This window comes from Gilliamella sp. CG22 (assembly GCF_046635725.1).
Classification (GTDB): Bacteria; Pseudomonadota; Gammaproteobacteria; order Enterobacterales; family Orbaceae; genus Gilliamella; species Gilliamella apicola_I.
Window position 1 is genome coordinate 1 of the sequence record NZ_JBIDFK010000005.1, and the last position, 115,343, is coordinate 115,343.

General features: G+C 35.1%; 97 protein-coding genes, 1 tRNA gene, 3 pseudogenes and 1 riboswitch (1 of these 102 running past the window's edge). Of the genes and pseudogenes, 72 read left to right on the forward strand and 29 right to left on the reverse strand.

The window, feature by feature from the left end; all coding sequences use genetic code 11:
* Window positions 1-282: 282 nt before the first annotated feature.
* The 5 genes from allD to allC form a co-directional block, all read right to left on the reverse strand.
* A complete protein-coding gene (allD, locus tag ACGH46_RS05835) occupies window positions 283-1,332 on the reverse strand; it encodes an ureidoglycolate dehydrogenase (protein ID WP_411604703.1) in 1,050 nt (349 codons plus the stop codon).
* 23 nt (window positions 1,333-1,355) lie between these two features.
* Window positions 1,356-2,273 carry a carbamate kinase gene (locus tag ACGH46_RS05840; RefSeq protein ID WP_411604705.1) on the reverse strand — a complete coding sequence of 306 codons (918 nt, stop codon included), beginning with the start codon at window positions 2,271-2,273 and terminating at the stop codon, window positions 1,356-1,358.
* Window positions 2,274-2,348: 75 nt separating this feature from the next.
* Window positions 2,349-3,128: a (S)-ureidoglycine aminohydrolase gene (allE, locus tag ACGH46_RS05845; protein WP_267380456.1), complete on the reverse strand. Its 780-nt coding sequence runs from the start codon at window positions 3,126-3,128 to the stop codon at window positions 2,349-2,351.
* A gap of 142 nt (window positions 3,129-3,270) precedes the next feature.
* Window positions 3,271-4,518: an MFS transporter gene (locus tag ACGH46_RS05850; RefSeq protein WP_220216985.1), complete on the reverse strand. Its 1,248-nt coding sequence runs from the start codon at window positions 4,516-4,518 to the stop codon at window positions 3,271-3,273.
* An 11-nt stretch (window positions 4,519-4,529) separates the two neighbouring features.
* A complete protein-coding gene (gene allC / locus ACGH46_RS05855) occupies window positions 4,530-5,756 on the reverse strand; it encodes an allantoate deiminase (RefSeq protein ID WP_411604707.1) in 1,227 nt (408 codons plus the stop codon).
* A gap of 532 nt (window positions 5,757-6,288) precedes the next feature.
* Here allC and fdrA point away from each other — a divergent pair.
* The 6 genes from fdrA (at window position 6,289) to ACGH46_RS05885 (ending at window position 13,916) form a co-directional block, all read left to right on the forward strand.
* Entirely contained in the window at window positions 6,289-7,956 is a 1,668-nt protein-coding gene (gene fdrA / locus ACGH46_RS05860; RefSeq protein WP_411604710.1) for an acyl-CoA synthetase FdrA, read from the forward strand.
* A gap of 12 nt (window positions 7,957-7,968) precedes the next feature.
* Entirely contained in the window at window positions 7,969-9,225 is a 1,257-nt protein-coding gene (locus ACGH46_RS05865) for a DUF1116 domain-containing protein (RefSeq protein WP_411604713.1), read from the forward strand.
* Between the two features lie 3 nt (window positions 9,226-9,228).
* A complete protein-coding gene (locus ACGH46_RS05870) occupies window positions 9,229-10,185 on the forward strand; it encodes a DUF2877 domain-containing protein (RefSeq protein WP_411604716.1) in 957 nt (318 codons plus the stop codon).
* 3 nt (window positions 10,186-10,188) lie between these two features.
* Window positions 10,189-11,112, forward strand: a complete 924-nt coding sequence (gene allS, locus ACGH46_RS05875; RefSeq protein ID WP_411604718.1) for an HTH-type transcriptional activator AllS — start codon at window positions 10,189-10,191, stop codon at window positions 11,110-11,112.
* 65 nt (window positions 11,113-11,177) lie between these two features.
* A complete protein-coding gene (locus ACGH46_RS05880) occupies window positions 11,178-12,413 on the forward strand; it encodes a pyridoxal-phosphate-dependent aminotransferase family protein (RefSeq protein WP_411598695.1) in 1,236 nt (411 codons plus the stop codon).
* A gap of 210 nt (window positions 12,414-12,623) precedes the next feature.
* Window positions 12,624-13,916, forward strand: a complete 1,293-nt coding sequence (locus ACGH46_RS05885) for an MFS transporter (protein WP_267380468.1) — start codon at window positions 12,624-12,626, stop codon at window positions 13,914-13,916.
* A 363-nt stretch (window positions 13,917-14,279) separates the two neighbouring features.
* Here the strand turns inward: ACGH46_RS05885 and fabB are convergent, their stop codons facing one another.
* On the reverse strand, window positions 14,280-15,491 hold the full coding sequence (gene fabB, locus ACGH46_RS05890) for a beta-ketoacyl-ACP synthase I (protein ID WP_065559433.1): 1,212 nt from the start codon (window positions 15,489-15,491) through the stop codon (window positions 14,280-14,282).
* Between the two features lie 301 nt (window positions 15,492-15,792).
* On the opposite strand from fabB, the gene ACGH46_RS05895 reads away from it, so the two are divergent.
* Both ACGH46_RS05895 and ACGH46_RS05900 read left to right on the forward strand, forming a co-directional pair.
* On the forward strand, window positions 15,793-17,058 hold the full coding sequence (locus ACGH46_RS05895) for a putative DNA modification/repair radical SAM protein (RefSeq protein ID WP_411598693.1): 1,266 nt from the start codon (window positions 15,793-15,795) through the stop codon (window positions 17,056-17,058).
* Between the two features lie 3 nt (window positions 17,059-17,061).
* Window positions 17,062-17,865, forward strand: coding sequence for a TIGR03915 family putative DNA repair protein (locus tag ACGH46_RS05900; RefSeq protein WP_411604720.1), 804 nt, complete (start codon window positions 17,062-17,064; stop codon window positions 17,863-17,865).
* A gap of 54 nt (window positions 17,866-17,919) precedes the next feature.
* On the opposite strand, the gene ACGH46_RS05905 is transcribed toward ACGH46_RS05900, so the two are convergent.
* Window positions 17,920-18,678 carry an MlaA family lipoprotein gene (locus ACGH46_RS05905; RefSeq protein WP_267360146.1) on the reverse strand — a complete coding sequence of 253 codons (759 nt, stop codon included), beginning with the start codon at window positions 18,676-18,678 and terminating at the stop codon, window positions 17,920-17,922.
* 128 nt (window positions 18,679-18,806) lie between these two features.
* On the opposite strand from ACGH46_RS05905, the gene ACGH46_RS05910 reads away from it, so the two are divergent.
* From ACGH46_RS05910 to pmrB, 7 genes are all read left to right on the forward strand, one after another.
* A tRNA-Arg gene (locus ACGH46_RS05910) sits at window positions 18,807-18,878 on the forward strand.
* A 258-nt stretch (window positions 18,879-19,136) separates the two neighbouring features.
* Entirely contained in the window at window positions 19,137-19,964 is an 828-nt protein-coding gene (locus tag ACGH46_RS05915) for an ABC transporter substrate-binding protein (RefSeq protein WP_267360147.1), read from the forward strand.
* A 4-nt stretch (window positions 19,965-19,968) separates the two neighbouring features.
* The gene (locus tag ACGH46_RS05920; protein WP_411604723.1) at window positions 19,969-20,694 is read left to right on the forward strand and encodes an amino acid ABC transporter permease; all 726 of its coding nucleotides are present in this window, start codon (window positions 19,969-19,971) and stop codon (window positions 20,692-20,694) included.
* A gap of 15 nt (window positions 20,695-20,709) precedes the next feature.
* The gene (locus tag ACGH46_RS05925; protein ID WP_411598762.1) at window positions 20,710-21,393 is read left to right on the forward strand and encodes an amino acid ABC transporter permease; all 684 of its coding nucleotides are present in this window, start codon (window positions 20,710-20,712) and stop codon (window positions 21,391-21,393) included.
* Window positions 21,394-21,536: 143 nt separating this feature from the next.
* Complete coding sequence (locus tag ACGH46_RS05930; protein ID WP_411598761.1) at window positions 21,537-22,064, forward strand: undecaprenyl-diphosphatase; 528 nt, start codon at window positions 21,537-21,539, stop codon at window positions 22,062-22,064.
* A 134-nt stretch (window positions 22,065-22,198) separates the two neighbouring features.
* Window positions 22,199-22,861: a two-component system response regulator PmrA gene (gene pmrA / locus ACGH46_RS05935; RefSeq protein WP_267360152.1), complete on the forward strand. Its 663-nt coding sequence runs from the start codon at window positions 22,199-22,201 to the stop codon at window positions 22,859-22,861.
* Between the two features lie 30 nt (window positions 22,862-22,891).
* On the forward strand, window positions 22,892-23,995 hold the full coding sequence (gene pmrB / locus ACGH46_RS05940) for a two-component system sensor histidine kinase PmrB (protein ID WP_411604726.1): 1,104 nt from the start codon (window positions 22,892-22,894) through the stop codon (window positions 23,993-23,995).
* Here the strand turns inward: pmrB and ACGH46_RS05945 are convergent.
* The gene (locus ACGH46_RS05945) at window positions 23,967-24,587 is read right to left on the reverse strand and encodes a YrbL family protein (protein WP_267380756.1); all 621 of its coding nucleotides are present in this window, start codon (window positions 24,585-24,587) and stop codon (window positions 23,967-23,969) included. The two genes, pmrB and ACGH46_RS05945, sit on opposite strands and share 29 nt — an antisense overlap.
* Window positions 24,588-24,861: 274 nt before the next feature.
* Between ACGH46_RS05945 and rplM the strand changes: the two genes are divergently transcribed.
* The 6 genes from rplM (at window position 24,862) to glnE (ending at window position 32,163) form a co-directional block, all read left to right on the forward strand.
* Window positions 24,862-25,290 (forward strand): 50S ribosomal protein L13, encoded by a 429-nt coding sequence (gene rplM / locus ACGH46_RS05950; RefSeq protein WP_034901369.1) that lies wholly within the window; start codon window positions 24,862-24,864, stop codon window positions 25,288-25,290.
* Between the two features lie 11 nt (window positions 25,291-25,301).
* Complete coding sequence (gene rpsI / locus ACGH46_RS05955) at window positions 25,302-25,694, forward strand: 30S ribosomal protein S9 (RefSeq protein ID WP_034901366.1); 393 nt, start codon at window positions 25,302-25,304, stop codon at window positions 25,692-25,694.
* A 317-nt stretch (window positions 25,695-26,011) separates the two neighbouring features.
* The gene (locus tag ACGH46_RS05960; RefSeq protein ID WP_267352456.1) at window positions 26,012-26,644 is read left to right on the forward strand and encodes a glutathione S-transferase N-terminal domain-containing protein; all 633 of its coding nucleotides are present in this window, start codon (window positions 26,012-26,014) and stop codon (window positions 26,642-26,644) included.
* A gap of 47 nt (window positions 26,645-26,691) precedes the next feature.
* Window positions 26,692-27,102, forward strand: a complete 411-nt coding sequence (locus ACGH46_RS05965) for a ClpXP protease specificity-enhancing factor (protein WP_411596865.1) — start codon at window positions 26,692-26,694, stop codon at window positions 27,100-27,102.
* 154 nt (window positions 27,103-27,256) lie between these two features.
* The gene (locus ACGH46_RS05970; RefSeq protein WP_411604728.1) at window positions 27,257-28,201 is read left to right on the forward strand and encodes an inorganic triphosphatase; all 945 of its coding nucleotides are present in this window, start codon (window positions 27,257-27,259) and stop codon (window positions 28,199-28,201) included.
* 1,133 nt (window positions 28,202-29,334) lie between these two features.
* A complete protein-coding gene (glnE, locus tag ACGH46_RS05975) occupies window positions 29,335-32,163 on the forward strand; it encodes a bifunctional [glutamate--ammonia ligase]-adenylyl-L-tyrosine phosphorylase/[glutamate--ammonia-ligase] adenylyltransferase (protein ID WP_411604730.1) in 2,829 nt (942 codons plus the stop codon).
* A 168-nt stretch (window positions 32,164-32,331) separates the two neighbouring features.
* On the opposite strand, the gene ttcA is transcribed toward glnE, so the two are convergent.
* Entirely contained in the window at window positions 32,332-33,228 is an 897-nt protein-coding gene (gene ttcA / locus ACGH46_RS05980) for a tRNA 2-thiocytidine(32) synthetase TtcA (RefSeq protein ID WP_411598757.1), read from the reverse strand.
* 14 nt (window positions 33,229-33,242) lie between these two features.
* A complete protein-coding gene (gene yeiP, locus ACGH46_RS05985; protein ID WP_220216846.1) occupies window positions 33,243-33,815 on the reverse strand; it encodes an elongation factor P-like protein YeiP in 573 nt (190 codons plus the stop codon).
* Window positions 33,816-33,931: 116 nt separating this feature from the next.
* Between yeiP and ACGH46_RS05990 the strand changes: the two genes are divergently transcribed.
* Together ACGH46_RS05990 and ACGH46_RS05995 are read left to right on the forward strand one after the other, a co-directional pair.
* Window positions 33,932-34,198 (forward strand): YkgJ family cysteine cluster protein, encoded by a 267-nt coding sequence (locus ACGH46_RS05990; RefSeq protein ID WP_411590529.1) that lies wholly within the window; start codon window positions 33,932-33,934, stop codon window positions 34,196-34,198.
* 213 nt (window positions 34,199-34,411) lie between these two features.
* Complete coding sequence (locus ACGH46_RS05995; protein ID WP_267360167.1) at window positions 34,412-35,854, forward strand: amino acid permease; 1,443 nt, start codon at window positions 34,412-34,414, stop codon at window positions 35,852-35,854.
* 122 nt (window positions 35,855-35,976) lie between these two features.
* Here ACGH46_RS05995 and infA read toward each other — a convergent pair whose 3' ends face one another.
* The 5 genes from infA to leuS all read right to left on the reverse strand — a co-directional run bounded on the left by infA (window position 35,977) and on the right by leuS (window position 41,199).
* Window positions 35,977-36,195, reverse strand: coding sequence for a translation initiation factor IF-1 (gene infA / locus ACGH46_RS06000; protein WP_025315083.1), 219 nt, complete (start codon window positions 36,193-36,195; stop codon window positions 35,977-35,979).
* Between the two features lie 231 nt (window positions 36,196-36,426).
* The gene (nadD, locus tag ACGH46_RS06005) at window positions 36,427-37,083 is read right to left on the reverse strand and encodes a nicotinate-nucleotide adenylyltransferase (RefSeq protein WP_411604733.1); all 657 of its coding nucleotides are present in this window, start codon (window positions 37,081-37,083) and stop codon (window positions 36,427-36,429) included.
* Complete coding sequence (gene holA / locus ACGH46_RS06010; RefSeq protein ID WP_411604735.1) at window positions 37,077-38,102, reverse strand: DNA polymerase III subunit delta; 1,026 nt, start codon at window positions 38,100-38,102, stop codon at window positions 37,077-37,079. The genes nadD and holA overlap by 7 nt, the downstream gene beginning before the upstream one ends.
* Window positions 38,089-38,583, reverse strand: a complete 495-nt coding sequence (lptE, locus tag ACGH46_RS06015) for an LPS assembly lipoprotein LptE (protein WP_411604737.1) — start codon at window positions 38,581-38,583, stop codon at window positions 38,089-38,091. The genes holA and lptE overlap by 14 nt, the downstream gene beginning before the upstream one ends.
* 33 nt (window positions 38,584-38,616) lie before the next feature.
* A complete protein-coding gene (gene leuS, locus ACGH46_RS06020; protein ID WP_267380744.1) occupies window positions 38,617-41,199 on the reverse strand; it encodes a leucine--tRNA ligase in 2,583 nt (860 codons plus the stop codon).
* A gap of 227 nt (window positions 41,200-41,426) precedes the next feature.
* Here leuS and ACGH46_RS06025 point away from each other — a divergent pair, with 227 nt between their 5' ends.
* Window positions 41,427-42,056: a hypothetical protein gene (locus ACGH46_RS06025; RefSeq protein WP_411604740.1), complete on the forward strand. Its 630-nt coding sequence runs from the start codon at window positions 41,427-41,429 to the stop codon at window positions 42,054-42,056.
* 474 nt (window positions 42,057-42,530) lie between these two features.
* Window positions 42,531-43,151, forward strand: a complete 621-nt coding sequence (locus ACGH46_RS06030) for a hypothetical protein (protein WP_411604743.1) — start codon at window positions 42,531-42,533, stop codon at window positions 43,149-43,151.
* 177 nt (window positions 43,152-43,328) lie between these two features.
* Here the strand turns inward: ACGH46_RS06030 and bamD are convergent.
* Window positions 43,329-44,051: pseudogene (gene bamD, locus ACGH46_RS06035) on the reverse strand (outer membrane protein assembly factor BamD); the annotation flags it as partial.
* Between the two features lie 89 nt (window positions 44,052-44,140).
* Here bamD and rluD point away from each other — a divergent pair.
* Together rluD and pgeF are read left to right on the forward strand one after the other, a co-directional pair.
* A complete protein-coding gene (gene rluD / locus ACGH46_RS06040; RefSeq protein ID WP_411604746.1) occupies window positions 44,141-45,115 on the forward strand; it encodes a 23S rRNA pseudouridine(1911/1915/1917) synthase RluD in 975 nt (324 codons plus the stop codon).
* Between the two features lie 10 nt (window positions 45,116-45,125).
* Complete coding sequence (pgeF, locus tag ACGH46_RS06045) at window positions 45,126-45,893, forward strand: peptidoglycan editing factor PgeF (protein ID WP_411604910.1); 768 nt, start codon at window positions 45,126-45,128, stop codon at window positions 45,891-45,893.
* Window positions 45,894-46,247: 354 nt separating this feature from the next.
* Here the strand turns inward: pgeF and ACGH46_RS06050 are convergent, their stop codons facing one another.
* Window positions 46,248-46,862 (reverse strand): 7-carboxy-7-deazaguanine synthase QueE, encoded by a 615-nt coding sequence (locus tag ACGH46_RS06050; protein ID WP_267352472.1) that lies wholly within the window; start codon window positions 46,860-46,862, stop codon window positions 46,248-46,250.
* A gap of 2 nt (window positions 46,863-46,864) precedes the next feature.
* Window positions 46,865-47,287 (reverse strand): 6-carboxytetrahydropterin synthase QueD, encoded by a 423-nt coding sequence (gene queD / locus ACGH46_RS06055; protein WP_411604749.1) that lies wholly within the window; start codon window positions 47,285-47,287, stop codon window positions 46,865-46,867.
* 3 nt (window positions 47,288-47,290) lie between these two features.
* Window positions 47,291-47,336: riboswitch (PreQ1 riboswitch) on the reverse strand.
* Between the two features lie 283 nt (window positions 47,337-47,619).
* Between queD and clpB the strand changes: the two genes are divergently transcribed.
* On the forward strand, window positions 47,620-50,190 hold the full coding sequence (clpB, locus tag ACGH46_RS06060; protein ID WP_267352474.1) for an ATP-dependent chaperone ClpB: 2,571 nt from the start codon (window positions 47,620-47,622) through the stop codon (window positions 50,188-50,190).
* Between the two features lie 340 nt (window positions 50,191-50,530).
* The gene (locus ACGH46_RS06065; protein WP_411604752.1) at window positions 50,531-51,334 is read left to right on the forward strand and encodes a Cof-type HAD-IIB family hydrolase; all 804 of its coding nucleotides are present in this window, start codon (window positions 50,531-50,533) and stop codon (window positions 51,332-51,334) included.
* A gap of 37 nt (window positions 51,335-51,371) precedes the next feature.
* On the opposite strand, the gene ACGH46_RS06070 is transcribed toward ACGH46_RS06065, so the two are convergent.
* The gene (locus ACGH46_RS06070) at window positions 51,372-52,133 is read right to left on the reverse strand and encodes a DeoR/GlpR family DNA-binding transcription regulator (protein ID WP_411604753.1); all 762 of its coding nucleotides are present in this window, start codon (window positions 52,131-52,133) and stop codon (window positions 51,372-51,374) included.
* A gap of 242 nt (window positions 52,134-52,375) precedes the next feature.
* Between ACGH46_RS06070 and alr the strand changes: the two genes are divergently transcribed.
* Window positions 52,376-53,464 carry an alanine racemase gene (alr, locus tag ACGH46_RS06075; RefSeq protein WP_411604756.1) on the forward strand — a complete coding sequence of 363 codons (1,089 nt, stop codon included), beginning with the start codon at window positions 52,376-52,378 and terminating at the stop codon, window positions 53,462-53,464.
* A 6-nt stretch (window positions 53,465-53,470) separates the two neighbouring features.
* Window positions 53,471-54,484 carry an endolytic transglycosylase MltG gene (gene mltG / locus ACGH46_RS06080; protein ID WP_411590563.1) on the forward strand — a complete coding sequence of 338 codons (1,014 nt, stop codon included), beginning with the start codon at window positions 53,471-53,473 and terminating at the stop codon, window positions 54,482-54,484.
* Window positions 54,485-54,582: 98 nt separating this feature from the next.
* Here mltG and ACGH46_RS06085 read toward each other — a convergent pair whose 3' ends face one another.
* Both ACGH46_RS06085 and ampD read right to left on the reverse strand, forming a co-directional pair.
* The gene (locus ACGH46_RS06085) at window positions 54,583-54,900 is read right to left on the reverse strand and encodes a YqcC family protein (protein WP_411596887.1); all 318 of its coding nucleotides are present in this window, start codon (window positions 54,898-54,900) and stop codon (window positions 54,583-54,585) included.
* Window positions 54,901-55,443 (reverse strand): annotated as a pseudogene (ampD, locus tag ACGH46_RS06090) (1,6-anhydro-N-acetylmuramyl-L-alanine amidase AmpD); the annotation flags it as partial.
* A 200-nt stretch (window positions 55,444-55,643) separates the two neighbouring features.
* On the opposite strand from ampD, the gene ppdD reads away from it, so the two are divergent.
* The 5 genes and pseudogenes from ppdD (at window position 55,644) to ACGH46_RS06115 (ending at window position 60,492) form a co-directional block, all read left to right on the forward strand.
* Window positions 55,644-56,075 carry a prepilin peptidase-dependent pilin gene (ppdD, locus tag ACGH46_RS06095; RefSeq protein ID WP_411604759.1) on the forward strand — a complete coding sequence of 144 codons (432 nt, stop codon included), beginning with the start codon at window positions 55,644-55,646 and terminating at the stop codon, window positions 56,073-56,075.
* Window positions 56,076-56,119: 44 nt separating this feature from the next.
* A pseudogene (locus tag ACGH46_RS06100) lies at window positions 56,120-57,211 on the forward strand (GspE/PulE family protein); the annotation flags it as partial.
* On the forward strand, window positions 57,208-58,383 hold the full coding sequence (gene hofC / locus ACGH46_RS06105; RefSeq protein ID WP_411604762.1) for a protein transport protein HofC: 1,176 nt from the start codon (window positions 57,208-57,210) through the stop codon (window positions 58,381-58,383). The pseudogene ACGH46_RS06100 and the gene hofC, both read left to right, overlap by 4 nt.
* Window positions 58,383-59,132 (forward strand): prepilin peptidase, encoded by a 750-nt coding sequence (locus tag ACGH46_RS06110; protein WP_411590548.1) that lies wholly within the window; start codon window positions 58,383-58,385, stop codon window positions 59,130-59,132. The genes hofC and ACGH46_RS06110 overlap by 1 nt, the downstream gene beginning before the upstream one ends.
* 205 nt (window positions 59,133-59,337) lie before the next feature.
* On the forward strand, window positions 59,338-60,492 hold the full coding sequence (locus ACGH46_RS06115) for a M20 aminoacylase family protein (protein WP_411604764.1): 1,155 nt from the start codon (window positions 59,338-59,340) through the stop codon (window positions 60,490-60,492).
* A gap of 139 nt (window positions 60,493-60,631) precedes the next feature.
* On the opposite strand, the gene ygfZ is transcribed toward ACGH46_RS06115, so the two are convergent.
* Window positions 60,632-61,510 carry a tRNA-modifying protein YgfZ gene (gene ygfZ / locus ACGH46_RS06120; protein WP_411604767.1) on the reverse strand — a complete coding sequence of 293 codons (879 nt, stop codon included), beginning with the start codon at window positions 61,508-61,510 and terminating at the stop codon, window positions 60,632-60,634.
* 271 nt (window positions 61,511-61,781) lie between these two features.
* On the opposite strand from ygfZ, the gene ilvI reads away from it, so the two are divergent.
* The 24 genes from ilvI (at window position 61,782) to ACGH46_RS06240 (ending at window position 97,444) form a co-directional block, all read left to right on the forward strand.
* Window positions 61,782-63,500 (forward strand): acetolactate synthase 3 large subunit, encoded by a 1,719-nt coding sequence (gene ilvI / locus ACGH46_RS06125; RefSeq protein ID WP_411604770.1) that lies wholly within the window; start codon window positions 61,782-61,784, stop codon window positions 63,498-63,500.
* Entirely contained in the window at window positions 63,500-63,997 is a 498-nt protein-coding gene (ilvN, locus tag ACGH46_RS06130) for an acetolactate synthase small subunit (protein WP_267352487.1), read from the forward strand. Before ilvI ends, ilvN begins: the two co-directional genes overlap by 1 nt.
* A gap of 75 nt (window positions 63,998-64,072) precedes the next feature.
* Window positions 64,073-65,782 (forward strand): IgaA/UmoB family intracellular growth attenuator, encoded by a 1,710-nt coding sequence (locus ACGH46_RS06135; RefSeq protein WP_411604773.1) that lies wholly within the window; start codon window positions 64,073-64,075, stop codon window positions 65,780-65,782.
* 231 nt (window positions 65,783-66,013) lie between these two features.
* Window positions 66,014-67,651, forward strand: a complete 1,638-nt coding sequence (gene pyrG, locus ACGH46_RS06140) for a glutamine hydrolyzing CTP synthase (protein WP_267352489.1) — start codon at window positions 66,014-66,016, stop codon at window positions 67,649-67,651.
* A 49-nt stretch (window positions 67,652-67,700) separates the two neighbouring features.
* The gene (gene eno, locus ACGH46_RS06145; protein WP_065559328.1) at window positions 67,701-69,002 is read left to right on the forward strand and encodes a phosphopyruvate hydratase; all 1,302 of its coding nucleotides are present in this window, start codon (window positions 67,701-67,703) and stop codon (window positions 69,000-69,002) included.
* 248 nt (window positions 69,003-69,250) lie between these two features.
* Window positions 69,251-70,177, forward strand: coding sequence for a VirK/YbjX family protein (locus ACGH46_RS06150; RefSeq protein ID WP_411604776.1), 927 nt, complete (start codon window positions 69,251-69,253; stop codon window positions 70,175-70,177).
* A gap of 145 nt (window positions 70,178-70,322) precedes the next feature.
* Window positions 70,323-71,225, forward strand: a complete 903-nt coding sequence (locus tag ACGH46_RS06155; RefSeq protein WP_411604778.1) for a lysine exporter LysO family protein — start codon at window positions 70,323-70,325, stop codon at window positions 71,223-71,225.
* 125 nt (window positions 71,226-71,350) lie between these two features.
* Window positions 71,351-72,223 (forward strand): helix-turn-helix domain-containing protein, encoded by an 873-nt coding sequence (locus ACGH46_RS06160; protein WP_267360208.1) that lies wholly within the window; start codon window positions 71,351-71,353, stop codon window positions 72,221-72,223.
* 25 nt (window positions 72,224-72,248) lie between these two features.
* Window positions 72,249-73,532 (forward strand): 3-phosphoshikimate 1-carboxyvinyltransferase, encoded by a 1,284-nt coding sequence (aroA, locus tag ACGH46_RS06165; RefSeq protein WP_411604912.1) that lies wholly within the window; start codon window positions 72,249-72,251, stop codon window positions 73,530-73,532.
* Complete coding sequence (gene cmk / locus ACGH46_RS06170; RefSeq protein WP_267352494.1) at window positions 73,533-74,213, forward strand: (d)CMP kinase; 681 nt, start codon at window positions 73,533-73,535, stop codon at window positions 74,211-74,213.
* 111 nt (window positions 74,214-74,324) lie between these two features.
* On the forward strand, window positions 74,325-76,007 hold the full coding sequence (gene rpsA, locus ACGH46_RS06175; RefSeq protein WP_267352495.1) for a 30S ribosomal protein S1: 1,683 nt from the start codon (window positions 74,325-74,327) through the stop codon (window positions 76,005-76,007).
* Window positions 76,008-76,105: 98 nt separating this feature from the next.
* On the forward strand, window positions 76,106-76,396 hold the full coding sequence (ihfB, locus tag ACGH46_RS06180) for an integration host factor subunit beta (RefSeq protein ID WP_065559335.1): 291 nt from the start codon (window positions 76,106-76,108) through the stop codon (window positions 76,394-76,396).
* Window positions 76,397-76,780: 384 nt separating this feature from the next.
* Window positions 76,781-79,018 (forward strand): DNA internalization-related competence protein ComEC/Rec2, encoded by a 2,238-nt coding sequence (locus tag ACGH46_RS06185; RefSeq protein WP_411604780.1) that lies wholly within the window; start codon window positions 76,781-76,783, stop codon window positions 79,016-79,018.
* A 586-nt stretch (window positions 79,019-79,604) separates the two neighbouring features.
* Complete coding sequence (locus ACGH46_RS06190) at window positions 79,605-81,041, forward strand: MotA/TolQ/ExbB proton channel family protein (RefSeq protein ID WP_267380711.1); 1,437 nt, start codon at window positions 79,605-79,607, stop codon at window positions 81,039-81,041.
* A 98-nt stretch (window positions 81,042-81,139) separates the two neighbouring features.
* Entirely contained in the window at window positions 81,140-82,537 is a 1,398-nt protein-coding gene (locus ACGH46_RS06195) for a TolC family protein (RefSeq protein WP_179855830.1), read from the forward strand.
* Window positions 82,538-82,556: 19 nt separating this feature from the next.
* Window positions 82,557-83,117 carry a hypothetical protein gene (locus ACGH46_RS06200; RefSeq protein ID WP_267352498.1) on the forward strand — a complete coding sequence of 187 codons (561 nt, stop codon included), beginning with the start codon at window positions 82,557-82,559 and terminating at the stop codon, window positions 83,115-83,117.
* A gap of 93 nt (window positions 83,118-83,210) precedes the next feature.
* Complete coding sequence (locus ACGH46_RS06205) at window positions 83,211-84,509, forward strand: HlyD family type I secretion periplasmic adaptor subunit (RefSeq protein ID WP_267352499.1); 1,299 nt, start codon at window positions 83,211-83,213, stop codon at window positions 84,507-84,509.
* Between the two features lie 27 nt (window positions 84,510-84,536).
* Window positions 84,537-88,424 (forward strand): beta strand repeat-containing protein, encoded by a 3,888-nt coding sequence (locus tag ACGH46_RS06210; protein ID WP_411604783.1) that lies wholly within the window; start codon window positions 84,537-84,539, stop codon window positions 88,422-88,424.
* A gap of 26 nt (window positions 88,425-88,450) precedes the next feature.
* Window positions 88,451-92,374, forward strand: coding sequence for a beta strand repeat-containing protein (locus ACGH46_RS06215; RefSeq protein WP_411604786.1), 3,924 nt, complete (start codon window positions 88,451-88,453; stop codon window positions 92,372-92,374).
* Between the two features lie 15 nt (window positions 92,375-92,389).
* Window positions 92,390-94,432 carry an ATP-binding cassette domain-containing protein gene (locus tag ACGH46_RS06220; RefSeq protein ID WP_267352502.1) on the forward strand — a complete coding sequence of 681 codons (2,043 nt, stop codon included), beginning with the start codon at window positions 92,390-92,392 and terminating at the stop codon, window positions 94,430-94,432.
* Between the two features lie 338 nt (window positions 94,433-94,770).
* Entirely contained in the window at window positions 94,771-95,778 is a 1,008-nt protein-coding gene (gene lpxK, locus ACGH46_RS06225) for a tetraacyldisaccharide 4'-kinase (RefSeq protein ID WP_411590159.1), read from the forward strand.
* A 3-nt stretch (window positions 95,779-95,781) separates the two neighbouring features.
* The gene (locus ACGH46_RS06230) at window positions 95,782-95,967 is read left to right on the forward strand and encodes a Trm112 family protein (protein WP_267352504.1); all 186 of its coding nucleotides are present in this window, start codon (window positions 95,782-95,784) and stop codon (window positions 95,965-95,967) included.
* A 16-nt stretch (window positions 95,968-95,983) separates the two neighbouring features.
* Window positions 95,984-96,748, forward strand: coding sequence for a 3-deoxy-manno-octulosonate cytidylyltransferase (gene kdsB / locus ACGH46_RS06235; protein WP_411604788.1), 765 nt, complete (start codon window positions 95,984-95,986; stop codon window positions 96,746-96,748).
* On the forward strand, window positions 96,749-97,444 hold the full coding sequence (locus ACGH46_RS06240) for a DUF2461 domain-containing protein (RefSeq protein ID WP_411604914.1): 696 nt from the start codon (window positions 96,749-96,751) through the stop codon (window positions 97,442-97,444).
* Between the two features lie 81 nt (window positions 97,445-97,525).
* On the opposite strand, the gene ACGH46_RS06245 is transcribed toward ACGH46_RS06240, so the two are convergent.
* The gene (locus ACGH46_RS06245; RefSeq protein ID WP_411596840.1) at window positions 97,526-98,188 is read right to left on the reverse strand and encodes a MarC family NAAT transporter; all 663 of its coding nucleotides are present in this window, start codon (window positions 98,186-98,188) and stop codon (window positions 97,526-97,528) included.
* Between the two features lie 108 nt (window positions 98,189-98,296).
* Window positions 98,297-98,815 (reverse strand): single-stranded DNA-binding protein, encoded by a 519-nt coding sequence (locus tag ACGH46_RS06250; protein WP_267380701.1) that lies wholly within the window; start codon window positions 98,813-98,815, stop codon window positions 98,297-98,299.
* Window positions 98,816-99,028: 213 nt separating this feature from the next.
* Here ACGH46_RS06250 and corA point away from each other — a divergent pair, with 213 nt between their 5' ends.
* From corA to ACGH46_RS06270, 4 genes are all read left to right on the forward strand, one after another.
* Window positions 99,029-99,970, forward strand: coding sequence for a magnesium/cobalt transporter CorA (corA, locus tag ACGH46_RS06255; protein ID WP_267352509.1), 942 nt, complete (start codon window positions 99,029-99,031; stop codon window positions 99,968-99,970).
* A gap of 223 nt (window positions 99,971-100,193) precedes the next feature.
* Complete coding sequence (locus tag ACGH46_RS06260) at window positions 100,194-101,162, forward strand: glucokinase (protein ID WP_411604791.1); 969 nt, start codon at window positions 100,194-100,196, stop codon at window positions 101,160-101,162.
* Between the two features lie 15 nt (window positions 101,163-101,177).
* The gene (locus ACGH46_RS06265; RefSeq protein ID WP_065559500.1) at window positions 101,178-101,423 is read left to right on the forward strand and encodes a YcgL domain-containing protein; all 246 of its coding nucleotides are present in this window, start codon (window positions 101,178-101,180) and stop codon (window positions 101,421-101,423) included.
* Window positions 101,420-101,842 (forward strand): YcgN family cysteine cluster protein, encoded by a 423-nt coding sequence (locus ACGH46_RS06270; protein ID WP_411604793.1) that lies wholly within the window; start codon window positions 101,420-101,422, stop codon window positions 101,840-101,842. Before ACGH46_RS06265 ends, ACGH46_RS06270 begins: the two co-directional genes overlap by 4 nt.
* 31 nt (window positions 101,843-101,873) lie before the next feature.
* Here ACGH46_RS06270 and ACGH46_RS06275 read toward each other — a convergent pair whose 3' ends face one another.
* A complete protein-coding gene (locus tag ACGH46_RS06275) occupies window positions 101,874-102,428 on the reverse strand; it encodes a YggT family protein (protein WP_267380699.1) in 555 nt (184 codons plus the stop codon).
* A 37-nt stretch (window positions 102,429-102,465) separates the two neighbouring features.
* Window positions 102,466-103,167 carry a YggS family pyridoxal phosphate-dependent enzyme gene (locus ACGH46_RS06280; RefSeq protein WP_411604795.1) on the reverse strand — a complete coding sequence of 234 codons (702 nt, stop codon included), beginning with the start codon at window positions 103,165-103,167 and terminating at the stop codon, window positions 102,466-102,468.
* A gap of 23 nt (window positions 103,168-103,190) precedes the next feature.
* Here ACGH46_RS06280 and ACGH46_RS06285 point away from each other — a divergent pair, with 23 nt between their 5' ends.
* From ACGH46_RS06285 to ACGH46_RS06300, 4 genes are all read left to right on the forward strand, one after another.
* Window positions 103,191-104,150: a type IV pilus twitching motility protein PilT gene (locus ACGH46_RS06285; protein ID WP_411604797.1), complete on the forward strand. Its 960-nt coding sequence runs from the start codon at window positions 103,191-103,193 to the stop codon at window positions 104,148-104,150.
* Window positions 104,151-104,273: 123 nt separating this feature from the next.
* Complete coding sequence (gene proC, locus ACGH46_RS06290) at window positions 104,274-105,083, forward strand: pyrroline-5-carboxylate reductase (RefSeq protein ID WP_267380696.1); 810 nt, start codon at window positions 104,274-104,276, stop codon at window positions 105,081-105,083.
* 347 nt (window positions 105,084-105,430) lie between these two features.
* Window positions 105,431-105,640: a cold shock domain-containing protein gene (locus tag ACGH46_RS06295; protein WP_065559356.1), complete on the forward strand. Its 210-nt coding sequence runs from the start codon at window positions 105,431-105,433 to the stop codon at window positions 105,638-105,640.
* Between the two features lie 183 nt (window positions 105,641-105,823).
* Complete coding sequence (locus ACGH46_RS06300; protein ID WP_267352516.1) at window positions 105,824-106,105, forward strand: DUF5339 domain-containing protein; 282 nt, start codon at window positions 105,824-105,826, stop codon at window positions 106,103-106,105.
* 24 nt (window positions 106,106-106,129) lie between these two features.
* Here ACGH46_RS06300 and ACGH46_RS06305 read toward each other — a convergent pair whose 3' ends face one another.
* The 3 genes from ACGH46_RS06305 to ACGH46_RS06315 form a co-directional block, all read right to left on the reverse strand.
* A complete protein-coding gene (locus tag ACGH46_RS06305) occupies window positions 106,130-106,615 on the reverse strand; it encodes a thermonuclease family protein (RefSeq protein ID WP_411604799.1) in 486 nt (161 codons plus the stop codon).
* 236 nt (window positions 106,616-106,851) lie between these two features.
* Window positions 106,852-107,373, reverse strand: coding sequence for a bifunctional 3-hydroxydecanoyl-ACP dehydratase/trans-2-decenoyl-ACP isomerase (fabA, locus tag ACGH46_RS06310; RefSeq protein ID WP_267352518.1), 522 nt, complete (start codon window positions 107,371-107,373; stop codon window positions 106,852-106,854).
* Window positions 107,374-107,525: 152 nt separating this feature from the next.
* Entirely contained in the window at window positions 107,526-109,298 is a 1,773-nt protein-coding gene (locus ACGH46_RS06315) for an AAA family ATPase (protein ID WP_411590175.1), read from the reverse strand.
* A 188-nt stretch (window positions 109,299-109,486) separates the two neighbouring features.
* Here ACGH46_RS06315 and ACGH46_RS06320 point away from each other — a divergent pair, with 188 nt between their 5' ends.
* The 4 genes from ACGH46_RS06320 to ACGH46_RS06335 all read left to right on the forward strand — a co-directional run.
* The gene (locus ACGH46_RS06320; RefSeq protein WP_267352520.1) at window positions 109,487-111,259 is read left to right on the forward strand and encodes a DUF3413 domain-containing protein; all 1,773 of its coding nucleotides are present in this window, start codon (window positions 109,487-109,489) and stop codon (window positions 111,257-111,259) included.
* Window positions 111,260-111,765: 506 nt separating this feature from the next.
* Entirely contained in the window at window positions 111,766-114,141 is a 2,376-nt protein-coding gene (locus ACGH46_RS06325; protein ID WP_411604802.1) for a type VI secretion system Vgr family protein, read from the forward strand.
* The gene (locus ACGH46_RS06330; RefSeq protein WP_411604804.1) at window positions 114,141-115,040 is read left to right on the forward strand and encodes a hypothetical protein; all 900 of its coding nucleotides are present in this window, start codon (window positions 114,141-114,143) and stop codon (window positions 115,038-115,040) included. Before ACGH46_RS06325 ends, ACGH46_RS06330 begins: the two co-directional genes overlap by 1 nt.
* Before the next feature lie 25 nt (window positions 115,041-115,065).
* On the forward strand, window positions 115,066-115,343 hold the 5' portion of the coding sequence (locus ACGH46_RS06335; RefSeq protein ID WP_411604807.1) for a toxin VasX. 4,006 nt of this gene lie beyond the right edge of the window; the window shows 278 of its 4,284 coding nt (coding positions 1-278); its start codon is at window positions 115,066-115,068; its stop codon lies off the right edge, out of view.

Consider the following 115,343-nt stretch of genomic DNA (forward strand, 5'->3'; position numbering starts at 1 on the left):
AACAGTGAAATGACCGATGATGCGGAAAACTATTTGGGTTATATAAAAGACGGCGATGAAGCAAAACGTGATGCATACGTTAGTAAGATGGACGCAAGCGAACAAGAATCAATAAAACAAGGCTTAGAACAAGAAAAAATATTAACGCTTTGCTAAAGACGAGTTCCCTGTATACACAGGGATACATCATCAACAAAATCAATAAATTCTATAATTAACTATTTTGATGCAACAATAAAAGGTTATTTTTAGCTTGTAATCACTCTTAATGATTAACCCTTTTTATTCTGCAAATTTATTTTTGTGATCGTAACGATCATAGTGAACATCATCGCTAATCAAATATTGATAAATATCATCCACGATTTCGATCCCATTTTTAATATAATCTGCTTCCCGTTTTTTTCCTCTTTCACCAGGGAAGAATACTTCACTATTGCCTTTTGCGGGTTTTACCTGTTTCAATTGATCTAACATCGCAGACATGCTTTTTTTGAATACTTCAAGCCCAACAAAGTATTCTGGGTTAATGACAATATGTAAATGCCCTAGATCACGTCCTTTGGATAAATCGGCATACATCGAAGACACGTTTTTACCAAATGGTACACCAAGCAAAATTCCAGATAACACATCAACCATCATCATTAATCCATATCCTTTTGCATCTGCAATAGGTAATAAGGCATTGACTTTATAAGGATCGGTAGTGGCTTCACCTTGCTCATCAACAGCCCAAGTAGGGGGGATTGCTGCACCTTTAGAGCGAGCATACAATACTTTACCCCAAGCTTGTACAGTCGTTGCCATATCAAATGATACGACTCTTTCATCAGCAGAAGGGGCGGCAAAGGCGATAGGATTAGTGCCAAAAAATTCTTCGGCACCGCCAAAAGGTACCGCCATCGGATCAGATTGACACATTGAGATAGCAATAAGATTATGAGCGGCTGCCATTTCGGTAAAATAACATAATGAACCACTGTGTGACATGCGTCGAATACCGACAACGGCAACGCCATTTTTTTGGGCTAGTTCAATCGCTTTATCCATACCAATTTTTGCGCCAACCAAACCACATCCATTATCAAAATCGAGAATCGCACTAGCTGGCCCGGTTTCTTTATAGGTCATATTGGGATTTGTGGTCATGCCGCCTTTGGCTATCCGCTCAGAATAGTATTCAACTCTTACCGCTCCATGTGAGTGTATTCCCCTTGCATCAGCAAAGGCTAGTGCATCGGCAGCAATATCAGCATGTTCTTTGCTTAATCCTGCTTTATGTAGTTTTTTCGCAATTAAATTATGTAATGTTTTTCGGTCTACTCTCATGTTTGTACTCCTCTGAATGGATTCTATTTATTCACGGAATGCTTTTTTATTACGGTACCTTTTTGACCTTTTAATAAGGATTCAATATCTGTTAGGGTACCGATATAAGCTGTATTCCCTGTTTTTTCGACAAATTCAATGACGGATTTGACTTTAGGGCCAATAGCACCATCATCGATAGCAAGCGGTTTTAGGCGTTCAGTATCAACATGATCAAGTGCTTTTTGTTGTGGTGTCCCCCAGTTTTCATAAACGGCATTAGCATCGGTTAATATCATTAGGTGATCAGCTTGTAGCTGTATGGCTAATTGCGCAGCAGACAGATCTTTATCAATGACCGCTTCCACTCCTTGGTAGCCATGATCAATGCTGATAACAGGAATACCACCACCCCCATTACAGATCACGATAGTATTGTTATTCAGCAATTTTTGAATGGTTGCAATTTCCAAAATTTTTTTTGGTTTAGGGGAGGGGACTACCCGTCGAATGTATTGACCGTCTTGTTTAAATATCCAACCATATTGTTGTTTGAGTTGATTTTGTTGTTCGGGTGGATAGACCGGCCCGATAAATTTTGTCGGGTGAGTAAACGAAGGATCAGATTTATCAACTTCCACTTGCGTAAGTAACGTGACCACCTGGGTAACATTAGGTTGTTGCTGTAAACTTTGACCTATCATATATCCTAGCATGCCTTGAGTTTGCGCAACTAATATATCAAGCGGATAAGCCGGTACCTTTGAATAAGCTGCATTTTGCAAGGCTAAAAGTCCCACTTGCGGACCATTACCATGTACAATGACTAATCGATATTTACCTGCTAATTTAGCAATTAATTTGGTTGTAGAATGAATATTTTGATATTGATTCTCAACCGATAAAGGTTCATTACGTTTGGCAATTGCATTACCACCTAAAGCAATGACAATCAGTTCCATATGGTTTCCTTGATCATTTGTTAAAGTTATTGGATTTATCCGTTTTTAAGTTTACGTTGTCTTATTATCGATTGATTAGATAGCAACGTCTCGATGACAATCTTTAGAATAGATATAACTTAAAGGCACTTTACCAACGGCATAACAGGCTTGTAAGGCATAGGCACCCATAAAAATATAGTCATCTTTTTTAACGGGGATCCATTCATTATCAAGTAGGTACATCCCTTCACCACTTAGCAGATAAGCACCATGTTCTTGGACATGGGTTTCAATGTAACCATGACTGGCGCCGGGATTGAAGGTTAAAATATGGAAATTCATATCAAATCCAAGTTCTTTAGGTAATAAGTCTTGGATAAATACGTTATCCATATTTTCATAATTTAAGCTTTCTAACTGCTGAACGTGATTGGAAATAATGCGAGTTTGATAATCTGCTAAGGGGATATAACGTCTTTTGTAGAGAAATAATCGTGAACTTTCGGCATGATTGTGTAGATATAATTTTACCCCAGCAGGACAATATAAATAGCCACCAGTCTTTAATCTAAACGATTGACTATCTGCGGTGGCGGTAATATCTCCACTAATGACATAAACAAAAAGTTCAATCCCTTCACTGCCAAAACCTTGTACATTTTTTGCATCTTGATGCATGGTGACAAGATAATCTACGAAGGATGCACCTAACTTAGGTGTCGATAAGATAGTGATATCACAATTTTCGAATCCCGGAATGACATTTTTGACTAATCCATCAGGCGGAATAAGCGCATAATTTTGGCGTTTGATGATGGCTCTGGAAGCCAGCAAATCTTTTGGATAACCGGTATTGTGATTGAAGTACCCCATATTTATCTCCTTGAAAAATAATAATCTTATACTTTGCTGTTCGTTTTTTTAGGGTAAAAGGCAACTAGCCTGTAAAACAGCATCGTTTTAAAGCAATATAGTTATTGCCGACTACCGCAATGGATCGGCAATGATTGATTTGTTAATTGGTGATATGTTTACGCATGTTGATCAGGAAAAAGAGCAAGGTAGCGATAATTAAAATGCCAATTGCAACGTAAAATCCTGTCATTTTTGTTCCGGTTAAATCAGCTAAATAACCGGTTAATGGCGGTGCAATTACCGATGAGCTCATACCAAAAAAGTTAAATACCCCAAACGAAGTGCCATAATTTGTTTTCGGTGCTGTATCAGCCACGTGTGAGATGAGGATAGGCTCTACCGCCAATTTACCAAACAGTCCATAAAAAATGAGCCCACCTAGCAATAACGTAATGGTTGTTGCTTGTACGGTCGTTAACAGGGTCGCTGCTGCAATTAACTCAAGTACAATAATGAAAAACAGCCGTTTATTTTGGTATTTATCTGATATTTTACTGATGATTAACGCCCCGGGTATGGCAGCAAAGGCAACCAAAGACGATGCAGATCCAATGTTTCCACCCGTAAAGCCACGCTCGGTTTCGAGAAAGTTAGGTAACCAACTAACTATCATGTAATACCCATAGCAGGTTGCAAAATACATAATATAAGAAGCCACCATTTGACTACTAAAAAATCGGTGTTTGGCGTTCGGTTCGTCAGCGGATGTGACCGCTTCTTTTGCTGACGATGATTGACTTTGATTTTGTTTTTGTTTTGGCGTTTCCTTAATAATCAGGGCAAACCCTGCCACTAAACAAAGTAATAAGGCTGCAATGATATATAGCATATACTCCCAAGGCATTCCCCATGATTTGACCAAAAAGCTGGTGGCAAGCAGACTGATCCCCATTCCTAATGCTGAACCAGTATTAATAATGGCAGAAGCAAAACCGCGATGTTGCGAAGGAATGTTTTCAGCAGAAAGCGACCAAGCTGATCCATAATAAGAGCCACATCCTAATCCAGCCAATAAGCTACCGACATAAATCATCATAATTGAATGTGCATTACCAATGATTAATGCCGCTATGGTAAAGAGTAAAAATCCCGGAATCACCACGGCTTTTTTACCGAATCGATCGACAAGAATGCCAGCCGGAATTTGCATTGCGGTGTAAGCAAAAAAATAGCAACTTGCAATAAGTCCAAGTTCCGTATTGGATTGAGGGCCTATAGTTTGTTGAACTTCAGGAAAGATAGCGGTTAGCACAGGGCGATAGATCCACATCACTGTCCAACCCAGACATAATAATACGACGATTTTATGCCAATATTGAATACCGCCTGTTTTTTCTGTCGTGGTCATATTGATTCCTCTTACTCTTGATAAGCTAGTTTATATAGGGCATAAGTGAGCGCTTTAATGCCTTCAACTAAATCTTCGGTTTTGGTATCTTCGGCAATATTGTGACTAATGCCTTTTATACTCGGCACAAATAGCATTGCTGTTGGAACACGAGGCGCGAAAATCTGTGAGTCATGGCCTGCACCGCTATGCATTACCCGATAACTTAATCCTTCTTGATCACAAATTTCTTCTAGCAGATCAATTAATTTAGTGTTCATAGGAATGGGATCTTCATCCATCCAGCGATTGATTTCGATCTCAAGATTAAGTTGATGGGCGATGCGAATCATATCCGCTTCAATCTCTTCGGTGAAGGCGACGAGTTCCGCTTTATTGGTATGTCGACAATCCATCGTGAATAGCACTTCACCCGGCACGACGTTTACAACATTCGGTTTAGGTTCAACGTGCCCAAAAGTCAGGACTAAGGGATCACCCACTTTTAAGGCTTTATTAATTGATTGATAACAGATTTGACTAAAGGCATAAACTGCGTCTTTACGATAACCCATTGGTGTTGTGCCGGCATGGTTAGCTTCGCCAATTAAGCGGATGTTATAACGGCGCTGACCAACTATGCTTGTCACCACACCGATACTTTTTTGTTCTTTTTCAAGCACGCCACCTTGTTCGATATGAATTTCTAGAAAAGCTTTAATGTCGTTGCGTGCAGGCTGAGTTTTGAAATTAAATCCACATGCTTTCATGGCATCAACAAATTTGATTCCGTCACTATCTTCAATGTCATTAACATCACGATGATCGGCAATGGCAAACACATTTTTACTTCCCCAAAAAACATACGGAAAACGGCTACCTTCTTCTTCTGCTATTGAGATGAGTTCTAGAGTTCGTAACGGTTGACCATAATGTTGATGTAAGTATTGCATGGCAAGTAACGCAGCAATAATACCAAGTTGCCCATCAAGTTTGCCACCGTTAATAACGGTATCAACATGCGACCCAGACATAATGACTTCATCCGGATATTTGCTACCTTTGAATCGTCCATAAAGATTGCCTATTTCATCAAAGTCGCTTTCCATACCGATTTGCGTCATTCTGTCTTTTAAGGCATTTTGGGCGGCCAGCCATTCTGGTGTATATAGCAGTCGGGTGGTTCCGCCTTGCTCAAGCCCGCCAAAACTTGATATCCATTTAACTGCATTAGCCACATCATCATACAAGATATTCATAAGCGTTTACCTGTCATTAACCATTCGTTTAGAAAAATTGCTTTAACTTTTTTTAACTACCCGTTTTTAATTAGGTTTTTAAATCTTGAACAGATTCGATAATTGTTTATTTGCCGTTTAGACTATCTATTAATAGCAGAGAATAATGTGATCAAACTAACTATTTTAGATTTATAAAATTTAATTAAATTAATGGGTTATTATTATAAAAAATTTTTTAATAATAATTTATCTTCATGATTATATTCATATTTATTTAATGATGTAGATGATTGTTTTGTGACTTATGACCTATTTATTCCGCTTTTTTTACGTAATATATAAATATAGTCTGATAGTTAGATTTAATAGGTTAACGCAATATTGTTGTTGTAAAAAAGATTCAAAGCGGATAGTAGGGTATGACTGAGTAGGATAATTTATCGCGTCAATGAAAATGTCTTTTAACATCTAGCAAGCGCATATCTATTTATTTCCAATTACCATTACAGCATTTATTACAATAATTTAATAACTGAGAGGTCCAATTCTCATGATTCAATCTTTCATAAAAAAAGGTAGTTTTCAGGATTCTGTTAGCCTCATGTTGATATCTAAAAAGCTGAGTAACCTTGAAGAAGTCGATGAAGTTTCCGTTATGATGGGAACACCAGCCAATAAATCATTGCTTGTCGCCACGGGATTTTGGAGTGATACTTTCAATCAAGCAACGCCTAATGATATCTGTGTAGCAATTAAAACGCATGATGATGCTAGCGATGCCATAGATTTAATTCGTTCACAACTTGAAGAGGCTTTAAAAAATATTGCTCAGCAACAGCAAGGGGGCAGTAAATTACTTAAAGCAAGGCGTTTTGCAACCGCTAATCGAAAACTCCCTGATGCTAATTTGGTGCTTATTTCAATTGCCGGTGAATATGCGGCAGAATTGGCAGAACAAGCATTAAATGAAAATAAAAATGTCATGATATTTTCCGATAATGTGTCGCTTGAAGATGAAATCCGTTTGAAAAAAAGCGCAGCAGCAAAAGATCTTATTGTCATGGGGCCGGATTGTGGAACGGCAATCATCGCTGGGGCGCCATTGGCATTTTCTAACGTGATACCTAAGGGTAACATTGGGGTGATTGGGGCATCGGGAACCGGCATTCAAGAAGTGATTTCACAAATTGCATTACTCAATCAGGGAATTACACAAGCAATTGGACTTGGCGGACGTGATTTATCGCAAGCAGTAGGGGGGATTAGCGCATTAACCGCATTAACTATGCTAGCGGCTGATAAGCAAACGCAAGTCATTACTTTTATTTCCAAACCGCCAGCTGAAAGTGTCCGTATAAAAGTGATTAATGCAATGAAGCAAATAGCTAAACCTATTGTGGCGCTCTTTTTAGGTTCCCGTATTGATAAACGGCAAGACGATAATATTTTTTTTGCCAGCACGTTAGATGAAGCAGCTAGATTAGCTTGTTTATTAGCCAAAGTTGAAAGTGCGATGAGCACGTTGCCTAGTGTGGATCATCAAACCATTATGGGATTATATACCGGTGGTACATTAGCATCGGAAGCCGCAATGTTGCTGGCTAATCAACTCAATCTTTTGCTCAGTGATAACCACGACAAAGGCATCATGTTCGATCAGCAAGGTCATAAAATTATCGATCTGGGCGATGACTTTTATACCGTTGGACGCCCACATCCCATGATTGACCCATCCATACGTGAACATGCAATAGCACAATTGGGCGAGCAAACAGGGATGGGGGTATTGTTGCTTGATCTGGTCATAGGTTATGGCGCAAATGCGAATCCGGCTGAATCAATAATCTCAGGTTACAACAAGGCTATCGCTAAACGATCTTCTCATCATCCCTTAATTGCTATTGCCACGGTGACAGGATCTGAATCCGATCCACAATGTCGTAGTAAGCAAATTGCAGCACTTCAATCGGCAGGTATTACCGTAATGGATAATTTACCCGAAGCCATTTTATTAGCCACAAAATTAATTACGCCAGCAATTAAAATTGATTGCTTAAAACCTTACCCTTTACTTGAGCATATCAGTGTGATTAATGCCGGTTTGCGGAGTTTTGCTGAAGATCTGCAATCATCAAATATTCCTGTGGTGCATTATCAATGGGCACCGATAGCTGGTGGCAATCAAAAATTAGCGGCTATTTTGAAAAAATTAAACTAAGAGGTTGTAACAATGAACTCATCAATTAATGAAGCAAATCAGGCCATTATTGAAATAATTAAAGCGGCAAGACCGCATTGGGTTGGTGTTATTGCTGCTAAAGAAGCGATCCCGACTTTGGCACAAGGTTACAAATTATTACATGCAGGCCCACCGATTAAATGGCAGGACATGACCGGACCAATGCAAGGTGCCTGCATTGGTGCCTGTTTATTTGAAGGCTGGGCGCAAAATGAAGAACAGGCACTAGCTTTGCTAACGACAGGTAAAGTGGAATTTATACCTTGTCATTCGGTTCATGCTGTTGGCCCTATGGGTGGGATTACTTCGGCAAATATGCCTGTTGTTGTGGTTGAAAATATTACTCATGGCAACCGAGCTTACTGCAATTTGAATGAAGGTATTGGAAAAGTCATGCGTTTTGGTGCCTATGGGCAAGAGGTGTTAAATCGTCATCACTGGATGAAAACGTCATTAGCGCCGGCGCTTAATGAAGCATTAAAATTATTTGAAAAAGGAATCGACTTAACCGCGCTGATGGCTCAAGCCATTTCAATGGGTGATGAGTTTCATCAACGCAATATTGCTGCATCGGCATTATTACTTCGTACCTTATCACCTAAATTAGCTCTGCTTAATCGTAGTAAAGAAGAAATGGCGAAGATTTTTGATTTTTTAAGTGTCACCGACCAATTCTTTTTGAATTTAGCCATGGCATATTGTAAATCAGTTATGGATAGCGCAGCACAGATCCAAGCCGGCACCATTATTACTGCGATGACACGTAATGGTAAAGATTTTGGCATTAAAGTCAGTGGACTGGGTGATGAATGGTTTACTGCACCCGTTAACACACCACAAGGACTTTTCTTTACCGGATACTCCCAAAAGGATGCGAACCCCGATATCGGTGATAGTGCAATTACGGAAACATTTGGTATTGGTGGGGCGGCAATGGTTGCTGCACCAGGGGTAACTCGTTTTGTTGGCGCAGGTGGCGCGGATGTTGCATATGAAGTATCAGAAGAGATGAGCGAAATCTTTTTAGAACATAATATGCAACTACAAATACCGTCTTGGAACTTTCAAGGATGTTGTATGGGATTAGATCTGCGTCTGATTGTAGAAACCGGTATTACGCCCTTAATTAATACAGGAATTGCCCATAAACAAGCAGGTGTGGGTCAAATTGGTGCAGGAACGGTGCGTGCGCCGTTAGCCTGTTTTGAAAAAGCGCTTGAGGCATTAGCGATAAAATTGAAAGTCTAATTTATGAATCAGGAACTTGCAGATTGTCATCGTACCGATAAACAAGCTGAAAATCAGCAATGGCTCTCACCATTCTCTGCCGATTTTAATCGGCAGGGACTTTGCCATACATCAAAACGTATTACGCAATCTATAAAGCCATTGCTTAAAAGTGCCCATGTACCATTTACTGTGAGTGATTTAACACTATTTAGTCTGCATGAACATACCATTAATCTGATTAATAATGCAAAGCAACTTATCACTTTACACCGTTATGGTCACGGTTTGTCGCCAATGGGTTGGGTACTAAAAAGTGCTCAGTTTGATTTGATCAAACAGACACTAACTCAACGTCATAAACCAATCGAACAATTAGCAACGGGTGACTTAATTATCGGACATATTCAAATTAGTGCGAAAACACACATCTGCTCTTTGCAATTACTTCCTTATCCGCTTACCAATTATGATAAAAATGGAGTTGCTCAATTATTCAAGCAGATCGATAATCCTACAGGATTGTTTGGCGAGTTAAGACAAAATATTACTGAAGAAAGGGCGCCTGAATTGTGCCAATTTTGTGACATAATTGACGCATTATTAAATGGATATTCTGATGATATTACCCCTTTTATTGGTCTAGGAGCAGGATTAACCCCCAGCTTTGATGATATTTTGATTGGCATGATTGCAGTACTATTAAGTGATCAGCGTTTTTATCGTCGATGTAACTTGTTACAACGTGCCATACTTAAGCTTGATCTTGATTCTTTAACGACAACTATTAGTGCGACTTTTTTACGTCATGCCCTGCAAGGAAGATTTTCATTACAAGTACTGCAAGTTATAACCGCACTCAATCAACAAAAATATCAACATCGATCTTTGGCTGAGATATCAAATTATGGTCATACTTCAGGGGCTGATCTGTTGCTTGGTATTTGGCTTGGTATCGATCGTTTTGTCATAAGGGATTGAAGTATGTTAGATACAGAAACCATGCGCACATTTACTAAAGTTGTTGAGTGTAACAGTTTTTCTAAAGCCGCAAAGTTATTATATAAAACCCCAGCCGCAATTAGCTATCGAATAAAATCATTAGAAGCTGAACTCAACACTCAGCTATTTGAACGAACCACTCGAACCGTTTCACTTACGCTTGCCGGTCAACACCTTTATGAGCATTGTAGTCAGTGGTTATTATGGTTAAATTCAATGCCCGAAGAGTTACAACAAATTCGTGATGGCGTTGAACGTAGAGTCAATTTAACCATTAATAACCTATTATATGACAGCGACGCTATTACAGAACTGCTAGATTATCTACTGGAAAAATTTCCTTTTACCCATTTTACGATTAATCGCCAAGTTTATATGGGGGTGTGGGATTCATTGTTACATGGAGAATGTCATCTTGCTATTGGGGCAACAGGCACGGAATCACTGGATAATATGATTAATATCTTTCCATTAGGCGAAATAACTTGGGCATTTGTAGCTGCTAAGCATCATCCTATCACTCGTATAGATACTCCTTTATCAAATGATGCACTGCGTAAATATCCTGCAATCAATGTTGAAGACACCTCTATTCACATGAATAAACGTGTGGCATGGTTATTGCCAAGTCAGACAGAAATCATCGTACCGGATATTTCAACTAAATTGGCTTGTCATTTAAAAGGGCTTGGTATTGGATTTTTGCCTCGCTCTTTGTGTCAACCCTATTTGGAGACGGGGGAATTAATTGAATGCAAAGTGATTAATGAACGCAAACCCTCACCACTTTCGTTAGCATGGAAAAAATCGAATATGGGTAAAGTGATGAATGAAATCGTCAATTTGTTTAAATATCATCATCCTATTGCACTTCGTTTTTTAAAAAATATTGATAAAAAAAGGTAATCCAATTCGTTCTTAAAGTAGACATTGTTAATTAACAAATTTGATATTAATAAAGGAAAAATAATATGTTAGACCTAGATAAGTATGATCAAATTAATCCGCCGATGCGTTTACTCATGGGACCGGGGCCAATTAATGCCGATCCAAGAGTGACCCGTGCTATGGCTGCGCCATTAATTGGTCAATTTGATCCAGTTATGACGGATTATATGAATCAAACAATGGCACTGTATCGAGATATTTTCAAAACCACCAATGAGCAAACTTTTGTGATTGATGGCACAGCACGAGCAGGAATTGAAGCGGTCTTAATCTCAACTATTCGTCCGGGTGATAAAGTTTTGGTACCGGTTTTTGGTCGGTTTGGATTATTGCTATGCGAGATTGCCCATCGTTGTCGGGCACAAGTCCACACGATTGAAGTACCATGGGGTGAAGTGTTTGATCCTAATGTGATTGAAGATGCGATCAAAAAAGTGAAACCGAGATTATTACTTTGTGTTCAGGGCGATACTTCGACAACGTTACTTCAACCGCTTGATAAAATCGGTGAAATTTGTCGCCGACATGGTGTGTTGTCGTATGTTGATGCGACTGCTTCAATCGTCGGTAATACTTTGGAAGTGGATAAATGGCAACTCGATGGGGTATCAGTCAGTTTACAAAAATGTTTAAGTGGCCCACCAGGTGTTGCACCATTAACCTTAAGTCCTGCGATGGTCGACGTTATTCAAGCTCGCAAATGCGTTGAATTAGGCATTCGTGCAGAGGGTGATACCAGTGGCAATGACGAAATCATCTATTCTAACTATTTTGACATCGATATGATCATCCGCTATTGGGGGGCGGAACGCATTAATCATCACACAGAAGCAACTTCGATGCTTTACGCTGCAAGAGAGTGTGCCCGTATTGTGTTACAAGAAGGACTAGATAATGTTATTGAACGTCATCGTATTAATGGCGAGGCAATGGTCGCAGGTTTGCAAGCGATGGGGCTTAAACTTTTTGGCGATCTTAAATACAAAATGAATAATGTGGTTGGGGTTATGCGTCCTGAAAATATCGACGACCAACAAGTTCGTAACCTAATGCTGAATGATTTCGGTATCGAAATAGGGGCATCTTTTGGCCCACTTAAAGGGAATGTTTGGCGCATTGGCACAATGGGATATAACGCCAGAAAACAGTGTGTTTTACAAACCTTGACCGCATTTGAAGCCGTGTTAAACCGTCTTGGCTTTAAAACCATACAAGGTGCTGGTCTTCAAGCTGCCTGGAACATTTATCAAAATTCGTAATATATCGTCATCGTTATAAAGCTCACTAAGGTGAGCTGATCTTATAACTATTAAAAGTATTAGATACACCATTTATATCGAAAAGTAAGTTAGTTGTTATTGGTTGCAATAAAAGCAGATTATCAAATTAGCGTCTAAAAGCGTTGTGATTCGTTGCTCATTGATTTGAGTGATGGAGGACAATAGCCTAATTATACTTAAGGAAATTCTATGAGTATCTTAACAAATAAAGAGCCGACATCGGGATATCATCCTAAAAAGTGGAAAGGTCGTTATAGTGTCCTGTTGTTATTATGGTCTGCTTGGTTAGTATCATTTCTCGATCGAATGGTGATGAATGTATCGCTTCCCTTTATTGGTGATGATTTAGGGTTGGATAAAATAGAACAAGCATCAATTATCAGTGCTTTTTTTATTGGTTATGCCCTTTTTCAAATACCGGGCGGGTATTTATCCGATAGATTTGGATCCCGTAAAGTCATGGCATTCGCCATCGTTTGGTGGTCAGTTTTTACTTTTTTCACAGGTCTAATCTATATTCTGCCTTTAATGTTATTAGTCAGATTTCTGTTTGGTCTAGGAGAAGGCGGGTTTCCTGCTTCATCATGGAAAACCATTGCCACTTATTTTCCTACTAAAGAACGAGGTCGAGCCACTGCGATTCAATCTTCTGTCAATACATTAGGGCCTGCTATTTCGGTCATCGTTGCGGTGACAATTATCGAATGGTTAGGTTGGCGTGCCGTTTTCATTCTGTTGAGCCTGCCCGGATTAGTATTAGGTTATCTTATCTACCGTTTGATACAGAATCATCCTGCTGAAAATCCCTTAATCAAGCCTGAAGAACTGCATGAACTACAAGAATGCAATGACAATTTTAATCCCCCTAATCATAACGTCAATTTGCGCAATAATAGCCAGTCGCTAGCGGATGTGTTGAAAATGCCTTTATTATGGAAGCTGTCGCTAATTTGGTTTTTATTTGATATTACTTTTTGGGGATTTACGACTTGGTTACCCAGTTATTTACTGGAAGCAAGAGGATTATCGTTATCTAAGACTGGGATATGGGCCGCTATCCCATTTTTATTTGGTGCAGTAGGTACCTTGATCGGTGGCTATCTTGCCGATAAATTTGTACAACGACTCAAAATTATTTATGGCGTTACCGCAATCTTATCTGCTAGTTTTTTATTTCTTATGTTTAACGTTGAAAATCTTGATGCAGCCATTGCTTTTCAATGTATTTCAGCGTTGTTTATGTTTATTGCCTTTGCTATTTTTTGGGGAATGTTAATGCAACTTATTCCAACTGTCATTATGGGTAAAGCTTCCAGTATCGTTAATTTTGGCGGACAAGTTGCCGGAATTATTTCACCCTTTATCATCGGTTTTTTAATTGAAAAATCAGATGGTGGATACCAAAGTGGTTTTTTATTTATGGTGCTATCACTGATTGCATCGGCAATTTTAACGCTATTCATTCAAAAAATAACACGTTAAAAAAGTGGAGCAATGCTCTGCTTTTTGTTATTGCTATTCAATCCATTAATATGGTTGCCATAAGGTTTGATTTAACAAGTGAAATAAAAGTAGTCAGAATAATTAAGAAGAAATCTATACGATTAACCTAATCGGAAAAGTAAAATTTTTTCTTTAAAAATCATCGTATTGTAAAAAAGATAAAAATATCTGCGAAATTTATTGATTACTATGTGATTCAAAAATAAGTCAGGTTAACGTAACGCATTAATTAGTTAACCAATGAAAAATAGGATGTTTATAAAATGAATGTTTGCGATATTTTTGAACGTGAATAAAAAAACCGTTCCAAAGAGAACGGTTTTATTTAACTAAAACACTAGACTAAGCTTTATATTTTTTCATGACAATTGAAGCATTAGTCCCACCAAATCCAAAGCTATTCGACATGACTGTCGTTAATTCACGCTCGGTTGGTTCAGTGATAATGTTCATGCCAATAGCGGCTTCATCCAGTTCATCAATGTTAATACTTGGCGTGATAAAGCCATGTTCTAACATTAATAATGAATAAATTAATTCTTGTGCACCTGTCGCACTTAACGAGTGACCCGTCATTGATTTAGTGGATGAAATCGCCGGGATATTATCACCAAATACTTGCTTGATAGCCCATAGCTCTTTAACGTCACCAACAGGAGTTGATGTACCGTGTGTATTGATATAATCTACAGGCACATCTAAATCTTGGATCGCAAGTTGCATACAACGCATTGCACCTTCACCAGATGGGGCTACCATGTCATAACCGTCAGATGTAGCAGCATAACCAACCAGTTCACCATAGATATGGGCACCACGAGCAAGTGCATGCTCTAACTCTTCAACTACAACCATACCAGCACCGCCGGCAATCACAAATCCATCACGGTTGGCATCATAAGCACGAGATGCTTTTTCAGGTGTATCATTGTATTTAGTTGATAACGCACCCATTGCATCAAATTCACATGACATTTCCCAACAAAGTTCTTCACCACCACCGGCAAAAACAATATCTTGTTTACCGAGTTGAATCAGCTCAGCAGCATGACCAATACAATGTACAGACGTTGCACAAGCTGACGTCATAGAATAGCTAATCCCTTTGATTTTAAATGGTGTTGCTAAACAAGCTGAAATTGCTGATGACATTGATTTTGTCACAGCATAAGGCCCTACGCCACGTAATCCCTTTTCTTTCATACCTGCAACGACGTTATATTGAGTTTTGGTTGAACCACCATAGCCCGCAATTAAACCAGTTCGAGGATTTGAGACTTGTTCAGGAGTCAATTTTGCATCGTCAATAGCTTGTTGTAGAGCAAGATAACCATAGATAGAAGCATCATTCATAAAGCGCACGATTTTGCGATCGATAAGTCCAGTAGTATCTAATTTAACATTACCGCAAACATGGCTTCGCATTCCGCTATCTTTCATTTCTTGAGAAAAAGTGATTCCACTACGACCCACTTTTAATGATTCTAAAACCTCTTTAGTATTGTTCCCAATACTCGAAAGAATACCTAATCCGGTAATAACAACTCGTTTCATGTAATATTCTGCTCCTAAATTAACTGGCTTCATAAGAAAAATTGATGTGATTATAGCGTACACTTGTAAGCTGAACAATACCTAACGAAGCTATTTTATTTATAATATTAAATCGAGTAATTTCGAAAGTAAAAAATATATCAATTATCCTTTAAATTATATTAATTATTATGTTTTATTAACAATAAACCTCATACTTTGTTAAGTACCTAAAATTACACTTTTCTGATTGTTTATTTACTTGCTAATTAAAAAGTGATTAGTATAATACTGTTTGTTTATACAGTATAAGGGGTTAGCAATGAATGAAAAGATGATATCAAAGCTTGAAATATTAGCTGAATCAGCAAAGTATGATATTTCTTGTGCTTCAAGTGGCTCATCTCGAACTAATAAAAATAAAGGGATTGGCAGTGCGCATCGTTGTGGAATATGTCATTCATTCACTGCTGATGGGCGTTGTGTCTCTTTGCTTAAAATCATGTTAACCAACTATTGCATGTTTGATTGTGCTTATTGTATAAATCGCCAAAGCAATGATATTCCCAGAGCTGGATTTACGCCTAAAGAATTAGCTGATTTAACCATTGAATTTTATCGTCGTAACTATATTGAAGGACTTTTCTTAAGTTCTGGCATTGTCAGAAGCCCTGATCATACGATGGAAAAAATGATTAGAGTGGTAAAAATATTACGTAATGAACATGGATTTAATGGCTATATCCACATGAAAGCCATTCCTGGTGCCAGTAATGATCTTATTGTTCAGGCTGGTTTGTTGGTTGATCGAATGAGTGTTAACTTAGAGATCCCGACAGAAAAAAATCTAAAGTTATTAGCGCCCGATAAAGATCATCAAAGCATTTATCAACCAATGCGCCATATTCATCAAAACTTACTTGAAAACATAGAAGATCGAAAAAAAATTAAATCTACGCCAAAATTTGTACCAGCAGGGCAGAGCACTCAAGTCATTATTGGGGCGACAGATGAGACTGACAGCCAGATTTTACAACTAACGGCTAAACTCTATAAACGACCAAGCATGAAGCGTGTTTATTATTCAGGGTTTATTCCTGTTAATGGTTATGATAAAAGATTACCCGTATTGCAAGAAGTACCAAGAGTACGAGAAAATCGCCTTTATCAAGCTGATTGGTTATTACGATTCTACGATTTTAGTGTCGACGAAATTGTCAATGATCAATATCCTGATCTTGATTTAACTGTTGATCCTAAACTGGCGTGGGCTATTCGAAATCCCCAATTCTTTCCGGTAGATATAAACCGTGATAGTTATCAAAAAATTTTACGGGTACCGGGTATTGGTGTTAAATCGGCAAAATTAATTGTTTTAGCAAGGCGACATCGTAAATTAAATTTAGAAGCCTTAAAACGAATAGGCGTTGTTCTAAAAAGAGCCCAATTTTTTATTATTTGCCATGAAATGCGAAAATTTAAATTATTAGACTCATCCGAGCAGTATATTCGCCTTTCTTTGCAAGAAAAACCGTTGCTTGAAGTCAAAAATGATAATATTCCTCAGCAATTAGTGATGGGTTGGTAAATCATGTTAGCTTTTCAATATGATAAAAGTTTTGAAGGATTGCTATGCGCAGTGTTTGATGCGTTTGAGCAAAAAAAGATGCCCGATTGTTTGTTGGCGCATAATGATCTTGTGCCTTTGTTAGTATCCGATACGCATCATGTGGAAGTACGTAATAGTAAATATGAACGGGTTCAAGTAGCTTTGAACAAAAAGTTATCTCACGTTGCGCTTAATCAATTAAAGTATGTTTGGCTTTCTGAATTACCAGAAAGTGATTTCATTATTTTTCGTTATATCTGTAAAGTTTTCAAATCAAAGCATCCTATTGAAACGGATTTTGGTGATCCTGATGTACTAATTGTTCACGACATTGCTAAAAAAGTAAGTCGGGAACGGCATCATTTAATGCAATTTGTTCGTTTCAATACTATTGAAAACCCAATTGATAACACAAATGACGGACAAAATGAAAAGATCTATTTTTCGGTTATTGCTCCTATCTATAACGCATTGCCTTTAGTCTTAGATTTTTTTAAAGATCGTTATGCCGATCAGAAATGGGCGATTTATGATGAAAAACGTAAATATGGCTACTTTTATGATCTCGAAAGACTTGAAAAAATTTCACTTGTTGATCATGAGGAGTTGATCGTAGATAACAAAGTCAATCAACGGTTTTTAACGAAAGATGAACAACTATTTCAAACCCTATGGCATCGTTACTTTAATGCTTTATCTATCAAAGAAAGAGAAAATCCTAAATTACAACGTCAACAGATGCCAAAACGGTTTTGGCACAATTTACCTGAAATGAAAGGCAAATAAAAAACCGCTATTGAAGCAGCGGTTTTTTTTATCTACAAATCATGATAAAACAAGTTATTGTGAATCGATATCATTAATAAAACTATTGATGCTTTCTTCACGTTGTTGCTGTTTCTTTTCATCGACTTTACCACCAGAAGCAATAAAATCATTTCGTTGGAAATAAGCATTACGCATAAAGTTATAAGGATCGTCACTGTTTTTAATCAGATCTTCGTATTCAATCGCCACCGCACGAGCCTCAATACCGTCGAACACGCCTCGTACTAATGCCCATTTCCAATTTAACCAAGCTAAAGGTGGATAAAGCGTATCAACTAAGGCACCGCCTTCCTCTCTAAGCGTTGCTGAACCATAGAAAGGTAAAACCACATATGGACCATACGGTACGTCGTAGTGACCAAGCACATCACCAAAAGTATGCCTATTGCCTTTTTGTAATTGTGGGTCAGCTAAACTGGCAACATCAAATAATCCTGCAACACCAAAAACAGTGTTTAAAAAGAATCGTGCTAAGTGTTTTCCGGCTTGGTGGACATTTCCTTGTAAAAGATTATTCACCATCGAAGCAGGTTCAGAAAGGTTAGAAGAAAAGTTCACGACACCTTTACGAAGTGGTGTTGGTACATAATCTTTCCAAACGACAGCTGCTGGACGCAAAACATACGGATCTAATGCATAATAGTTAACATTAAACATTGCTTTATTGAATCCAGATAAAGGATCACTGTATGAATTGCTTTCAGGATCATATGAAGCGCAACTTGTTAGCGCCATAACAGAGAACAGCATACCAATTATTCTTTTTTTCATAGGATTTTCAACTAAACAAAATTCAGATTATTGATTTTTTAATTGTATCATGTTTACACATAATACAAAATTTTTCATTATTTAAATGGTATTATTTTTTTAAATTTATTAAAATGGGCGCCCCCGATGACCTCATAGTTAAATGGATATAACGAGCCCCTCCTAAGGGCTAGTTGCAGGTTCGATTCCTGCTGGGGTCGAATGATAATATATATTCCAGTCATACATAAATATAAATCATAGTCTAAAGAATATACCATTTTCAATCTTAGAATTTTTTGAGATACAAAAAAATTATCTGAATCTTGTGCATAATTTTCCTTAATTGACTTAACCACTACACTAAGACATTTTAAATATAACTTTAAGTTATAAGCATCTAAATAATCGTTATTTATCCCCCCAATACTTTATTGATAAACTTAAAACCCTATTAAGTCCAAAGGGGGATAATAACAATGAAATTTTTTACTAAGTCACTGTCGGTAGCTGCATTAATCGGTTCATTATTGGTCGCAAGTTCGGTTTATGCTGATCGTCTTGATGATATCGAAAAAAAAGGGGTAATTAAAATTGCGGTATTTGATAGTAATCCACCCTTTGGATTTGTTGATGAAAAATCGCATAATATTGTCGGGTTAGATGTGGATTATGCCAATCAAATCGGTAAAGCTTTAAAGGTAAAGGTTGAACTTGTACCGACTAATCCTGCCAATCGTATACCATTATTAACTTCACAAAAAGCCGATTTAATTGTGGCTAATTTCACCGTAACTGAGGAGCGTGCCAAAGCGGTTGATTTTAGTTTGCCTTATTTTGCTACCGGACAAAAATTTGTGGCAAAAAAAGGGGTATTAACATCACCGGATGATTTGAAAAATCTTCGTATTGGAGCTGATAAAGGGACAGTAATGGAAATTACTCTACGTGAAAAATATCCTACCGCTAAAGTAATTTCGTATGATGATACGCCGTTTGCGTTTGCCGCTTTACGTAATGGGGTGGTGCAAGCTATTACGCAAGATGATGCTAAATTAATTGGTTTACTTGCCAATGTGCCCGAAGAGCAACGTGCTATTTTTGAAATCTCACCCTTTAGTATTACCCAAGAATATCAAGCGGTTGGCATTCCTAAAGGCGAAACTCGTTTAAAAGATAAAGTGAATCAAATCTTGTTAAATCTTGAAACAGACGGTGAAGCGGTGACGATTTATAATCGCTGGTTTGGACCCGAAACGACGTCAGCAATGCCTCGTGGTGATTTTAAAATCGGTAAAGGTCAATAAATAGATGTTTGAGCAATTACTTGAACCACGATATTTGTGGTGGTTGTGGGACGGTTTTTTAGTGACGCTTGCGATTTCGTTATTCACCATAATATTGTCAACTGTGCTGGGTTTTTTGTTAGTGATTGCTCAACAAAGCCATATCAAAATCATAAAAGGTTTGGTGACATTCTATAATGCAATTTTTCGTTATTCGCCTTTACTGCCCCAACTGTTTTTTTGGTATTTTGGTGTCGGTAATTTATTACCAATTGAATTTAAAGTGTGGTTATTTGATGAACCCCAAATTCAACTCTTTTTTTTAACGTTAAAAATGCCTTCTTTTGAGTTTATTATTGGTTTGATTGCTTTAACGTTTTATTCCAGTGCTTTTATTGCTGAAGAGTTTCGGGCTGGTATTTTAGGTGTGGCGAAGGGACAACAACAAGCGTCTTTAGCGTTGGGGTTAACGTGGTGGCAAACTATGCGGTTTATCATTTTACCACAAAGTGTGCGCATCGCTTTTCCGCCATTAATTGGGCAATATATGAATATTATCAAAAATTCATCATTAACCATGGCTATTGGCGTGCTTGAACTTTCTTATGTTTCTCGGCAAGTCGAAACGGAATCCTTAAAGACGTTTCAAGATTTTGCTATTGCAACCTTGTTATATATTTTAGCCATTGTAATAGTAGGAACGGTTGGCAATATTTATCAAGCAAGTCGGTTGCAAATAAGTAAAGGTTAGTCAGTTATGGATTTTATGGGATTTGCTGTTATTTGGAATAATCTGGGTTACCTGATGTGGGGTAACTTTCCTGGTGGCATGTTTTTAACGTTATTAATGAGTGTTGTTGCAATTGTTTTTTCAACTATTTTAGGCATAGTAGCCGGTGTTGGTTTAACCGTGCTAAAAGGGGGAGTGCGTCAGTTACTTATCACGCTTCTTGCTTTTTTGCGAGCAATTCCAGTCATTATGTTAATTTTTTGGACTTATTTTCTATTACCCGTGATTTTTAATGTTGATGTACCGGCTATTGCTACCGTGATCTTTGCTTTATCATTAATTGGAGCAGCTTATATTGGGCATTCTGTTCATGCCGGTATGAATGCAGTTGGTAAAGATCAGTGGCAAGCGGCTTATTCATTGGGGCTGAATAAAGCGCAAGTGATTATCGCAATTATTTTACCACAAGCATTAAAGATGATGTTGCCGTCGTTTATTAATCAGTGGGTTTCACTCATTAAAGATACTTCTTTGGCCTACATTGTTGGTGTTGCCGAGTTTACCTTTGTGGCAACACAAATTAATAATCGTAATATGGTTTACCCGACTGAGATTTTTTTATTTGTCATTCTGGTTTATTTTTTCATTTGTTGGTTGCTTGATATTACGGTTTCATTTTTGGCAAGATGTTGGTTGCATTATGGCATCGACCACAAATAAACATGTCTAACTTTTCAGTATTTAAATTAAACCCATATAACGATAAGTCACTCATGTAAAATAGATTAAAGGGGTTATTAAGGTTTTTTTAAGGTTAATAGGTTACATTTTTGATATGAATAATTCAGTCTGTTCAACTTTTCATGTGGTATGATATTAATACTAAACTCTTTTTATTGATTAATGCTTCTGATCAAGCATCAAAATCTTTTATCTATTTTGCAATCTTTTGTGCTAATTATTTAATGTTTTTTCCAATTATCATGTTAGCTGGCTATTGGTTTTTGAAGCCCGATTATCGAGAATCGATTGTTAAAATTATGGTTAGTTTAGTGTTAGCGCTATTGATTTCTTTTGTGATACGTCATCTATTTTATTCGCCTCGCCCTTTTGCGCTTGATGTTGGAACCCATTATCTGTATCACGAAACCAATAGTTCGTTGCCAAGCCAACATGCTGTTTTTGTATGGACACTGTTTTTTTCGATTTTTTTCAATACAAAGCAGCAAGTTAAAAAATTATATTATTGCTGTTTTATTGTTGCGTTATTGGTTTGTTGGAGCCGAATTTATTTAGGTATTCATTGGCCTTTAGATATTATTATCAGTTTTATTGTCAGTCTTTTATCGGCTTATTTTGTGTCTAAATCTTGGGTTGCTTTTCTTAAATGATTGAGTGTATTAATCGTTAATTCAATAAAGTTGAGTCAATAAATCCAGTAATTGAATTTTTTCGATATCACTATTTTTACGTTAATTAAGGAACATTTAATATGAATGTCCAATCGACAATAGGATAACATTTAATGAAAATACTTATTGTTGAAGATGATAGCCTTCTTCAAAAAGGACTCTATGATGGCATTACTTCTAACGGTTATGTGTGTGAAGTGGCATCTAATGGTAAACAAGCTGAGCAGTTTATTCAATTTGGTCAATTTAGTCTGATAATATTGGATCTGGGGTTACCTGATTGTGACGGTTTAGATTTGCTAACGCGTTGGCGTAAAAAACAGATAGATACCCCAGTGCTTATTTTAACCGCTCGAGATACCATTGAAGATCGAGTTGAAGGATTAGATCATGGTGCCGATGATTATCTTATTAAACCTTTTGCTTTAACTGAGCTTTTAGCCAGAGTGAGAGCCTTAATTCGCCGTAATCAGGGCACTGCTGATAATCTTATTTGCTTTGGTTCAATTACCATTGATATTAAGCAACAAATTGTCACTCAACATCAGCGTGAAGTAACATTGACGCCTAAAGAGTTTATTGTACTTTCTCGACTGATGTTAAAAGCCGGCGAAAAAGTACACCGTGATTTATTGCAAAATGATCTATATGATTGGCAAAGTGATCCAAGTTCTAATGTGCTTGAGGTTTATATTCATGGATTACGAACTAAATTAGGTAAAAGTTTAATCAAAACTGTACGGGGCTATGGTTATCAACTCAATAGCGACCATTAAATTATTATTTTTCTTTATTGAATGAAAAACATGATGATCTTTAAATCGTTAAATAATATTCGTCAAAGTATTCGTTGGAATCTTTTTTTCACTTTAGGGGCGATTATGCTCATTTGCCAGATCATTACGGTGTTATGGTTATGGCATGAAAGTAAAGAACAGATAGATGTATTGGTAAATTTGACCTTAAGTCAAAACAAAATTGATGAAGTGGTTGAACATGAAGAACTAGAAGCTATTTTTGCCTTATTTTGTTCTGCTTTTTCAATGATGTTAGTCACTTTATTCCTTGCGTATAAAGCCATTAAATGGATTACAAAACCCTTAGAAGTGTTAGAAAAAGATTTAAATGAACGAACCGAAGATAATCTGAGTCCTATTGATCCCATTAGTAATAAGCGAGAAATTAAATCCATTACCACTGTTTTAAATAAGTTGTTTGTCCGATTAAGTAGTACACTTGCTCAAGAGCGTCTTTTTACGGCTGATGTTGCGCATGAAATGCGAACACCATTAGCCGGTATCCGTTTGCATTTAGAATTATTAGAAACAACACATCATATCGATTGTCATGAATTAATTGATCGTATTGATCGTTTAGTTAATACCGTCGAACAGTTATTAATGCTTGCCAGAGCTAGTCAAAAATTTACTGTTGGACACTATCAAAAAATTAATTTTCATGATGATATTATGTTGCCGCTTTTTGAAGAGTTATCCGAGCAAGCATTCCATAAGCAACAAGCGATTCAATGGAACATACCTGATAAAAAACTGATGTTTGAAGGAGATACCACTTTAATTAGATTATTGATTCGAAATTTGGTTGAAAATAGTAGTCGTTATAGTCCACCCAATACCAAAATTGTCGTTAATTGTTTTAAAGATGCAAAAGACATTATTATTAATGTCATCGATGAAGGTAGCGGTATTGATGAGTCTAAAAGCGAAAAATTAACTCAAGCCTTTTTCCGTATGGATCGAAAACATGATGGAATAGGGCTTGGATTAAGTATTGTGAATCGTATTTCAAAGTTGCATCATGGATCGTTCACTTTAGAAAATCGTCATGATCATCATCAAGGGACCATTGCTCAGCTACGTCTTACTGATTTACCTCATCAATTAAATTAGCCACAAGTGGATTATGCCAATTATCTTTGATGATTGATTTTAAAAAACGTTGCCATGTGCGCTCAATCTTTGATTTAGCAAAATAGGGTATATAGTTGGCAACCGGAATAAAGGTCGAATTACCAATATTATCTATAATGACAAGCCGATTTTTTTGTTCTGAAAGATGTTGAAATAAGATATTTTTGCTTTTAATGGTCATCGTAATGATACGATTGTCAAGCAATGTCGACTTTAATGCTTTTAACAAAACAATTAATTCATCATAGTATTGTTGTGTTAATTGTTGGTCAGCAAGATATGTTTCGAGTGGTGTAGCGGTTTTGCCATCATAATTACGAATTAATTCGAAAAGATGTCCTTCACCAAAATTTGTTTGCACAGGGCCATAATATTTGGCTAACGCATCCCACGAGATATTGCGTTTAATAAGATGTTTGTAATAGGCAATTTCGCGGTTAGTTTCTTGTTCTGCCCCATCATTATAGTTGACTTTAATACATTGATCGGGATTAGTCGGATGGTGATAGCACTTCCTATGTAAGCCTTTGCTTATATAATCTTTATCGGTAAGTTGAATTATCTGAGTCATCTAAAATAATATGATTGAGTAAAATTAGTTTTAAGTTTAACAGCAAGCGTTTTTACTTGCTATAATTTTTTATGACAAAACCTAGCACTTTTACTATATTTCTGTATAATATTGCAACCCACGTTACAACAGTGTTCTTCCCAACACTGTTTTCGGTTGTCAAGGTTAATATAACAACTCGAAGGGGTTAGTTACTTAATCATTGCAATCAAAAAGTGTAAATAAATCGTTTGATTTATTAACGTGAGATTAATTAAAAATTGGATAAATACGAATGAGTACTTTTTCAGCTAAACCAGAAACAGTTAAACGCGACTGGTATGTTGTTGATGCAGCAGGTAAAACGTTAGGTCGTTTAGCTACTGAGATCGCAAGCCGTTTGCGTGGTAAACATAAAGCAGAATATACACCACATGTAGATACAGGTGATTATATTATCGTTATCAATGCAGAAAAAGTTGCTGTAACAGGCAAAAAACGCACTGATAAGATCTATTATCGTCATACTGGTTACATCGGTGGACTTAAAGAAGCGACTTTTAAAGAAATGATTGAACGTCATCCTGAACAAGTCATCGAGATTGCTGTAAAAGGCATGTTACCGAAAGGTCCTCTTGGTCGTGCAATGTACCGTAAACTTAAAGTTTATGCTGGTAGCGAGCACAATCATGCGGCACAACAACCGCAAGTATTAGATATTTAAGGGGATAGAAGATGGCTGATAATCAATATTACGGTACTGGTCGCCGCAAAAGTTCTGCTGCTCGTGTGTTTATTAAACCAGGTAGTGGAAATATCGTTATTAACAAACGTTCATTAGAGCAATACTTTGGTCGTGATACAGCTCGTATGGTTGTGATGCAACCTTTAGAGTTAGTTGAAATGACTGACAAACTTGATCTTTACATCACTGTTAAAGGTGGCGGTATTTCAGGTCAAGCGGGTGCGATTCGTCACGGTATTACTCGTGCATTAATGGAATATGATGAAACTTTACGCTCTTCATTACGTCAAGCGGGCTTTGTTACTCGTGATGCACGTCAAGTTGAACGTAAAAAAGTGGGTCTACGCAAAGCTCGTCGTCGTCCACAATTCAGCAAACGTTAATTGCAGACGTTACAAAATTATTTCAAAAGCCCAGCATTGTCTGGGTTTTTTTTATGACTAAAATTTATCACACTTCCAATTACCAAAGTCTTTTTTTCATTTCATCGGATTATTTAATTGTGAGCCAACTGTTATTGATAAATTGTATCGGTTTTAATTGACTTAAACATGGTAAATTGTCAAAGTTTTTCACAATTAAAACGATTATTTGAAGAAAGATGATAAGAAAATTAATTTTTTTTAACAATTTTGTTATCCAATTTGCTAGAATAGAAACTCTCTAAACCTATTTTAAATTTTGCATATTTGGAGTGAACATGGTTGTTGCTGTTAATAAACGTTCTGTAATGACATTATTTTGTGATACAACAGATATCTATGGTCATCAGATCCGATTTGTGTTGGCAGAAAAAGGTGTGACTGCTGAAATTGAGTTTGTAACTGCTGATAATTTACCTCAGGAGTTACTGGATCTTAATCCTTATGGTTCAATTCCAACGTTGATTGATCGCGATTTAACACTGTATGAGCCTCATATAGCGTTAGAATATCTCGATGAACGTTTCCCTCATCCACCATTAATGCCTGTTTATCCGATTGTGCGTGCTAATTCTCGATTAACGATGTATCGCATTAAAAGAGAATGGTACAGTGCTTATGAAACCATTATCGCCGACCCAAATAGTGATGCCGCTAAAGTCGCACGTAAAAATCTTCTTGATGATTTAGTCTCAATTTCTGTCATGTTTAAAGAAAAAGACTTTTTTATGAGTGATGATTTTACGCTATGCGATTGTTATTTCGCACCTCTACTATGGCGATTGCCAATACTTGGTATAGAATTACCTAAAGTTGCGGAAAAAAATTATTTAGCCTACATGGCAAGAATTTTTGAACGCCCAGCTTTTATCAGTTCATTAACTGAAGATGAGAGAAAAATTAGAGTATAATAATTTATCTGCTCTAATTTATTATGTGATTTTAGAAGGTAATCTAAATGGATCCAAACCAAATGACTGCTCGACGCCCTTACTTATTTAGGGCGTTTTATGATTGGATTGTTGATAATGAACTTACTCCTTATATCGTGGTAAATGCTTCGGTATTCGGTGTTCTTGTACCGCAAGAGTTTGTGAAAGATAATCAGATCGTGTTAAATATTGCGCCACATTCCGTTGCGCAATATAGGGCAACAAATGAAAAAATTGAATTTAATGCGCGATTTTCGGGTGTGCCACAACATATTGTTGTGCCGATGTCAGCCGTAGAAGCCATTTATGCTCGTGAAAATGGCGTGGGCATGGGATTTGAAGACGAACCCGAATATAAACAGCAACGCGAAACCGATATTCAGCAATCTGATAAAGTCGAGAAAAAATCAACAAACCCATTCCGAGTAGTGAAGTAATAATTTAACCCAAAAACTTGATGATAAATTTAGTTGAACAGTTGGTTAACTATAGAAAGTGATGATCAACTGTTTATTCCCACCTAATAGTGTATATTTATTTCATTAATCGGGATATGATATAGCAAATTAAATCATATTCCCGTTTAAATTCATGAGTAATGAAATTGAGTTAAAATTCCAGATAAATAATTGTGACATTGCTGATCTACAATCTTTTTTAAACCAATGGGCAAGTAGTGATGAGCTTGAGTTTTCGAGCTTATCGAACAATCAGCGTACATTTTCAACCTTATCTTTGTGTAACTGTTACTATGACACAGCGGATAATTATTTGCGAAATCATCAATGTGGATTAAGACTTAGAGTAACTGAAAGCAACGAAAGTAAACAGTACGAAATGACGTTAAAACGTGATAGTCATGCTATCGCCGGTTTGCATGAACGCGCTGAATATAATGTTGATTTAAGTTGTCCACAACTCGATTTATCTCTATTTCCTGTAGGCGTATTTCCTAACAATTGTGACATCGAAAAGTTGCAGCAAAATTTAAAACCACTTTTTACTACTAACTTTACCCGTCAAGTGTGGTTAATCTCGTTTGCGAATAGCGAAATTGAAGTTGCTTTAGATATAGGCAAAATAACCTCAAATGGTAAATTTAAACCAATACAAGAAGTTGAACTCGAAATAAAACAAGGCAATAAACAAGATTTGATTAACTTTGCGATTGAATTAAGTCGTTTTAACTTACATCTTTTTTCGCAGAGTAAGGCTTCAAGAGGTTACCGTTTATTATTAAATAAACCTGTTACTTCTGAACTCTTTTCTGCACAAATTGAACAAGATTTACCAAATTTACTCAACTTTTGGCAACAAAATGAAGAATATGCTTTAGAAAATAATGATTTCAGTTATTATAAACAGTTACTTATTCAAATAAACGAAGTATTAATAAACCAAAATGTTCAAATTGAACCGGAATTTGAGCAATGGCAAATGGCGATACAACGTATTGACTCAATTATAAAGTTTGCTTGTAGCGAGGCAAACACAAAACTCAAACTTAGGTTAATTTCTGAAATAAATGGAATATAGGTATAACAATGAAATTGAACAAGACTTTTTTTAAATTACCACTATTATTAGTTTTATTTTATTGGTTATTTAATATTTTATATATCATAGTCTATGTTACTGGATTTAATGATTATCCTTTACTGTCAGATATGACAAATAATCAATTTATTCGGTATGTAACTAGGCAAGTCGTAATCAACTTCTTCTTCCAAATACCTTGTTCGATTGTTTTATTTGTTGTTTCCATCGTATTATTTAATAAATACTCCATTCATCAAATCAATTCGAGAAATATTTTTAATACTTTACTTGTTGCTATTTTATTTGCCTCAATGGAGGTTGCAGGACGATCGCTTTTCTACAGTGATATCTTTTTATGGGTTAGATCTAAACTTAATTATTCAAATTCTGTTATCTCTTCTTCGTCTCTAACTTATGAAATGATTAATTTTGTTAACATATTAATTAGTTATATTTTTATAACACTGTGGACTTATCTTAGTATCAAATTGTTGAATAAAAATTTTATTCGCAGCAATGACGTATTAACTCAATCTGAAAGTCAGCGGTTACATTTTGGGTTATTTATTTCGCTTTATAATTGTTATTTTAGCACGTTGTTATTTCCTCTAATTTTTTTCGGTTATTATCACAGTTTAACAAGTTCAATTATTAATCTAACAATTTTAGTTCTCTTTTTATTCATGACTAATTTGATAGGCTATTTTTTGTTGAGAAAATGTTTTACAGGCGTAACAGAAATTTTAAACCTGAAAAAGCTTATATTTAGTTCGCTATGTATATTTATTTTCAATTGTATCTTGGTTGCAATAATTTTTTGGGTATCTGTTTTTCTGTATGAATATTTACAAGCATTCTATAGATTCTCCAATAACTTTTTATTGTGTTATACATGGATAACGATAGCAATGGTGTTTATTTTAAGTTCGATACTGGTTAGAATTATGACTAAACTGTTATTTGATTCAAAAAATAAAATTAATATCACGCAATAATACAAGTTGTTATAGATGTATTGGTAAAAATGAGTTTTAACGTAATACTCAGATTATGTTTTCGGTTATAGTAAATGGCGTTGATGCAATGATCTAACAAATCAAACCCGATAATACCTTGTGTGAGACAGAAAAATGCCCAAATCTAATCTTTTTAAAGATCAAAAGCAAAGCGTTATCAATCAGCTTCAACATTGCGATCCAGTACTGGTACAAGCAAACCTTGATATTTTAGTGCAAAGTAATTTTCTTGTTGAGGCATTTTCTCGTTTTCCACATTGGCTTGCTGATTTTGTACAAAACCCACCACTGGCAGATGAAAGACAATATTATCAATCTTGGTTGAATGAACAGTTAGTTTCAGTCATAGATGAAGCCTCGTTAATGAAAATATTAAGGCAATTTCGCCATAAAATGCTAATTCGCTTAGCATGGTCTCAATTAATAAAGGCAAGTAGTGATGAACAGATTTTGTTACAACTCAGTGAATTGGCAGAAATAATTGTTGTAACGGCTCGTGATTGGCTCTATACATTAAGTTGTCAAGAATGGGGAACGCCAAGCAATATGCAAGGTAAACCCCAACCGTTATTGATTTTAGGTATGGGTAAATTGGGTGGTGGCGAGCTAAACTTTTCGTCTGATATTGATTTGATTTTCACTTATCCAGAACATGGACAGACACAAGGCGGACGTCGAGAATTAGATAATGCGGTTTTTTTTACGCGTTTAGGACAACGTTTAATTAAAACGCTTGATCAGATTACTGAGGATGGATTTGTTTACCGTGTTGATATGCGTTTACGCCCTTTAGGGGATGGTGGTCCATTGGTTCTTAGCTTTTCTTCTATGGAAGATTATTATCAAGAACAAGGTCGAGATTGGGAACGTTATGCAATGGTGAAAGCAAAGGTATTAGGTGATCAACATGATCCTTATACCCAAGAACTCTATCAAATGCTTAAACCTTTTATTTATCGCCGTTATATCGATTTTAGTGTTTTACAATCACTGCGAAACATGAAAAGTATGATTGAACGTGAAGTCCGTCGTCGTGGCTTAAAAAACAATATTAAACTTGGCGCTGGCGGCATTCGGGAAATTGAGTTTATCGTTCAAGTTTTTCAACTTATTCGAGGTGGTCGAGTGGTTGGATTGCAAACACGTTCGTTATTAAGTGCTTTGCAGGTTATTGAACAAGAATCATTACTGAAACTCAATGAAGTGATTTTACTTCGAGAAAATTATCTTTTTTTACGTCGTTGTGAAAACCTTTTACAAGCGATTAATGATGAGCAAACCCAAACTTTGCCAGACAATGAACTAGATCAAATGCGTTTAGCAACCAGTATGGGATTTAATAATTGGGAAAACTTTAAACAAGACTTGGCAAAAAGAATGTTGATCAACCGTGAAATATTCAATGAATTAATCGGTGATGAACAGTCCGAATCCACCCAGTCTAAACAATATAATGATAAGTTTGATGATTTATGGGTACCAGACTTAGAATTAAGTGATGTCAAAGCGGTATTACCTAACTATTCTGATCAAACGGCAACCCAGCTTTGTCAATTGTTAATACAATTTCGCAATGATATTGGTAAACGGACAATTGGAGTGCGTGGGCGAGAAATCCTTGATCAACTTATGCCGAGATTATTAGTAATACTCTGCAATGAAAAAAATGCCTTAACTGTGTTAGCAAGAATTTTTCCTTTGTTAGTCAATATTGTTAGCCGTACCACCTATTTAGAATTATTACTTGAATATCCCACTGCATTGAAGCAGTTAATTCGGTTGTGTAGTGCTTCCCCGATGATTAGTGATCAGTTGGCACATTATCCGATCTTGTTAGATGAACTCATCGATATTCATTCACTTTATCAAACGGTTGCCCCTAACGAATATAAAAGTGAACTTTACCAATATTTGCTTCGCATTCAAGTTGATGATGAAGAACAACAACTTGAAGCGCTCCGCCAGTTCAAGCAGATGCAGTTATTGCATATCGCTGCTGCTGATGTGGCGCATGTTTTAACCACCATGAAAGTCAGTGATCATTTAACGTTTGTGGCCGAAGCTCTCCTTGATTTTGTTGTTCAAATGGCATGGAATCAAATGATAGCTCGATATGGCAAGCCAGAACATCTCACTGATGACCATAAAGGTTTAGTGGTTATTGCGTATGGTAAGTTGGGCGGTTGGGAGCTGGGTTATGGGTCGGATTTAGATTTAGTTTTTTTACATGACTGCCCTGTTAACAGTATGACTATGGGTGAAAAACAGATAGATAGTCGTCAATTCTATCTTCGCTTAGTTCAGCGTATAATCCATTTATTCAATGTACGTACCAGTTTTGGTATTTTGTATGAAGTTGACATTCGTTTACGTCCGCAAGGGGAAGCGGGTTTATTAGCTTGTAGTTTAGCTGCTTTTGAGGACTATCAAATGCATGAAGCATGGACTTGGGAGCATCAAGCATTAGTCCGCGCCAGAGCCATTTATGGCGAAGTTGAACTTATTGAGCATTTTAAACAAATCCGACATAAAGTACTTTGTAAAGTACGTGATGAACATCAATTAAAAACCGAAGTTAGAGAAATGCGTGAAAAAATGCGTACTCATTTGGGGTCAACTCAACCAGATTTATTTAATTTAAAAATTGATCAGGGTGGAATAGGGGATATTGAATTTTTATCACAGTATCTTGTGCTTAATTACGCACATCATTATCCTAAAATGACAACTTGGAGCGATAATGTTCGGATATTAGAATTAGCCGCTAATTATCAGATTATGGAACAGGATGAAGCCCAAAAGCTCACTCAAGCTTATATAGATATGCGTAACGAAATTCATCAATTATCATTACAACTATTACCCAGCACGGTTGATAACTCCTGTTTTGTTGAGGAAAAACAAATCGTCAATCAGAGTTGGTCTAAATGGTTAATAAATTGAAAAATATTAATGTTGATAATCAATTTAAACTTTATCGATAGAATAATCGATTGAATGTTATCAGTGAGTTAACGCTATTAAAATTGACGAAAAAATGATGTTTTAGATTTGTTATCCCACTAAAGTGTTGAGTGGGATAATTTTACAAAATAGCGATAATATAAAGATTTATTTAACTTCTTTCCATAAGATCATGTCTTGATCTTCAAGGTCGGATGCATCAAATCCAATCGGTTGGGGCATATCTTCGTGATCAAATGCTATATCTCCTCCATCAATTACGTGATCCCCCTTTTTAATTCCTTTGAAATCAAAAAGTGAAGTATCACAAAGATGCGACAAGGTGATATTTTGGGTTGCACGGAACATGGTTTCAATGCGTCCGGGATATTTTTTATCCCATTCATTAAGCATCTCTTTAATCACTTGACGTTGTAAATTGGGCTGTGAACCACAAAGGTTACAAGGAATAATTGGGAATTGCTTAATTTCAGCATATTTTGCAATGTCTTTTTCTTTGCAATACGCAAGCGGACGAATAATGATATGTTCACCTGAATCATTCATTAATTTGGGTGGCATTGCTTTTAGTTTACCGCCGTAGAACATATTTAAAAACAAGGTTTCTAAAATATCGTCACGATGATGACCTAAGGCAATTTTTGTGGCGCCCAGTTCGGTTGCGGTGCGATATAAAATTCCACGGCGCAGACGTGAACAAAGCGAACAAGTTGTTTTACCTTCTGGTATTTTTTCTTTGACAATACCATAGGTATTTTCTTGAACTATTTTATATTCAATGCCTAACGACTCAAGGTATTGTGGTAATACATGCTCAGGAAATCCGGGTTGCTTTTGATCTAAATTAACGGCAATAAGATCAAAATCAATAGGCGCACTAATCTTTAAATTTAACAAAATATCAAGCAAAGTATAACTATCTTTACCGCCTGATAAACAGACCATAATACGATCGCCTTCTTCGATCATATTAAAATCAGCGATCGCTTCACCAGTAAGGCGACGCAATCGTTTATGGAGTTTGTTTTGATTATAGGTTTTCATGACAAATTAATACGTTATTCTGATCGTCCCATATAACGACGTTCGGCGATATGAATTTTGACCTTTTCATTGTTATCAATATATTCTGGAACTTGAATAACAAGTCCTGTTGATAATGTGGCTGGTTTAGTGCGAGCACTTGCTGATGCCCCTTTGATACTTGGTGAGGTCTCAATAATTTCTAGATCAACCGTTTGTGGTAATTCCAATGCAACGACTTCGCCATCAGCCATGAGTACTTGAATGCCGTTCATGCCACCTTCTGGAATAAAAAGAAGTTCTTCTTCAATTTGTGCTTTTTTGAAAATAAATGGCGTATAGTCTTCATTGTCCATAAAGACATATTCATCACCATCGATATAGGAAAAGCTGACTGGACGTCGAAAAAGTTCAATGGTTTCGATAATATCGTCACCTTTAAATCGCTCTTCAACTTTACCGCCTGTCTTGACATCGGTAAAACGCATTTTATAGAGTGTACTTGCACCACGGGCACTTGGACTTTGAACATCAATGTCTTTAACCAGTAATAATTTGCCATTATAAGTGACGGCATCGCCACGTTTTATTTCATTTGCTTTTGCCATAATAGTTTCTTTGTAAGGTTTTAAAATTGAATTTAAAATTTAGCTCGCTATTTTACCGCTATCTTGCTATTGTCACCATCAAAATTTATCGATGTTCCTTAAATTAAAGGAATCTTATGACAGAATTGGTTAAATGTCGTCAAAATTGTGGGGCCTGCTGTATTGCACCTTCGATCTCGTCCATTATTCCCGGAATGCCCAATGGCAAGCCTGCCGGCGTGCCCTGTATCCATTTAGATAGTCGTTTTCAATGTCAACTCTTTGGACAATCCTCCAGACCAAGGGTTTGTTGTCGATTAAAGCCGTGTATGGAAATGTGTGGCAGTAATCGTAAACAAGCTTTAGATTATTTAACTCAATTAGAACAGGTCACTAGCGCCTAAATATTGCTAATATTTAACAAACTTGCGCTATTATTAGAATTATTTATCTCGTGTTGTTTTTTTTTTGATACACTTCACCGCATTTCATTATTTAATGATAAATATACACAATAATTAAGATAAATAGTGTTTTCTATCAATCTGTTAAAATAACCGATTGGAAACTGAAGTTTTCTTAATTACCTTTACTCTCTTTAAAAGAAGATTTTTGTTATGAAAAATAAATTAAAACGGGATTTAAAGGCTCGCCATTTAGCCATGATTGCAATCGGTGGTTCAATTGGGACAGGGCTTTTTGTTGCATCCGGTGCGACAGTTGCACAGGCAGGGCCTGGCGGTGCTTTGCTTTCCTATGCCATTATTGGTGTAATGGTGTACTTTTTAATGACCAGCCTTGGTGAACTTGCAGCATATTTACCTGTATCTGGGACATTTGCGACTTATGGCGCGCGTTATGTTGACGAGGCGTTCGGATTTGCGATTGGTTGGAATTATTGGTACAACTGGGCAATTACTGTCGCGGTCGATCTGGTTGCTGCGCAGTTGGTGATTTCGTATTGGTTTGATGCCGGAGCGTATAGTTGGCTTTGGAGTTTGCTATTCTTAAGCATTATCTTCTGTTTAAATTATATTTCCGTCAAAGGTTTTGGCGAAGCTGAGTTCTGGTTCTCATTAATTAAAGTTGTGACTGTTATCATTTTTATTGCAGTTGGCTTATTAATGATTGTCGGTATTTTACGTGGGAGTGAAAGCACTGGTTGGCAAAATTGGACTGTTGGTGATGCGCCTTTTGTTGGTGGCTTTTCTTCGATGATTGGTGTTGCTATGGTGGTTGGTTTTTCATTCCAAGGCACAGAACTCATTGGTATTGCAGCCGGCGAATCAAAAGATCCTGAAAAAAATATTCCTAAAGCCATGAAACAAGTTTTTTGGCGTATTTTACTATTTTATATTTTTGCAATTTTAGTCATCAGTTTAATTATTCCTTATACCGATCCTAATTTACTTCGTAATGAGGAGACCGACATTAGTGTCAGCCCATTTACATTAGTATTCCAACATGCGGGCTTATTATCGGCAGCAGCAATAATGAATGCGGTTATTTTAACGTCAGTCTTATCCGCAGGTAATTCTGGTCTATATGCCTCGACACGTATGCTATATGCCTTAGCAAAAGAAGGAAAAGCACCTAAAATCTTTTCAAGATTATCTTCAACGGGGGTGCCTCGATTTGCATTATTAGCCACAACATTTGTTGCTATGTTATGTTTTTTAACATCAATGTATAAAGATCAAGAAGTTTATTTATGGCTTCTTAATATGTCGGGGATGACCGGATTTATTGCTTGGCTTGGGATTGCGATTAGTCATTATCGATTCAGAAAAGGATATATGGCTCAAGGTTTTGATGTGAATAAATTACCTTATCGTTCAAGTTGTTTCCCTTTTGGCCCTATATTTGCTTTTGTACTTTGTCTCACCATCACCCTTGGGCAAAACTATGAAGCATTTTTACAAGATACCATTGATTGGAATGGTGTAATAGCGACTTATGTCGGTATCCCGTTATTCTTTATTATTTATTTGGGTTATAAGATTGTGAAGAAAACTAAATGGGTGAAATACGAAGATATGGATTTTTCTCAAACGGATTAGTTTGAGAAAGTTGGTTAAAATTTTCTCTTCCGTCGACATTTATGTCGACGGAATTTTATTAAAAAAGAGAAAAATAACCAATAAGGTTAATTAATTTTTAAATAACAAGTTTGATAACGATATTAGCGACTACGGAAGATGATACGTGCTTTAGAAAGATCGTAAGGCGTCATTTCAACAGTAACTTTATCGCCAGTTAAAATACGAATATAGTTTTTTCGCATTTTGCCAGAAATATGTGCAGTAACGACATGACCATTTTCAAGTTCAACACGAAACATCGTGTTAGGAAGAGTATCAAGTATGGTACCTTGCATTTCAATGTTATCTTCTTTTGCCATTGGGGCCTCTTAATAATAAAAACAAATTAACTATACACAACTCGTTTATGATATCCCTTTTATTTTTGAGGGAAAGAAAAGTCAACTTTGGATGCTTTTCTTAAATGACTAGTTCAGTATTTTATCATAAGATAAAATGATAGTGTGTATAAACATAAAAAAGCTCAACTTACAACATATAAGTATCGCCGCAAAATAATGCCGAAAAAACTCCCAGAAGTAAAGTCATTTCTAAATTTTCTTTGTCTGGTAAAGACCTTGTTGGTGGATATATTGCCAAACTTTTAGTGGTAATAGACCTTCACAACTTTGTTGATTCTTAATTTTTTGCCTGATTTGCGTTGCTGAAATATTTTCTAAAGGCGTATCAGAAAAATAGATACATCCTTGAGCAGAATCATGCAAATTTTTTATATTAGTCGTACGATTTTTATCAATCCATTGTTGAAATTCAACATTATCAGTTCTTGCGGCATAATTTGGTCGCTGACAAATAATCAAATGGCAATAATCGAGTAATGATTGCCATTTATACCAACTGGGCAAATTCAGTAATGAATCTTGCCCCATAATGAATGCAAGTGATGCGGTTTTCCCGTTTTCATGACGCCATTGCTTTAAAGTATCGATGGTATAAGAAGGTCGATTTACAGTGCTAGGAACAATTTCACGGGTGTCAACGGTAAACAAAGGTAAATCTTCAATGGCTAATGCTAACATTGCCAGACGCTGTTGTGTGGTTGCATCTGGTTGCGCTTTATGTGGTGGTATTTTATTGGGTAATAAAACTATCTGTGTCAAACCCACTTCTTGCGCTAATGAAATTGCAGTGCGTAGATGACCATAATGAATAGGATCGAACGTGCCACCAAATAAAGCGGTTAGCATTGATTTAATCCCATAAATTGCATCATCAAACTGGTCAAATTGTCCCAAATTTGCAATTGGCTATCGTGCTTTAAACCGATCTCAATATCGGTCAATTTTGCCAAAGTGGTAAATAAATTTTTGATATCACAACGCGTTAAATAGGCGGTATATAAAGCTCTTTTGTTTTGCCATATTTTATATTCATCAAACGCTTGTTTAAGCGATTTTTTTTCTGAAGATTTTTTTAAATTAATAAGTAGAATTAGCTCTCGTTGAAAAATTCGCATTAAAATCAGTGGTTCCAAATCATTCATTTTTAGTTGGTGTAATATATGTGTTGCACGTTTAGATTTATTGGCAACCATGGCATCAATCCAATGATAAGGCGTAAATACAGCCGAATCATTAATGTTATTTTCAACTTGATCATAACTAATGGTATGATTGGGATATAGTAATTTTAATTGTTCAATAATTTGTGTTAATGCGAGTAAATTACCTTCATAATAATAACAAAGTAGTTCAATCGCTTGTGGTTCGATGCTTATTTGTCTGTGCTGAAGATGACTTTTTATCCAATGAGGTAATTGTAAGGTATCGGGCGTGACGCAATTAACGACAACAAGTTTATCGTTTAACGCTTTATACCATGTTGCGTTTTCCTGGGTTTTAGTGATTTTGTTTAAACTGATTATTAGCGCAATTTCAGGGGTTAAAACGTCACTTAGTGTATTAAGCTTTGTTATTAAGGCTGTATTTAATGCATTATCACCAAAATCAAGAAAGATAAGCGTGTTATTCGAAAATAGATTTAATGCCTGACAACTGTCATAAATTGCTGACCAATCGGTTTGATTGTCTATCGTATATGTCAGTTGCTCATCGAATCCTTTCTGTTTGAAAGTATGACGCAATTGAGTTTGTGCATAATGTTGCAGATAGGGATCACTTCCTACTAATAAATAATAGGGTGATCCTAGGTGATTAGTAATTTGATCAGCATTGATTTTAATCATAACAACGTTATTTTTTTGCATCTACAGATTTTAATTTACCTATAATCTGTTTTGCTGCTTGCCTATACATTTCGTCTTCGATTAAATTTTGCTCTGCTGTTTTAGATAATGGCGTTGACGGATTATCAAAGAATGTACGGAATATCCGTACATTAATTGGATATATTTGCTTACCATTGATTACGGCTTGAGCATAGACGGTTAAAACTAATTGATATTCAGCAGCTTTACCGTCTTGATAAATCGATATGGTATTACGATCAATATTTTCATTGGTGATATTCAGTGTCGGATATTTGCCTGAAGCATCATCATTGACTAGTGTGATATGATTATCATGCAAGAGTTCTTTAACATATCTTGATAATTTACCGTAAGGATCATAACTTACGTAAGACATAGTTTTAAATCGTGCAGGTATCTCTGTTTCATTTTGCAAATGAAATCCACACCCTGTCAGTGATATTGCCATTAGCATGATTAAGACGATATATTTTTTCATAAGTATTACCACCAATTTTCGTTATTAACAATATTAACCAACAACCAAATTCAATAATTTACCTGGTACATAAATGACTTTACGAATAGTCACATCTGCCAAATATTTTTGTATATTAGGTTCTTGTTTAGCTTGTTCTACAACAAAATCTTGCTCAGCATTAGCAGGTACAGTGAATTTGCCCCGTACTTTACCATTAATTTGTACTACGATGAGTTTTTCATCTTCAATCATCGCTGATTCATCAGCAATCGGCCATGTTGCATCATCGATTGATTCACTATGTCCTAATGCTTGCCACATAATAAAACAGACATGCGGAATCATTGGATAAAGTAAACGAACAATCGCGTTTAAAGCTTCGTTCATTAATGCATAGTCTTGATCGTTTTCTAAAGGTGCTTTTTGTAGACGATTCATAAACTCCATGACAGCAGCAATTGCCGTATTAAATGTTTGTCGACGTCCAATATCATCACTGACTTTGGCAATGGTTTTATGAAGTTCACGACGCAATGTTTTTTGTTCAGCATTCAATTGAGTCACATCTAATTTGACACTTTTACCTTGCTGTGCATATTCATACACTAAACGCCAAACACGTTTAATAAAACGGTTAGCCCCTTCAACACCTGATTCTTGCCATTCAAGCGTCATATCAGCAGGCGAGGCAAACATCATAAATAATCGAACTGTGTCAGCACCATATTTTTCAACCATTTCCTGTGGATCGATGCCGTTATTTTTCGATTTCGACATTTTAGTCATACCTGCATGCACAAGTTCATTGCCTTTGCTGTCGATTGCTTTACAAATGCGACCTTTTTCATCACGTTCAATGGTGACTTCGGTCGGTGATACCCAAATGCGTTCGTTTGTTGGACTGGTATAATAAAATGCATCAGCAAGTACCATACCTTGACAAAGTAATCGTTTAGCTGGTTCATCAGAACTGACTAAGCCAAAATCACGCATTAATTTATGGAAGAATCTAAAATAAAGTAAATGCATAATGGCATGTTCAATACCACCAACGTATTGATCGACAGGTAACCAGTAATTCGCTGCTTTTTCATCTAACATGCCCTTGTCATAGTGCGGACAAGTATAACGTGCGTAATACCATGATGATTCCATAAAGGTATCAAAGGTATCGGTTTCTCGTAATGCCGCTTGACCATTAACAGTCGTTTTTGCCCAATTTGGATCGGCTTTAATTGGACTGGTTATTCCATTCATTTCGACGTCTTCAGGTAAAATAACCGGTAATTGGTCTTCTGGCGTCGGAATGGTGGTTCCATCTTCAAGGGTGACCATTGGAATTGGTGCGCCCCAATAACGTTGACGGGAAACACCCCAATCACGCAAGCGATAATTGACTTTACGCTCACCAATACCCAATGCAGTCAATTTGTCGGCGATCGCATTGAATGCTTGCTCAAAATTAAGTCCATCAAATTCACCCGAGTTAAATAGCTTACCATGTTCAGTATAAGCATTTTCAGACAGGTCAGGAGCTTGCCCATCTTGATTTAAGATAACTGGTTTAATTGGCAGATTATATTTTGATGCAAACTCATAATCTCGCTCATCATGTCCCGGTACTGCCATCACAGCACCAGTGCCATATTCAATTAAGACAAAGTTGGCAATCCATACCGGCACTTTATTACCCGTTAACGGGTGAATAGCATAAAATCCAGTAGCGATGCCTTTTTTCTCCATTGTTGCCATATCGGCTTCTGCCGTTTTGGTATTTTTGCATTCTGCAATAAATTCAGCAATTTTCGGATTATTTTTCGCTGCTAATTGTGCTAGTGGGTGCTCAGCGGCAACTGAGACAAAACTTACGCCCATTAAGGTATCAGGGCGGGTTGTATAAACACGCAATTTATCATTGTAGTTTTCTACAGCAAAATCAAATTCGACCCCTTCAGAACGACCAATCCAGTTTCGTTGCATTGTTTTAACTTGTTCTGGCCAATCTTCAAGCGTATCTAAATCATTGAGTAGCTCTTCGGCATAGTCAGTAATTTTGATAAACCATTGTGGGATCTCTTTACGCTCGACGGGGGTATTACAGCGCCAACAGCAACCTTCAACGACTTGTTCGTTCGCCAGTACAGTTTGATCGTTAGGGCACCAGTTAACTGCTGAAGTCTTTTTGTAAACTAAACCTTTTTCATAAAGTTTAGTAAAAAACCATTGTTCCCATTTGTAGTATTCTGGTCGGCAAGTGGTGACTTCACGATCCCAATCATAACCAAAACCTAATAATTGTAATTGCTTTTTCATGTAAGCAATATTTTCGTAAGTCCATTTTGCTGGTGCGGTATTGTTTTTTACTGCCGCCCCCTCAGCGGGTAAACCGAAAGCATCCCAACCTATTGGTTGTAATACATTTTTACCATTTAGACGTTGATAACGTGAGATCGTATCACCGATTGTATAATTACGGACATGACCAAGATGCAAACGACCTGAAGGATAAGGAAGCATTGACAAGCAGTAATACTTCTCTTTAGATGCATCTTCAGTAACGTGAAATGTTTTGTTCTCTAGCCAATGTTGTTGAACTTTGGCTTCAATCTCATCTGGGCGATATTGTTCTTGCATGACGAATTAATGTCCTATCTATTATTGCTAATAAAAAATAATTTGCTAATTGTATTGGTTATTGGCACGTTTTACAAACGATATATGAAACAAGGAGAATGATTTGATACCAATATTTATAAGAATTAAAATCAATAGAGTTAACAAAATAAAAGAAATAAATCTTTGCTTCTCAATATATTTAAAAAAACTTAAGATATATTTCTAAAAAATATAAGGAATAGCTTATGGAAAATCGTACATTTGAATTTCGTTGTTTCACTCGTCGCTCATTTATTGTTTTACTTATATTAGTTATTAGCTTTGCTTTATTTGTCACAGGTTGTCTCATTTTTTTATTTACCTCTGATGCTGTCATGCCTTTGATCCCCAAACAATATTTTATGGTGATTTTTTTTGGTGGAATCATTGTGTTGAGCTTACTTTCTGGTGTTTTGTTTGCTATAAGTATTGTGAGTTTATTCCGTAAAAAAATGACGTTTAATGTCAATTCATATTCGATTAATATTGATGACCATAAAAAATTGAATCAAATGTTTCAATTTTCAGCATTACAAAAAGTAATAATGATTAAACTCGAAAAACCTATTTGGGTTAATCAAACACTTATCCTGGAATTTGACAATGAGCGTATTAAGATGCTGACAGTAAAGGGAATAATTCCACTGTTATCCAAAAAAGATATCGGGCAATTTTACGAATTTATACAATATCTTCATGAACAAGTTCTCAAGCCAGATTTTACATTATTTTCGGTGGATAAAACCTTATCATCTAAAATAGATGAATTAATAGCCCCACTCGTATTACATGTTGAAGTAGTACCAGAATATCGTTACCTTTATATCAGAAAGTAGCTAATGCGCATATGTTGTTTATAAATTAGTGATAAAACAATGGCTATTGAATGGTTAAATAGCCATCAACTGTTTTGATAAACGTTAACTGTCTTTTAATTGGTCAATATATTAACCACCATTAAACACACTTAAGATGCGAGAAAGAATGATTTTTCTCTTCAACCGGTATATTTTTGATATTGGCTTAAATAAATTTATCGACTTTTTGGGCTTCAATTTCATCTAGGCAATATTGTTCTTACGTGATGAATATATGTCCTATCTATTATTGCTAATAAAAAATAATTTGGTAACTCTATTGGCACGTTTTATAAACGATGTAAGAAACAAGAAGAATGATTTGATACCAATATTTATATGAATTAAACACAATAAAGTTAACAATATAAATAAAAAGAAATAAATCTTTTCTTCTCAAAGTATTTAAAAAAAACTTAAGATATATTTCTAAAAAAATATAAGGAATAGCTTATGGAAAATCGTACATTTGAATTTCGTTGTTTTACTCAGCGCTCATTTAAAAATTTAATGATACTCATTTGTTGCTTTGGTGTTTTAGTCCTTGGTTGTCTCATGTATTTATTTTTCTCTGATGCGATCATGCCGATGATTCCCAACCGGTACTTTGAGGTCATTTTTATTGTTGGACTGCTTGTTCCGGAATTATTTTCTATCTTTCTATTTGCTATATGTATTGCTCGCTTGCTTCGTAAAAAAATGACGATTAATCTCAATTCATATTCGATTAGTATTGATGACCATAAAACATTGAATCAAACGTTTCAATGGTCAGCATTAAAAACAGTAATAATGTATAAAAGTACCGTAGTGCTATATCAAACGATTATTTTGGAGTTTAACAATAAGCTTATTAATATGATGATGGCAAAAAGTATATATTTATCCAAAAAAGATATTGATCAATTTCTTCAATTTATACAATATGTCGAAGAACAAATTATAAAGCCAGATTTTACATTATCCTCATCGGATACAACTTTATCAACTAAACTTACCCAAGAACTAACAAAAGCATTAACAAATATAAATGATGATCATGGAGTATACCGTTATTTATATGTCAGAAGGTAACGAGGCAATGTTTCTTGATGATAAAATACTAATATGGCTATTTAAACAATTAAATAGCCATACTCGATTTTATACAAATTTGGATATAAAGTGATTAATGGTTAATTAGCCGCCATTAAAGACGCTAGTAAACCGTGAAAAGAATGACTTTTGTTGCTCTTTGGGCATATTTTCAAGATTAGCTTGAATGAGTTTATCAACATTTTCGACTTCTGCCGTTAACCCTAATTCTTGATAAGCATTGCGCATTAACAATAGAGCAGATTTTGTTGAATCTGTATCGGGAAATAGGGATAGCATTTGTGTCACACGATTAATGACAGCGACATACGCCCCACGTTTGGTGTAAAATTCAGCCACTTTTAACTGATAACGTGCTATTCTATTTTTTAAAAAAACTAAGCGTTTTTGTGCATCAGCGGCATAATAACTTGATGGAAAACTGGAAACGAGGTAGGAAAAATCTTTAAAAGCCGTGATCGCATATTGGGAATCGCGATCTGAACGATCAACATTGAACCAACCTTGAATCATATTGTCATCTTGAGCCATATTAGATAGGCCACGCATATATATCACCCAATCAACATTTGGATGAGTCGGATTCAATTTTAAAAAACGGTCTATTAAGGCTACAGCTAGTGGTAAATCTGCAGTTTTGTAATATGCATAAATTAAATCAAGTTGAACTTGTTGAGAATAGGGACCAAAAGGGTAACTTTTATCCAATGCTTCTAAAACAGTAATACTTGATTTTAAATTACCACTATTAAGTGCATCTTGTGCTTTACTATGGAGTTCAACCTCTGATACATTTTCAACATCAGGCTTTGTTGATGTACAACCAATAAGCACACCACTTAATGCGATAGCCAATAACGAGTGTAAGCGTAATTTCATTCAGTTTCCAATCCAAAAAATAAACAATAACCGTTATGATTAGTATATAATACTCTAAAACATATCAGCTTAAAATAGATAAATTACATATGCAAGAATTAAAATTATCAAATCAAATTGAGTCAACTCAACTTGGGATGCGTTTAGACCAAGCATTATCAGAACTTTTCCCCGATTATTCTCGCTCAAGAATTAAAGACTGGATTATCAATAATAAAGTATTAGTAAACGATGTGATAGTTAATAAACCCAAAGAGAAAGTATTGGGTGGTGAAAAAATTATTATTCATGCTGAGATTGAAGAAGAGACTTATCATCAACCAGAAAATATTAAATTAGATATTGTTTATGAAGATGATGATATTTTAGTGATAAATAAACCACGAGATTTAGTTGTTCACCCAGGTGCAGGTAATCCAAATGGCACAGTATTAAATGCGTTATTACATTACTGCCCTGAAATTGCTCGCGTTCCACGTGCAGGTATTGTTCATCGGTTGGATAAAGACACGACAGGTTTGATGGTCGTTGCTAAAACTATTGTTGCCCAAACGCATTTAGTCGAATCGCTACAATTAAGAGAAATAACCCGTGAGTATGAGGCGGTAGCTATGGGTATTATTACGGCGGGAGGAACGATAGATCAGCCGATTACCCGACACCCTACCAAACGAACTCATATGGCTGTGTTTCCGACAGGAAAACCTGCTGTAACACATTATCGTGTTTTAGAAAAATATCGATTGCATACAAGATTGCGTTTACGATTAGAAACTGGACGAACACACCAAATTCGAGTACATTTAGCACATATTGCTCATCCTTTGGTCGGTGATCCTCTTTATGGCGGACGTCCAAGACCACCAAAAGGGGCCAGCGAAACACTTATTAACACATTACGAGAATTTGATAGGCAAGCATTACATGCAACCATGTTAAGGTTATATCATCCAATAACGGGTGAGCAAATGGAATGGCATGCGCCTATACCAGAAGATATGCAAAGACTAGTTGAAGCATTACAAGAAGATACAGAATTATATAAACATGAGCTGGATTGGTGAAAGAAAAATGATTAAATCGATTTATCCTTACTGGTTTGCGCCGAAAAATGTTCGAGCGTTGACCACAACACGAATGGGCGGTGTCAGTATGCCGCCATTTGAAAGTTTAAATATGGGAGGGCGTACCGGTGATAATATAAATGATGTTGCAGAAAACCGAAAACGCTTAATTACCGCTGAACAGATACCCAGCGAACCTTATTGGCTTAATCAAACTCATAGTACTGTCGCCCTTGATATTTCACAAATAAAATTACAACCCCCCACTGGAATCGTTAATAATAAACAAATATTTGAAGCTGATGCGGCTTATACTCATCAAGCAAAGCAAGTGTGTGTTGTGTTAACTGCCGATTGCATGCCTTTATTATTTTGCTCTTCGAAAGGCGATGAGGTCGCGGCAGCGCATGCGGGTTGGCGAGGATTGTGCAATGGAATTTTAGAAGAAACCGTTAAAAAATTCTCCTGTAAACCATCCGAAATTATGGTTTGGATGGGACCGGCCATAAGTGCCAAAAAATATGAAGTAGGGGAAGAAATAAAAAAACAATTTGAGGTCATCGATCCAGAAGCAAAAAGTGCATTTAAATTAATCAATATACCAGAGCAAAAATATTTGGCCGATCTCTACTTAATTGCCAAACAACGTTTGAATTCAATAGGTGTAAATAAAATATTTGGTGGTGATTATTGTACTTATACAGAACAAGATAAATTCTTTTCTTATCGACGAGAAAACCGAACAGGAAGAATGGCATCAATGATTTGGTTTGAGTGATATTTAAAAAAATGGTGCAAACATTCTCAGATTAGCTGGCAAATAAAGAAACCAATCATGACGTTCCTCAGTTATTCTATTTTGGTGACTTAAAAATATAAAACTTCTCTTCTGCCAGCTAAATAATCATTCTTACGTGTTTAACTTAGTGAAGTTAAGTTAATTTTCATTAAAAATTTATCTTTCATGTTTTGAGCAAGTTAATCTTGGCTAATAGTATGCAAAGTTCAAACATGTTATTCTTATTTTCGTAACAAAAACTTTATTAAATTATTAAGTTATATAATCATTACAATCGTTCAGGGCAAAATTATGAGCCGTTAACGGTAAACAGATGTGCTTTTTCGTGATTAATTATTCAATATTAGCAAATTTATGCGTTTGAATATTCAGTAACCATTTATTTTCAATACGATTTTGATTAATTTGTCCAAGTAATATGATTGTGTCATGCATGTTAAACTCGCCATTTCTTTCACAAGGCGATAAGTAATAGCGTTTAGCTTGAATATTTTGTTCAATATATTGGCAAAACGAAATGAAGTCAGGATGATTTTCAGCAACGATTCTCACTTCATTAGCAATTGACTGAACTATTTTTTGATAACGTGATTGATAGCAAAACTTAGGACTGAGAGCGATATAGTCAATTAAAGCGTCGACTTTGCCTAAACCATTACTTTCAATAGCAATAAAATAACCCGCTTGTTTAAGGGGGAAGAGTAATTTAGATAGATCTTTAACTAAGGTTGGCTCGCCACCCGTAATAATGATATTTTTGCTTTTATACTGTTTCACTTTGTCGAGAAGTTGATCTAATGTGAAACGGGTATATTGGCGAAAATTGGTATCACACCAACAACAATTTAGATTACAACCTGCCAAGCGAATAAAAATGGCGGGCATACCGGTATTATAACCTTCGCCTTGCAGTGATTCGAAGATTTCAACAATACGAAACTCAAGCATAGTTAACCCCGTTGATACTCGCAGTATGAGCTTGGGGTTTCCCACAGTTTAATCTTGGATATGGGTAAATAGTTCGATAAACAATCAAAAATGTATTGACTCATTCCTTCAGCGGTTGTGCGACACGGAAAAGCAAATGTTTTTCGATCCATTTCTTGCAATAAGGTAGCAATACGGCATTCATTAACATTATTTTGGTGGTAAAGATAAGCATGATCGAGTGGATCAATAATATGTTTTTTTACAATGGATTTGAGATCAGCGTAATCCATTACCATATCTTCGCTGGAACCCTTATTAATGAGTTCACCACTAATTTCGACGACTAATCGGTAAGTATGACCATGCAGGTTATGACATTTTTTGTTATGCCCGTCTAACATGTGACAAGCATCAAATTGGAACTCTTTGGCAATTTTTAACATTTTACATTCCTAGTTTTTTTTCGTGGGATGGATCACGAACCACGGTTAGTTAACCTAACAGAAGAAAGCGGTTAATATAATAGATATCAAGTTATTTGTCACCTTTCAATGATTATCTGAAACTAGATATTCTATTTAGGATGCGATTGTAAATATATTTAAATTTATCATTTTTAGGTCTAAAATGTTTCACGTTAGTCAGTTTTTATTATCTGTAAAAAAATTCTTGACAAGCTCTTGAAATTTTTCCTTCCACACTCATTTAGTCATTATGCAAATGGAATAAGTGTTTAATCATTTATGCCAAATTTATTGCTAAGGAGATAGATAATATGAGGTTAGATAAACTCACAAACAAATTTCAACAAGCTTTAGCTGATGCGCAGTCTTTAGCATTAGGTAAAGATAATCAGTATATAGAGCCTATCCATGTACTTTCAGCAATGCTTAATCAAGAAGGCAGTAGTGTTAATCCATTATTGGCAGCTGCTGGGGCAAATAATGCCATTTTACAACAAGAATTAAATCAATCCATTGACCGATTACCTCAAGTGCAGGGTGTCGGTGGCGAAGTTATCCCTTCTCAAGATTTAATTAAAGTTTTAAATTTATGCGATAAATTATCTCAAAAAAATGGAGATAGTTATATCTCTTCAGAGCTATTTATATTAGCTGCATTAGACGAAAAAGGGAGCCTTGGCGATATCCTAAAAAAATCGGGTGTCACTAAAGATAAATTTCTTCAAGCAGTCAATCAATTAAGAGGAAGCGACAACGTGAATGATCCAAATGCAGAAGATCAACGTGGTGCGTTGAAAAAATACACTATTGATTTAACACAGCGTGCAGAACAAGGTAAACTCGATCCAGTTATTGGGCGTGATGAAGAGATTCGCCGTACGATACAAGTGTTACAACGTCGTACCAAAAATAACCCTGTGTTAATTGGTGAACCGGGTGTGGGTAAAACTGCGATTGTTGAAGGATTAGCACAACGTATTGTGAATCGTGAAGTCCCCGAAGGATTACGTAATAAACGTGTCTTATCCTTGGATATGGGAGCCTTAATTGCTGGTGCTAAATATCGCGGTGAGTTCGAAGAGCGTTTGAAAGCTGTCCTTAAAGATATCGCTAAAGAAGAAGGTCGTATTATTCTGTTTATCGACGAAATTCACACTATGGTCGGTGCAGGTAAAGGCGATGGTGCTATGGATGCCGGAAACATGTTAAAACCAGCATTAGCTCGTGGTGAATTACACTGCGTTGGGGCAACAACACTTGACGAATATCGTCAATATATTGAAAAAGATCCTGCATTGGAACGTCGTTTTCAAAAAGTTTATGTGGCTGAACCGACTGTTGAAGACACCATTGCCATTTTGCGTGGTTTGAAAGAGCGTTATGAATTGCATCATCATGTTCAAATTACCGATCCAGCCATTGTGGCTGCGGCAACCTTATCGCATCGTTATATTTCAGATCGTATGTTGCCAGATAAAGCTATTGACTTGATTGACGAAGCTGCATCGAGTATTCGTATGCAAATGGATTCTAAGCCAGAATCATTAGATCGTCTTGAAAGACGTATCATTCAACTTAAACTTGAGCAACAAGCGCTTAAAAAAGAGTCGGATGATGCCAGTAAAAAACGACTTGAGATGTTAAATAATGAACTTGCTGAAAAAGAAAAGGATTATGCGTCACTTGAAGAAGAGTGGAAATCAGAGAAAGCTGCACTTTCGGGTACTCAGAATATCAAAGCAGAGTTGGAAAAAGCTCGCACTGAGATAGAACAAGCTCGTCGAGCAGGGGATTTAAACAAGATGTCGGAATTGCAATATGGCAAAATTCCGGAACTTGAAAAGAAACTCGCAACAGCTACGCAATTAGAAGGTAAAACCATGAAATTATTGCGTAACAAAGTGACCGATAACGAGATTGCCGAAGTATTATCGAAAGCGACGGGTATTCCTGTTTCGAGAATGCTTGAAAGTGAAAAAGATAAATTATTACACATGGAAGACGCTTTACATAAACGTGTTATTGGGCAAGATGAAGCTGTTGTCGCTGTAGCAAATGCTATTCGTCGTAGCCGTGCTGGTCTTTCTGATCCGAATAAACCGATTGGGTCTTTCTTATTCTTAGGTCCAACAGGTGTGGGTAAAACCGAACTTTGTAAAGCATTGGCAAACTTTATGTTTGATAGTGAAGATGCCATGGTACGGATTGATATGTCTGAATTCATGGAAAAACATTCCGTTGCTCGCTTAATTGGTGCGCCTCCTGGTTATGTTGGTTATGAAGAGGGCGGATATTTAACCGAAGCCGTACGGCGTCGACCTTATTCAGTGATTTTACTGGATGAAGTGGAAAAAGCGCATCCGGATGTCTTTAATATTTTATTACAAGTCTTAGATGATGGTCGCTTAACTGACGGACAAGGTCGTACAGTGGATTTCCGCAATACGGTTATCATCATGACATCTAACTTGGGTTCTGATTTAATTCAAGGACAAGTTGAGCTTAGTTATGACGAAATGAAAGCATTAGTTATGACTGTGGTAACTAAACATTTTAGACCTGAATTTATCAACCGTATTGATGAAACGGTGGTCTTCCATCCACTGGGTCAAGAAAACATCAAAGCGATTGCTAGAATTCAATTGGCACATGTTGAAAAACGCTTAGATGAACGAGGTTATGAAATGGATATTTCTGATGCAGCGTTAGAACATCTTGCTAAAGTTGGTTTCGATCCAATTTATGGTGCAAGACCGTTAAAACGCGCTATTCAACAAGAAATTGAAAACCCATTAGCACAACAAATATTGTCCGGTAAATTAGTACCAGGTAAAACCATTCATTTGGATTTAGTGGGTGATAATATCGAAGCTAAACAGTAATCAACAAATAAACCGACCTTAATGGTCGGTTTTTTTTATTGTACGATCCGTCACTTTAACAGTGTATATTGCGGTAAATAAGTCATCGACAATTTTAGATCTATCAATAATCAATCGATCCATTCTCGTTTTAACTCATTTGCACTAATAATAACTTTAACATATTAATAATATTGAGTATTTCCTAATTGAAAAACATCAATAGAATTTAAATGACTTCATTTTTTGTGATCATGATCTCATCCTGAACGATTACAATATTGCTAAATCGATCATAAAACATCATAATCAATCATATCTTGATTGATTAAATGAAATTGCAATGAGAAAGGATATTAAAATGATTAAATTGATTATAAGTGATCTAGACGGGACATTTTTAAATAGACAAGGTGATTATGACCGTCAGCTATTTTCGCAAGTGTATGCACTCATGGCTGAACAACAAATTCATTTTGTGGCATGTACCGGTAAACAATGTGAACGGGTTGAAGAACTCTTTGGTGATTACAGCGACAAAATCTGGATAGTCGGTGATAGCGCAACGACCATAAAACATAAAGGTGAATTTATTTATCGCTCATTCATCCCTAATGAACTAGGGCAGCGTATGATAAAAACCTTGGAACCAGTTAGTAAAGCGCACGTTATCATTGCTTGTACTGCTCAAGGAGCCGTCATCAAAGCCCATTTACCTGAACGATTAAAAGCTAAAGTCCGAGGTTCATATGCAACAATAATTGAAGTGGATGATCATGCTCTTATTGGTGATGACTTTATTAAAATCACTGTATATGATGAAAAAGGGCAATGTTTACAAACTCGACAGCATTTAACTCCTTTTGAAAACCAAGCTTATATTGTGGTGTCTGAAGCTTCATGGATTGATATCACTCAGCATGATGTTCATAAAGGGAATACTATCAAAAAATTACAACAGCTACTTAAGGTAAGTTATCATGAAACCATGGCATTTGGTGACGGTTACAACGACATAGAATTACTTGAACAAGCGGAGTATAGTTTTGCAATGCGTAATGCATTTGAAGAAACCAAAGCTGTCGCTAAATTTATCACCGGTTTCAATGATGATAGTGCGGTAATGAATACGATAAAGCAACTAATTGAATTGCAAAGCAAATGATGGCATGCTCAGATTGAGTTGATGACAGCTGAATCTATTAAGCGATTTCTATTTTGAGATTAAAATCTTCAAAGCCCTCAATTTTGCTATCTCGACTAGCGATAATGATATCTATATTTTCACAAGTGGCAACTTTATAGCGAGCAACTTGTTGCATTTTGTCGGCAATCACTGCGGCTATAACCTCATTGCTTTGCGTAATGACTTCTTTTTTGAAGCAGGCATCATCATAATAAACTGCGCTTAACCCCGCATGCGGGTCAAGTCCACAAACGCCAATAAAGGTTTGATCAAAGACCATATTTCGGATTTGATTAACGGTATCAGCGCCCATTGTTCCCCCCGTTAACGGATTAACTTTGCCACCTAATAAAATGAGCTCGCCATTGGTACGGCTACTTAAGACCGAAGCAATTTGAGGAGAATTGGTGACAATCGTTAATGTCAAATTTTGTGGGATATAACTTGCCATTGCTAAATAGGTGGAACCAGTATCAATAAAAATGCAGGAATTATTTTTGATTAATTTTGCACATTTTATTGCTACTGAAGATTTTTCGTCTACACATTGATTAATACGAGTTTCAAATGTGGCTGATTGTTTTAAATGGCTAACTGCTCCACCATATACACGCTTGCAAACACCGTCACGGGCTAGTTTTTGTAAATCTCGACGAATCGTGTGTTCTGAAACCCCTAACAATTTAATTAAATCAGCACTGACAACACGCCCTTTTTCAGTCAAAAGCTGCCGGATAAAAGATTGGCGTTGTTCAGGAAATGCATTATAATCAATCATCTAATATCCTTTAAAAAATTATGCTGATTTCTAAAAATATCTTTAATGATCATACCGTTTTTAAGCGAATTATCCTATGATTTTTTAAAAGGATAAATTACTTATGCCCCCGAATTTTTTAATTAACTTATTGATTGTGTGGTTTTTTTGTATTAAAACTTGATTAACCTTTCATATTTTATTTGTTATTATTTAGAACAGAAATTAAAATATCTTTTTTTACCTGAGTTAGGTTGGAAGTAATGTCTATTGCTGTCGTTAATGTTAATCGTCAAGCTATTCTGCATAATATTGAGTATGTGAGACGAAATTCACCTAATAGCTCCTTAATGGCTATTCTTAAAGCAAATGCTTATGGTCATGGGATTGCTGGCATTGCTCAATTATTATCCGATAAGGTCGACTACTTTGGGGTTGCAAGACTTTCTGAAGCGCTTTTGTTACGGCAAATTGGGATCATTACCCCCATTGTTTTGTTGGAAGGTTTTTTTCCACATGATGAAATAACGGATTTAATTGATTTTAATTTGCAAACTGTGGTTCATTCAAGTTGGCAAATTGATGCGTTAAATGCGATTAAAATTGAAAATCAAATCACAGCTTGGTTCAAAATTGACACAGGTATGCATCGTTTAGGGTTTCGGTTTGATGAGGCTCAAGGTGAATTTAATCGATTAGCAAGTTGTTGCGTTGTGCGTAAACCATTAAATATTATCAGTCATTTTAGTTCTGCTGATGATTTTTCTTCCGATCAAACGTCAAATCAATGTTTGCTATTGGACGACTTTGTTGAATCAATTTCTAGTAAATCATTGCTTGATAAGCAATCTATTGCTGCTTCTGGCGGTATTCTTGCTTGGCCAAATTCACATCGTGATGTGATTCGATTAGGTATTGCTTTATATGGCGTTTCTCCTTTTGAGAATCCCATTGCCGAATTACACCCAGCTATGACGTTTAAGTCAGAGCTAATTGCAGTAAGAAAGCATAAAAAGGGTGAATCTGTGGGCTACGGGCAAATTTGGACAAGTCATAAAGAGACAAAATTAGGTGTTGTTGCAATGGGGTATGGTGATGGATATCCTCGCGGTATACCCGAAAATACGCCTGTGTTAATTAATGGTAGACGTGTTCCTATTGTGGGGCGTGTTTCAATGGACATGATTATTGTTGATCTGGGACTGAATAGTTCGGATAAACCAGGCGACGAAGTCATTTTTTGGGGAAAGGAGTTGCCGGTAGAAGAAATTGCTAAATATACAGGTATCAGTGCATATGAATTATTAACGCGCTTAACTACACGAGCTAAGGTTCACTATATAGATAAATAAGTTATGATTAAAAAAATATTTTTATACACGTTTTTGGCAATAATTTTAGTTGTCACCGCTTCGCTTGCGTTGGGTTACTATTTTTTACAACAGTTTTCTAAACAGCATATTCATGTTAACGATGATAATAAAGTGTTTATTATCAAAAAAGGAACGTCAATACATCAGTTAGTTGAACAAATAGATCAAGCAAATTTAATGGATAGGGCTTATCTACTTCCTTATTTGTATAAATTAAATCCTGAATTAAGTTCTATTAAAGCAGGGGGATATAAGTTAGAACCCCATATGACTGTTGATGAGTTTCTAAAATTATTAGTGTCAGGGAAAGAAAGCAGTTTTACGCTAAGATTTGTAGAAGGGAAGCGAGCCAATGATTGGTTAAATACCATGAAAAATACCCCTTACATTCAACAAACTTTGGTTGATAAATCAAGCGATGATATTGCAAAAATTTTAGGTATTGAGGGGCCTCTTGAAGGGTGGCTTTCGCCAAATACTTATCTTTATACGGTCGATACCTTAGATATTAATATTTTAAAACGTGCTCATCTCACTATGAAAAATAACCTGCAAAGAGTGTGGGAAAATCGTGATAGTGGGCTGCCATATAGCACGCCGTATGAATTACTTATTATTGCCTCAATTATTGAAAAAGAGACTAGTCTTAGTTCTGAACGTGCGAATGTCGCATCTGTTTTTGTTAATCGATTAAAAGCAAAAATGAAGCTGCAAACCGATCCTACAATTATTTATGGTTTAGGTGATAAATATACCGGTAAAATTAGACGTATTGATATGACCGATAAGACTAATCCTTATAATACCTATGTCATTAATGGTTTACCACCTACGCCTATTTCAATGCCAAGTTTAGCGTCGTTAGAAGCTGCTGCACACCCTGCTGATACCAAATATCTGTTTTTTGTCGCTAATGGTAAGGGCGGACATACGTTTACGACGAATTATAATAGCCATTTAAAAGCGGTCAATGAGTATCGAAATAAGCTAAAAAAATAAAAATTGTATTTTTTCTTAAATTACCGCGGGCAGAACGCGGTAATTAACTTCTCAGATCTTTTCAATATCACCTTTTCAAATGTTTAAGCCATCATTAACTATTTGGATTGGGTCAATTCATCAAGTTGTTTTATCAGATCTAACAAATGGTCAATATTTTTCTCTGACTCTTTTAACGCTTCTTCAAAATAGGGGTGTAACGCAAAGGGCGGAATAGCCGAATTTGCATCAATTATAGCTCGAATTCGGGGTATAAAAATCCATTGTAACCATTCGTATGATTTCATGGTATCAAGAGCAAAAGGTTGTTGACTTAAAAAAGCATCCTGACTGGGTGGCAAGGCTTGCCATAAATCTATTTTTTTTAACGCTTGCTCAATTCGTTCTAATTGATCTTTAATTAAATTAGCTTGCATTTTGTTAGCAAGCAAATGCCTATAATATTGCCAATCAAAATAAGGCCCGGGATCTGTTTTACGTTCTGGCGCAATGTCACTGTGTCCGGTGATATTGTTAAGTGGATAAGTTTGTTGTAGTAGAAGGGTGACTTTTGCCAGTTGTTGATATTGCACTTCGGTAAATTTTTCACTATCACATCCTTCCAATTCGATTCCTATTGAAAAATCATTACAATTTTCTTGTCCTTCAAATGCTGATATACCTGCATGCCATGCTCGTTTATCAAAAGCTACAAATTGAATTATCTCACCGTCACGACGAATAAATAGGTGACTTGATACCTGCATTTGATAGATATCGGCAAAATAAGGGTGTTCATTTGGATCAAGCTGACCTGTGAACAGCTGTTCTACATAAGGGCCACCAAATTGATTGGGCGGAAGGCTTATATTATGAATCACTAATAATGAAATGGGTTTATCACTTGGTCGATCATTATAAAATGGTGAAATGACCTGTTTTACACCTTGTAACCAACCATTAACTATCTTTAAGGACATATCGACTCCTTATCTTATAAAACTTTGTTATCAAATGACTGATTTGTGATTTGACTTCCAATAATTTAAATAATGATGAAATCAGAAAAACAATTATTGTTATCCTTTTTCCATACTTGGCATACCGTTATTATTTCATTTTTTTTAAACGCTATAAAGTTGCTTGTGTTTCGTTAGCAATTTAATAACATAGAATGAATATGAACAAACAATCGGGATTTTCCTTATTTGAACTCATGATAGCAATTATAGTAATTGCTATTTTAACGGCAATTGGTTTGCCTGCTTATCAAGGTTATGTAAAAAAAGCAGCCATGACCGATATGCTACAAGCCATGACCGCTTACAAAACAGCGGTAGAAATATGTGTAATTGAGCAAGGTGGATTAGCAAATTGTAATAATGCAAATAATGGTATTCCAATGACTAAATCAACCAATTATGTCACCTCAGTGACAGTCACAAATGGGATGATTAAATTAGTTGGACAAAATGCCTTATCTGGCTTAACAGTAACGATGACACCGACGCTGAATATAACCCATGGTAGTGTTGATTGGTCACGTACCTGTGTAACTAATCCTGTTGATGTAAGCTTAAATAGTGTATGTGAAGATATCTTTAAATTTTAAATTAATGCAACAATAAAATGGTTTTAGTCATGCAAGAAGATCAACTAGTCGACAGTATTGATAAATTATTGCTTAGAGCTTTAAAAAAACGTGCTTCGGATATTCATTTTGAACCTTATCAACAAAGTTATCGCATTCGTATGCGGATTGACGGTGTATTGCATACCATACTGGCTCCTCCTTTAACACTGGCAAAGCAAATCGTTGCTAGATTGAAAATAATGGCAAAGTTGAATATTGCAGAACAGCGATTACCCCAGGATGGGCAATTAGTAATAGATCGTTATGCTATGCGGATTTCAACCTTACCGGTTATGAATGGTGAAAAAGTGGTGTTACGCGTACTCGATAATCATGATTCACCGCTGTCGATTCACGATTTAGGATTAACGGATAGGGCTCTTGCTCAGTTTCAACAAATATTAAATTACCCACAAGGACTAATATTAGTTACAGGACCGACAGGCAGCGGTAAAACGGTAACGCTTTATAGTGGACTGAAAACATTAAATTTGCCTCATTGTAATATCTGTAGCGTGGAAGATCCGATTGAAATACCGGTTGAAGGCATTAATCAAACATCTGTAAATATGAAAATTGGGTTAAGTTTTGCAACCATTTTACGTGCTTTGTTAAGGCAAGATCCTGACGTGATGATGATTGGTGAAATTCGTGATCATGAAACAGCAGAAATAGCCATTCAAGCTGCACAAACCGGACATTTAGTCCTGTCTACCTTACATACTAATTCAAGTATAGAAGCAATAACACGTTTGAATCAAATGGGAATAGAACGATATCTCATCTCTGCTAGTGTTAAATTAATCATCGCTCAACGATTAGTACGTAAGTTATGTTGTTATTGTAAAGTGGTGGCGAGCGAGCTGATTAGGCTAGGACAAAAGCCGATTCCACATTATGTCGCAATCGGATGTGAGAACTGTGTAGGTGGTTACTCAGGACGAATAGGGTTATATGAATTTTTAACTATCACCCCTGAAATTCAACACCAAATTTTAAATCAACAGGTTATAACACCTTCAAATCAAATTTCTTTAAGGCAATCAGCTGAACAATTAATACAGCAAGGGATAACGACCTTAGCAGAAATAAATAGAGTATTAGGTGGAACATGAAAAGGCTCTATTATTGGTACGACATCAATTTTATAGAACATAAAATTATAGCGGCTTCACAAAACGAAGCGCGACGGCAATTATTATTGCAAGGTGATATCGCCATAAAATTCAAGGCAGGTCACTATGTATTTTCAAGTAGTTTTAAGCGTATTGAATTATTTATCTTGACAAAACAACTGGCTACCATGCTAAAAGCTGGATTACCTTTGCTTGAAATTTTGCATTTACTTGCGCATGAACACCCTAAACAGCATTGGCAATGTTTATTGACGGAAATTGCAGGGCAACTAGCTAAAGGAGAACGACTATCAACAGTACTAACTCAACATCAATCTGTCTTTCCACCACTTTATGCTGAAATTATTGCAACAGGGGAATTAACAGGACAACTTGATTTGAGTTTTGAACAATTGGCCTTTCAAATAGAGGCATCAATTAATTTACAAAAACGACTAAAAAAGGCATTGCGTTATCCATTATTCCTTTTGTTTATGTCAGTTGTTGTAACACTAATTATGTTATTGATAGTATTACCTAAATTTGTAGATATTTATCAAAGTTTTGAAGCTGAACTTCCCTTTTTTACATTATTAATTATTGATTTGTCTTACTATATTCAGAATAACTATGGGAAATGGGTCGGCATGATTGGTTTGTTTTGGCTTATTTATCATTATCACTTAAAAAAATCTTACGCCCCAAAAATGGATAAATTAATATTGAAATTACCATTCTTGAATTCGTTAATTCATACTTTGCATTTAACCCAAATATTTCAGACTCTTTCTATAACTCAAATAGCAGGTATTCCTATATTGAGTGGGTTGAATGCGGTTGCAACAATTATGCAAAATTACCATTATCGTCATGTTATTTATCAAATTATCGCCGGAATTGAACAAGGCTATTCATTCAGTGCTGTTATCGAGCAGCAAAGTTTATTACCTCCATTGTGCAGTCAATTGATCTTGGTTGGTGAAGAGTCAGGTACATTAGATTTGATGCTAAAACAACTAGCAGAATATTATCAGGAACAACATCAAACGCTGACTGATAATATGATACAGTTGTTTGAACCGCTATTGATGTTAATTCTAGGTTTGATTATTGGTGGCTTAATTATTGCCATGTATTTACCGATTTTCCAATTGGGGGATGTTATTCATTGATGATTTGGTTAATTATTGGATTGGGAATGTGTTTGGGAAGCTTCATTCATGTGGCTTACTGTCGTTTTAAGCCTATCTATTCAGGGTATGAATATTTAATTGCTATTTCTTTTCATCGCTCTCGTTGTCCACATTGTCACAAACAACTTAGATTTTGGCAACTGTTTCCTGTTTTTTCATGGCTATTACTGAAGGGACAATGCTGGGCGTGCAAAGGGAAAATTCATTATCGCTATATCGTATTTGAGATTTTATTTGCGGTTATTTTTGCTATTCTATTTTTGACAAAAGGCTGGACTTTAAATACGGTTTTATTAATGATATTAGCGTGTTATTTTCTCTTATTGGCAATGATAGATCTAAAATATTATTTATTGCCAGATCTATTTACTCAACCCCTACTATGGTTAGGGATTTTAGCTGGCTATTTTAATCTGTTTGGCATTACGTTAAATAAAGCGATCACTGGCATTATTTGGGGTTATTTTTTATTAATTGTCCCTAAAGAATTATTTTATTTGCTGACCAAAAAACAGGGACTAGGGCAGGGTGATGTTAAGTTATTGGCTGCTTTAGGCGCATGGATATCTTATGAAAGTCTTCCCTTGTTGTTAGTTTTTTCATCATTTTTAGCTATCGTTTATTATCTTATTTTGCGTTATGGATTAAGTGAGCAATCAATAACCGTAATTCCATTTGGTCCGTTTTTGTTAATGTCGGGTTATTTGATTTTGTATTACCATGTGTGAGTTTTTTCAGTTATATACTGTTTTCAAAGCCGTTTTAATGTTTGATTGAAAATAGAGGCGTTTAACTAGTTTTAAATGTGAAACTTATAACTAAAATTAATAATCATAGTAAAATTAGTTATTTTTATTAAGAATGATATCGTATTATAGTGGCTATTAATTCGAGGTATAACTGGTAAATCAATTAGTCAGAAAGGAATAATTAATGGACTCAATTACACAACTAAAAAATGAGATGATCTCATGGCGTCACTATATTCACTCTCATCCCGAAACTGCATTTGAAGAAACTAATACCACTCAATTTATCATTGAAAAGTTGAAATCATTTGGTATATCAGAATTATACACTGACTTTGCACCCACAGGGGTTGTTGGCATCATAAAAGGTAATAAAGAAGGGCGGATGATTGCTTTACGAGCTGACATTGATGCCTTGGATATTACCGAAGAGAATAATATTGATTATTGTTCAACAATACACGGAAAAATGCACGCTTGTGGTCATGATGGTCATACAGCAACGTTATTGGGAACGGCTAAATATTTGAGCCAGCATCGTGATTTTAGTGGAACGGTAGTTGTCATCTTCCAACCAGCCGAAGAAAACGAAGGGGGTGGCCGTGTAATGGCGGAAAATGGGCTATTTGATAAATTGCCTATTGAAGCAGTATATGGAATTCACAATCAGCCCAATATGGCATTAAATCATTTCTATATTAATCACGGTGCAATAATGGCATCTTATGATGTCTTTGAAATTAATGTGACAGGTGTTGGCTCACATGCAGCGGCACCGCATCTGGGTAAAGATACAATTTTAACTGCAACACAAATCGTCAATGGATTACAAAGTATTGTGAGCCGTAATGCCGATCCTCTTAGCTCCTTAGTTGTCAGCGTAACACAAATTCATAGTGGTGATACTTGGAATGTATTACCTCAACAAGCTGTAATTCGAGGAACGGTTAGAGCATTTAGTTCCGATGTTCAGGACATGGCTGAATCAAGAATCAAACAGATAGCACAGGGCATCGCATCAACTTTTGACGCCAAAGCGGAAGTCAATTATCAGCGCCGTTATCCTGCTACCATAAACTATGCTAAGCAGGCGGATATAGCCATTAGCGCTGCAAGAAAAGTGGTGGGCGATGATAATGTAACGATTGATCCTCCTCCTTCAATGGGATCTGAAGATTTTGCCTTTATGTTGCAAAAGGTTCCTGGTGCTTATGTTTGGTTAGGTGCAGGGCAAGGAGCAAATTTGCATAATCCTGCTTATAATTTTAGTGATGAGCTATTAACAACGGGTGTAAACTATTTTGTGCAAATTGTTTATCAAGAGTTAGGTAAGGGATAATTAAAGATTTCATTGATAGCTAGAATATATTTATCTATATTCTAGCTATTCTTATCAATTCAAATTGTTTAATTTTAATGAATATAAATTGAAAAATCGATATCGTTTTTAATTGGAATGATTAATAGCAACTAATTAATCAATGAAAATTTAGCTTGCTTGTTGATTGTCCTTTAATTCTAAAGTCAGTATTGATATCTATACCATTAGGTAGTACTACTTGTACATACACATCATGATTTTGATTAAGTTTTAGTGCTGCTAACACTTTCCCCCCTTCTCGCCAATTTCCTTCTATTTGATATTCTATCGTATCACCAATGATAGGTAGTACATCACTTTTGCCAGATAATAGATAAAGTCCACGTTTATTTGTGCCACGAAATTGCGCTCTAGCAACCATTTCTTGTCCGCAATAACAACCTTTATCAAAACTAATGGCATTATAGAGTTGTAAATTACACGCTTGCGGTAATAAACTTTCTGTATTTTCACTATCAATAATGGCATAGCCTGCTTCTAAATCAAGTTGTAACCATTTATTGCTTGGTTGTAAATGACTTTCAATAGGCTGTGGTGTAATGACAATGATTCGGGGTTGAGGTAACATTAATTTAATATAAGTAGTGTCATTATCATTAACACAATTATCATCATTGAATTTTGATAGTATTTGCGCTGGTAATGCATCAGCCATAATCCCATACATATTTAAATTTTGTTCCTTTTCAATCGTCACTTTGGAAAAAATAGCATATTTTTTTAGTTCGGTAATTTGCTTTTCTGCAACACTTTTACGCAATAAATAATATATCTCAGCACCGCGCATAAATAATAATAGATTACTCCACATTCTCCCTTTAGCATCACAATGAGCAGCAAACAATGCTGAGTGCTCGGAAAGATTTTTCATATCAATAGTCACTTGACCTTGTAAATATTTAAGATTGTCTTCTCCTGTCACTTTTACTAATTGCCAATCAGTAAGCGAGATAGGTTCCAAAGAATAATTGCTCATGATAATACCTTTTAGGAATAATATGTCGGGTTTAGATAAGACTTAAATAGACTTTTCCAAAGTGTATAGAAAAAACATAAAAATAACAATAAAACACAAAAATTATATTTTGCGTTAAATTTTTTAACAATATGTTTTATATTGACTTTTATTAGCATTTGTTTACGCTGTTATCGTATAAAGAAAATTAATAACCTTATACAGTTTATTGATTTAATGTAGTAGTTAATGCAAAATAAATGACTAATTTGTAATATTGGAGGCAACAACGATGGCAAAACTGTCAGGCGCAGAAATGGTCATTCAATCTTTGATTGATCAAGGAGTAAAACAGATATTTGGTTATCCCGGTGGTAGTGTTCTTGATATCTACGATGCAATTCATACTTTAGGTGGCATAGAGCATATATTAGTTCGTCATGAACAAGCCGCTGTACATATGGCTGATGGTTATGCTAGGGCTACAGGTGATGTTGGTGTTGTACTCGTAACATCAGGGCCTGGAGCGACCAATACCATTACTGGTATTGCGACTGCCTACATGGATTCTGTGCCATTGGTTGTTATTTCCGGTCAAGTAGCAAGTAACTTGATTGGCAATGATGCCTTCCAAGAGTGCGACATGGTCGGTATATCACGCCCGATAGTCAAACATAGTTTTCTAATAAAAGACAGTAAAGACATTCCTGAAATTATTAAGAAAGCTTTCTATATTGCGTCAACAGGTAGACCTGGCCCGGTTGTGATTGATCTGCCAAAAGATATTGTTAATCCTGCAAATAAATATAATTACCATTATCCTAAATCTGTCTCAATGCGTTCATATAATCCAACTATTCAAGGACATAAAGGACAAATTAAAAAAGCATTAACGACATTATTGGCAGCTAAAAAACCCGTTTTGTTTATTGGTGGCGGAGTAATTAGCGCCAGTGCAAGTGATGCAATTAAACGTTTAGCCGAAAAATTGAATCTCCCTGTTGCGTCAACATTAATGGGGATAAGTGCTTTTCCTGGTACAGATAAACACTATTTAGGCATGATTGGAATGCATGGGGTGTATGAAGCCAATATGGCGATGCATAATGCCGATGTAATATTTGCTGTTGGTGCCAGATTTGATGATAGAACAACCAATAATGTTGAAAAATATTGTCCGAAAGCAAAAATAATACATATTGATATTGATCCAACATCAATTTCAAAAACAATTTCTGCCACTATTCCTGTTGTGGGTGATGCTAAAGTAGTGGTTGAAACGATGTTATCCGAACTTAATGAATTGCAAGCTGATCGTGATCTTGATGCTTTAGTGGATTGGTGGAAACAAATTGATCATTGGCGTTCACGTCACTGTTTAGCTTATAGTCATGAAGGTGAAAGCATCAAACCACAAGAAGCAATCGAAGTTTTATATAAATTGACTCAAGGTAACGCATTTGTCACTACTGATGTAGGTCAACATCAAATGTTTACTGCTTTGTATTATCCATTTGATAAACCTCGTCATTTTATTACTTCTGGTGGTCTAGGTACCATGGGGTTTGGTCTTCCGGCTGCGCTTGGGGTGAAACTTGCTTTTCCAGATCAATGTGTCGTATGTGTAACCGGTGATGGTAGTATTCAAATGAATATTCAAGAACTTTCTACCGCTTTACAATATGGTTTACCGGTTATTGTTTTAAATCTGAATAACCGTTTTTTAGGCATGGTTAAACAGTGGCAAGATATGATTTATGCTGGGCGACATTCTTGTTCGTATATGGAATCATTGCCTGATTTTGCAAAAATAGCGGAAGCTTATGGTCATGTTGGTATGGTCATTACCAAGCGTGAAGATCTGGAAACAAAACTTAAAAAAGCCTTGTCAATTAAAGATCGATTAGTCTTTATTGATGTCATGACCGATGCAACTGAACATGTCTACCCAATGCAAATACGTGGTGGAGCAATGAACGAAATGTGGCTGAGTAAAACGGAGAGAACCTAATGCGATATATTTTATCAATTTTAACAGAAAATGAACCCGGGGCTTTATCTCGAATTATTGGTCTGTTCTCACAACGTGGTTTTAATATTGAAACCATTACGACAGCACCGACAGAAGATCCGACCATGCACAGAATGACCATTCAAACAACAGGTGATGAACATGTGCTAGAGCAGATTCAAAAGCAGCTTCATAAACTTGTCAATGTTTATCGTGTACATGATTTAACCGAAGGGCCTCATGTTGAACGAGAAATTATGTTAGTGAAAGTGGCTGCTAAAGGGTCTGATGCACGAGATGAAGTTAAACGTTGTGCCGATATTTTTAGAGGCTCGATTGTCGATGTTACCGCAACGCATTACATTGTTCAATTATCGGGTACAAGTGAAAAACTAGATTCTTTCTTAGCGTCGATACGTGAAACTTGTCATATTGTCGAAATGGTTCGATCGGGAATTATTGGATTATCGCGTAGTGAAAAAACAGCAAATCACTAAATAAAAGAATCAGACTGACCAATTTTATCAGTTAAATATAACTATAATAATGTTTCATAAGGAATAAGTCACAAAATGAATATATTTGGTTTAATATTAGTCATTCACATTTTGTTTTTGATCGTTTCGTCGATTAGAAAAAACTTTAAAAGTAACAAAAAAAAGAAAAAGTTAATTGAAAAAAACTATATTGTTGATCTTAGGCCTATTAGGCAATTGTCCACACTAGAAGAACGTCTTATAACACCTTATCTAAAAACAACAAAACATTTATCTTCAGAGGTAAAAGAATCGTCATTAATAAATTCAGATGTAATATCAATATCTGGCAAACTAGTCAAACAAAATATCAATCACTATGTTGGCGAAACACTTTTTTATAAAATTAATAATATTGATGTCATTATCCCCTATGATATGGATCGTTTTATCTTAGATGATAATGTGGCTGAAGTAGTTTTCACTGAAGATTATGCCATTGTGATTAGGTTAAATGATCACGATATTCGTTATGCAGCGCATCAAAATATCATCAATGAAAAAAAATTAGAAGAAGATGATATGGAGTATTGGGCAAGTGAATTGTTTGATGTTCAACATCCAGAAAATTATAATCATAATCATGACAATGAGACTATAAACAATCGCATTGAAAATCAACAAAAATTTGGTTATGAAATTTTAATGACACGGCAAGAAACACCGTTAGAATCAGCGTATCGGAATAAAAATAATAAAGGGATAGTTGCGGTATTTTTTTGCTTTTTAACAATTAATTATTTTTTAGATTTTTGGCAAAGTAATGAACTATTTGATCTGTTTTTATTTGGCATAAATTTACTAGCAGTTATCTATTTTTATTGTCGTAAACCAAAGTCTAAAGTAAAAATTCAATTTGTTAATCGAATAAGAGGAAAAGTTAAAAATAAAAACGCTAAAACGAAACAAATTACTGTTGGTCATAATTCTATTTTAAATTATCCTGATAATTGGCAAGCATATTTACCCGAACATACATTAACTAATGTTGAGCTTGATGTTACTTTTGAGGATAAAAAAATAATTCGTTATGGTTATACATTGTCAGTTTCGAAAGAGATTGAAAATTTTGGGCCACCAAAGTTTGCTGGGCGTAATTTATGGCTTTTTCTTGTAGGTATTATTTTGACATTTATTGTTTATGCAAAATCCAATGTTAAAGATAATATCTTTTATATGTATCACTTTGCTAATCATGACCTGAAAAGTTGGAATTTTGATGATAGTTCACAATTATTAACCAACAATCTAAAAGAGGGCGATTGGGTAAATGTTACCACGGAAGGGGCACTTTGTGATAAATATAACAAAAAGGTGAATAGTAAGTGCGGAAAAGTAGAAATCCATAATCAAACCGATAATGTTTCTTTCTTCATTACGCTGAAAAATAAGTTTTTTAACGAAACAGATAGCAAAGACCAAGAGGATTTAGAATCTAATCGGGTTTCGAATTCAACTTTTCAAAATAGTTTGAATAGCCAATCGGGGCGAGTCAATTTTTCTGGATTAGTCTCAGATATTTATTATCGAGATGATAATTCTATCTCAGGATTTACGATTAATCCTGACATTAGATATCAAATTAATGAACAAGACAAGTGGTTACCCATTATTTTAAGTATCTCTTTATTTGCTTTTTTTGCATTAAGTACGATTTTTAATGGTTTAATTTTCATTTGGAAACGGATACAAAATCGAGTTCGAAAAAGTAAGATTAATAACTTTTATGCTAATCTTACAGTTTAGATTGATTGTCGAAGATAATTCTGTTTTCAAATTAAAGTTGATTAGATTGAGTAGCATTAAATCTATCTAATCAGCTTAATTAAAACATCTGTTAAAGATAATTATTCAATTGTGAGCAAGGTCAGATTCTGTTATACTATTTTCCCGTCTGATTTATCGTATATTGTGTTGCTTTTATCGTTTGAAAACGACGCAATATTGTTCTTATAAATTAATAATGGTCTGGTATTAATGGTCACGAATTATATTTTTGTTACAGGCGGTGTCGTTTCTTCTCTTGGTAAAGGCATTGCCGCAGCATCACTCGCTGCAATTTTAGAAGCCCGCAATTTAAAAGTCACCATGTTAAAACTTGATCCCTATATTAATGTCGATCCGGGTACAATGAGCCCGATTCAGCATGGTGAAGTTTTTGTGACGGAAGATGGGGCAGAAACGGATCTTGATTTAGGTCATTATGAGCGTTTTATTCGCACTAAAATGACTCGCAAAAATAACTTCACAACAGGGCGTATCTATTCCGATGTATTACGCAAAGAACGTCGTGGGGATTATTTAGGTGCAACTGTTCAAGTCATTCCCCATATTACCAATGAGATTAAATCTCGCGTTATTGCAGGAGCTAAAGGCTTCGATGTTGCTATTGTTGAAATCGGTGGCACAGTTGGGGATATTGAATCACTTCCATTTTTAGAAGCGATTCGTCAATTAGCGGTTGATGTAGGTCGAGAACATACCTTATTTATGCATTTAACCCTAGTGCCATATTTAGCTTCTGCTGGAGAAGTTAAAACAAAACCTACACAACACTCAGTCAAAGAGTTGTTATCTATTGGTATTCAACCTGATGTGTTAATCTGTCGTTCAGATCGTATCATTCCAGCTAATGAGCGAGCAAAAATTGCACTATTTTGTAATGTGCCTGAACGTGCAGTTATTTCATTAAAAGATGTCGATTCAATTTATAAAATACCTGCTCTTTTAAAATCACAAAATTTAGATACTTTTGTCTGCAATCGATTCCACCTTGATTGCGTTGAAGCAGATCTATCAGAGTGGGAACAAGTGATTTATGAAGAGGCCAATCCTGTTGGTGAAGTCACAATAGGTATGGTGGGTAAATACACTGAATTACCCGATGCTTATAAGTCTGTAAACGAAGCATTAAAACATGGCGGGTTGAAAAACCGTTTAACTGTTCATATTCGTTATATCGATTCTGAAGATCTTGAATCGCGTGGTACGGATTTACTTTCAGGCTTAGACGCAATACTTATTCCGGGTGGATTTGGGTATCGTGGCGTTGAGGGTAAAATCATTGCTGCACGCTATGCGCGTGAAAACCAAATACCTTATTTAGGTATTTGTCTTGGAATGCAAGTTGCCATGATTGAATATGCTCGTAATGTGGCTGGAATTAAAGATGCAAATTCTACAGAATTTGTTAAAGATTGTGCTAATCCAATCATTGCGTTAATCACTGAATGGAGTGATGAATCGGGTAATGTTGTGCAACGTAATGAAAATAGTGATTTAGGTGGTACTATGCGACTTGGTTCTCAGATATGTCATTTAGAACCAGACTCATTAGTATTTGATATGTATAAAAAAGAGTCAATCACTGAGCGTCATCGTCATCGTTACGAAGTGAATAATAATTTATTACCTGAAATTGTAAAAGCAGGATTAAAAGTAACAGGACTTTCAACTGATAGAAAATTAGTCGAGATTATTGAGGTTCCTAATCATCCATGGTTTGTTGCTTGTCAATTCCATCCGGAATTTACCTCGACACCACGAGATGGGCATCCACTGTTTAGTAGTTTTATAAAAGCTGCCAAGGAGTATCAGCAGCTACAACAAAAATAGTTTTAAAGTTTTACATTTGTAATATATCTGTCATATAGAGGAAAATAACATGGCAAAAATCGTTAAAGTACATGGTCGTGAAGTCATCGACTCTCGTGGGAACCCTACAGTTGAAGCTGAAGTTCATTTAGAAGGTGGTTTTGTTGGTCTAGCAATCGTTCCATCTGGTGCATCAACTGGTTCGCGTGAAGCATTAGAACTTCGTGATGGTGACAAATCTCGCTTTTTAGGAAAAGGTGTTTTAAAAGCAGTTGAAAACGTAAATGGACCAATTGCGAAAGCAGTTGTGGGTAAAGATGCGTTAGATCAAGCGGCTATCGACCAAATCATGCTTGATTTAGATGGAACTGATTTTAAATCTAACTTGGGTGCAAACTCAATTCTTGCAGTATCATTAGCTAATGCTAAAGCAGCTGCAGCAGCAAAAGGTGTTCCACTATATCAACATATTGCTGATTTGAATGGTACGCCAGGTCAATATTCAATGCCATTACCGATGATGAACATCATCAATGGTGGTGAACATGCGGATAATAACATCGATTTACAAGAATTTATGATTCAACCAGTTGGCGCGAAAACAGTACGTGAAGCAATCCGTATGGGTTCTGAAGTATTCCATAACTTAGCGAAAGTTTTACATGCTAAAGGTATGAATACTGCTGTAGGCGATGAAGGTGGTTTTGCCCCTAATTTAGATTCAAATGCTGAAGCATTAGCTTGTATCAAAGAAGCTGTAGAAAAAGCGGGTTATGTACTAGGTAAAGATATTACTTTAGCGATGGACTGTGCTGCTTCTGAATTCTATAACAAAGAAACAGGTAAATATGTATTAAAAGGTGAAGGTAATAAAGAGTTTACTGCTCAAGAATTTACTCACTATTTAGAAGGTTTAACTGAACAATATCCTATCGTATCAATCGAAGATGGTTTAGATGAAAGCGATTGGGACGGTTGGGCATACCAAACTAAAGCATTAGGTCACAAAATCCAATTAGTGGGTGACGATCTGTTTGTAACTAACACCAAAATCTTCAAACAAGGTATTGAAAAAGGCATCGCTAACTCAATCCTAGTTAAAGTTAACCAAATCGGTACATTAACTGAATCTATCGCAGCGGTTAAAATGGCAAAAGATGCAGGTTATACTGCTGTTATCTCTCACCGTAGTGGTGAAACTGAAGATTCAACTATTGCTGATTTAGCTGTTGGTTTAGCTGCTGGTCAAATCAAAACGGGTTCTATGAGCCGTTCTGATCGTGTTGCTAAATACAATCAATTAATCCGTATTGAAGAAGCATTAGGTGCTAAGGCTCCATTCAACGGACTTAAAGAAGTGAAAGGACAATAATTGAGTTTATAAAAACTGAATAATTGTTTAATAAGAAACGGTGACCAGTTCACCGTTTTTTATTTTCTTTTCTTATAGAATAAGATGGCAAAGGTTGCGTTGATTTATGTTGTATTGTACTCTTTAAAGTTGGTATTTATGACTAATCTTTGATATCTATTGATATTTTATAATTTAGCCACATATAAATTTTTTATAAATTAACTAACTCAAATTTATTTTTTCTGCTTATGAATAATATTACGAATATGTCCCAGCCAAAAAGCAAATGGCAACTTTTTAACTGGCTATGTACCGGTAAACTTCCGCTAAATGAACTTTGGCTTAATCCGACTTATCGTTATAAATTTTTTTTTAGAACCTTATTTTTAAGTCCTATTACACTAAAATGGTTGGATAAATTAAGACAATATCCATTACTTGGCTACTATTTTTCTTGCCAAACCAATTTACCGTGTAAATTACAAAGACCGTATTTATCATCAAATTTGTCGCAACAAGAGCGTTTTGATGCGTTAGCATATCACTATGATTTTTTAGCGAATCAGCCTGATAGCATGACTAAGGCTTTTTATGATCCTAAAACTCCATATGTATTGGCTAAACTAACAGCAAAAAATGAAGCTAATATTCAAATTGCGATTCAAGCGCGTAACAAGTTTGCTCGAGAAGGTGAAATAAGCCTTTATTTTTATGATAATGACGGTATTGATTTAGCAACATTAACTTTTTCAATCATTCAATATCAACAAAAAACGACTTTATTTATTGCAGGGTTGCAAGGTACCGGTCATTATGAAGCGCGAGTTCGGGTACAAAAAGCGACTAAGCAATGTTATGGATTATTTCCAAAACGAGTCGCCGTTGAGGCAGCATTAATCATTGCGCATTATTTTCAGCTTGAGCAAATTGTGGCGGTTGGAAATAAAACGCATGTGTATAACAATTGGCGTTATAACAGCAGACAAGAACGCATTTTGTCTGATTATGATGATTTTTGGTTAACAATCGATGGTCAACAAGATGATCGTGAGTTATTTATTTTACCCACTGAGATTACACGTAAATCGTTAGAAGATATAGCAAGTAAAAAACGTTCTGAATACCGTAATCGTTATGCTTTGTTAGATCAACTCAAACTGAATATTGAAACACAATTAGCATCATTAATATAATATACTAAAGGTAATGATTATTTACCTAATGTAGTGTCAAATTATCAAAATTGATTACAATCGATATTCAACTTGTTGTTTATCGATTTTTTTAATTAAAGCTCAATAAAATAATTGTCTTAAATTAATTAGTAGGGAATGAAATATGTATTTTGGTATTCTAATAGCACTTGTGCCTTTGTGCATTGGTTATTTAATTAAATGCAAACAAGAAAAATGGATAGCTAAAATTAACCAAATTCTAAGTTGGATGGTTTATTTTATTCTTTTTATTATGGGCGCAGAACTTGCTCATTTAGATAACCTTGCGACTAATTTGCAAAATATTCTATTTTATACTGCTATTATTTTTATCTGTACTTTTGGCGGGAATTTTATTTTTCTAATGTTATTTGACCTATTTTTACCGTGGAAAGCTTCAAGTGTTAATCAAACCTTTGGTTCACGCGTAAAAATGATATTGGAATCATTGCGTGTCTTTATTGCACTTGTTTTGGGATTTATAGTCGGACTTTTTCCATTGTTTGTATGGCAATATACCGAAAACATTATTCAGGTTGTTTTAGTTTTTTTACTCTTGTTAATTGGTATTCAGTTAAGAAGTAATAATATTTCACTTAAACAAATTTTACTTAACAAAGTTGGTATTGCAACAACGCTAATCGTCATTATAAGCACTTTTATTGGTGGAATGGTAGCCGCTTTACTATTAGATCTTCCTTTGCGTATAGGATTAGGTATGTCATCTGGATTTGGTTGGTATTCTTTGTCAGGCATTTTAATGACTGAAGCACATGGGGCAATTATTGGCAGTGCCACATTTTTAAATGATATATTACGTGAACTTTTTGCCATTATACTTATTCCAACATTAATAAAACGGTATAAATTAACAACACTGGGGTTATGTGGTGCAACGTCTATGGATTTTACTTTGCCTATGTTAAAGAAAGGAGCAGGAATAATGATAGTGCCACCTGCTATCGTACAAGGTTTTTTGCTTACATTGCTAATGCCAATATTTATGACGTTATTTAATTATGGATGATAGATTATCCATTACTTGAGTCAAAAATCATATATTGATGAATTGAACAAAATTGCCTGGATTGCAAATTGGCAATATGATTACCTTATGTTACACTGCCAAAATCCGAATGGTTTGAGTGAATTATGAATACTGGATCGATTGATTATTGTGCGATAGGTCAGCGTTTACGGGCGTATCGTATAGCGGCTTCCTTAAAAGCAGAAGACATAGCACAAAATCTTAGAATTTCAAGAGCTGCGGTTTACCGTCTTGAAAAGGGTGAAATTATCAAAATCGAAACATTAGGACGTTTAGCGACTTTGTTAGATACATCCTTAGCAAGCTTGCTTGGTATTGATACTGAATATTATTCAAGTGGTGAAGGTTTTTTTGAACGTATGCGCCAACTTGAAGAACAATCAACACATATTTATTCTCATTTTGATCCTTTTTCTTTTTTACTCACTTCACCAGATTATCTTTCTCATCTTGCTATGATGCTAGATGAATCGGGCGATTCAATTAATTTAAAAAAATATGCAACAACGTTAGCCATTTTAAAAGAACGACAAACACAATTCTATCAATCAGCGCCTAAAGTCATTAATTTAATTAGTTTACGCAATGTAGAACGTTTTTTACATATTGGTTTAGTCGGTAATTTAAATCTTTCACCGGGTAAAAAGTCTGAACGCATGCTATTAGCTCGCAAAGAAGTCTATCACTTAATTGAATTAATTGAACAACAAACTTATTCGCCTACCATTGCTATTACAGAGCATGCAATTCCATCTATTGCTTTTCAACTATTTTATCAAAATGAAAACCCGATTTCGTTAGCGATGAGCCCGTTTCGATTAGGTGAATTACCGAATGTGACCACAGGGATTGCTTCTATTACCTCGTCTCACGATGCGATTAAGCGATACCGGTTGTTATTTGATAAATTGTGGCAAAATAGTGCTAAAGATAAACAAGCGATTGAATTGTTGAAAGCAACTTTAGATAAATTTTAAAAATCTTAAAAATATAAAGAGAACTATCATGTTATCCCTAACATTACAACCGATAAAAAGATTTAATGGTACGATAAACTTACCGGGTTCAAAAAGTGTGTCTAATCGGGCGCTACTTTTGTCTGCATTGAGTCAAGGTAATACACGTTTAACAAATTTATTAGACAGCGATGATGTCCGTTATATGCTTGATGCTCTTAAAGCATTAGGTGTTACGTATCAATTATCGAATGATCGCACGATTTGTGATATTCAGGGCATCGGCGGAAAACTACATTCATCCCATGCATTAGAGCTTTTTTTAGGGAATGCCGGTACGGCGATGCGTCCTTTAACTGCTGCGTTATGTCTTGGCGAAAATAATATTGTGCTTACGGGCGAACCACGTATGAAAGAGCGCCCAATAGGGCATTTAGTTGATGCGCTTCGTCAAGGTGGGGCTAAAATAGATTATCTTGAAAATGAAGGTTATCCACCACTGCATATTCATGGGGGCTTTATTGGCGGTAATATTCAGGTTGATGGCTCTGTTTCAAGTCAATTTTTAACGGCGCTATTAATGGCATCCCCACTTGCTGATAACGATACTAAAATTACTATTTTAGGGGATTTAGTTTCTAAACCGTATATTGATATCACGATCAAAATGATGGCGATATTTGGGGTGTCGGTCATCAATGATAATTATCAAAAATTTGTTATTAAAGCAAAGCAAACTTATAAGTCACCGGGTACTTATTTGGTTGAAGGTGATGCTTCATCAGCTTCATATTTTTTAGCTGCAGCGGCGATTAAAGGGGGCACTGTTCGCGTCACGGGTATTGGTAAAAAAAGCTTACAAGGTGATACCCAATTTGCCCATGTACTTGAAAATATGGGTGCTAAAGTAACGTGGGCTGATGATTATATCGAGTGTAGCCGAGGGGAACTTAACGGTATTGATATGGATATGAATCATATCCCTGATGCGGCGATGACAATAGCAACAACCGCTTTGTTTGCCAAAGGATCCACAACTATTCGTAATATCTATAACTGGCGAGTTAAAGAAACTGACCGCTTATCTGCTATGGCAACTGAATTGCGTAAAATAGGGGCAGAGGTTGAAGAAGGTAACGATTATATAACGATTATCCCCCCTAAATCTTTAACACATGCTGAAATAAAAACCTATAACGATCATCGTATGGCAATGTGTTTTTCATTAGTGGCATTATCCGATACGCCCGTGACTATATTAGATCCTAAATGTACAATGAAAACATTTCCTGACTATTTTGAACAATTTAAACGATTGAGTGAATACTAAATGAATACATTAGTTCCTGTTATTGCTGTCGATGGCCCTAGTGGTGTGGGGAAGGGCACGTTGTGTCAAGCGTTAGCTAATCATTTCAATTGGCATCTTTTAGACTCCGGCGCGATTTATCGTGTGCTTGCGTTGTCGGCGCTTAATCATCACATTGCGCTGAATGATGAACTACAATTAACTCAATTAGCATTAAATTTACCTTTAACTTTTGATACCCATCATGGCGAAGTCAAAGTACTATTAAATGGCGTTGATGTTTCTAAAGATATTCGTACTGAAGAGACTGGAGGCGCTGCTTCTAAAGTGGCTTCGCTAAATCAAGTTCGGGCAGCATTATTGCAACGACAAAGAGATTTCAGGCAATTGCCGGGGTTAATTGCGGATGGGCGAGACATGGGGACAGTTGTGTTTACTGATGCACCAGTAAAAATTTTTCTGGATGCCAGCCCGCACTCAAGAGCAGAAAGAAGAATGAAACAGTTGCAAGATAAGCAAAAACATGCTAAATTCGCCGAAATTTTGCAGGAGATAACTGCGCGTGATGAGCGAGATCGTAATCGAGCCGTTGCCCCATTAAAACCTGCAACAGATGCACTAATAATTGATACCACATCACTCTCTATTCAAGATGTATTTAATCAATCTATTACGTATATAAACGAAAAACTTGCGTTGTAAATTTATTTATAACGTGAACAAAGCTCCATTATAAGGACGAGTGGAGTATCATAAACAACCCCACAAGACATGATGTAATGTGGACGTTAATATTAATTTAAGTATATAAATATGACAGAATCTTTTGCTCAACTCTTTGAAGAGTCTTTAAATCAACTAGACACTCGTTCTGGTAACATGATCCGTGGTACTGTCGTTGCAATCGACAAAGATGTTGTTTTAGTTGATGCTGGTTTAAAATCTGAATCAGCAATTCCAGTAGAGCAGTTTAAAAATGCCCAAGGCGAATTAGAAGTTAAAGTTGGCGACGTTGTTGATGTCGTACTTGACTCAATTGAAGACGGCTTTGGTGAAACCATTCTATCTCGTGAAAAAGCTAAACGTCATGAAGCGTGGCTTACATTAGAAAAAGCAGTTGAAGATGCTGCAACAGTTTTAGGTGTTATCAATGGTAAAGTGAAAGGTGGCTTTACGGTTGATCTTAATGGCGTTCGTGCGTTCCTTCCTGGTTCGCTTGTTGATGTACGTCCATTACGCGATACTTCTCATATTGAAAATAGAGAAATCGAATTAAAAGTTATTAAATTAGATCAAAAACGTAACAACGTTGTTGTTTCTCGTCGTGCAGTAATTGAATCTGAAAATAGCGCAGAAAGAGAACAACTTCTTGAAAATCTTCAAGAAGGTTCTGAAGTTAAAGGTATCATCAAAAATCTTACTGATTACGGTGCATTCGTTGACCTTGGTGGCGTTGATGGTTTACTTCATATTACTGATATGGCATGGAAACGTGTTAAACACCCAAGTGAAGTGGTTGAAGTGGGTCAAGAATTACTTGTTAAAGTTCTTAAATTTGATAAAGACCGTTCACGTGTATCTCTTGGCTTAAAACAATTAGGCGAAGATCCATGGGTTTCAATTGCTAAACGTTACCCAGAAGGCACTAAAGTAACTGGTAAAGTAACTAACTTAACTGATTACGGTTGTTTCGTAGAAATTGAAACTGGCGTTGAAGGTTTAGTTCACGTTTCTGAAATGGATTGGACTAACAAAAACATTCACCCATCTAAAGTGGTTAGCTTAGGTGATGAAGTTGAAGTTATTGTTCTTGAAATTGATGAAGAACGTCGTCGTATTTCTCTTGGTCTTAAACAATGTAAACCTAACCCATGGTTACAATTTGCTGAATCACACAATAAAGGTGATAAAGTTAGCGGTAAGATCAAATCAATCACTGATTTCGGTATCTTCATCGGTTTAGATGGTGGTATTGACGGTTTAGTTCATCTTTCTGATATCTCTTGGAATATGCCAGGTGAAGAAGCAGTTAAAGCTTATAAGAAAGGTGATGATATCGAAGCGGTTGTATTACAAGTTGATGCAGAACGTGAGCGTATCTCTTTAGGTATTAAACAACTTGAAGATGATCCATTTAGTAGCTTTGCTTCAAACTTCAAAAAAGGTTCAATTGTTAAAGGTCATGTAACAGCTGTTGATGCTAAAGGCGCAACAATTGAAATCGCAGAAGGCATTGAAGGTTACTTAAAAGCTCAAGATATCGCACGTGAACGTATTGAAGATGCAACAACTGCATTAAAAGTTGGTGATGAAGTCGAGGCTAAGATTGTTAATATCGATCGTAAAACTCGCGCAATTTCATTATCTGTACGTGCTAAAGATGAAGCTGACGAAAAAGAAGCGCTTGCTGCTGTAAATAATACTTCAACTCAAGAAGAAGCATCATTTACTAATGCAATGGCTGAAGCATTCAAAGCTGCATCAAAAACCGAGTAAAAAATATTCAACTAAAAAGTAAAGAGGGCTTGCCCTCTTTTTCTTTTGTGGTATAAAATGAACAAATTATATATCACATACATAACCTAGGAGTGACCATGAACAGATCAGATTTAGTGGAAAAGATAGTCAACTGGCGGGCACACCTTCCTGTGCAACTTGTTGATGACGCTGTAAGAGATATTATTGAACAGATCGCTTTAGCAATGGAAAGCAACGATCGTGTAGAAATTCGAGGATTTGGTAGTTTCAGCTTAAATTATCGTGCACCACGTAAAGCGAGAAACCCAAGAACTGGTGGTAATGTTGAGGTGAAACATAAATACATTCCTCACTTTAAACCAGGTAAAGAATTACGTGAAAGAGTAAATAATGCCGCTAAAGCATAATATCTAAAATAGTATTTAGTTTAAAAGCCTTTGAGTTAACTCAAAGGCTTTTTTATTAATCCCTCAATTAATATATAGATTAAACATTAAAAAGTTATTTAAAAATAATTAAAAAGTTTGATGACTATTTAAAGTAATTTTAGTCTTAACACCTATCAAAATACATTTATAAATGTTCTTATCATAATGATCGATTTTTAACAAATGCGAATTAAGATTGGAACCAAGATCGCAATATCTATCAAAAGTTTCTGAGCATAATTTGTTGACAGGTTATGCTAACTTATTGTTAATTCGATAGCCTAATTAGAGTCAATGCGGCAAATTTATTCACATGATTTACTTATAATTACATTTTCATTAGGCTGCTTGCCATTAATGTTTATGTCTAAATTACTTTCAGACATATTTTGGTATGCGACAGCTTTTGGCGTGTTGATTATTGTCATTACGAGTAAATTTCTATTTAGAAAAACGTTGTTACTTATTAGTATATTTATGTTAAGTTTCTTATGGTCGACGGCATATTCTAAACAGTATTTAATCAATATCGATCCTTACATTGACAAAACACTCGTCGTCAAAGCAAAGGTCGAAAGTATCAATATCCGGCATCCATCTCAGCAAATGAATCCTTACTATCTGCAATGGACTATTCTTGAAAGTAATCACCAAGCATCATCAACTCCTATCCCAATTTCAATTTATTGGGATAATATTAATGTACCTAAAATAGGTCAAATTTGGCAATTAACGATAAAAACGAAAGTAATTCATAGTTATTTAAATGAAGGAGGATTTGATAGTCAGCGTTTTGCTATAGCCAATCGGACATTATTATCTGCAAAAATCAATAATGCTAAATTATTAAAAGATAAAAATGATATTAGACAAACTATTGTTGATCATGCTTTGCCTTATATGTATTTGTTTCATTACCGTGGGATATTATTTGCATTGGCTTTTGGTGATCGCTCTCAACTTGATCATCATTATCGGCAAATTATGATGAATACCGGCGTTGCTCACTTAATGGCGATATCAGGTATGCATATTTTGTTGGTATTTGGTATGTGTTACAGTCTCGTCAAATTAATGTTATTTTTTATTCCACAGCGATTTAATAATTTATATGTCCCAATTATAATCGGATGGTTATGCGCCTGTTTTTATGCTTGGTTAACAGGATTCAATCCTCCTGCTTTACGTGCAATAATGGCATTGGGGATATGGATTTATTTACGCTGTCAAAATCAACATATCAGCGCATGGCAGAAAATTAATCGAATAATAGCCTTATTATTATTAACCGATCCGTTGATGATTTTATCTGAAAGTTTTTGGCTATCTTGTTATGCTGTTGTTAGCTTAATATTTTTATATCAATGGGTACCATTATCAAAAAAGATTCAAAATAACAAAAAGTGTTACCTAGTTAAATTAATACATCTACAATTAGGTTTAACGGCGTTATTGTTACCAATACAATTATTTGTTTTTCAAGGTGTCAGTACTATGGCTCTTTTGGCAAATTTAATTGCGATTCCAATCATATCGTTACTGACTTTTCCATCAATCTTGATAGCACTCTGTTTTAGTTTTTTTGATTGTTTCTATTTAGCATTATGGTTTTGGTTTATTGCTGAACAGTCACTTGATTATTTATTTTACTGTCTGAAGCTGATTGATTTCCCTTGGTTTACTACTTCATCTGATTTTTATTTATTAAGTATTATTGGATGGCTGGCCATAATTACTCTTAAAACGGAATTTTGGCGTCGTCATACTATAACCCTCTGCATTTTACTCATGATAATAGTGAGTCCATTTTTTAAAAAACAGCATTATCTATGGCGAATGGATATGTTAGATGTCGGTCATGGTCTGGCAATTGTCATACATGATGGGAAATCCGCAATATTGTATGATACTGGGGCGCAGTGGCAAAATAGTTCTGCCGCAGAACGTATAATCATTCCATTTTTACAATGGCACAATTTAGATGTTAAGGGAATTATTATTAGCCATCAGCACAATGATCATATTGGTGGACTTTCTCTACTTCAACAACATTATCCCAATGCATGGCTGATGAGTTCATCTGTAAATTTAAAAAATCACTATCACTGTTTATCAGAAAATCATCTGACATGGAATAATCTAAGTTTAACTGTATTATGGCCAACTCATCTAGCTGAATATGCGCAAAACGAAGATTCATGTGTAATACACATTACAGATGGTCAATTTTCAGTATTATTATCAGGTGACTTAGAAAAAAATCAAGAGTATCAATTGATTGAAAAATATCGAAATACACTTAAATCAACAATTTTGCAAATTCCTCATCATGGTAGTAACACGTCATCAAGTTATGCTTTTTTAAACGCTGTTAATCCTAGCGTGTCCCTTTTGTCGACTTCCCGTTATAATCCTTGGAAATTGCCTTCCAATAAAGTTATAGCACGTTACAAAGATCGACAATTAAATTTTTATACCACATCTAAATCAGGACAAATAAGTTTAGTTTTTTATCATCATAAATGGGAGTTGAAAACAATGAGGAATGAAATAAATCCGCGTTGGTATCATAATTGGTTTGGTCATTTGCCTGTACATTAACTAAATTTTCCTTTTGAAAAGGATAGATTAATTTCTCCAATCATCTTCTCAAAAAATCTAACACATAATATTTGCTAACGAGAATTCAACACAGTGACTTATTTGTTAATTTTCTGTAATAAAAGCAAACTTATTTTACAAAATAAATTTTTATGCTCTTCTATAAAATCTCAGTAATAGCTTATTTGGCTAATAATATAATTAACTTGAGGATATTGAACTTACTTAAGTAAGTTATTTAAAATGATTCGCAATAATTATTCATGGAATTTTAGGGCGTTAATCGGCGTAAAAAATTGATCTAAAAGTTTCTAATTTATAGTTTAATAAAAGTGCAATATTCATTAAAGCTAATAAAGATAATGGTTTATTATAGTTTTTTTAGATGTTTTTATTTCTAAATAATATTTATTTGGAAATTTTTGAATAAAAAGGTTTCAATTTTTTTAATCAGTATTATAATAAGAATTCATCATATTTTCGTTAAGAAGATTGATGAATATTAATTTTTTATAAAAAATTGGAAAATAAATATAGTTATACTAAATTATGAATGTTTTTATAATTTAGTTTAAGGATGGATAAAGTGAAGTTGAATTCTGTTAAACGATCGATAAGATTTATATTATTGATCCTCTTTGTAATAGTAATAGCTTATGCATATTTTTTTGATGATCTTTTAGAAGCTATTAATCATAATAAAATTATCAATACCGCTATTATTTCAATGCAAGTTATTGGTGTAATTTATACTTTTATTGTTTCTGTTTCACTAATGAGTGGAATCAATAGCTGGAAAAAGTTTTTATCAGTAGCCTCAGAAAATCCCAATAATTTTGATAAATTAAATAACTTTCCTTTTAAAGGTGCAGTTAAAGGATTAAGAGGGCGTGTATCTGATTTGGCACTTTCAGGTCCAGAAATCCGTAATTCTGTTCTAGACAAATTAAAAGATAGCTTTTCCCACCGTGTATCTGGCGCAGATTATTTATCAGGTTTATTAGTTGGTTTAGGGTTATTAGGTACGTTCATTGGATTAATCTTAACAATGGGCAGTATCCGTGAATCAATGGATATTGTTACTAATAATACCAGTGATATTTCAGCTTTACTTGGTGGTATTGCCGCACCTTTAGGTGGCATGTCAGCAGCATTTACTGCATCATTTCTTGGATTAATGGGTTCTTTAGTAATGGGCTTATTAGCGCATTTATTAGGCTCAATAGTTGATAATATCTATTTTTCAGTTGAAGATTGGGCTAAAACGAATGCTAATGATGTAGGCGTTTCTATATCAAGTGTAATTAATGGTTCTACTGAGTCTGCTCTTGCATCACCTTCGGACGTTAAATTGCAAACAACGAATTTAAATGCAGCTTTATTAGATTCATTTAATCAATTTCTTAATTATCAGAAAAAATTCGAAGATAATCAATTACAACAGATTGAAAGCACCAATAAATTATCTAATTATTTTGATAAGCTCATTCAACAGCAAGAGCAGAGTTTTGCCTCACAAAACCAAATATTCAATTCTATGCAATCTGTGTTGGGGCAAATACAAAGTGAGTTAGAAGGTGTCAATTCAATGCTTGCCTCTATTGATGGTCAACAACCTATTTTACGAAGTATTCAAGTCGAATTAGAAACAGCGAATAATGCGTTAAATGCAATTGATGAACATACGGTGAAAATTAATGAGGTTCAAAGTCAAACAATTGAAGTTATTGAAAATGTTTATACCTCAACAGATAGAAATCGTACTGCTCTAGTTGAAGCAATTGGTGGAATGAATGCGGATCGCATACAAATAGTTCAAACATTTAAAGAAGTAGCTGAAACACTGACATGTTTGCAATCTGAAATGGAAGGTGTTCGCCAACAGTTATTAACGATTGAATCCGTTGCTCGTATGAAAACAAGTGATTCCGAAGCAGTAGTACAAGTAGTGCGTCAACAAAATGAACTTTTGCAAGAATGTGTTAGTCAAATGACTACATTAAGAGCATCTGTTCAAAATTGAGTTAATACTTTGTGTAGCACAGTTAATTAACTCTATTTTATTAAAGATAAGATGGAGTTAATTATTTTTAAATAGTTATTTGTTATATGGATTATGTTGTGAAAAATAAAATTATTGTATTAAGTGTGCTTTCGTCCCTTATGATTGGTTGTACTGTTAAACATGAGCTACCAAATACCCAAAATACTTACGAAGCAAATGAAAATATTCTATTAGCTAATAAACAATTACCTAGTATATTGCAAAATGGTTTTGATATTGAATCAAGAGGATTATCTTTAGCAGAAGCCATAGAACTTGCTCAATATTACTCCTTGCGTACTGTTTCTGCGAACTCAAGATTAGAAGAAGCAGATGCAAGAATAGATGAAATGAAAGCAACATACTATCCTAAAGTTAATGTGTTAGCTAAAACTCGCGATAAAGCCTTCGATCGAATGAGCTCGATATCAAGGTCTAATGATGAATATGCTCAAGCTCAGGTCTCTTTTCAATATAACCTGCTTGATTTTGGTCGTACTCGTTATAGTGTAGATAGTGCAAAACAACTTCGTGAATCAGCTAAATATGTTGCTGATTATGAAAAGAATAAAGTTACGTTCAATGTAGTGAAAGCTTACTTTAATGTACGTCGTTACACGCAACAAAAAGATTACGCTCAAGATTATATAAAAGAAATGTCACAACTTGTAAATACTATTGGTGTACAAGTTACAGGAGGGCTTTCACCTCAGTCAGAATTAATCAGGGCACAATTAGCATTAACCAATGCACAAAATGCTTCTAAATCAATTGAACTTCAATTGAAAAAATCGATACAAGAGTTGAATTCTTTGTTGGGTCGTTCAGCGCCAACCCATCCTGTAAAATTGAAAGAAGTATTTATTACAAGTCAATTATATGACCAAATCTTGAATAATGTGTTGGAAAATAACCCTGATATTAAATCTTCTGAGGCTCAGCTAAACAGTGCTCGTTCAGAAATTGAGGTTGCAAAAAGTGCACGATATCCTTCAGTTGATGCTGTCGGATCGTATAGTAAACCTTTCCAACATCCAAGTGATAAAAATGGCAATTTCATCGGTGGTAAAGTGTCACTACAAGTTAGTATGCCTGTCTTAGATGGTGGTATTAATTCATCAAGAATCAGTCAAGCAGTAGCTCGATATAGTTATAGTATGGCTTCTTACAATCAACTGGTACGTGATATTAAAGAGGTTTCAAATAATTTGGTAGAAGATGCGCTTAACTCTACTGATACTTACCTAATACAATCGAAAGCCGAAGATGATGCAAGTAGAACTCGCAAATTATATATGGATGAATTCATTTTAGGTAAACGTAATCTAAACGATTTATTAACCGTAGAAACAGATTACTTTAGTGCGAAAGTAAGTCGATCATCAGCATTATATGATTATTATCTTTCTACACTCGGTTTATATTTACTTGCTGATAAGTTAGATGATGGAATGTTCAAACTTAGCTTAAAATAATGAAAAGAAAGGTATTTCTATGAAATCAAATTCACATTTCTGGCCAGCATATGTTGATATGATGACAGTATTATTACTTGTATATCTTCTAATCACGTTACTTTTTCAAATATTAATGATTATTGCTCAACAAAATGTTGGGATTAAATTGCGTGAGCGTAATCAATTAGTGACTAATGTTTATAAGTATGATCAGGGTGTCAATCCAAATGAATTACGTTTGGATTTTCAGGGGCCTAAAAATCGAAATTTCTTAACAGAAGCAAATAAAGAAAAATTGATTCAATGGATTGATGCGAATAAAGACCAAATCGAAGAAAAAGGTGCTGTTATTTTTGCTACTTCGTCAGATGACGCACAAGTTGGTTTTTCTTTAAGTCTACAATATCAACGAAGTTTAGAAGTGTTTAGTATTTTACAATCTCGAAAAGTTTCCGTTCAAAAAGTAAAAATAGAAAATGCTTCTGTTAATAGGAGTGATATTGGATTTGTATCTATCCGTATATTACGTGATGATGAAGTCAATGTGGTTGAAAATCAGCCTTCAGAGATTCAAAGTCAAAGAATGATACAGAACTAAAATATAGGCGCAATAAATTACTAGAACAGGTAAATTAAAGTGGTCATCGCTGCCAACTGATACCAACAAATTAATGACAATATTTGAATCAAAATGAAAGATAGATTTAGAGAAAAATTTCAAGATGGAGTGGTAGTTTTAAAAAAACTAGCTAACTATATGCCAACAGGAATAGCAGGTAGAACACTACTTGTTATCGTTCTATTTCTAATTTGGATTTCATTATTTAAAGTTGATGTGTTAGTTAAAGGTGTTGGTGTTATTCGTGTCGAAAGTCGAAATATCACTCTCCAACACCCTGAAGGTGGCGTTATTCAACAACTTTTGGTGCATGAAGGGCAGCATGTTACAAAAGGACAATTAATTGCGATTGTTGATAATAGCTATGTTAATGAAAGTTTTGCCAAAAATGAAATTGAACGCAAAGCTTTATTGGTCAGAATAGAACGACTTAATGCAGAATTAAGTAATGAAAAATTTGAACCTAAATTTACGGGTGAAAAATCATTAGATGAAATTATAACAAATGAATTGCATTTATTTGATTCAAGATCCGTAGCTTTACGGGCACAAAAACAAGTCATTAATGCTCAAGTAGAACAGAAGAAAGCGCAAATTTTAGAATTGGTCACTAAAATTGATGATCTTAGCAAACAAGCGGAGTTGGCTAAACAAGAAGTACAGCTTTACAAAAACATGGTAGCTAAGGGAGCAGCAGCACAAGGAGCTTTGCTTCAGAAAAAACTTGAAAATCAGCAAATACAAACCGCACTTAATGAGTCCAGATTAAGAGTACCACGATTAAATAGTGAACTTTCAGAATATGAAGCAAGATATGAACAGATTCAAGCTGACTTCATATCTGATGTTCAAAAACAACTAACTCAAGTTAATATCAATTTAAGCGATGTTGATAACTCGCGAACGCACAGTGAAGGACGACGAGAAAACTCAAAAATTGTCAGTCCTGCCGATGGCGTAGTTCAGCGTCTGTTTGTTGCTCATACAGGTGCAGTTATTCGAGCAGGGGGAGAAGTAGTTGAAATAGCACCTTCAGAAGTCCCTCTCATTGCTGAAGTAAAAGTAAGACCAGAAGATAGGGATCGTATTTGGGAAAAAATGGTTGCAAGATTGCATATCAGTGCTTTTGACGTTTCATATGCTAACACACTAGAGGGAAGAGTATCTGTTATCAGTGCAGATGCTGTTTCAGACGAAAATTTAGGTCGATATTACCTTGTTAGTATTGAAGTTCCTTCTGAGAAATATAATGTAACTATGTACCCAGGTATGAGTGTCGATGCATATTTGCTGACTGGAAAAAGGACATTACTGGAATACTTTTTAAAACCCTTGTTGTCAAACAGTTCTCTTGTTTTTTCAGAACCTTAACTTATTTAGATGAATGGATATAAATAGATGTCACAATATAATGAATTACCAATGCCTGCATCATCAGAAACAGCTGTTGTTCCTGTTACCTATGCAGAAAACTATATACCCGTTAATTATAAAGATGTTGAATTATTAATTAATGGTACTGATTTGATTGTTCAGTCTGGTGATAAAAAATTAATATTACCATTAGCGGCTAAACTAGCATCATTAGACCCAAATATATTTACTTTTTCATTTAAAGATGGGGTTACAATCAATGCTAATGAGTTAATTTCCAAGTCTCAATCTATTAATACTGCGCCAAAGTTAACTGAAAATAATGAATCTGATGTTACTGAAAAAAATGAGATGAAGGGGCAAGATGAACATGAAGTTATCGAACCTGTCGCTAATGAATCTGTTGAAATTATCGTAGTCAATAATTTAGACAGTCAATTACAAAAAGATGAAGAGAGTATTGAAGATCTTGAAAAGTTTATTTCAAAAAATTCTTCATCAACTATCAGTGATAATGATAACAATATTTCAGAAAATATCCCGTATCCATCAACATCCGATACAGCCGAATCTTCAAAGGAAAAATTTATTGCAGAATCGCATGAAATTATCGATATCAATGATAATAATAACAATAACGACGATAGCTCTGATGAAATCGATATTCCTTCAATAAAGTTATTACAAATCAAATCGGTTGTTAATAACTCAAGTAAAATTTGGATAGCGGGTACCGGTAATGACGAAGCAGCTGAATCAGAAAATTTTAATATCCAATATGAAAATATTCATATAGATCTATCGGGAGAAACAGAAAATTGGACAATTTACGCTAATGATGAAACGAAGCTACCTATTGGGCAAATAGGGCGCGTTATAGAAATTAATGATGCAACAAGTGTCGTTTCTGTTACTGGTCAACTCGGAAATATGAAAATTATTACAGCTGATTCGGCACTCGGTAAAGAATTTGGATTAGCTGCAAATCAATTTTTAATTATTTATCCTGAAGGAATAAAATCGTCTTTTAGTCTTGCTTTTAGCTATATTGATAATCAAGGCAATACAGTAAATGAACAGGCTAATTTTGATATTACCGATCACCCAGCAATTATTGTTGATAATACTGGGCATTTTCAACTTTCATCAACCAAAAATAATGTTGATATCACCGCTGGTAGTGGGGATGATACCATTTTTGCAGGCAATCAAAATGGACATTATGATGGAGGTGCTGGTACAAATACAGTTAATTATAGCCAACTTAAAGAATCACTGGTTATTGATTTAAATAATGGAAAAACTGACGCCAAAAATACCCACCATACATTAAAAAATATTCAAAATGTAATTGGAAGCAATAATGGCGATACCATAATTGGGCATAGCCAAGAAAATAATATACTCACTGGCGGTGATGGTAATGATACGATTATGAGTGGTGGGGGTAACAACATTATTGATGGCGGTAAAGGTATCAATACCATTGCCTTTGAAAATGTGACTAGCGGTGTTCACGTTGATTTATCTGCAAATAAAGTTATTAATAACGGTAATGGTGGCACAGACTCTGTTAAAAATATTCAAAATATCACCGGTAGTGATTTTGATGATATTTTAATAGGCGATGATCAAGACAACCTCATTGTCGGTGGTAAAGGTAATGATACTTTATCAGGTCGAGGTGGAAATAATACACTCGATGGTGGTGAGGGAATTAACACCGCTGACTATTCAGACGCTGAATCTGGAATTGAAGTGGATTTAACAAAAGATAATAACCAAGTTGAAGATAATGGATTTGGTGGAAAAGATACACTAATTAATATCCAAGCTATTGTTGGAAGTGATTATGATGATAAATTCATAACAGGTGTTGGCACTACCATTATTGATGGTGGTGCTGGTGATGATCACTTTAAAGTTGGTGGTAATGAAGCGAGCATCACATTTTTAAGTGGAAATAGTGGTAATAACACCTATGAAGCAGGAGCAGGATTTAACAATTATTTAGGGGGAACAGGTTTTGACACCCTTAGTTATGTAAATGCAGCTTATGGAATTAGCATTGATTTCAATAAAAGTATTGTTTATGACAATGGCTTTTCAGGTATTGATATTTTAAAGGATATTAATAAAGTCATTGGAACTAATTTTGATGATTATTTCGTTTTAGGTAATGGCGATCATTCAGTCGATGGGGGTCTTGGTAATAATACAATCATAGCAGGTTCTGGCAACAATAAAATTGATGGAGGAAGTCAAGGCGCAGGTTTCATTAATACTGTTGATTACAGTAATGCAACTTCAGGTCTGGAAATGGATTTAGTAACGGGTGATGTTGCTAAAAATGGCTTTGGTGGTCAAGATAACATAACAAACATTCAAAAAATTATAGCGACTGATTTTGATGATGTGATCTACAGTAGTGCTAACGATCTAAGTATTTTAGCTGGAGCTGGAAATGATACAGTTTACGGCAATTATGGTAATGATATTCTTGATGGTGGAGAAGGTGTAAACACATTAAGATATGATGCTCTCAGTGACGGTGTTACTATCAATATGAGTAACGGCACTGTTACTAAAACCTCTGGTACAGATAATTTTACCAATTTCAATACTTTTATTGGTTCAAAAGGCAGTGATGTTTTCATCGCTGCAGCAGGCAATCAAACAATTGATGGTAGTTCAGGTCACGATGCCATAGATTATAGTGGTATGTCTGGAAGAATGGTGGCTCATCTTGATACTAATCAGATTGATGATGATGTTAAAGATAGACATTTATTTCATCACACCGTAAAAAATATTGATGAAGTTAGATTTTCAAATGCTTCAGGTAATGTTGGTTATACTAAAACATCGGGTTCAACAAAGTTTGTCGGCGGTTCATTAAATGATACCTTCTATATTTTAGGCGGAAATAATGAAATTTTTGGTGGAAGCGGCACAGATATAATCAGCTATCGATACTCTACTACTGGAAAAGGTGTTGTAGTAGAACTCAATCAAAGTGGTACAGGTTATGCAACACAAAATAGCTATGGTGGTAAAGACCATATTGTGGATGTCGAAACCGTTTATGGTACCGAATTCAATGACTATATTAAATCTTTCGCTGAAATGAGAGGATTTTCTGGTAACGATACACTAGAAGGCGTTGGTAAAAATGCGTGGGTTGATTATGGCGATGCATCAAATGTGGATATCGATTTAGAGAAAGGTATTGCTGTAAAAAGTGGTGGGAAAACCACAGGTACAGATAAACTAATCAATATCAATAAAGTTGTAACTGGTTCGGGTGATAGTATTGTTCGAGGCAATGATAACGACAATGTTATAACCGGACGATTTGGAAACGATACATTTTACGCTTCTACAGGAAACGATAGTTACAACGGCGATCGTGGTAATGATACGTTAATTTATAATGAATTAAATAATACTAAAATTGAAGTTAATCTTAATACTAACACAATTGTTAAAACCCATGATAATGGTAATCAAGGTGTGGACAACTATAAAAGTATTGAAAACATCATTGGAACCAATGGTAATGATATATTCAAAATTACCTCATTAGCAGATTTAAATGGCTATCAATGTATTGACGGAGGTCAAGGATTTGATGTTGTTAAAAAATCTGGTCAAACAGATAATTTCTTTTTTGGAAGTTCAACTATTTTTAAACATATAGACAGTTTTGATTTCAAAGACAATAGCATGGATAGAATTTCCATTGATTTATCGACCTTTTTTGATGCTTTGGATACAGATTCAGTTGGGTTTGTTTTAGATAGTAATGACAGTTTAGCATTAATAAATTCTTCTTCTTGGTCACATAGTGTAAATGGTTCAAAAGAAATTTGGACAGATGGCACACATGAATTAATCGTTGACCGAGTATAAATAGAGATAAGAAGTGAGACAAGTTTATGAGTAATACAAATACAGCTTTAACACCGATGGAGCCAGCTCTTTCAATTATTCCTTTTACTTATGAAGACAATAAAATTAATGCTTCATGGGAAAAAGATAAAGTATCTTTATCAATTAATGGTTCGGATTTAATCATTACTACAGGTGACAATCGTAAATTGATTTTAACGATGGGAGCCGAATTAGCTTCTTTAAATGGAGGCGTGCTTTCATTAGCATTTAATGATGGAAAAAAATTAAATTCATATGAAATTATGAGTTTAGCGAAAATTGAAGATATTACACCAGAGATAATTGAAACAAAAGCACCTGAACAACTTACCACTAAAGAGGATGACATCACTGTCGAAAGTGTCGAAGATAAAACGGTTGATCTCACGACAAACATGACAGACAATTTTATTGTTATTGATACAAGTGGTGGTGCGGACACGTCATCAAATGAAATTCAATCTTCACTTGAAAATATGATGGATTTAGACATGCAAGTGAAGCCTGCTAAACTTAAGTCACCTCATGCAGATATTGTTTTTAAGAAGAGTTCATCATCCAGTTCGGATTCAGAAAAGTTTCAATCAAGTATCGATGGCGAAGTTCCAATTGTTGAAAGTAAACCACCTGCAAGTATTACGCCAAAGATGCCTAATGTTAAACTTTATCAATGGGAAGGATTAATTGATAGTGCTCAACATGTTTACGACGTCGGTGGTGGTAATCTAACAGCAAGAACGGATGTTACAGCCAATGCGCAGTATTCAACAACACTGGTTGATCTTTCGCAAGAAAATGCTGATTGGACGGTTAACGTAGCTAATCAAAATTATATTGAAGAAGGTAAAATTCTTCGTATTGTCTCTTTTGATGATGCTCAATCAATAGGTAACATAACAGGTCTTCCTTCTGACTATGAAATTATTCGAGGCGGTACAGCGCAGGGTGATAAATATGGTTTATCGCTCAATGAAATCATTATTTTATATCCAAAAGGTCAGATTAATAAATTCTCGATTTCGGTAACATACACTGATTCAAATGGAAAAACTGTAACAGAAGACTTTAATTTTTCAGTTGTTGATTCCCCTTCATCTCTTATTGATATCGATGGAAACATACTGTTATCAAGTTCTGCTAATAATGTTCATGTTGTTGGTGGTGCTGGAGATGATGTCATTATTGCTGGCACAACACAAGATATTTATGACGGTGGAGCTGGAATTAATACTGTAGATTATAGCCAAGTAAAAGGTGACTTAATTATTGATTTACATACGAAAACTGTTACAGGAGCTGTAAATCAACAGGTTGAAAATATTCAAAATATTATTGGTAACAATGGTGATAATACTTTTATCGGAAGCTTAACAGAAAGTAACAACTTGATTGGCGGTGATGGCAAGGATATCTTTTTTGTTGGTGGCGGCAAAGATAATCAGATAGATGGCAAAGGCGGTATTAATACAATAAGTTATGAAACCACTGATAACGGAGTCAATGTTGATTTAACTAAGGGCATTGTTACCGATGCATTTGGTCGAAACGACTCAATTCGAAATATTAATAACATTACTGGTACACATTTTGATGATGTCTTAATTGGAGATGATAAAGACAATATCATAATTGGTAATGGTGGTAATGATATCCTTGTAGGTATGGGGGGTAACAATACGCTAATAGGCGGTAATGGTGGAAATAGTACGGCCAGTTATCAAGAATCCGTAAAAGGAATTAATGTTGACCTTTCTAAAACAGATAAACAAGTTATCAATAATGGCTTTGATGGTTCGGATACTTTAACGAATATTCAATCAATTAAAGGTAGTCAACATGATGATATTTTTAAAACCGCCAAAGGTAGTATAACGATATATGGTGGTGAAGGTAATGATACTTTTTATATTGAAGGTGATGCAATTAGTCGAGCTGTAATTCACGGTGAAGCAGGTAATAATCTTTATGTTGCTGGGCAAGGTTATAACTCCTTTATTGGTGGTTCAGGAATTGACGTTGTAGATTATCATCTAGCGTCTTCGGCCATTGATGTAAATCTTAAAACACGACGTGCCTATTCAAATGGTTTTGGCGGTGCGGATCAGCTAACTAACATAAATGGCATTGTTGGAACTGATTTTGACGATCGTATTGAATTGGCTAATGATACTAATTATCTCATTAGTACAGGCGCTGGCGATGATTATCTTATTGTAGGCAAAGGCGGAATGTCTAATTATTATGATGGTGGAGATGGTGTCGATACTATCGATTATAGTAATGTCGCTAATGGCATTGAAATCAGCCTGAAAAATCAAGTAGCAACAAAGAACGGTACCAAAGATAGCAATGGTCTTGATGGTGTAGATAAGGTCTCAAATTTCGAAAATATTGTTGGTTCAGCTTTTGATGATATCCTTGAAGGAAGCGATGCTGATAATATTATTCATGTTGGTGGCGGGTCGGAAAATATCATCTATGGTTCTTTGGGTAATGACCAAATTATCACTAAAGGTAATGGAACGAATACGTTAGATTATAGTCGTTATTCTATTGTTGCACAGAATTCTGGGATTGAGATAGACGCTACTAATGGAACAGTAATAAAAGATATCAACGGACAGACATATCAGGATAGTTTTACAGCGGGTGGATTCGCAAAATTTGTTGGTACGGAATATGATGATACATTCATTATAAACCAGAGTACAACATTTGTTGACGGTAGTGGTGGAACTAACTCGCTTATTTTAGATGAAACAATGCAAGGATCGTATATTGTTGATTTAGAAAACAATCGTATTACAGCTAATAATTATGATGCTGAAATAAAGAATATAAATAATGTGACCATTAAAAATGGTACTTTGCAGTTTTATGGAAACGAAACAGAAGGTAATACCGTTATTGCTGGTGCAGGTGATGATCATATCCATGCTAAAGGTGGTGATAATTTTATAGACGGTGGCGCTGGTAGTGACTGGCTCTATTACGATGATGGAATTCAAGGTGTGGTTGTTTCGTTAGATGCAAACGGTAATGGTACGGCGACTAATGGTTTTGGCGGAAAAGATACGATAAAAAATATCGAAAACATATATGGTTCACAATATGACGATATAATATCAGGAAAAGGAATTTTAATTGGTGGTGATGGAAACAATACATTAATTGGTATTGGCAATAATGCAGTTGTTCAATATAAATCACCAAATGGAATTAAAGCAAATCTTGACACAGGTATAGTAAGCGATAATGGGTATGGTAAAGAAGATCGTATCGTGAATATACACAAAATCATTGGAACCGATAAAGATGATGAATTTTATGGTAGTAGTGTAAGTGATGAAATTCATACTGGTGCTGGAAATGATATTGTTTACGGCAGTAGTGGTAATGATAGAATAGTGAATACTAGTGGTAATACGAAAATAGATTATACTAATTTAAGAGAAGGTATAAGAGTTTATATTACTAACAATAAAGATATGACAGTTTCTAAAGGTAATTGGGGGAGAGATACACTTACTTCCATTACCGATATTTCAGGAACTAATTTTAATGACGAGTTTCAATTCAGTTCGCTTACCGATTTCAATCGATATCACTCAATTGATGGTGGTTTAGGTATAGATAGTGTTACCAAAAAAGGAAGAGCTGGAACGTTTGATTTTAGTGTCGTTAATAAAAATTTATTTAAACATATTGATATTTTCAATTTTAAAGATGGGGTCGCTGGTGATTTTATCCTCGTTAATTTAAGTGATTTATTTGAGAATATGGATAATAACAATATTCGATTTGATACCGATAGCACTGATTCATTACAAATTTTAGATAGTGCAGGTACTTGGGTACATTCTGAAATTTCACCGGGTGTTGATCAGTGGACAGATGGAACCCATACATTAACTTGGAATCATGTATAGGTATCAGATATCTTTATGAATAGTGAATTATCTACAAATTCTGGTGATATTTTTCAACTAAAGTCGGTCTTGTCAGAGGCCGCAAAAAAATTATCTTTACCTGTTGGTCAATGGGAATGGCAGGAGCAGATTGAAAAACTAGAGCAGACTGCTAACCGAGAAATGTTGTTTGAGTTGGCACAAAAATATCTTGGTATAGAATTATTTCCTTGTTCCGAAGAACATAATGCTGTCAATAAAGGGTTATACGTTGCTTTTGAAGAACAAACAGGATGGTCTCTGCTTACCGTTCATTCTAATAAGATAAAAAATGAAAAAAATGTTAAATTAGATAAACTGCCAAAGGAGACTTGGCGTGTCTTGCTAACTGAAAGAAAAAATAAATTAAGTTGGCGTTCATTGTTGGTTATGGGGCAAAAAGAAAATAGGATTATCAGTCGTCTTTTTTGGACAACTCTGATAATCAATCTCTTTATCATGCTCATTCCATTATATTTAAATGCAATATATGATCGAGTAATACCCGGGCAAGCTGACTCTTCACTTTGGACACTATCCTTAGGCGTAATGCTGGCTATTTTAGTTGAGTATTACTTTAGAATGGATAGAATAAAATTGGGGTGTGAATATTCATCTTTAGTACAATATCGTTTAGAACCTAAAATTATTTCTGAACTTATTCAAGTTATGCCTAGCTTTAAAACTCAATGGGGACGCAAAGTAATTGAGGCAATGAACAACTGGAATGTGTTTAGAATGCAGTTTTTAACGTTCTTTTCAAGCACAGTATTAGATCTGGTTTTCAGTCTGCTTTATTTTATTGTTATTGCGATTGTTGCGGGTTGGTTAATCGTTGTTCCTATTTTTATTTTTATATGTGCAATCGTTCGTATTACGCTTTTTTATTTTGAAAATAAATCTATTCCAACGATAAATGCTCAAGTCCCTTTTTCACCGACAACTCTTGAATATTATCAGTCTTCGGTTTCTTATAAAGAAGCGACTTATACCTTTCTAGCCGGTAATGAAAAAGCGCAGCAAAATGAACAAAAACGCTATATTATTCATAACCGCTGTAGTTCTTTTTTAATGGGTTTAACTAGTTTACAAACTGTGCTTGCCGTGATTGTTGCTTTTTACCTAATACAGACAGGTCATATGTCGCCAGCAGGTTTATTTGCGACAATTATTATTGGTGGTCGTTTGAGTCAACCGTTTTTCTCGTTAATGCATATGTTACCTAATCTTGAGCGTATGACTAACTCCATGAAACAGATTAATGCGCTTCTTGATAAAGAACAAAATGAAAACGGATTATTAAGTGGCTTCAACGGCCCTAAAAATGGTTGGGGGGCATCTAAAGTTAGTTTCAAATATCACCCTTCCTTACCTTGTTTAGACGATATCAGTTTGCAAATCAAGTCAGGTGAACGAATAGCGATAGTTGGTGGGCCAGGATCAGGGAAAAGTACTTTATTAAAATTATTATTAGGTATTTTAGAAGCAGATGAAGGCAACATAACATGGAATGGTTTTATGTTAACTAAATCTATTGCGGATTCATTACGAAGTGAAACTCATTATCTATGGCAATATAGTGGTATTATCGGCGAAACAGTATACGAATATCTTACATTAAATAATAAACCTGACCAAATTTCGCATGATCGCGCTTTAGAAGTATTAAAACAAGTGAATTTGCAAAATTTGTTACCTTTTTTAAATAATGGACTTGATACTTACTGGCGCCAATTGCCTGTTCCGTTAACGATTTTACAACGTCAAAAGTTAGCTTTAGCTCGATTTATTTTATCTCCGCATAGCATATCATTTTTAGATAATCCTAGCGCCGAGTTAGATCCGAATACTGAGCAGTTATTGTTAGCACAACTTGATTTACGTGCAAAACAAGGACAAACAATGGTTATTGCAACAGACAGAACTAATCTTTTGAGCTTTGTTGATCGAGTTATTATGCTTAATGGTGGCAATATTGTTTTTGACGGAAATAAGCAAGATTTCCAACAATATTTGCAAAAGACAGCTCAAGATAAATAAATTTGATTGATTACTGATAATCAATTCATTTTTCAATGATAAAAAAGGATTTGATAAGAATCCTTTTTTATTTGTTGTTTCCCTTCTATATTAAAATTATTGTCAGTAATACTGAATGATTAAAAATTCTCAAATTTAAACTTTTAACATTGGTTTAATCGATTTTAAAATTATAAAATAGGGTAATTTTTTAAAAGGCTTACTTAACTATGCTTTGTTAGATTATTCTCATTGTCTAAATTAAAAATGACTAAAATGATTTGGATTAGTCAATAAACACCAGAATAGATTACAATAGCAAATTTAATATAAAAGCATAATTCAATGGTGAATAAACAATGATTGAAAAATTATGGTATGGTAAAACACATTTTTATTGGTTACTGATGCCATTATCATGGTTGTATGGATTAATAACATTGGTTAGACGCCAACTCTACAAAGCAGGAATATTAAAATCTTGGAAATCACCTGTACCTATCATCGTAATTGGAAACTTATCGGTAGGTGGGAATGGAAAAACTCCACTGGTAATAGGATTAATTGAAGCTTTAAAGACTAAAGGTTTAAAAATCGGTGTTGTTTCACGTGGATATGGTGGAAAAGCAGAAAGTTATCCGCTTATTTTAGATGAACAAACAACCACCGCACAAGCTGGGGATGAACCAGTATTAATTTATCAACGAACACATGTGCCAGTTGCCGTTTCTCCCAATCGAAGTCAAGCGGTACAAGCTTTATTAGATAACTATCAATTAGATGCAATTTTAACTGATGATGGCTTACAACATTATGCATTAAAGCGAGATATTGAAATTGTGGTTGTTGACGGTAAACGCTTATTTGGTAACGGTTGGTGGATACCAGCAGGGCCAATGAGGGAGCGACAAAGTCGATTAAAATCTGTTGATATTATTATTATTAATGGCGAAACTAAAAGTCATTTAGCTGAAAAATTCCCCGAAAAAACTTATACAATGCAACTAAAACCGCAATATGCAGTAAATTTATTAACAAAAGAAAAAATAGAATTGCATTCATTAAAAAATATCTGTGCTATGGCCGGTATTGGTGATCCCAACCGTTTTTTTACAATGCTAAATACACTCAAAGCTGATGTGATCAAAACAGTATCATTTGCGGATCATCAAAATTATACTTTGCCATTGTTAGCGAATATTGCTACACAAGATCAAACCCTTTTAATGACAGAAAAAGATGCGGTAAAATGTTTTCAATTTACATTACCAAATTGGTGGTATTTACCCATAGAGGCAATATTGCCTAATCAGGTAACTAATCAAATCTGCTCATTGTTAGAAGAAATAAAATCTAAAAGAGAATAAAAAATGAAAGAAATCCTCCTTAAGGCGCTAGCTTGCCCTAAATGTCATGGTGAACTTCAATATGATACTGAACAAAATAGTCTAATATGTCCAAAAGATAAACTTGTTTATTTAATCAAAGATAATATTCCTGTGTTACTGGAAAACGAAGCGAAAACACTGAATTCTTCGATTTCAGTTCACGAATAGGTAAAAGGTTTTAATTATGAATTTTTCGGTTATTATTCCTGCGAGATATGCTTCAAGTCGTTTACCAGCTAAACCGCTTGCTGATATTCATGGTAAACCTATGATTGTGCGAGTGATGGAGCAAGCCAAAAAGTCTTCAGCAAATCGGGTAATTATTGCAACTGATCATCAACAAGTATTCGATGTGGTGAAATCTTATGGCGGTGAAGTAATTCTGACTAGCAATAAACATAATTCGGGTACAGAACGATTAGCAGAAGTCATCAATGCCTATCAATTTTCCGATGATGAAATTATTGTAAACGTACAAGGTGACGAGCCGCTAGTTCCACCAATCATCATTGATCAAGTTGCTGAAAACTTAGTACAGTATAAAACAGGAATGGCAACATTAGCTGTTCCAATTGATTCAGCAACAGAAGCATTTAATCCTGGTGCAGTGAAAGTTGTGACTGATAAAGATGGGTATGCACTCTACTTTTCTCGAGCAACCATTCCTTGGGAAAGGGATCGCTTTGCGAAATCTGAAGATCTTTTCAAACCAACAAGTATTGGTGATTTTTATCTTCGACATATCGGGATTTATGCCTATCGAGCTGGTTTCATTCGTCAATATATCAATTGGGCACCTTCTACACTTGAGCAGATTGAAATGTTAGAACAGTTACGTGTACTTTGGTATGGTGAAAAAATTCATGTGGCAGTTGCTAAACAGGCCCCTGCTATAGGGGTTGATACACAAGAAGACTTAGAAAAAGTCAGAAAGTTATTTAAGGATTAAATTATGGCACAATTTTCTGGTTTTACCCAAACAGGACTTAATTTTTTACAAGATGTATGGATTAATAATAGTAGAGCATGGTTTGACGAGCATCGATCAATCTATGATAATGAATTAATCAAACCATTCAGGCTGTTAGTAGAACAGTTAACTCCCAACATGCTGGAAATTGATGAATGGTTTGAAACAAAACCAGCTATTGGTAAAACGATATCTCGCATACATCGTGACACACGTTTTTCGAAAGATAAATCGTTATATCGTAGTCGTTTATGGTTGACATTTAAACGACCAAACCGAGATTGGAAAGAAGCGCCAGCTTATTTTTTTGAAATAGCACCAGATTGCTATCGTTATGGACTTGGCTATTATTGTGCATCAAAGCAGACAATGGATATTTTTCGTGAAGAAATTCTTAATGACAGTGCAAAATTTTTAGACATGATTCGCTGTGTTAAAAAACCATTTGAACTTGTTGGTGAAAGTTATAAACGCCCACTAATTAAAGATCAAGATCCAAAAATAGCAACATGGTATAATCGAAAAAGTTTAGCAGCAATGGTTACTAACTCCAATATTGAAGATTTGCTAAATGGCGATCTACCTAACAAATTATCAAAGGGTTTTAAACAACTATTACCGCTTTATGATTATTTAATGCGGGTGGAAATGATAAAAAATATTCCCAAATTATGATTTAACACTGTGATTAAATGAGCTAGCCTAAGTAAACGACATTATTATTAATAAACAACTTTTTTAAAATGATTTAGTTTACTAAATATTGGGAAAGCTCATGATTAATTCTTTTACACCATTGATAATAAATTGAGTACCAACACAAACTAATAAGAACCCCATAATTCTTGAAGTCGCTTCAATTCCACTTTTTCCCATAAAACGCATAATACTGCCTGCACTTCGCATACAAAACCAAAGGATAATACACAATAAAAGCGGAACTAAGATTGAAGAAGTATAAACAACCCAACTTGAAATATCATAACCTCCACTTTTTACTGTTGAAGCCATACTGATAATCATTGCAATCGTTCCAGGGCCTGCCGTACTTGGCATGGCTAGTGGTACAAAAGCAATATTATTCGATATTTCTTTCATTTTAGCATCGGCTTCTAACGTTCGATGAGAAGGTTGCTGAGGAAAAAGCATTCTAAATCCAATAATACCAACAATCATACCACCAGCAATACGCAAACCTGGAATGGAAATACCAAACGTGCTCATCACTAGCTGTCCACCATAAAAAGAAACAACCATAATGATAAAAACGTAAATACAAGTCATCTTAGATTGGTAATTACGCTCTTCATTAGTCATATCACCCGACAAACCTAATAAAAGTACGACAGTAGTTAACGGATTAGTTAAAGGAATAAATAATATTAAACCAAAGCCAATAGTTTGTATCAGTTCAAACATAACACTATAAAATGAATAAAATTGGTAGGTTATAAGTATAATTGAAATTAAAAAGATAAGAAATATGGGCGCTTAATTACGCCCAATATTTTAAATGGGAGAGAAAAATTAAAAAGGAATATCGTCATCAAAATCCATTGGTGGTTCAGGAGCTTTAGGTTGAGCAGCGGGTGCGGCTTGTGGTGCTGGGCGAGCCGCAGCGGCAGGCGCAGTTGAAATATTATTAGCACTTTGGCCCCAATTTTGTGAATTATCATCAAAGTTATCATTGCCATTTCGTGAACTTAAAATTTGTAATGTGCCACCGATTGGATTAACAACAACTTCTGTCGTATAGCGGTCGTTACCTGTTTGATCTTGCCATTTACGGGTTTGTAATTGACCTTCTAAATAAACTTGCGTGCCTTTCTTAATATATTCACCAGCAATTTCAGCTAATTTACCGAAAACAACCACACGATGCCATTCAGTACGATCGCGGTTTTCACCTGTTTGTTTATCTTTCCATGATTCCGAAGTTGCTACGCTAAAATTTGCAACAGCGCTTCCGTTTGGCATATAGCGAACTTCTGGATCCTGACCTAAATTACCCACCAAAATGACTTTATTTATTCCTCGGTTTGCCATTATATACTCCTAAAAATTGCTTAAATATTTAATTTGCGTATTGTAACATGAGACAACAGCAACATCACCGTTTTTAATTTAATTCTGGAATATTACTTCTATTTTTAACATTACAAAAATAACTTTAGACATAGGAATTTAAAGATATTACGAGTATAATGCGCCACATTTGTTAATAGAATGTTCTAGAAACTTTCCTGTAAGGGGGGCCTTATGATTAATGCGTTTGGACTAAAGAACAAACAATTAGTAAAAGTTAATGAAGGCGACATCAATAATGCGGCTTGGATTGACTTAATTGAACCAGAAGAAGCCGATCGTGATTTTGTTTTAACTCATTTAGGACAAAATTTAGCAACCAGTATTGAGTTAGATGATATCGAGGCCTCTGCTCGTTTTTTTGAAGATAATGAAGGATTGCATGTTCACTCTTTCTTCTTTTATGAAGATGCTGAAGATCGGGCGGGAAATTCAACCGTTGCTTTTACTGTACACAATGGTCGATTATTTACTTTGCGTGAACGGGATCTGCCTGCTTTTCGTTTATATCGTATGCGATCTCGTTATCAAAGCATGGTTGATGGAAATCCTTATGAAATATTATTGGATTTATTTGAAGTCAAAGTTGAACAACTAGCCGATCAAATCGAAAGTATTTATAGCAAATTAGAAGAATTGAGCCAAGTAATTATGGATCGTTCTGCACAAGAGCAATACGACGAAGCAATGACATCGTTAGCTGAACTTGAAGATACGGCTTGGAAAGTAAGATTGTGCTTAATGGATAGCCAACGTGCGGTTAACTACCTTGTTCGCCGAGCAAAAATGCCGGCAGATCAACTTGAGCAAGCACGTGAAGTTATTCGCGATGTTGAATCATTGGTACCACATAATGAATCATTATTTCAAAAAGTTAATTTTTTAATGCAAGCAGCAACAAGCTTTATCAACATTGAACAAAGTCGAATTATTAAAATTTTCTCAGTGGTATCTGTTGTATTCTTACCGCCAACTGTGGTTGCATCTGCGTATGGTATGAACTTTGAAAATATGCCAGAACTGAAATGGGAATATGGTTATCCATTTTCATTATTACTCATGTTATTGGCTGGTGTTGCACCCTATATTTATTTTAAACTTAAAAAATGGTTATAAATACAGAAGTTGATTAGATGTTAACCTAGACTTTTAAGGTTGTGAATAAAAAAATGCGTTAATTTAAAAAGTTAACAAAGGGAACTGAGTAACTCCTCGAATACCTAGGAGACAACGAGGTTGCCTTTTATGCTTTTTAATCTCAATTACCAAGTACAATAAGTATAGAAAGATATTGATTTTAGATCATTAGTAAAATTAGTTTGTCAAAAAAGGGAGTAACATGAGTCAGTACGCACTAGTCACCGACATCGGTGGAACCAATGCCCGTTTTGCATTGTTTAATTTAGTTACAAACGAGTTATCGGCAATCACAAAAATTCTCATTTCAAAAGAAGATATATTACTAACATTAATCAAAAATTATCTTCAAGCGCAATCCGTAAAAATTGAGATTGCGTGTATTGCCATCGCTTGTCCAATTGATGATGCTGACACTGTTACTATGACAAATAACAATTTGTCGTTTTCTCGCCGTGAATTAATCGAAGAACTCAAACTAAAAAAACTTGAGGTCATTAATGATTTTACTGCAGTCTCGACATCCATTCCAAGACTGTCACCGCAAGATTTGGTAAAAATTGGAGGGGATGAACCTAATCTAAATTATCCTATAGCAATTTATGGTGCGGGAACTGGGCTTGGTGTTTCACATTTGATAAAAGTTAATCAGCATTGGGTAAGTTTGTCCGGTGAAGGTGGGCATACAGAATTACCCATGATAAATGAAGAAGAAGATCGCATTTTGGTTCAGTTGCGTAAAAAATTTGGACGAGTTTCAGCCGAACGATTTTTATCCGGAAATGGTATTATTAACATTTATCAAGCCATACAGCAAATTAATCATCAACCATGTACTGATATCACTCCAGATATCATTGTCAACAAAGCACTAACAAATAGTTGTGATTTATGTTTGCAAACCTTAAATTACTTTTGTACATTTATGGGAAGATTTGGCGGTAATTTGGCATTAACGCTAAATACTCAAGGGGGAGTATATATTGCCGGTGGTATTGTTCCTCGTTTTATTGAATTTTTTAAAGCTTCGCCGTTTAGAGCTGCTTTTGAATATAAAGGGCGAATGTCTACGCTGGTCAAAAAAATTCCTGTATATGTGATTACACATGAAGATCCAGGGCTATTTGGTGCAGGTGTTTATTTACAAAATAGCCTTCTAAATATTGATTAAAGGTTTTATTTTATGATGTGGTGTTATATTTATCGTAGTCCAAAAAAAGAAAATTGTTACTTGTATATGAAAAATGAAAATGATTTTTCTGGAATACCTGAAAGAATACTCTCAATTTTTGGTTCTCCGATATTTGTTATGAAAGTATTATTAGATGGAAAAAGACGTTTTGTAGTTGGAACATCCGAAGAAATCGAAGAAAAGATTAAAACGGATGGGTTTTTCTTACAAATGTTAAAAGAAGATGATTTTAAAGCATGATTGAGCCATTTTGGAAAGGTAAGACATTAGATCAACTTAGCGATGACGGATGGGAGCAGCTATGTGATGGTTGTGGTCAATGTTGTCTGAACAAATTAATGGATGAGGACACTGACGAAATCTTATACACTAATGTAGCTTGCAATTTGCTCGACGCCAACACATGCCAATGTAAACATTACGTTAATCGATTCAAATATGAACCCGATTGTATTAAGCTCACTCGAGAAAATTTACTTACTATTGAATGGCTACCTTTGAGTTGTTCTTATCGATATTTCCAAAAAAATGGGGATTTACCTGAATGGCATCCACTAATAGTGGGCAACAAAAAACTGATGCATGAATTAAAAATATCGGTTAAAAATCGAATTGTATATGAAAAAGATGTGATTTGTTGGGAAGATCATATCATTTAAAAAAAGGAGCAACAGCTCCTTTTTAAATCATCTAAAGAATGATCCACAGAGCACCAAAAATTTTGGTGGCAAAATAGTTCATAAACATTAGCACGACAGCCACAATAGCAAACGTAACATCGATCATGCCTATAGGAGGAATAAAACGACGAATTGGTGCCATTAATGGCTCTGTTAATTGGTAAAGAATTTCGTCAGGTACAGATTGCCCACGACTAATCCAACTCAAAACCGCTCTGAATAGCAATAACCAAAATAACAGGTAACCCATAGCATGCAAAATTGCGACCAAAGCAAACCATAAATAATCAACATTAAATGGTAAATTTATGGGGATAAAACTAAAAATAAACAAAATTTTAATTAAGGCAACTAAATACAAAAGTAGCCACGTTGCATAATCAAATTTTCCTACTGAAGGAATAAATCGGCGCAATGGTCCGATAATAGGTTGAGTAACTTTTACAATAAATTGAGTGATTGGATTATGAAAATTAACCCTGACTTGCTGCATCCACAAACGTAAAATTAAAACATACAGACAAAACGTTATAACCGTTTTGCCAAGAAAGTAGATCAATTCCATTGAAAACTCCTTAAATAAAAGTCATTGAGCCAATATATCATAAATACTTTCGCTCGCCAAAGATTGCCGTTCCAATACGAACCATTGTGCTACCAGCTAAAATCGCCGCTTTCATGTCTCCGCTCATTCCCATAGATAATGTATCAACATAAGGAATATCAATTTTTAATTGTTGTAAAAGCGCCGTCATTTTTGAAAAAATAGTGAATTGTTTATCGAAATCATCTTCGACTTCAGGGATAGCCATTAAACCACGTAAACAAAGGTTAGGTAATGTAATAATCTGGTGAGCTAAATCGAACACTTCTTCTGGTTTTACGCCGGATTTAGTGGCTTCTTGACTTATATTAACCTGAATAAGTACATTTAATTTAGCCATATTGGCAGGGCGCTGATCACTTAAGCGCTGAGCGATCTTGAAACGATCAATTGTATGCATCCAATCAAAGTGTTCTGCAACCAACTTGCTTTTATTCGACTGCAAAGGCCCAATAAAATGCCAAATAAGGGGATAATTTGGCATCGCTTTTTGAAAATAATTTATTTTTTCTACACCTTCTTGTACATAATTTTCACCAAATGCGAGCTGTCCTGCGTCTATTGCTTCTGTAATCAGTGTAACTGGTTTGGTCTTACTTACCGCAATAAGTTCAATTGTTTTGGGATCTCGACCGCAATTTGAAGCTATTTTCTCAATATCTTTTTTTATAGCCATTAAATTGTCATGTACTGTATTCATGTTTATACCTAATTATCATTAGTATGTCTAAATTAATATTACATTCTTTATTATCGCTTAGTGTAACCCAAAAAGCATCCGATTTGCACCTATCTAGTGGCGAAGTGCCTTGTATGCGCATTAATGGACAACTGCAATTTTTGTCTGTTTCTCAACTATCAGCACAAGTTTTGGAAATAGAATTATTTAAATTACTCAATGATTCCCAGAAAAATCGATTACAACAAAATGGTCAAATTGATATCGCTTATCATCCCGCAGAAATAGGGCGATTTCGAGTAAATATATTTTATCAAATGCGAGGTATTTCAGCTGTCTTTCGTGTCATCAATCACCAAATTCCAAGTTTACAAGAAATTAATGCCCCCAAAATTCTACCTGCATTAACACAAACTCAAAGCGGGATTATTTTAGTTACCGGTGCAACTGGTAGCGGTAAATCAACAACGCTAGCGTCATTGATACAATATATCAATATGACAGCAACTAAACATGTTATTACTTTAGAAGATCCGATAGAATTTATTTATCAAAATAATAAATCGCTTATTCAACAACGCGAGATTTCTGATTTTGGCTCGGCAATTGATAGTATTTTAAGACAAGATCCCGATATCATCATGCTTGGCGAATTACGGCATAAACAATCTATTCAAGTTGCGTTAACCGCTGCTGAGACAGGACATCTTGTCTTTGCAACTTTACATACAAGCTCTGCAATTAAAAGTATCAACCGAATTATTGATGTCTTTGAAAATCATTCACATAATTTTATACGAGCACAATTATCGACAAGTTTAAAAGCGATTATTACCCAAAAATTAGTCACAAATAACCGGCAGCGTAAAGCATTATTTGAAGTTTTGATTAATACGCCTGCGGTAAGCAACCTTATCAACGAAGGCAAAACTAAACAAATACTTTCATTAATGCAAACGGGTCAACAATATGGTATGCAAATAATGCAAAATGATGATTTGTAATGATCAGTAATACAATAAAATTATCATTATATTAAAATAAAAAATGATTGGATAAAATTTAAAGTTTTCTAAAAAAATAAATTATACTAGTGTTAAAAAGTTCAAATGAAAAAGGGGTAAATAATGGAACAACGCATTGGTTTAATTGGTTTAGGTAATATGGGTAATGCTATCTTACAAGGTATTTTATCAAGTAAAATTGTATCAGGTAATCAAATCAATATTTATGATACCCATCCAGAAAAAGGGATTTCACTTAATCAATCTTATGGAATTAATAATTTAGATTCAGCCAGAAATGTAGCAAAAGAATCGGATATGGTTATTGTGGCTGTTAAACCCAATGCTATTATTGATGTTTTAAATGATATCCAAAAAGAGTTAAAAAAAAGTACTATTGTTATTTCTATTGCAGCAGGGGTTAGTATAAAAACGATTGCAAAATGTGTGGGATATGAACAAAAAATTATAAGAGTCATGCCAAATACACCTGCCTTAGTCAATGCAGCAATGTGTTCAATCACGCCAAATACAGAAGTCACAGAAGAAGAATTAGCTACGGTTCAAACATTATTTAATTGTATTGGTGAAACTGAAATTGTACCTGAATATTTAATCGATGCTGTAGTCGGCGCAAGCGGATCCTCTCCTGCGTTTGTATTTATGTTTATTGAAGCTTTAGCTGATGGGGCAGTAAAAGGCGGTTTATCCAGAAAACAAGCCTATAAATTTGCTGCCCAAACAGTAATGGGATCTGCGAAGATGTTACTTGAAACGGGTAAGCATCCTGGTGAATTAAAAGATATGGTATGTTCACCAGCCGGTACGACCATTGAAGGCGTGCAAATGCTTGAAGAAAAGGGATTCAGAGCGGCGGTTATTGATGCTGTTGAAGCAACAATAAATAAGTCTCAAAGCATGAGTGAAAAATAACTTAGTCTCAAAATTTACATTTGGCAAAACTCTAAAATTAATTAAAACAAAAAAATTAAATTAATTTAACTAATGAATGCAAGTTAGGTTTTGCCTATTAAATAAATTTGTAAAACTTTACAAACAACACTTGCATTAACAATTAATATATGAGTTAATAGTTTACAGCATATAACGTGCAGATTTATTTAGTGACATCTTGATTTAAGCAGTTTGTAGTTTACTTTCTATTTACATTAGTATTAGTTCTCTTCAGCTTTCACGTTTCAGTGTTTATAAGTAGTCCAAGTTTTATGTTTTTTTTAAATTAGCCTTGTTGGCTTAAATTATTTTATAGGAAGATTATTATGTCTAAGAAAACTGGTCAAGTTAAGTGGTTCAACGAAAGTAAAGGTTATGGTTTCATTTCTCCTGCTGATGGTAGTAAAGATGTATTTGTACATTTTTCTGCAATCTCTGGTGAAGGTTTTAAAACTTTAGGTGAAGGTCAACAGGTTGAATTTTCAATTCAAGACAGTGAACGTGGCCCAGCTGCAGCAGATGTTGTTGTAATGTAATTCTGCACCCATCTTTATATTTTATCAGCATATTATAAATATGCTGATAATTTCCTACATCCTATAAAATATTTTATTTGCTTTTCCAAAATCTCTAATGTATTATTTTTTGCGATATTAGATGTGATAAATATACTAATATTATCAAAAAGATATTTTTTAAATCGAAAGGAAAAGTAAATAATGAAAAAAATACTAGTTTCAGCTGTACTTTTAAGTCTATCTTCAGCTGCGATGGCTGATTTATCTGATAGTTGTAAAACTTATTTTGAAAAAGTGGATAAATTAGTTGAATCTTTACCTAAAGATGCAGCAACAAAACAGCAAACTGATATGATGAAACAAAATTTAGAAGCAGGTAAAAAACAAGTTGCTGCTATGTCTTCAAGTGATCAAGAAACAGGTTGTAAACAAGGCTTAGATGCACTTAAACAATTAGAATCTCTTTATCCTGCTTTAAAATAAATTAATAAATTCTTGATGAAAAATCTATTTCTGATTTAAGCGTCGGAATTTCCATGGGGCTATTGGATTTTTATCTTTCCATAGTCCCTTTCTATTTTGTTTGGCTTGCGATTCAAGGGCTATTAATTGCTTATTTTTAGCCACACCTTTATAGCGATACACCCAAGCATATCCACTTGCAACCATTTTCTGATTGATATTAATGCCATTATAAAAAACGGTTCCTAATGTTCTGTTATAAATATCTTTGTTACTTTCTTTAATATAAACAGGTTTTCCTGCGATGAGTGAAGCTAGGTATTTTCTAGATGCATTACCGTAGGCTTGTTTGCTTTCTGGTGCATCGATATCAAGTAAACGGATTCGGATTTTTTGTTTCACAGGGGTTAATACATCAATTGTGTCACCATCTATTACTTTAACGACTTTTCCACTGAAATTAGCATAGGCAACGGTATTGAAAAAACAAGATAAAATAAAAAAAACAACAAAACGATTAAGTAAATTCATGATTAATAAAGACTATAAAAAAATTGCCACATTATACCTTGAATAGCAAAAAATACGAATGAAAAATCATTAACCTAAAGAAATTTGTATTCAATAGTTAATTTTTTAAGACAATAAAAACGGGCGAGAATATATTATTATACCAGGGATAAATGTATCTTCAGAAACTGCTTGGATAATCGATATTCAAGGTAGCCTTACCGAATAATGTGTAAGGCTAGTTAAAATCAAAAAAATTAAAATTCGCTGGTATCTTTGAATAACCCAACTTTAAGATCGGTAGCTTCGTAAATCAATTTACCATCTACATAAACTTCGCCATCACCGATTCCCATAATTAACTTGCGGTTAATCACACGTTTAAAATGGATTTTATAGGTAACTTTTTTGTTTTTAGGTAATATTTGACCTTTTAATTTTAATTCTCCAACCCCAAGAGCTCGACCTTTACCCTTACCGCCAATCCAGCCAAGGTAAAATCCGACTAATTGCCATAAAGCATCAAGCCCAAGACAACCAGGCATGACAGGATCATTTTTAAAATGACATTTGAAAAACCACAAATCTGGATTGATATCAAGTTCCGCTTCCACATAACCTTTATTAAAGTTTCCACCTTCTTCATTCATTTCGATAACACGGTCCATCATAAGCATTAAATCTGATGGTAAAGGCGGTCCGTCATGACCAAAAAGTTCACTATTTCCTGATTTAATCAGATCTGCTTTATCGTACGAAGATTTACGTTCAAATGTCATAAAAAAACCTTTTATTTTCTGTCATTACTTACATGATTATAAAAATAATTATTCAATAAAATATTATGAATAACCAATACTGTAAAATCCTTTGCCGCTTACTAAAATGTTACATCTCAACCAAATTCGGCTTTCAAGTTTATTGGGTATTACTATTTTTTGCAATATCTTTGCCATTTTGCAAACCAACCATCTTGTTTTTTATCTTGTAATAGCATAGTTTGCATACGTGCATAAATAAGCTTATAAAGACTAATTGCATTATCATCTTTATAAGGAATTCCTGTTAATAAATAAAGTGCATCCGCAATATGTTCAACAGTCCAAATAGAAAACTTTTCTTGAGCTATTGCTTCAATCACATTATCACTCAAGCACAAATGGCGTTGATTAGATGCGGGAATAATAACGCCTTGCTGACCGGTTAACCCCTGATGCTGACAAACAGTAAAAAAACCTTCAATTTTTTCGTTGATACCACCAATTGATTGTACATGACCAAATTGATCTACCGATCCGGTAACAGCTAATTGTTGATCGATAGGCTGACCTGAAAGCGCACTAATAATTGCACATAACCCAGCAAGCGATGCGCTGTCTCCGTCAATTTCATTATAAGACTGTTCAAATACTAAAGAGGTTGAAAAAGGTAATTGATGATTAATAGCAAATTCTGACATAATAAAAGCCTGCATGATCATCATACCTTTAGAATGAATATTTCCTGCAAGTTCAGTTTTGCGCTCGATATCAATTAACTCACCGTCTCCAAAATGAACAAGGCAACTTAAACGCGTTGGCTCACCAATCGCTAAAGGATAGCCAGGATATTCAACAACAGATAAACCATTAATTTGACCAACAACCTGATCTTGAGTATTAATCATGATCTGTTTATTAAAAAACTCTTCATGAAATCGTTTTTTAAGATAATCTTCACGCCATAATTTATTTTTAGTCGATGAAGCCACTGATAACTCATCAATAACCTCATTTTTGGCATAATAACTAGCATTAACTAATAAACCATGAACCCAATCAATCGCAAGGGGAAGATAAAACTGATCGCCTGTAAAACGCACCGCTTCTTGATATATTTTGTTAAAGGCGGATGGTGCAATACTTGGCAAATGAAATTTATCAGCAATAAATTGTAAATAATCTAGCCACGTAGTGAGCTTGTCAGATGAGGTAATCTGCAATTCATTTTCAAATTCAGCATAGATAGACGTATTATAAAATTCTGGATCAAAATCCTGTAATTCAGCTAAACTTAGCCGATCACCAACCAATATAATTCTTAAATCCAGTGGCATTGAAGGAATAGATAACGGCAATGGATGCGACTCATCAGCTGAAAACCAGTCGAATTCCTGTTTAAATACCATCTGCTTTAATTTAATCAATAAAGTAGGTTGGCTTAATAAAGATCGTAAACCTAAAATTAAAACCCCACCATTAGCCTGATGCACTAAACCTGGATCGAGTTTAATTGGGCTATTTTCTGGTTGTCGAACACAACCAAATAATTTCTCGCCATCAACATAACTTGATGCTAAACAATCATCTAAAATGGCAAAGTTATCCTGCTTGCTTTTGGCCTCAGTCAAAGTGACTTTATTATCATTAATAAAATAGCTGTAACCCAACGTTGAAGAGGACGCATGTAATTTAACTGCTTGTTTTAACAAATCAAAAAATAGTTCACTTTCTGACGCTTTCAGTAACATAAAACGAGGGTGATAACTTGCTCTTTTACTCGGGCATAACATGGATAATGCAGACGCAATCCGAGGTTGCCAAGAAAGAATATTGTTTGACTTTTCTATCACAGATTTAGTTTCTGCTTTACTAGGGTTACCAAGCGCACTAATCTGAGACAAATCAGGTTGGATTTGATGTATTTTAAGTTGTGAGATAGCCAAAATTATTATCTTTGTTGTTAGCGAATTTAATCCTTAAATTATAACAAGTATCGATTATAACGCCAAGATCATACCAAAATCTTTATGCTAACAAATAAAAAAATTACAGAAAGATTTTTCAAAATCAGGTAAACTGTAAAGTATCTTACAGTAAATATTCTTCATTACTATCGTTACCAATAATAAATATGCTCAAACTCAAAAATAATCATATCAAAGATACCCAATCCTCACAAATTGTAAGCTGGGGACACTGGTTTACATTATTTAATATTTTTGTTGTTATATCTTTGGGTAGCCAATATTTAATCATTGCAGACTGGCCAAGAACATTTATGGGGCGGTTTTATGCAATCATTAGTGCAATTGGGCATTTTAGCTTTTTAACGTTTATTACCTACCTCATATTACTTTTTCCATTAAGCTTTTTTATTCACTCAGCGCGTTGGCATCGAATATTAGCAACCATAATTGCCACATTAGGAATCGCCTTACTTTTAGTTGATATTGATATCTTCTCGCATTTTAGAATGCACTTAAATTTATCCATATGGCAGTTATTTACAGCGCAAAACGCCACTTTTTTAAGTAGTGCGTTTATAATTATTCCATTTATTTTATTAATTGAAATATTATTTGCATTATGGAGTTGGAAAAAATTACGCAGCTTAAATAAGCGTAAACGTTATGCAAAACCAGTCGTGGTTATATTTATTCTTTGTTTTGTCTTTTCGCATCTGATTCATATTTGGGCCGACGCAAATTTTTATCGCCCAATAACCATGCAACGTTCAAGCTTACCATTATCCTATCCATTGACCGCTAGACATTTCCTTGAACGATATGGATTTATGCCAGAAAATGATTACCGAACTCGGGTTAGCCAAGAAGGTAATCCTTTTGCTATTGCTATAGAATATCCTCTTGCACGGCTGAGTTATGATGAAAAACAAGCAACTCAAAATATACTAATGATAGTTATTGACGGATGGAATAGTCGTTTATTAAACGACAACATGCCATGGTTAAATGAATTTGCGAAAGAAAACCTTAAATTTACGGATCATTACTCTGCAAGTAACCAAACAAATATTAATAAATTTTCATTATTTTATGGACTCGATCCCAACTATTACAACAGCATATTAGCGGGTCATAAACCTTCAGTACTATTTGATGCTATTAATTATCGTCATTACAACTTAGGGATGTTTTCGTACGATGGATTTGATGAACCATTGTATCGATATGCATTGCTATCCAATTTTTCAATACCGCCGGCAAAAAAAATGACTAATAAACAGGTTACTGATAATTGGATGGCGTGGCATGATGAACAAAATAAATTAGAAAATCATGCACCACTATTTTCACTGGTACAATACTCACTCGGCGTAAAACATAAAAATATACCGCTAAAAGAACTTGAAACAGAAGCAAGAAAATTAGATCAATATCTTGAATCATTAATAGCGTATTTAAGACTAACCAATACCTACGAAAACACCGTAATTGTCATTACCGGAACCAATGACATCACTATAAAAGAAGCGAAAAAAACAGCGATACGTAATGACGACATTAATTACAGTCGAGAATCACTTAATGTGCCACTGATTATCTCATGGCCAAATAAAGAACCCGCTCAAATCAGCCGACTAACATCGCAAACTGATATTATGCGCACCTTAATGCAAGATGTGCTTTATGTTAACACCTCACCACATTTATATAATCAAGGTGAAAACTTATTCAACAGCAAGTCACGGCAATGGATAGTGGCGGGGAACGAAAAAGAAATCGCTGCACTATACAATGATAAAACAATTGTTTTAGATGGATTTGGACGATCTAAAATTTACGATATCAATAATACACTACAAAAAGAAGAAAAAATAAGTCTTCCTATATTTTTACAAATTGTCACGGCAAACCGTCGATTTATGGTGGTGTCTAATTAATTTAACGACTTAAAACACTAATGTTTAAAACAGTGGACTTAAAATAAGAATATAACAGTATGATCATCTTTAATGATTGATATTTTTTCTATACAGCACATGTATAACATAGCTATCACAAATTAAAATGGCTAGAAATATCGCTCAAATTTGTTAAACACTAACTATCAATTTTTAACGGCTGGATAAAATCATTCAAATTGGCTTTATTCAGCGCAATAAAAAACCAATAACTCATCATACAGAACATCTAAAAAAGTAAATTTTTCTAGATGATATTGTCACTTTCTAAACAAAAAATAAAACTCACTCATCCCAACCCCTAAAAAAACCAAATTTACCTAAAATTACTGATTATTTATAATCATAATAAAAAATAAATAAAAATGTTGACTGTTTAAACAAAAGCCCCTATTTTGTAAACTTTAAATTTAATTTATAAAAAATTTACGAAACTTATAAAAAATACATTATAGAGTAAAGAATCAAAAGTAAGGATTTGTGGCATGAATATAATGGATAAGTTGACAAATAGTATTTCTTCACTTAGTGAAAATTTGCCTTTTGCTAGCTCTGCACTGAATAACTATTCCCTTTCAATTGAACGACTTGATGCTTCATCAGATATATCAATATTATCGATTGAAGGAAAGGAACAAATTAATCAGCCATGGCGATACATCATCAATTTAACAAGCCAAAATAAACAGATATCAATTAATTCGGTATTAAGCCAAGCAGCATCGTTGACTTTCCATCCACGGGGTAAATCACTCGAATTAAAACAAATAAGTTCACAAGACATTCATGATAAGCCCAGAACAATATACGGGGTAATTACCGAATTTAGCTTAGTATCCATGAGCGAGGATCAAGCACAATATCGAGTAGTGCTTGAACCAAGAGTTGCACTGCTATCTAACAATTATCAAAGTGCTATTTTTCAAAATAAAAGTGTAGTAAATGTTGTTGAAGAAGTATTACGAAATCATGGATTAACCGGTATTGATTTTCGATTTGAACTAAACGAAACCTATCCTGCTCGTGAATTTATAACTCAATGGCAAGAATCCGATTTAGTCTTTATCCAAAGGCTGCTTGCTGATGTAGGTATTTGGTTCTATTTTGAAACCCATCCAGAACATCACTGTGATGTCATGGTAATTAGTGATTACGAACAAGGGTTTGATAATGCGGGTAGCATCATTATTAGACAACCAAGTGGCTTAAATGATAAGCAATCTCATAGTGTATGGGATCTACAGTTCAGCAGTAAAACAAAACCAAATCAAGTAAGTGTCAATGATTACAACTACCGTATAGCAAACAACTCTCTACATGGTATAGCCAACAGTCAACCCAAAGATATCACAACGCGTGGTGATGATTATCGTTACGAAGAACATCATAAAACACTGGGTGACAAACACACAGTAGAAAGTGGACAATGGTATGCGAATATACGACATCAACACTACATATCTGAACAATTATTTATTTACGGTAAATGCAATAATTACACATTAGTACCTGGTCAACGCATTATCATTGAAGGATGCCCAATTAATGATATAAAAGATGGTATTATCATTCTGACTACAGAGTGTCAGGGTGATCGAACAAATTCATACCAAACTCATTTTACAGCAATCCCCTATGACGTATTAAAACCTTATCGCCCAGCCCCCCTTAAATGGCCTCAAGTTACGGGTACATTACCTGCACGAGTAACGAGCCCGGATGATGACACCTATGGATACATAGATACTAAAGGGCGTTATCGCATCAAATTCAATTTTGACTTAAAAAACTGGAAAAAAGGCGAAGAAAGTTTATGGGTAAGGCTTGCAAAACCTTATTCAGGTAATACTTATGGCTTCCACTTTCCGCTTATTGACTCAACCGAAGTCGCTGTAGCTTTTACCAATGGTAATCCAGACAGACCTTACATTGCTCACGCAATGCATGACAGTACCCATCCAGACCATGTTACGACAATTAACAAACACCGAAATGTTATTCGAACACCAGCTAACAACAAATTACGCATGGATGACAAACGAGGGCAAGAACATATCAAGCTGGCGACTGAATACGGTAAAACTCAGCTAAATATTGGTCATCTTGTCAATGAAAAGAAAGAAAAACGTGGCGAAGGTTTTGAACTACGAACAGATGAATGGGGAGCGATACGTTCGGGAAAAGGGCTATACATAACCACTGAAGAACAAGTTAAAGCCGGTAAAACTCAACTTGAAATGGGTAGCGCAATTGAATCATTACAACAAGCAAGTGAAATGGTCAAACGGCTTAATGAGCTGGCTGAAGCGGCCGAAGCTGAACTCGCTGATTTATCGACGCAAAAAAAACTATTAGAGCAAAGTTTAAATGAATTAAAAGAACCGGCAATTTTAAATTATGCACCTTCTGGTATTGCACACACAACACCAAGTTCTATCCAGCACAGTGCAGGTGAAAACATCATCCAAACAGCACAAAACACGGTAGACATCAATGCTTTCAAGCGTTTTATGGTGACTGCGGGCAATATGATCAGCCTATTTGCAAATAAAATGGGGATTAAAATATTTGCTTCAAAAGGGAATGTCGATATACAAGCACAAAATGAAGAAATGCATTTAACTTCTAAACAAGATATGAAGATCACAAGTACAGACAGTGAAGTCATCGTATCAGCGAACAAAAAACTGACCTTAAGCTGTAATGGTGTTGCCATCGTATTAGAAAATGGCGAAATAAACTTTTATGCACCAGGTGATGTTAAAGTGAATGCTGCTAGTTTTGGCTTAATCAGTCCAGCGACATTATCCGTTGATCAAACAGCGTTACCATCAGGCAGTACATGTAAGGAAAATGCTTAATGAAACAGCAATTATTAAACCTATTAAATAGTGAAAGCAATCAACAATATTATCGATATTTACTCTTAGATCCACTTGTAGCCGTAAGCGAATTGGATTTTATCAGCCTCAATAATATTAAAGATCATTATGGTGAACAAGTGGTTACCCCTGTAATAAGAACAGACTTAGCCTACGATCTTGATGCGTGTCCACAGCTTGTAATACTTGGAAAACCTGAGCAACCGATTGAAGAACGATTATTAAAATTTAGTTTAATAGAAGCCGAAAGTGAATTATTACAAAGCAAGCGTTATGTCTGTAGTTGGCTAGTGAGCCAACATCCACCGAATATAATAGCTCAAATATTAGCTGACATAGGTAAATATTTAACTCAATTTATTGGCACAAAATTTGTTCCTTTTTATGAACCATTCCGCATGCAGTTATTACATCAAGGTAACATGATATGTACTGAATTTTTAGCGGATGTATTTAACAGTCTAATCAGTTACAGCTATTTAACCACTAATAAAACCATTTCGACAATCAATCGGTTAAATTACAAACCCGATTCATATAGTATTTTTCTTAGTGAGGAAGCAAAATTTTATCAACAACATATAAAAGTCATATTCGACATCTACTTATCTCAAGTTAATATTTATACCAAACAGGGTAAAGATGTAACGCAAATCAACTTAATTCAATTAGCTAATACCTATCAAAAAGCGTGTCAGTATGGATTAACGGATTTAAACGATCAAAAGATTTTTGTATTGATGTCATTACGTTATGGTGATTTGCTTAGTGTCAGCAAAATAAAAAATGCAATCGACCAAGCAAAACAAGATAAAGGAAGTCTGGCAGAAAGATTTCAAGCAATCGATAGGCAACAATTTTTATCAATAAAGCAATAAGATAGATAAATACAGGAATAGAAAAATGGAAAAGCAAGAAACAAACAAAACCACAGAAGAAGAACAACAAAAAAAACGAAAAGAAGAACAAGCCGCTGAACTCGAAGATCGCATTATTTATGCCGAAGCAAACAAAGATGGTAAAGACTCCCGTTCAGCTTTAGCAAATGGCGGTTGTGGCGTTTGTGAACGTAAAGGATTTCCCATTTTTCTAGTTCGAAAAGCCCCGATTAGTACGAGCTTTAGCTTAGCCCAACAAATGGGAGAAGCTATTAAATTTACCGATACAAAGCGTGAGCCACA

What these genes read in the sequence shown, in the direction of transcription:
- ACGH46_RS06305 (WP_411604799.1), bottom strand. Translation starts at nt 106,615, where the DNA reads ATGAATTTACTTAATCGTTTTGTTGTTTTTTTTATTTTATCTTGTTTT.
- ACGH46_RS05915 (WP_267360147.1), top strand. Translation starts at nt 19,137, where the DNA reads ATGAAATTTTTTACTAAGTCACTGTCGGTAGCTGCATTAATCGGTTCA.
- allC (WP_411604707.1), bottom strand. Translation starts at nt 5,756, where the DNA reads ATGAATATCTTGTATGATGATGTGGCTAATGCAGTTAAATGGATATCA.
- infA (WP_025315083.1), bottom strand. Translation starts at nt 36,195, where the DNA reads ATGGCAAAAGAAGATAACATTGAAATGCAAGGTACCATACTTGATACT.
- ilvN (WP_267352487.1), top strand. Translation starts at nt 63,500, where the DNA reads ATGCGATATATTTTATCAATTTTAACAGAAAATGAACCCGGGGCTTTA.
- ACGH46_RS06065 (WP_411604752.1), top strand. Translation starts at nt 50,531, where the DNA reads ATGATTAAATTGATTATAAGTGATCTAGACGGGACATTTTTAAATAGA.
- ttcA (WP_411598757.1), bottom strand. Translation starts at nt 33,228, where the DNA reads ATGAAAACCTATAATCAAAACAAACTCCATAAACGATTGCGTCGCCTT.
- queD (WP_411604749.1), bottom strand. Translation starts at nt 47,287, where the DNA reads ATGTTAAAAATTGCCAAAGAGTTCCAATTTGATGCTTGTCACATGTTA.
- glnE (WP_411604730.1), top strand. Translation starts at nt 29,335, where the DNA reads ATGCCCAAATCTAATCTTTTTAAAGATCAAAAGCAAAGCGTTATCAAT.
- ACGH46_RS06160 (WP_267360208.1), top strand. Translation starts at nt 71,351, where the DNA reads ATGAATACTGGATCGATTGATTATTGTGCGATAGGTCAGCGTTTACGG.
- hofC (WP_411604762.1), top strand. Translation starts at nt 57,208, where the DNA reads ATGAAAAGGCTCTATTATTGGTACGACATCAATTTTATAGAACATAAA.
- ACGH46_RS06220 (WP_267352502.1), top strand. Translation starts at nt 92,390, where the DNA reads ATGAATAGTGAATTATCTACAAATTCTGGTGATATTTTTCAACTAAAG.
- ACGH46_RS06270 (WP_411604793.1), top strand. Translation starts at nt 101,420, where the DNA reads ATGATTGAGCCATTTTGGAAAGGTAAGACATTAGATCAACTTAGCGAT.
- ACGH46_RS06135 (WP_411604773.1), top strand. Translation starts at nt 64,073, where the DNA reads ATGAATATATTTGGTTTAATATTAGTCATTCACATTTTGTTTTTGATC.
- ACGH46_RS06115 (WP_411604764.1), top strand. Translation starts at nt 59,338, where the DNA reads ATGGACTCAATTACACAACTAAAAAATGAGATGATCTCATGGCGTCAC.
- ACGH46_RS06215 (WP_411604786.1), top strand. Translation starts at nt 88,451, where the DNA reads ATGAGTAATACAAATACAGCTTTAACACCGATGGAGCCAGCTCTTTCA.
- ACGH46_RS06150 (WP_411604776.1), top strand. Translation starts at nt 69,251, where the DNA reads ATGTCCCAGCCAAAAAGCAAATGGCAACTTTTTAACTGGCTATGTACC.
- allS (WP_411604718.1), top strand. Translation starts at nt 10,189, where the DNA reads ATGTTAGATACAGAAACCATGCGCACATTTACTAAAGTTGTTGAGTGT.
- ACGH46_RS05990 (WP_411590529.1), top strand. Translation starts at nt 33,932, where the DNA reads ATGACAGAATTGGTTAAATGTCGTCAAAATTGTGGGGCCTGCTGTATT.
- ACGH46_RS06275 (WP_267380699.1), bottom strand. Translation starts at nt 102,428, where the DNA reads ATGGAATTGATCTACTTTCTTGGCAAAACGGTTATAACGTTTTGTCTG.
- ACGH46_RS06155 (WP_411604778.1), top strand. Translation starts at nt 70,323, where the DNA reads ATGTATTTTGGTATTCTAATAGCACTTGTGCCTTTGTGCATTGGTTAT.
- ACGH46_RS06330 (WP_411604804.1), top strand. Translation starts at nt 114,141, where the DNA reads ATGAAACAGCAATTATTAAACCTATTAAATAGTGAAAGCAATCAACAA.
- ACGH46_RS05970 (WP_411604728.1), top strand. Translation starts at nt 27,257, where the DNA reads ATGAGTAATGAAATTGAGTTAAAATTCCAGATAAATAATTGTGACATT.
- ACGH46_RS06320 (WP_267352520.1), top strand. Translation starts at nt 109,487, where the DNA reads ATGCTCAAACTCAAAAATAATCATATCAAAGATACCCAATCCTCACAA.
- ACGH46_RS05850 (WP_220216985.1), bottom strand. Translation starts at nt 4,518, where the DNA reads ATGACCACGACAGAAAAAACAGGCGGTATTCAATATTGGCATAAAATC.
- ACGH46_RS06210 (WP_411604783.1), top strand. Translation starts at nt 84,537, where the DNA reads ATGTCACAATATAATGAATTACCAATGCCTGCATCATCAGAAACAGCT.
- ilvI (WP_411604770.1), top strand. Translation starts at nt 61,782, where the DNA reads ATGGCAAAACTGTCAGGCGCAGAAATGGTCATTCAATCTTTGATTGAT.
- ACGH46_RS06245 (WP_411596840.1), bottom strand. Translation starts at nt 98,188, where the DNA reads ATGTTTGAACTGATACAAACTATTGGCTTTGGTTTAATATTATTTATT.
- ACGH46_RS06030 (WP_411604743.1), top strand. Translation starts at nt 42,531, where the DNA reads ATGGAAAATCGTACATTTGAATTTCGTTGTTTTACTCAGCGCTCATTT.
- ACGH46_RS06300 (WP_267352516.1), top strand. Translation starts at nt 105,824, where the DNA reads ATGAAAAAAATACTAGTTTCAGCTGTACTTTTAAGTCTATCTTCAGCT.
- ACGH46_RS06070 (WP_411604753.1), bottom strand. Translation starts at nt 52,133, where the DNA reads ATGATTGATTATAATGCATTTCCTGAACAACGCCAATCTTTTATCCGG.
- proC (WP_267380696.1), top strand. Translation starts at nt 104,274, where the DNA reads ATGGAACAACGCATTGGTTTAATTGGTTTAGGTAATATGGGTAATGCT.
- leuS (WP_267380744.1), bottom strand. Translation starts at nt 41,199, where the DNA reads ATGCAAGAACAATATCGCCCAGATGAGATTGAAGCCAAAGTTCAACAA.
- lpxK (WP_411590159.1), top strand. Translation starts at nt 94,771, where the DNA reads ATGATTGAAAAATTATGGTATGGTAAAACACATTTTTATTGGTTACTG.
- nadD (WP_411604733.1), bottom strand. Translation starts at nt 37,083, where the DNA reads ATGCTAACCGCTTTATTTGGTGGCACGTTCGATCCTATTCATTATGGT.
- ppdD (WP_411604759.1), top strand. Translation starts at nt 55,644, where the DNA reads ATGAACAAACAATCGGGATTTTCCTTATTTGAACTCATGATAGCAATT.
- yeiP (WP_220216846.1), bottom strand. Translation starts at nt 33,815, where the DNA reads ATGGCAAAAGCAAATGAAATAAAACGTGGCGATGCCGTCACTTATAAT.
- alr (WP_411604756.1), top strand. Translation starts at nt 52,376, where the DNA reads ATGTCTATTGCTGTCGTTAATGTTAATCGTCAAGCTATTCTGCATAAT.
- ACGH46_RS05865 (WP_411604713.1), top strand. Translation starts at nt 7,969, where the DNA reads ATGAACTCATCAATTAATGAAGCAAATCAGGCCATTATTGAAATAATT.
- fabA (WP_267352518.1), bottom strand. Translation starts at nt 107,373, where the DNA reads ATGACATTTGAACGTAAATCTTCGTACGATAAAGCAGATCTGATTAAA.
- ACGH46_RS06085 (WP_411596887.1), bottom strand. Translation starts at nt 54,900, where the DNA reads ATGCAAGCTAATTTAATTAAAGATCAATTAGAACGAATTGAGCAAGCG.
- ACGH46_RS06285 (WP_411604797.1), top strand. Translation starts at nt 103,191, where the DNA reads ATGTCTAAATTAATATTACATTCTTTATTATCGCTTAGTGTAACCCAA.
- ihfB (WP_065559335.1), top strand. Translation starts at nt 76,106, where the DNA reads ATGAACAGATCAGATTTAGTGGAAAAGATAGTCAACTGGCGGGCACAC.
- ACGH46_RS05870 (WP_411604716.1), top strand. Translation starts at nt 9,229, where the DNA reads ATGAATCAGGAACTTGCAGATTGTCATCGTACCGATAAACAAGCTGAA.
- ACGH46_RS05840 (WP_411604705.1), bottom strand. Translation starts at nt 2,273, where the DNA reads ATGGAACTGATTGTCATTGCTTTAGGTGGTAATGCAATTGCCAAACGT.
- ACGH46_RS06250 (WP_267380701.1), bottom strand. Translation starts at nt 98,815, where the DNA reads ATGGCAAACCGAGGAATAAATAAAGTCATTTTGGTGGGTAATTTAGGT.
- ACGH46_RS06230 (WP_267352504.1), top strand. Translation starts at nt 95,782, where the DNA reads ATGAAAGAAATCCTCCTTAAGGCGCTAGCTTGCCCTAAATGTCATGGT.
- ACGH46_RS05995 (WP_267360167.1), top strand. Translation starts at nt 34,412, where the DNA reads ATGAAAAATAAATTAAAACGGGATTTAAAGGCTCGCCATTTAGCCATG.
- ACGH46_RS05895 (WP_411598693.1), top strand. Translation starts at nt 15,793, where the DNA reads ATGAATGAAAAGATGATATCAAAGCTTGAAATATTAGCTGAATCAGCA.
- rpsA (WP_267352495.1), top strand. Translation starts at nt 74,325, where the DNA reads ATGACAGAATCTTTTGCTCAACTCTTTGAAGAGTCTTTAAATCAACTA.
- ACGH46_RS06025 (WP_411604740.1), top strand. Translation starts at nt 41,427, where the DNA reads ATGGAAAATCGTACATTTGAATTTCGTTGTTTCACTCGTCGCTCATTT.
- holA (WP_411604735.1), bottom strand. Translation starts at nt 38,102, where the DNA reads ATGCAAAAAAATAACGTTGTTATGATTAAAATCAATGCTGATCAAATT.
- corA (WP_267352509.1), top strand. Translation starts at nt 99,029, where the DNA reads ATGATTAATGCGTTTGGACTAAAGAACAAACAATTAGTAAAAGTTAAT.
- ACGH46_RS05960 (WP_267352456.1), top strand. Translation starts at nt 26,012, where the DNA reads ATGGTTGTTGCTGTTAATAAACGTTCTGTAATGACATTATTTTGTGAT.
- rplM (WP_034901369.1), top strand. Translation starts at nt 24,862, where the DNA reads ATGAGTACTTTTTCAGCTAAACCAGAAACAGTTAAACGCGACTGGTAT.
- ACGH46_RS06185 (WP_411604780.1), top strand. Translation starts at nt 76,781, where the DNA reads ATGTCTAAATTACTTTCAGACATATTTTGGTATGCGACAGCTTTTGGC.
- pyrG (WP_267352489.1), top strand. Translation starts at nt 66,014, where the DNA reads ATGGTCACGAATTATATTTTTGTTACAGGCGGTGTCGTTTCTTCTCTT.
- rluD (WP_411604746.1), top strand. Translation starts at nt 44,141, where the DNA reads ATGCAAGAATTAAAATTATCAAATCAAATTGAGTCAACTCAACTTGGG.
- ACGH46_RS05900 (WP_411604720.1), top strand. Translation starts at nt 17,062, where the DNA reads ATGTTAGCTTTTCAATATGATAAAAGTTTTGAAGGATTGCTATGCGCA.
- ACGH46_RS06260 (WP_411604791.1), top strand. Translation starts at nt 100,194, where the DNA reads ATGAGTCAGTACGCACTAGTCACCGACATCGGTGGAACCAATGCCCGT.
- ygfZ (WP_411604767.1), bottom strand. Translation starts at nt 61,510, where the DNA reads ATGAGCAATTATTCTTTGGAACCTATCTCGCTTACTGATTGGCAATTA.
- ACGH46_RS05965 (WP_411596865.1), top strand. Translation starts at nt 26,692, where the DNA reads ATGGATCCAAACCAAATGACTGCTCGACGCCCTTACTTATTTAGGGCG.
- lptE (WP_411604737.1), bottom strand. Translation starts at nt 38,583, where the DNA reads ATGAAAAAATATATCGTCTTAATCATGCTAATGGCAATATCACTGACA.
- ACGH46_RS05945 (WP_267380756.1), bottom strand. Translation starts at nt 24,587, where the DNA reads ATGACTCAGATAATTCAACTTACCGATAAAGATTATATAAGCAAAGGC.
- clpB (WP_267352474.1), top strand. Translation starts at nt 47,620, where the DNA reads ATGAGGTTAGATAAACTCACAAACAAATTTCAACAAGCTTTAGCTGAT.
- ACGH46_RS06050 (WP_267352472.1), bottom strand. Translation starts at nt 46,862, where the DNA reads ATGCTTGAGTTTCGTATTGTTGAAATCTTCGAATCACTGCAAGGCGAA.
- ACGH46_RS05925 (WP_411598762.1), top strand. Translation starts at nt 20,710, where the DNA reads ATGGGATTTGCTGTTATTTGGAATAATCTGGGTTACCTGATGTGGGGT.
- ACGH46_RS06265 (WP_065559500.1), top strand. Translation starts at nt 101,178, where the DNA reads ATGTGGTGTTATATTTATCGTAGTCCAAAAAAAGAAAATTGTTACTTG.
- ACGH46_RS06295 (WP_065559356.1), top strand. Translation starts at nt 105,431, where the DNA reads ATGTCTAAGAAAACTGGTCAAGTTAAGTGGTTCAACGAAAGTAAAGGT.
- kdsB (WP_411604788.1), top strand. Translation starts at nt 95,984, where the DNA reads ATGAATTTTTCGGTTATTATTCCTGCGAGATATGCTTCAAGTCGTTTA.
- ACGH46_RS06110 (WP_411590548.1), top strand. Translation starts at nt 58,383, where the DNA reads ATGATTTGGTTAATTATTGGATTGGGAATGTGTTTGGGAAGCTTCATT.
- ACGH46_RS05920 (WP_411604723.1), top strand. Translation starts at nt 19,969, where the DNA reads ATGTTTGAGCAATTACTTGAACCACGATATTTGTGGTGGTTGTGGGAC.
- ACGH46_RS06280 (WP_411604795.1), bottom strand. Translation starts at nt 103,167, where the DNA reads ATGAATACAGTACATGACAATTTAATGGCTATAAAAAAAGATATTGAG.
- allD (WP_411604703.1), bottom strand. Translation starts at nt 1,332, where the DNA reads ATGAGAGTAGACCGAAAAACATTACATAATTTAATTGCGAAAAAACTA.
- ACGH46_RS05880 (WP_411598695.1), top strand. Translation starts at nt 11,178, where the DNA reads ATGTTAGACCTAGATAAGTATGATCAAATTAATCCGCCGATGCGTTTA.
- ACGH46_RS06325 (WP_411604802.1), top strand. Translation starts at nt 111,766, where the DNA reads ATGAATATAATGGATAAGTTGACAAATAGTATTTCTTCACTTAGTGAA.
- ACGH46_RS06200 (WP_267352498.1), top strand. Translation starts at nt 82,557, where the DNA reads ATGAAATCAAATTCACATTTCTGGCCAGCATATGTTGATATGATGACA.
- rpsI (WP_034901366.1), top strand. Translation starts at nt 25,302, where the DNA reads ATGGCTGATAATCAATATTACGGTACTGGTCGCCGCAAAAGTTCTGCT.
- fabB (WP_065559433.1), bottom strand. Translation starts at nt 15,491, where the DNA reads ATGAAACGAGTTGTTATTACCGGATTAGGTATTCTTTCGAGTATTGGG.
- ACGH46_RS05905 (WP_267360146.1), bottom strand. Translation starts at nt 18,678, where the DNA reads ATGAAAAAAAGAATAATTGGTATGCTGTTCTCTGTTATGGCGCTAACA.
- pmrB (WP_411604726.1), top strand. Translation starts at nt 22,892, where the DNA reads ATGATGATCTTTAAATCGTTAAATAATATTCGTCAAAGTATTCGTTGG.
- fdrA (WP_411604710.1), top strand. Translation starts at nt 6,289, where the DNA reads ATGATTCAATCTTTCATAAAAAAAGGTAGTTTTCAGGATTCTGTTAGC.
- eno (WP_065559328.1), top strand. Translation starts at nt 67,701, where the DNA reads ATGGCAAAAATCGTTAAAGTACATGGTCGTGAAGTCATCGACTCTCGT.
- allE (WP_267380456.1), bottom strand. Translation starts at nt 3,128, where the DNA reads ATGGGGTACTTCAATCACAATACCGGTTATCCAAAAGATTTGCTGGCT.
- ACGH46_RS06205 (WP_267352499.1), top strand. Translation starts at nt 83,211, where the DNA reads ATGAAAGATAGATTTAGAGAAAAATTTCAAGATGGAGTGGTAGTTTTA.
- ACGH46_RS05930 (WP_411598761.1), top strand. Translation starts at nt 21,537, where the DNA reads ATGTGGTATGATATTAATACTAAACTCTTTTTATTGATTAATGCTTCT.
- ACGH46_RS05885 (WP_267380468.1), top strand. Translation starts at nt 12,624, where the DNA reads ATGAGTATCTTAACAAATAAAGAGCCGACATCGGGATATCATCCTAAA.
- cmk (WP_267352494.1), top strand. Translation starts at nt 73,533, where the DNA reads ATGAATACATTAGTTCCTGTTATTGCTGTCGATGGCCCTAGTGGTGTG.
- pmrA (WP_267360152.1), top strand. Translation starts at nt 22,199, where the DNA reads ATGAAAATACTTATTGTTGAAGATGATAGCCTTCTTCAAAAAGGACTC.